Consider the following 104,369-nt stretch of genomic DNA (forward strand, 5'->3'; position numbering starts at 1 on the left):
TGCTTTCTTGGCAACATCCGCCATGATTAATGTCCTGTCTTCAATTTTATTTACATCTTTTTGCTCCAATAGTTTTACAATTGATGCTGCTGGCAATTCGCCCAGTTGGGGGTCAACAGGACCGAGGACTGCATTTTCACTCATAACAATTTCATCTGCCGAAAGGGCAATCAATGTTCCTCCACTCATGGCATAGTGGGGGACAAATACAGTGACCTTTCCTGGATGTTTTTTTAGTGCCCTGGCTATCTGGAGAGAAGCAAGAACAAGTCCACCTGGTGTATGCAAAATAAGGTCTATTGGCATGTCCTTGTCAGTCATTTGAATTGCCCTGAGCACTTCTTCAGAATCATCAATATTTATAAATTTGTATACAGGAAATCCCAAAAAGCTCATGGTCTCCTGTCTGTGTACCAGCAGGATTACCCTTGAATTTCTTTTTTTCTCTATTTTTGCTATTAGTCTTTGCCTTGCAGACTCTATTAGCCTTTGCTTTAAAATTGGCTGTAGTGCCGCTATCATAAAAAAGAGCCAGAATAATTCATTAAAGGTCATGGTAGTCCTCCGTTATTGGCAATTTAAATTTAATTTAATATAAAAATCTATAATAAAACTCGTCTGGATAACATTCCCTGCAATAGGACTTTTTAAATAGTCTGTGAACTATAAGTCCAAATATAAAACCACCGATATGGGCCCACCAGGCTATCCCTCCTGCATTTTGGCCAACAAATATTGAAAAGGTACCTGATATTAGTTGAGATAAAAACCAGAATCCTATGAATATCACGGCTGGAATCTCAATAAAGTATGGAATAAAGAAAATTGGAATTAAGGTAATAATTCTAGAGGTTGGGAACATGATCATATATGCACCCATAATACCTGAGATAGCACCTGATGCACCAATAGCAGGTATAGTGGAATTTGCATTAAAGATAAAATGGGTTAAACTGGCAAAGAGCCCGCATAACAAATAGAAAATAAGAAATCTTGTGTGTCCCATTCTGTCCTCAACATTATCACCAAATATCCACAGCGCCCACATATTACTGATTAGATGGAACCAGCTGCCATGTAAGAATATATTGGTTAAAAATGGCCAGTAATTGTCTATGTGTAGCCCAACAAAATATGCCCACGTTGGATGGGTATATCTTGCTGGCACAAGACCAAAGATATAAAAAACAGAATTTAAAACATCTGGGGGAAGTGATACTTCTATAAAAAAGATTAGAGTATTAATTGCTATGAGAAAATAAGTAACAAAAGGTGTTTGTCTTCTGGGGATTATGTCTTTTATTGGGATCATAAGATACTCCTGTAAGAGATTACCATATTTACTTTTAAGAAACAAATTTAAAATGTCAATGTGTTTTTTAGGGTATTTCAGTAACTGTGTAAATCCTTTTTTAAGTAAAATATATGTTGAAGTGATAGTTGTATTCTAACTCCTTTATCTCGTGTAAATAGGACCTAATGTCATTAACAGGACTTTCACTTTTTTAAGTTGATTTTAGTGTAAATAATAACTAATATCAAGTAGTTAGTTGTATATTTTTTGTAAGACCCCACTCTTTATTTTATATCAAAAGTCAGAGAATATTTCAGCTTGGGGTGAGGTAGGTTCTTCTATAAAACGTCCAGGTTTTCTTTTACCAAAATGCCAGCAAAGACAGCTGTGTAGTGTCCCCATGGATTCCATTATCTCGTCTGTACTTAGATTAATTCCTTTACAATGTTAATTTGCATCGGTTAGACCAATATCCTCTACCATTCCCAGAATATAAGACGTTTCCACCGAAAGAGTAGTGTCTAGGGGCAAGGGCATTAGCAAGTAGCTTATATGGCGTGTTATTTGATGTTGATACATCTTTTATCACTTAACATCTTCAAATGAAAATTTGAAACTGTATTTCTTTAACTGGAGGTTAGGCACTGCACGTGCAGCAAAGACTACGCGAGAAGGAAAATCACCTGAAACTAAAATACCCCGGACAGGTTTATTTTGTGATTCACCAATGGCACCCATATAAGAGAGTATTTGGGTAATAGAATTGGGAGTTGCAGACCCAGCTTTAAGTTCTATGACCACAATAGTCCCTTGTTGATCTATTGCAGTAATATCAATTCTACCTGCTTCTGTTGTTAATTCTTTACCTTCATCAATAATCTTAAGTCCTTGCTCAAGCTGTTCAATATTAAAGAGAAGAGCTCTCTGAAGGTCACGCTCGAGTCCAAAAGTTATTTCTGTGGCCTCTATGACTTCCTCAGCTTCCAAAGATTCGGTATATGTTCCCATTGTTAAATGGGCTTTTATTGCACTAACTGTTCCAGGAGATACCCCCACCTTTTCAGCGATTTTCTCTCTGCTTAATTGCCCTTCTTGTATTAAATTAATGATTTCAGATCGTTGATTTTCAGTTATTGAACTCATTTATTTCTCCTTGAAAATGAGGTATAAAGTTTCTACGTTTTGCTAAGTGCAAAGCATTTGGGCCAACGAAGTAAGCTGCTAAATCCGTGTTACACAAGTTTAGCTTGGTACATTCTGATTATACACTTGTTTATGTCCGAGTATTTTTTTTGAATGTATCTCAGAGCAACACCAATTTCAAGGGGATGAGTGGCGGAACTATGTGAGACAGTTGACAAACTTAATGTTCCCCGTTTTGGGTGGCTTCAATAAAAAAAAGCCACCCCGAATTTGAGGTGGCTTTTTAAAACCTTCCACTAGATATATTTTATCTTCTAGATCTTGCTTCGTTTACTCTGAGTCTGCGTCCGTCTAACTCTTTTCCATTGAGGCCTTCGATTGCCCTATTGGCTCCTTCATTGTCCATCTCAACAAAACCAAAACCTCTGGACCTTCCAGTTTCCCTGTCCCTGATTAAATTAAAGGACTGAACCTCGCCATACTCAGAAAAAAGTTCCATTACCTGTTCTTCTCTTGCGTTGTAAGGAATATTTCCCACATACAAATTCTTCATAAAAAAATCTCCTAAAAAAATAAATTAAAAGTTACACATGTGTAAGCAACTGAAAAGACCCTTTCACATTTTAGTTATAATGTCAATTAAAATAAATAAAAAATAATTTTTTATTATTTATTTCTAAATATTGACTAATTTAATCTGTAAATTTAAACTTTTACAGTAAACGTTAGTAGGTAAATGAATGTGAAAATAGATAAATACAAAAAAATAATTTTTGTTCATAAAGGGGCATTTGGTGATTTTTTGCAAATTTGGCCCTGTATTTGTAACATAGTAACAATTTTTAAAAATAAAATTGAATATTTTTTTTACGGAAAACAACATTATAATTATTGGATAAGACCTTTAAATATAAATATTCTTCCGTGGAAATATAGGATACATCTGGACAAGATATATTCAAATGGGAAACTTTCATCAGAATTTGACGAGTGTTTAATTATTTGGTTTGTGTTAAAAAAAATTATAACAAGCAAAAAATACAATAATTTGGTCTTTTTTAAAGGAATTTTAGATGACAAAGAAGAAAAAGTTTGGAGACAATACCTTAACCACTTGGTGGATTTGGGACTTAGACATCCTGTAGATTGGAAGAAAATATGGGAATCTTATTTTGTTGGGACACAAAATTCAAATTTTATAACAATTTTTCCAGGTTCAGGACATAGACTCAAAAACTGGCCTATAGAAAATTTTATGGGATTAGCAGATGCATTATTGTCCATGGGAGAGCAAGTTCGGTTTGTGGTTGGTCCTGTTGAGATAGAGAGGTTAGACCTAAAAGTTTTATCTAGATTCCCTGTTATAATATCTCAAGATTTTGAGACATTACAGAAGACAATATTGGAGTCTAAATTGGTTATAGGAAATGACAGTGGCCCAATGCACCTGGCTGGTTTTAATGGTGTTCCAAACATAACTATATTTGGACCTACAAATCCAAAATTATGGGCACCAATAGACTCTTTAGTAATATCACCAAATATGGATTGTTCTCCTTGCACGTCCATTATAGATATTAAATGTGATAAGATGTTGTGTCTTAGAAGTATAAGTTGGGAGATGGTGTGGGATAGCATACGTGGCCTTTTATAAAAGACAGATCCAGGGATTTTTAAGCATTCAATCTGCCTTGACATCCCCATATAAAGAAACTATTTGTTCTCCAGTTTAGTCAATCTGTCTGTTCTGGTGTTCTCTTTTTTACCCCTCCTAAATATACTCAATTTGAAAAAAATAGGAGTCAACTTATGACAAATATCCTCTTTTCCTTTTCCCTTTTTTCAGTGCTAGGTTGGTTGTTGGAAGTTACTTACAGGTCATTTGTAAATAAAAGGTTTATTAATCCAGGACTCTTAAAAGGACCATATTTGATATTGTATGGAACTGCTGCACTGGTTTTATGTGTAGTGGCCAACCTTATAGGTAACTTAAATATTGTCTTTAAAACACTGATATATGGTTTTATCACAACGACTTTTGAGTTAATATCAGGGGCGATTGCCCTTAAGTTGTTTAATATACGACTGTGGGATTATACTGAAAACAAATTTAATTATAAAGGGCTTATTTGTCTTAAGTTTTCTATCTACTGGACTATTTTGGCTCTATTTTTTGACTACTTTATCTATCCAAGGTATACTAAATTTCTGACTCATGTTCCCCTGTCAACTAAGATAATCTTTGGTTTTGGTATGATACTCTGTATGGTAGTTGATTTTTCAAGGGTATTTAGGGAGCATTTTTTTAGTGAAAAGGAGGAGGAAGTCCTAAAAAGGGAATTTTTGGACATTGTTTTGGATTATCTAAGAAATCCCGCTATATTAAAATTAAATGAGGCATCTCATCATAGGGATAAGACAAGGCTTATGCATGTGATGGAAGTGGCATATTATAGTTTTGTAATTGCCAGAAAGATGTCTTTGGATGTATCGTCCACAGTTAAGGGGGCGATGTTGCATGATCTATTTTATTACGATTGGTTAAGGGAGGGACCAAGGCTCCATGGTTTTAGACATCCAAAAATTTCCCTTGAAAATGCAAAAAAACTATATCCTCTATCTAAAAAAGAAGAGGATATAATAAAAAAGCACATGTGGCCGTTGACCCTAACTCCTCCCATGTATTGGGAGTCTTTAATTGTGTCAATTGTAGATAGTTTTTGTTCTTTTAGGGATTATCTCCCCTGTTTTAGAAAGTATCTATTTAAAAATGAAATAGAAAATTTAATTATGTCTAAATAATTTTTGAGTGAGAAATTTTTGGGAGGCATTTTTTCATGGCAAAATATATAGGTATTGATCTTGGCTCTACAACTGCAAAGATTGTGGTATATGACGAGGAATTAAATGTAATATTTCACAGATATATGAGACATAGGGCAAGGGTAAGAGATGTGCTTATCTCTGAGTTAGAAGCAAATAAAGATCTTTTAGAATCTGATTCACTATATATTGCCCTCACAGGTTCAGCTGCTATGGGCCTTTGTGAAGAACTTAATCTTCCCTTTGTCCAGGAAGTAGTTGCAGCAACTTACTATGTGAAAAACAACTATCCTCAAGTGAAGACCTTTGTTGATATTGGGGGAGAGGACTCAAAAATAGTTTTTTTTGACAAGGACTTTAGACCAGATATGAGGATGAACGGAGCGTGTGCAGGGGGTACTGGTGCCTTCATTGATCAAATGGCATCTCTTCTAAATGTGACTTTGGAAGAATTAGATGACCTTGCTGGAAAAGCAAAAAATATATATCCAATTGCCTCCAGATGTGGGGTATTTGCCAAGACAGATGTTCAGGCCCTTTTAAGTCGAAAGGTGCCCATTGAAGATATAGCAGGTTCCATATTTCATTCAGTGGCCTATCAGGTGATTAGTGCCCTATCAAGGGGAAGGTCAATAGAGAGAAAAGTGTTACTTGGCGGTGGACCCCTTAGTTTTTGCAAAAATTTGAAAAAGGCCTTTGCTAATATTATTGGCCTAACTGACGAGGATATGATTTTAGATGATACTTCCTACTTGATACCTGCAAAGGGTAGTGTCTTGGTACCTGGTCCCAAGGCACCAATTGGTTTTAAAGAACTTATGGATAGGTTAAGTGAATCCAGAAAATGTTCACAAAGGATAAAAAAGGGTTCTTCCTTACCAGTGTTATTTGAAGATGAGGAAGAGTTTAATAACTGGAAGGAAAAACACGATAAATTTATGGTGCCAAAATTAGAGGATATTAGAGATCTGGGAGATCACCTTTTTCTAGGTATTGATTCTGGATCAACTACTACCAAGCTGGTGGTCATTGATGAAAATAAGAGAATAATTGGAAAGTTTTATGGGCCTAATAATGGGGACCCAATTTCAGTTGTTACAAAAGGAGTAAGTAAGATTGTAGACAGCCTTGAATCATTGAAAATTAGACCTCAGGTTGTATGCGCATGTGCAACTGGCTATGGGGAATCTTTAATAAAAGCAGCGTTTTCTATCCCTTTGGGCCTTGTTGAAACAATGGCACATTTTATGGCTGCTTCCTACTTTGAACCAGATGTTTCATTTATCTTAGATATTGGTGGTCAGGACATGAAGGCCATAAAGATAGAGAGAGGGGCCATTGTGGACATCCAACTAAATGAGGCCTGTTCCTCTGGGTGCGGGTCGTTTATAGAAACCTTTGCCAAATCTTTGGGATATTCTGCTGAGGAATTCGCAAAAATAGGTCTTTTTAGTAAGGCTCCCTATGATCTTGGAATAAGGTGTACTGTTTTTATGAATTCAAGGGTGAAACAGGCCCTAAAAGAAGGGTCCTCAGTCTCTGATATATCTGCAGGTCTGGCTTATTCAGTTATAAAAAATGCCCTGTATAAGGTTTTAAAATTAAAAGATATTTCCTATTTGGGCGAGAGAATAGTGGTTCAAGGCGGGACATTTAAAAATCCTTTGGTTTTAAGGGCGTTGGAAAAGATAATAGGGAAAGAGGTGGTAAGGCCAGATATTGTGGAACTCATGGGTGCCTATGGTGCTGCCCTTTTTGCCTTAGAGGAATATAAACAGGAGCCATCCAGGTTTAGTCCTATTGAAATGGGCGATATGACATCTCAGGTGGAATTTGAAACAAAAGAGGTCAACTGCAAGGGGTGTGAAAACAGGTGTCAGGTCTTAAAGATGAAATTTAAAAACAACAAGATATTTTATACTGGAAACAGGTGTGAGAGGATATTTACAAATGATGCAAATGAATTTGGTAAAAAGGGAAAAAATTTAGTAAAAAAGCAGAGGGAGATGTTGTTTAATAGGGAGTATTTACCTTCAAGTGAACCAATTTTTACCTATGGAATACCCAGGGTCCTGAATATGTATGAAGAGTTTCCCTTTTGGTGTACCCTTTTAACTTCACTGGGATTTAAGGTAGAGCTTTCTTCTTCTTCAAATTTTGCCCTTTATGAAATGGGATTAAAGTATGTAATGTCAGAAAATGTATGTGTACCTGCCAAGATAGTACACAGTCATATATTAAATCTTATACAAAGGGGTGTTGACAGGATTTTTTATCCAATAGTGGTTTATGAATCTACTGAGTTTAAAGGCACATTTAATACTTATAATTGTCCTGTGGTAACTGGATATCCTGATGTTGTAAAAAGCAGCTTGATAACAGATGGTCTGGATATTAAAATAGATAGCCCTCCAATTAGTTTTAAAAATTTAGATCTATTAAAAGATCAACTTTATATGTTCTTTAAAAAATATAAAATTCCATATAAAAAGGTTTCAAATGCAGTTGATAATGCCCTATTGGAGCAGAAAAAGTACAGGGAAGAGCTTAGAAGATTAGGAAGAGATTTAATAGTTGAATCAGAAAGAGAAAATAGAAGAATAGTTATTTTAATGGGCAGACCATATCATATTGATCCACTTATAAATCACGGTATAGATGAACTCCTTGCAAATCTTGGTGTACACGTTATGAGTGAAAGGGCATATCCTTTGGATAACCAGCAAAATCTACAGGATATAAATGTGCTCACCCAGTGGGAATACTCCAACCTGCTTTATGCTGTGTCAAAAAAAATCTGCAAATCAGATTTTATAGACGCTGTTCATTTAACATCATTTGGTTGTGGTCCTGATGCAATAGTTAGTGATGAAATAAAAGAGATCTTTGATAGGAACAATAAGATATATTCCCTGATAAAAATGGATGAGATTGCAAATTTAGGAGCTGTAAAGATAAGGCTTCGTTCAATGCTTGAGGCCACTATTAGGAATAAAAGGAAAGAAGGTACTAAAACTGCTACAAAAAAGACTTCATACAGGGTATTTCAAAAGCAAGACAGGACAAGGACGCTTATAGTGCCTTATTTTTCTCCATTTTATTCACCTCTGATTCCATACGGTTTTAAGCCCCTTGGCTATAGGGTTGAAGTACTTCCGCCCCAGAGTCAGAATTCTTTGGAGTGGGGGCTTAAGTCAGTAAATAACGATATGTGTTATCCTGCAATATTGGTAGCAGGGGATATTGTATGGGCATTTAAGTCAGGAAGATATGATCCATCTAAAACAGGGGTAATATTAACCCAAACTGGGGGACAGTGCAGGGCTTCCAATTATGTTTCCCTGGTGAAAAAGGCCCTGTGTGCAATGGGTTATTCTGATGTTCCAATAGTTGCAATTGCCAATGAAGAAATAAATCCTCAGCCAGGCTTTGAAATTGATAGGGATGACTTTTTTAAAAGAATGGGCATGGGAGTAATCTTCGGAGACTGCTTGGCCAGGATGTATCTAGCCCTTGCGCCAAGGGAGAGGATAAAGGGCTCGGCTAAATACCTACATTCTCTATATCTGAAGAAAATAGGTGAGGGGATAGAAAAAGGAGATTTTGAATATTTGCTTAATATATTGGATGGGGCAGTAAATGAGTTCAATAATCTTCCATTGGAGAGGCTCAATGTTCCAAAAATAGGAGTGGTTGGGGAAATTTTTGTAAAATATAATTTTTTCTCCAATCAAAATATTATAGATTGGCTCACATCAAAAGGCGTAGAAGTTGAATTGCCTCCTATTCAGAATTTCTTCGCACAACGGTTTATAAACGAGGCATATGATCAGAGGGTTTTATTTAAGAAATCAATTAAAGATTTAATCCACCACTGGATCTTGGAGATCTATTCAAGGTTTTATTTGCACAAGGTTGAGCGTATATTTAAAAAATTTAGATTTGCTCAAAGGGACCTGGGACTGAGGAAGCTGGCAGGGCTAACAGAGGATGTGGTCAGTTTAGCTAACCAGGCAGGGGAAGGATGGTTGCTCACTGCTGAGATGATTTCAATGTTAAAGAGGGGCGTAAATAATATAATTTGTTTGCAGCCCTTTGGGTGTATTTCAAACCACATTACTGGAAAGGGCGTGGAAAATAGGCTCAAGGAACTATTTCCAGATTTAAATTTACTTGCAATAGATCTAGATTCTGGAACAAGTGAGGTAAATGTCTTAAATAGGCTCCATATAATGCTTACCCAGGTCACTGAAATTGAAGAAAAGAAACACAAAAATGGACTTATCAGGGCTGGAATTGATATGATCCCAAAGATATGGTTATATGACATGAGGGCCATTAATAATCATATCTTTTTGGATATTGAAAAGTGGAAGACATGGATGTGGAAACTGAGATCCTGGGATAAGACCAAAATTAGACTTAAATAAGCTTTAATTTCCATAAATAGATGTTACTTTTCTGATTTTTTAAAGGGATTGTGCTTTTTTTAATAAGGGTACAGTGTACACCTTTTTTTTTAGCTGTGTCAAAGAAATCAAATGTCCTGTGCCTTTTGGGAGTGCATATATAAAATATCCCTTTCCTATTTAGGGTCTTTAAAATAAAATTTAAAATGGGTTCATGGAATCTTTTTTCATACAGAATGTCTGATGCAACAATTATATCCAATGAATTTTCCTTGTAACAGACCTCTCTCCAGTCCCCCTGGATACAAAGGGAGCTTTCTATCCTATTTTTTTGAAAGTTTTTTTTGCAAAAAATAAGGGATCTATAGGACAGATCCTGGCTAATTAGCCTTGCACCGCAAAATTTTAATATAATGGACAAAAGGCCAAGCCCACACCCAAGGTCTAAACATGTCTTGTGCCTGAACAAGTGTGGATTAGTTAGGATGAATTTTCCCAACAACAACGACGATGGCCAGAGTTCACACCAGTATGGTATTTTATCATCAGATAACTCATCTTTATTAGATAGTTCCTCCCAAAAACCCTCCAGGTCCATGGGACCTGATATAACATATGACCTGCCCTTGATTTTAACATTAAGTTCCATAAAAGATTATTTTGATAATCTATAAAAGTTTTCAGTTACCCCAGGTTTATAAAAAAGATAAACTCGGGTTAATACACAAGTAACTCCTGACCACCCACCAGTCAATAGATTTGTGAATCATCAAAATACAACTAACTGACAATTTTTGTAATAATATCAAAAAGTTAATTGTAAGTTTTTGATAGTAAACACTTTTTTTAATTGTTTCGTTCATTTTACAAAATCCACTTGACAAATATACAGGTTTTGGGATTATTGTGGAGGTAAGTGGAGATTAGTGGAAATGTTTAGAGGACATGCCTATCGTACCTTAGATACCAAGGGTAGATTAATCCTTCCTCCTGAGTTCAGGGAGATTGTTTTATCTCAGGATGAAGGTGGTCGCATAATGTTAACCAATCTGGATGGATGTGTGGTTGGCTACACATATCCCCAGTGGCTTGAATTGGAACAGAGTTTTAATGAAATAAACCTGTTAAATCGTAGACTTAGAGATTTTCAGAGGTTTTTTATATCTGGGGCAAAAGAGGTGGTCATGGACAGTCAGGGGAGGATACTCCTTCCCCCACATTTAAGAAAGTACGCCAGGTTAAATAGGGACATTGTTTTAGCTGGGGTGGGACACAAGTTTGAAATTTGGGATCAGGAGAGGTTTGAGATGCAGATTAGTAAGGTGGAAGAAGATTTTGACTCCCTTATTGATGATTTGTATCAAAATGGATATGAGTTGAAAATTTAAGATGTGTGAGCTTTATGGTCAAAATAAAGTGCACATTCCAGTTCTAACAGATGAAGTAATTAAATATCTAAATATCAGGCAAGGTGGATATTATTTAGATGGCACTGTTGGTTGTGCTGGTCACACAATAGCAATGTTGGATTCATCAGGGGGGAATATCTTTGTTTTAGGGGTAGATAGAGATAAAGAGATATTAGAAGTCGCAAAAAAAAATATAGAGGAAAAGGGATATACATCCAGGGTTATCCTCAGACATTCACGTTTTTCAAAGGTCTTTGACATAATAGAGAGTATTGGTTGGGGCAAGCTAGATGGGGTATTGCTGGACCTTGGGGTCTCATCTTATCAAGTAGATACTCCAGAAAGGGGGTTTAGTTTTCATTTGCCAGGTCCCCTTGATATGAGAATGGATACAGGAGATGAGAAAAGTTGTTTTGATATAGTGAATTTTGCTTCTTATGAAGAAATAAGAGATATAATCAAAGAATATGGTGAAGAACCCTTGGCAGGTAGGATTGCAAAAAAAATTGTAGAGAGAAGGAGATCTGGGACAATAAAAACCACAGAGGAGTTGGCAATAATTGTCAAAGAGGCATATCCTGGGAAGTGGAGGAGAACAGCTAGAAGGCATCCAGCAACAAAAACTTTTCAGGCGCTGAGGATTGCTGTTAATAGGGAACTAGATGAGCTTAAGGAATTTCTATCCAAGGTGCTTGATTACTTAAGGCCAGGGGCAAGAATTGTAGTCATATCCTTTCACTCCCTTGAAGACAGGATAGTAAAACACTTTTTTAAAACAGAACAAAGGGGATGTATTTGTCCTCCATCTCAACTTTTGTGTACTTGTAATCATGTTCCAAGATTGAAGGTCCTAACTAAAAAACCAGTTGTTCCAAGTGATTATGAAGTGGAATTAAATAAAAGGGCAAGGAGTGCAAAACTAAGGGCTGCAGAAGTCTTATGAAAAAATATATTGTAATTTGTCTATTAGAGGTTGTTGTAACCATAATCTTATGTTTTTTTATCACGTGGATGAATGTAACAGAAATATCAATTAAGTATGAAGTGTCCAAATTACGATTAGAATATAGAAAAAAAAAAGAATTACATGATAAGCTAGAAACCGAAGCAAGTGTACTTTTTTCTCCTTATGGGCTCAGGGAAATAGCGAAGAAGCTGAACCTGGAAAATATTGATCCATCAAGAGTCAGAAAGATAAAATAATGTTTTTGTCAAGAAAAAGTAAGACGGATTTATTCACTATAAATATAAAGATAAAAATAATATTTTTTTTACTATTCCTTGGCATTTTGATTCTTTGGATAAGAACATTTTATGTACAAATAATCTGGAGAAAAGACCTATTAAATAGGAGCAGGTCCCAATATTGGAAAAAAGAGCTACTCCATGGGCTAAGAGGGGATATCTTTACATCAGACAATGTATTACTTGCAACCAGTGTGATATTAAATTCAGTTTTTGTTGTACCCCAGGAAATTGACAACTTAGATAGTACCAGCAAAAAATTGGCAAAGATTTTGGGTTTAAATCCAATATATATAAAAAAAAAGCTTAAAACAAAGAGAAGATTTGTGTGGTTAAAAAGGCGTATCTCAGATAAAGAGGCCCAACAAATTGAAGCACTTGGTTTAAAAGGGGTACATTTAACACAAGAGACTGCACGGGTATATCCTCAAAAAATAATGGCTGGGCAGTTAATTGGATTTGTTGGAACTGATAACCAGGGGCTAGAGGGTCTTGAGAAGAGCTTTGACAGGCAACTTTCAGGTGAAAAGAAATACTTCTTAGTTCAGCGGGACGGCAAAGGACACCTGTTATATGCCCCGGGTCAGCTTACTGGGACCATGGCAGGTGAAAACCTGGTTCTCACTTTAGATTCCAGGATACAAACCATTTGTGAAAAAACACTGGCACTAGGGGTAAAGAAGAATAAAGGGAATTATGGGATGGCCTTGGTGGTAGATGTAAAAACAGGTAATATTTTGGCCTGGGCCCAATATCCTTTTTTTAATCCAAATTCCTTTAGACATTCATCCCCTACAGTGTGGCGGAACAGGATAGCCCTGGACATGTTTGAACCTGGTTCCACTATAAAACCCTTGGTTGTTGCAGCGGCAATGGAGAATAAAGTATGTGATTTAAATAAAATATATTATTGTGAAAAGGGTGAGTGGAAGTTTGAAGACGTAGTAATCAGGGACACACACCCGCACAAATGGCTCTCTGTATCCAGGATAATTAGATATTCCAGTAATATTGGGGCAGCGAAAATTGGGCTTGATCTTGGTGCCCCAAGACTCTTTACCTTTTTAAAAAAGTTTGGCTTTGGAAGTACAAGCCATCTTCCTTTACCCGGTGAAGCCAAAGGGCTGCTGAGGGATGTGTCTCGTTGGAATAAGGTAGATCTTGCAAATATTAGTTTTGGCCAAGGGATATCAACAACAGCCCTGCAACTTGTTAGGGCTTATCTTGCAATTGCAAATCACGGTATTTTAAAACCCCTTAGGCTTACTATGGGAAATGAACGCGAGGATGGTGCAGGGGATATAAGAATAATCTCTAGGGAGGTGAGTGACGCCATCTTAGGGGTATTAAAAGATGTGGTGGAAAAGGACGGGACAGGTAGATTGGCGAGAATTCCTGGAATGGAAATTGGTGGCAAGACTGGAACATCTCAAAAGGTCGAGAATGGTAAATACAGTAAAGACAAATATGTTGCTTGTTTTGTGGGACTTTATCCAGCTATAGATCCCAAATATCTCACATTTGTTTTAGTTGATGAGCCTAAAGAGAACATATATGGCGGGGTGGTTGCTGCACCTATTGTAAGGGAAATTTTTAAGGGTATATTTCCTCTGGATAATTCTTCTGTGCAGGTCCATTTTAATCAGGGTGTTGTAAAGCCTTCTAACCCCAATAATGGAAAAAAGACCCATGAGAACTTGTCCAATAAATTGAGGTTAAATGGTTCAAAAATGCCAGATTTTAGGGGTATGTGTTTAAGGGAGATCATGGGAATTTTATCAAAGGACAAAATGGTTTTTGAGGTAAAGGGAGTTGGTCCTGTGGTGGTAAAACAATATCCAAAACAAGGATCGCCCATAAAAGGTAGAAAAATTATATTGTGGATGGGAATAAATTAAAAAACGGATACTCATATTATGGATTGGGAGGCCTTAAAACAAGAGGTTAGGCAGGGTCTAAGGGTCAGGATAGATTCCAGGGAAGTAGAACCTGGTGATTTGTTTATTGTATTGGAAGAAAACAAGAGGTTTGTAAAGGATGCCTGTATAAATGGAGCTAGATATTTTGTTGTTGGACCAGAACACAAGGATCTCATTCCCCAAATAGAGGATGTACAAATTGTATCAGTTCTAGATCCCAAGAGATCCCTTGGTGATCTTGCTGCTGCTTATTATGGGACTGAAAAGCAGAATTTTATTCTAATTGGAATTACTGGGACCAATGGGAAAACAACCACGTCCTATTTCCTTGAACACTTACTTACCCATGTTGGCCTTAAGGTGGGTGTTATTGGCACAGTAAATTATAGGTGGTTAGATTATGTGGAAGATAGTGTTTTAACCACTCCAGGATGCATGAAATTACATGAAATTATTGCAAAAATGAGATCACAGGGGGTGGACGCCATAATAATGGAGGTATCCTCTCATGGTCTTGCCCAGGATAGGGTGGCTGGGCTCAAGTTTGATTTTGCGGTTTTTACAAACCTCACCCAGGACCATTTAGATTATCACAGGGATATGGAAGATTATTTTTCTGCCAAGGCAAAGCTTTTTTATAAATATTTGAGACACAAGGGTACTGCTATTATTAATTTAGACGATCCCTATGGACAAAAACTTGTAAATGTCCTTGATAAAAAAATAATAGGTTACACAATTTCCAGTAAAAATATGGAAAAATCCATTTCCGCACACATACTCAGCAGTTTTAGAGGGATGCAGAAAGTTAGATTTTCATATGAAACTAGAGAGTGGGAGATCCAGACTCCTTTTATTGGAACACACAATGTATATAACCTCCTTGCAGCCCAGGGAGTGGGTCTTGCAATGGGACTTAAGCATGAAGTGTTTAAGTGTTTTGAGGAGAATTTTAAGATACCAGGGAGAATGGAAAAGGTGGAAAATAGTAAAGGGTTAAATGTATACATTGATTATGCCCATACCCCTGATGCCCTGGCAAGGGCGCTTATGGCTATGAAGGATATGAACTTTAAACGGACCATCGTGGTTTTTGGTTGTGGGGGTAACAGGGATAGGGATAAACGTTCCAAAATGGGAGAAGCAGCATCCAAATACAGCGATGTAATTGTGGTTACCTCTGACAATCCCAGATTTGAAGATCCAAAAAAGATAATTGAGGATATACTTCCTGGAATAAACAGCTCTAAACCCTTGGTAGTTGAAGTGGACAGAAAAAGGGCCATACAAAAGGCAATTGAGATAATGGAAAAGGATGATGCACTCCTTATAGCAGGAAAGGGGCATGAGACATACCAGGAAATAAAAGGGGTCAGGTATCCCTTTAGGGATAAAAAAGTGGTTTTGGAGATATTGGATTCATGGAATTAAGGCTATATGAACTTGGTTCAATACTAGGCTCCATTGGAAATTACATGGAGTTTCAAGATACTGTATTGGGTTCCATTAAAACAGATAGTCGTCTAGTGGAACCAGGGGATCTATTTGTATGCTTACAAGGCAATAGATTTGATGGTCACAGCTTTGCCAAAGAGGCTGTAGCCAGGGGCGCCAAGGCAATTGTGTCCATGAAGATGTTACGGGAATTGGAAAAAAGTCTACCAATAATTATAGTCAGGGATACCCAGGACGCCTTGCTGCATATAGCCAGACACTTAAGGGCAAAGTTTCAGGGAAAGGTAATAGGTATTACAGGTAGTTGCGGAAAAACCTCCACCAAAGAAGTTGTGTATTCAATATTGTCTGTAAGTCACAAGACAGGAAAGAATTTTAAAAACTGGAACAACCATATAGGAATTCCCCTTTCAATTTTTGAATTTCAAGGGAATGAAGACTTCTGGGTTTTAGAATTGGGTATAAGTAATAAAAACGAAATGGAAAAATTGGCCCAAGTTGTTGAACCTGATGTTGTGTGTATACCCAATATAGGCCCGGTTCACCTGGAAGGACTTCACTCAATTAAAGGAGTTGCCCAGGAAAAATCAAAGATATTAGATTTTATAAGACCAGGGGGATTTGCTGTAATAACTTCTGGTTATCCTGAATTGGTAAAAGAATGCAAAAAGAGAGATATAAATATTGTATATATTGGAGAAGGCACCAACTATAGTGTAAGGTATAATGGATTAAATGAAGATATGTTTGGTGTATTCAGTTTGAATTTAGATGGAAATAAAATAGATGTTATTAGCCCTCTAAATTTAAATACCTTTTCAGAAAATATATTAGCTGCCTCCACAATTGCATATAATTTAGGTGTTGATTTGCAAGATATTAAACAGGGTATAGCTGAAGTTAAATTGCCTGAGCATAGAAATAGATGGATTAAGGTTGGGAATTTTTTTATATTAGATGATTGTTACAACGCCAACCCAATGGCAATGAAGAAGCTATTTGGGGATTTATTAAGTATAGAGATAAAAAGACCTTTGATTGCAATTTTAGGAGACATGTTGGAGTTAGGTGATAGGTCCTTAGAAGAACACATAAATTTAGGAAGACTAGTGGGAAACAGCAATGTAGATATCTTATTCTATAAAGGAAATTTTTATAAAGAAGTAAAGCAAGGTGTGCTATCAATTAAAAATGAGATGCCTATCTATAAAATTGAAGATGATATTGATTTTTTAAAAAAATTTGAGTCAATGGATTTGAATATGGGTACTATTATAGCGAAGGCCTCAAGGGGTGTTAGGTTAGAAACTATAGTAAAACAGTTAATATTAAAAATAAAATCTAAAGGTGAATTTAAATAAATGATGTACCATTTTCTTTTCTCTCTATCTCATTATATTTCTGTTTTTAATATTTTTAGATACATTACTTTTAGATCCATCTATGCGATGCTAACCTCTCTTATAATAGCCATATATATGGGACCTAGGATTATAGAATTTCTTAAAGGGTTAAAGGTAAAACAATATATTCAGGAAGATGTGGTCATACATCAGACTAAACAAGGTACACCTACAATGGGAGGGATACTTATTGCATTTGCCCACTTGATTTCGGTGTTGTTATGGGCAGATTTAACAAATCCATATATATGGCTTTGTATTTTTGTGTTTGTGGGTTTTGGTTTGATAGGTTTTGTAGATGATTATTTAAAAGTAGTCCGCAGACGAAATATGGGCCTCACAAAAGGCACTAAGTTTTGGGCCCAGGTGATTATTGGTGGGATTGCCTTAGCCCTTTTGATAAAACTTCCTGGTTACTCAAGTAGACTTTATTTTCCTTTTTTTAAATGGATACATCCTGATCTTGGATGGTTTTATGTCTTGTTTGCTATCTTTGTGGTGGTGGGGTCTTCAAATGCAGTGAATCTAACAGATGGGCTTGATGGGTTGGCCATTGGCCCAACTGTTATTGTGGCCTCTTGTTTGGCTATATTTTTATATGTGGCTGGACATGTGAAAATAGCCAATTATCTCCAGGTGGCCTATGTGCCAGGGGTGGGTGAGGTCACTGTTTTTTGTGCATCATTGGTTGGCGCTGGGCTTGGATTTTTATGGTTTAACGCATACCCCGCCCAGGTTTTTATGGGGGATGTTGGAAGCTTGAGCCTGGGAGGTACTTTAGGTTTTTTGGCAATTTTGTGCAAGCAGGAACTGGTATTGCCAATAGTTGGAGGGCTTTTTGTAATAGAGACCCTTTCTGTAATTATTCAAGTGGCATACTTTAGATGGACTGGTGGGAAGAGGGTCTTTAAAATGGCACCTATTCACCACCATTTTGAATTGGAGGGAATACCAGAATCAAAGATTATTGTGAGGTTTTGGATCTTATCCATACTCTTTGCAATGTTGGCCCTTAGCACCTTAAAATTGAGATAGGTTTTATGAAAAAAGAATTTAAAGCAAAAAAAATAGCAGTTATAGGTGCTGGAGTATCGGGAATTGCTGCTGCAAAACTTTCTTCAAAAATGGGTTTTGAGACTTTTTTGTTTGAACGGGAAAAAGGTGTGATTGATTCTAATACACTAGAAAAATTGAAAAATATGTCCGTTCAAATTATTGAGGGACAACATATAAGGGATCAATTTACTCATATGGACCTTGTAATTTTAAGTCCAGGAGTAGTTGTACATAAAATAAAAGAGTTAGTTGGATCAGATGTACCAATTATTTCAGAAATAGAATTTGCTTATAGATATATGAATGGGGAAAAAATAATTGGTATAACAGGTACAAATGGCAAAACTACCACTGTTGGACTTATTTCTTGGGTATTAGATAAACTGGGGATTGACCATTTTGTTGGTGGAAATTTTGGAACACCATTGAGTGAATACGTAACTCAGGATAGAACAAAAATTGTACTCCTTGAACTCAGCAGTTTTCAACTCCAAAATATAATAAATTTTAGATCCAACATATCTGTATTATTAAATTTTTCAGAAAACCATCTGGATTTCCATAAAGACATAGATGAATATCTAAAGTGTAAACTCAATATATTTAAAAATCAGTTGGCAGGAGATGTTGCTTTAATAAATACCAAATTAAAATCCGTTTTGGATGGATATAGGTTGAAATCTACTGTTAAGTATTTCTCAAGGACAAATATAAAGTTAAAGAACTTAATTGGGGATCACAATCTTGAAAATATTGCAGCAGCATATTTTGTCTGCAGGGAGCTAGGAATAGAGAAGTCTCAATTTATAGAAGCAGCCTATGAGTTTACACCCTTTGAACACAGACTTGAATATGTTGATGAAATAAATGGTGTTAAATTCTATAATGATTCTAAATCAACGACCCTTAAATCCATAGAAGCAGCTGTAAGCTCTTTTGACTGTCCTGTGCTACTGATTTCTGGGGGAATATTTAAAGGTGGAGATCCATCTAAGACAGGGAAATCAATTAAAGATAGGGTAATAAGTGCCTGTGTCTTTGGTCAGAGTTCAGATATATTTTTTGATAATTGGAAAAAGTACTTTCCAGTAAAAAAGGTAAAAGATGTTAAAGAGGCTGTATTGCATCTTTTTTCCTGTGCAAAAAAAGGTGATATTATTTTGTTTTCTCCAGGATGTTCCAGTTTTGATATGTTTTTAAATTATAAAGAGCGTGGAGCTTATTTTAAAAATGTAGTGACAACCTTAATGGAAGAAAGTTAAATTAAAAGATATGCATAAAAATTTATCTTCATATAAATTTATTATTTTTCCTGTTTTAGTTTTAATGACAATAGGTCTGGTTATGGTATTTAGTGCCAGTAGTATTTATGCTACATCAAAATTTAATAATCCCTATTATTTTATAAAAAAGCAATCTGTATTTTTTATAATTGGGTGTGTAACCATATATTTAGTATCAAAGATTTCAACTAATTTTTTCTATGCAACCAGATATGTATGGTTACTTATATGTTTAACACTAATTGTTTTAACCTTAACTTCTTTTGGAATTAAGGTTCACGGTGCATCAAGGTGGATACCCTTTTTGGGGTTTTCACTTCAGCCAATGGAGTTTTCCAAGATTTTTTTAACAGTCTATTTTGCGTGGTTTTTTGGAGAAAAACAGGAAAAGATAAAAAAGTTTAGTATTGGTTTTCTACCTCCTATTTTAGTGACCAGCTTATTTGCCCTGTTATTAATCTTTCAACCTGATTTTGGTGGGGCGGTGTTTGTGTGTGGAATATTCCTTTTTATGAGTTTAATTGGGGGGACAAAGTTTCTCTATTGGATAAGTTCTCTGTTTCTCTTTATTGGGTCTGCAATTTTTATGGTCATTACCTCTCCATATAGGCTGATGAGGTGGAAGGCATTTTTGCATCCATTTGAGCATGCGCAAAAAGAGGGCTATCAGTTGGTACAGTCAATATATGGCCTGGCAAATGGAGGGATTAATGGTGTTGGCCTTGGGTTTGGGAAACAGAAATTATTTTTTCTCCCTGAAGCACACACAGATTTTATCTTAAGTGTGTTAGGTGAAGAATTGGGTTTTTTGGGCCTTAGTTTGGTATTTTTATGTATTATCGCCATTTTGTATATGGGCATGAGACTTTCTGTTGATATCCCGGATATTAAGGATAAATTTTTAGTTGGGGGGATTACCTTTGTAATTGTATTTTCAGCCTTTTTAAATATGTCCGTTGTACTTGGTATGATTCCTCCAAAGGGGCTGGCAATGCCATTTTTAAGTTATGGCGGATCAAATTTTTTGGCTATGTCCATGGGTATGGGATTAATTTTAAGTGCAATTAAGAAAAATGTCAGTGTCTAAAAAGTGTAGAATTGTTTTGGCAACAGGCGGTACAGGGGGGCACATATTCCCGGCTTTAGCTGTTGCCAGAGAAATTGAAAATTTTGCCCAAAAGCAAGCACAAGTTATTTTTGTAGGGGGCAAATATGGTCAGGAGAAAAAGCTAATCCTGGGGGCAGGGTATAATGTGTATTTGCTCCCTGTTAAAGGGATATTGGGTAAGGGAGTTAGATCAATTACAAATATGGGTTTGGTTTTGTACAGCTCTATAATTTGTTATTTGTGGCTAAAAAAAATTAGGCCTAGTGTTATTGCAGGTTTTGGGAGCTATGCCTCATTTGTACCAGTGTATGTAGGGTATAAAATGGGTATTCCAACGTGTATCCATGAGCAAAATAGTTATCCTGGTTTTACCAATAGATTTTTGGGAAAAAGGGTGGACAAGGTGTTTTTAAGCTTTCCAGATGAGGCTGGAATATTTGAAAAACACAAGACTGAAGTTCTGGGAAATCCAGTAAGACAGGAGATAATTGATGCAGCAAAAAGGGAAAATGGGAATATAGATGGGGGACGGAAAAAGATCAATTTACTAATTGTGGGGGGGAGCCAGGGTGCCAAGGGGATAAATGATGCAGTGATGGATTCTCTTGTTTTATTTAAGACAATGGGAGTTAGTCTATACCATCAAACTGGTGAGTTAGACTATGAAAGGGTTTTGTCTGCATACAAGGCTGCAGGGATAGATAAATACAAAGTGGTGCCCTTTATAGAGGATATGAAAGAGGCCTATCTCTGGGCTGATCTGGTGGTGTGTAGGGCTGGTGCATCTACTATTTTTGAACTGGCAACAATGGGAAAACCAAGTATATTGATACCTTATCCATATGCTGCCAATGATCACCAGAGAATAAACGCAAGATTTTTAGAAAGGGTTGGTGGCGCCATGGTGGTGGAACAGCCTTTTCTGGAAAGCAACTCTCTGGGGAGTATTGTAGCAGATTTAGTTGCTATACCAGGCAAATTGAAGGAGATGTCAAAGGCCGCGCGCTCAATAGCAAGGCCAGATGCCAGTTTAAAATTGACCCAGAGGATAGTAGAGCTTGGTAGATGTTGAAAAAAACAAGGGAAATAGAGGTATGAAAAAAATAAAAAAGGTGCATATGGTGGGGATAGGCGGATCTGGAATGAGTGGAATTGCAGAGGTGTTATTGAATTTGGGATATACGGTGTCAGGGTCAGATGTGGCTGACAGCGAGGTAATAGAGAGACTTAAAAAATTGGGAGCCAGGGTTATAATAGGGCACAGTGCAAAAAATGTAGAGAATGCTGAAGTGGTGGTTTTTTCAAGTGCTATTTCTGATGATAATCCTGAGATTGTAGAGGCAAAACAAAGATCCATTCCAGTTATCCCCAGGGCAGAAATGTTAGCAGAGCTCATGAGGCTTAAGACTGGTATTGCAGTAGCAGGGACCCATGGAAAGACCACTTCTACTTCCCTTCTTGGAACAGTATTTATGGAAGCAGGATTAGATCCAACAGTAATTATAGGAGGCAGGCTCAATGCCTATGGTACAAATGCTGTTTTAGGCAGGGGGGAGTATTTAATAGCTGAAGCAGATGAGTCAGATGGCTCATTTTTGTGCTTGTTTCCCATAGTCTCCATGGTCACAAATATAGATGCTGATCACATGGATTTTTATCCTAATCTGGATGCCATTAAAGAAACATTTTTAAAGTTTATGAATATGGTCCCTTTTTATGGAGTGAATGTGGTTTGTGGTGATGATGAAAATATAATGGAATTAATCCCCCTGGTAAAGAGATCAATTATAACCTATGGCTTCAAAGAACATAACACAATAAGGGGCGAGATAATAGAAACAGGAGCCAAGTCTAAGTTTAAGGTGTTTATGGATGGTGAATTTTGGGGAGAGTGCATTATAGGTATCCCTGGAATCCACAATATCTTAAATGGCATGGGAGTAATTGGTGTGGCCAATCACTTTGGCATATCAAAAGAACACATAATAAGGGCATTGGAAGGCTTTAAAGGAGTTGGAAGGAGGCTAGAAAAAGTTGGGGAGATTGGGGGAGTTTTAGTTGTTGATGACTATGGTCATCATCCAACTGAGATAAAGACCACCCTTAAGACAATAAAAGATGTGTATCCAGACAAGAGACTGGTTGTGGCGTTTCAACCTCATAGATACACAAGGACAAAGGCACTGTTTGGTGATTTTTGTAAGTCTTTTGGGCTTGCAGATGTGTTGTTGGTGACTGAAATATATCCAGCTTCAGAAGATCCAATTCCAGGAGTTGATGGAGAGTCTCTGGCCAAAGGAATTAAACAATTAAGTAACACCAATGTAATTTATTGTGAGGATCTAACCAGCTGCCTTTTAAAGGTAAAAGAAGTATTAAATCCTGGTGACCTATTACTTACCCTTGGCGCTGGAAATATCTGGAAGGTGGGTGTCTCATATGTTCATGAAAGGGAAGAAATATGAAGATTATTTCAAGGCCCAGTCTTGATAAATTGACTACAGTTGGCATTACTTCGAGGTGCGAAGGTCTAATTGAGGTTAGAGATGTTAAAGACTTAGAGGAGACTTCCAATTTCTTTAAGAAGAAAGGTGTTAGGGGTATATTTTTAGGAAATGGTTCCAATGTGGTTCCGGGATCTAACTTTCTAGACTTATTCTTAGTACGTCTTTTTAACAATAAATTGGATATAGTTAAAGAAGATAAAGACCATTTAATAATTGAGGTTGGAGGAGGAGTACCTTTAAAGACTCTCATAATGTGGGCCGTAAAAAGGGGATATATGGGCCTTGAGAATTTAATTGGAATCCCTGGTACTGTTGGTGGGGCTGTATGTATGAATGCTGGATCTTATGGAACAGAGATATTTGATGCTATATCTAAACTCACCCTTTGGCATGAAGATAAAGGCTTAGTTACTTATGTAAAGGATGAGCTGGATTTTTCATACAGAAAATTTATTTCTCCTTTTCCTAAAGGGTTATGGTGTGTTTTTTCCACAACTATATCTTTTAAAAAATCAGATAAAAATTTACTTTTAAGCAAAATAAAAGAAACTTTTATAAAGAAAAAAAACACTCAGCCAATTACATCAAAGACCTGTGGCTGCGTTTTTAAAAATCCCATACAATATCCTGCTGGATATTTGCTGGATAAAAGCGGTATGAAGGGTTTTTCAGTGGGAGATATTATGTTTTCCAATATCCATGCGAACTTTTTGATAAATAGGGGAAAGGGTACACCTTCTCAGGTAATGGAGATTATAGAAATAGCAAAAACAAAAGTATTTGAAAATTTTGGGATAAATTTGGATCTTGAAGTGAAGATATTATCTTAAAATGTCAAAGAATATATATAAAGGGGATAAAATATCCGTTAAAATCTTAAAGATATTTGCAACTTTTATAAAATATTTAATTTTATATAGTTTAATAATAATTTTATTTTTAGCTATAAGTTGGATATTGATAAAGAGTTATAGATATATAACTACTACAAGTATTTTTTCACTAAAATATATAGAAATCAATGGTTTAAGATATTTAAGAAAGAATGAAATATTACAGAAAATAAATGTTAATTATGGACAAAATATTTTTGATATAAATTTATTTGATATAAAAAAGAAATTATTAAAAGATAAATGGGTAAAGGATGTATTAATCAAAAGAATAATACCCAATAAAATAGTTATAAATTTAACTGAAAGGGATCCTATATTTATTTTACATGAAAAAAAAACATTATATTACATATCTAAAGATGGAACAAAGATAGACAGATATGGAGACAAAATACTTGATTTACCAGTTTTAGAGTTAGAAGACGAAAAATTCTTATCCAAAATAGATGATTATTGGACTTTTGCAAATACTACCATAAGCATGGATGCCATTGGTTGGGTTTATATTGGAAAATTATATATTAAACTTTATGATTATAAAAACAAAGTTCTATGGTATATAGATACAGATAAGTTAAATAGTAGTATTAAAACTGCGCATTTAATTTGGAATGACATAAAGAGACGGGGTGAGGCAACTAATGTTGCCAGGATTATAGTGATTAATAGATTGGCATGGGTAAAGATAAGGAATTGATGCTTAAAAATTAAATAGGGGATAGCCATGGCAAAGGGAGAGGTTATTGTGGGACTGGACATAGGCACAACTAAGATATGTACAGTTATAGGAGAGAATAAGGGTGGACGGGTAAATATAATTGGCACTGGTGTTAGTTCATCTTCTGGCCTCAGAAAGGGAGTGGTAGTGAATATTGAGCAGACGGTGAAGTCCATAAAGGACGCCTTAGACGAGGCAGAGCAGATGAGTGGGTGTGAGATTAGATCTGTTTATGCTGGGATAGCAGGAAGTCACATTATGGGGTTTAATAGCCATGGTGTCATCCCTGTGAGGGGTCAAGAAATAACGAGAAATGACATTGAAAGGGTCATTGATGCAGCAAAGGCCGTGGCGATTCCGTTGGATAGGGAGGTAATTCACATACTTCCCCAGGAATTTATTGTAGATGATCAGGGAGGCATTGAAGATCCCTTTGGGATGTCAGGGGTGAGGTTGGAAGTTAAAGTGCACATTGTAACTGGTGCAGTGTCAAGTGCCCAAAATATTATTCGTTCATGTCACAAGGCTGGATTAGACGTTTCAGATATTGTATTGGAACCCTTAGCATCTGCCTATGCCACACTCACAGATGAGGAAAAGGAAATTGGGGTAGCATTGGTGGATATTGGGGGTGGTACCACTGATCTTGCGGTCTTTTCAAATGACTCAATAAAACACATTTCCATTTTATCCCTTGGGGGGACAAATTTGACAAGCGACATAGCCTTTGGTCTCAGGACCCCCATGAGTGCCGCAGAAGAGATAAAGAAAAAATATGGATGTGCCTTGTCAGATCTGGTTCAGGACAATGAGGTCATTGAGGTCCCAACTGTTGGTGGTAGGCCTCCACGGAGGCTTTTTAGAAAAATCTTGGCTGAGATATGTGAGCCCAGGATGGAGGAAATACTTGCCTTGGTGGATCAGGAATTAGAGAAGTCTGGTTACAAGCCAATGATTGGTGCAGGGGTTGTACTCACAGGGGGAAGCTCCCTTATTGAAGGAATTGTTGAGCTAGCAGAGCAAGTATTTGGTCTTCCTGTGAGGATTGGATATCCAATGGGGATTGGAGGCCTAAAAGATGTTGTCATGAGTCCCAAATATGCAACTGCTGTTGGTCTTCTAATATATGGGGCAAAGAAGGAAAATTTTGCAACAAGCTTTAGGATTAGAGAGCGTAATGTGTTTGATAGGTTGCTCTCTAAGATGAAAAATTGGTTTGTGGACATTAGTTAAAGAGAAGGTGGGATGGGCCCACTAAAAAATATTATCAAGGGAAATCAAAAGGAGGAAGCCATGGAACATATGGAAATAGTACCAGAAGGTAATGCCCAGATAAAGGTTATTGGAGTTGGAGGAGGTGGTGGAAATGCTGTAAATAATATGATTGATTCTTCTTTAAATGGGGTGTCATTTATAGTTGCCAATACAGATGTTCAGGCCCTTAAGAACTCAAGTGCAGAATACAAAATTCAGCTTGGAGAAAAGCTCACTAAAGGTCTTGGCGCTGGAGCAAATCCTGAAGTGGGAAGACAGGCAGCAGAAGAAAGTGCTGATACCATTAGGGAACTTTTAATGGGTAGTGATATGGTTTTTGTTACAGCAGGGATGGGGGGCGGAACAGGTACAGGGGCAGCTCCTGTTATAGCCCAGATTGCCAAAGAACTTGGGGCGCTTACAGTAGCAGTTGTCACAAAGCCCTTTTATTTTGAAGGACCCAAAAGGCAACAACAGGCAGAGAGGGGAATAAAAAATTTAAAGGAAGTTGTGGACAGTATCATCACAATCCCAAACGATAGGTTGCTATCCCTTGCATCTAAGAATGCCACATTTGTGGAAATGTTAAAAAAAGCAGATGAAGTGCTGTACTATGCTGTTAAGGGTATTTCAGATTTGATCCTTGTTCCTGGACTTATAAATTTGGATTTTGCAGACGTTAAGGCAGTTATGCAGGGCATGGGATTGGCACTTATGGGTACTGGCATAGCAAGTGGCGAAGGCAGGGCCAGGGAAGCGGCTATGAAGGCCATAACCAGTCCTCTTTTAGAGGATGTTTCCATTGATGGTGCCCAGGGTATCCTTATGAATATTTCTGCAGGTCCAGATTTAAGGATTCAGGAAGTGGACGAGGCTGCCAACATTATCTATGAAGCTGCAAGTAAAGATGCACAGATATTCTTTGGAACAGTTTTTGATGAAGAATGTACTGATGAGATGAGGATTACTGTGATTGCAACTGGAATTGAAAAGGGGGAACAGCCAATTGACACAACTATAGAATCTTCTGGTGTGCATAGGATGGGAAATTTGAGGAGGATTGAACATAAGCCTAGACAGACAAATAGGCGTCCTGCTCCTGCAGCTTCAGAAGAGGAGAGACAGCTCCCTGCATACTTGAGGAAAAAATCAGGTAAGGATGAAGATAAAGTAAGTCTCATTCAAGGTCAAAAGGTGGGTGTTGCAAGTGGAGAGGATGATTTTATATTTGAAGATGAGGAGGATTTTGAAATCCCATCCTTTATAAGGAAACAGGTAGATTAAAGGGCAGGGGGAAATCCCCTGCATTAATTTACCTTATATACCCTTGTCCAAGGAGAGTGGTCTATAACTAGACTAAAGTAGGGTTTAAATATTGATGGGCTTTTTAGGAGCATTTGTATCATATTTGAATAATATATAGTGGAGTCCATTATAAACATTTCCTTGGATATTTGATTCAATATTGCATATAAATCAGAGCCATAATCCCAGGTGTACTCATGGGATTTTCCCTTATTGTCTACAATAATCAATCCATCGAGCTTCATTTTTTTATTGTTTACAACCAAAATACCTTCTTCTGTATTTAGGCTTATTCTACCTCTAAGGCTTTGGATCTTGCCTGGAAAGGCAGTACCTGTAACTATATCCCATGTCCCAAAATAACTTATCCAATATGCTAGTTTTAGGTTTTCCCAGGAAAAAACCAGGTATTGAGGGGGGATATTAGAAATATTCAATTTTTTCTTTTTAAGGGAATCTAAAAATAATTTTGCCTTATCTGGGCCCATTTTATCCAGTTGATTCACTGGATCAGATAAATATATCTGCCAGATTAAGGGAATATCTTTATATTCTTGCCCATACTTTTCTTTGTTGTTTTTGTAGTCTATTAATTGGCTATTTGTTACATATTTGATTATGTTGTTTGCAAGTAGAGGAGAATTTGAAGTGTGTACCAGGGCCAGGGGATATAAAAATGGACCATCGTGAATTCCCCCGTCTCCAAAAGAAGGCCTTTTTGCATAGTATTGGCATGCATAACCATAGTCCCACCATTGCCAAAGCCTTGCATCCTTAGGAACTATCTTTGATGCCTCAATAAATGTCTTAGCATATACCTTGGGAAAAATAGGAGTAGGATTAAATTTCAAGGCTATTTGTACAATGGGTATTAATATTAGAATTGATATCCCCAGTTGAAAGAGCCATCTTCCTGTCTTTGACAGGAGGTTTTTAAACATAAGCCCAGTTCCAAAGCCCAATCCAACACCAATTGCTACTCCACCATACATGGCAAACCTATTTCCAAGCTTTATGGACAAAATTCCAAGCAAGAAAAATACCAAAAATATCAAATAGGAAGGTCTTTTTATTATGAGATAAAACAGTCCTAAGAGTCCAATTAAGAAGGTGGGCCAATTGGATCCCATTCTCATAACTGCACCTGACAATTTTAAATTTTGGGCCTCTTTTATGCTCTGGACTACACTGGGTAGTTGTATGGAGTAGGTTTTGTTGGATCCAATGTAATGGGGTAAGATTTTAGAATATATTAAGAATTTAATTATTCCCGAATAGATAATAACATGGACAGATCCCTCAAAAGAGGCAGCTATAACACCCAACAGAACAATAGAATTGTAGACATTTTTGTTGATGCCCTTGGATTTATTAAGATACAAGCTCAATATGATTAAAGTTAATATACCGCTCAAAATGCCAAAAGTAAGAGTATATATTATGGCAAATCCATAAATTGAATCAAAAAAAGGACGTTTTTCCCTTTTATTTTCAATTAATGACGAGATGAAGGCGAGGAAAATAGAAAACAAGATAACAGATTGCCCACTTTTGTAAAACCATATGTAACAGTATCCAATTAGTCCAATTATAATGGGTAGTTTAAGGTTTGATATATTGGGGAGATCTGACCTTTTTCCCTTTTTTTCAAGCCAGATTACCATTGTGGCGCAAAATGAAACAAATAAAGTGAGTATTCCAAAGTCTGTGTCAAAGAATCCCAGTCTACTTCGTCCCAAATATCCAAGGCAACAGCAGCCAAGTATACTTGCTGCAAGGGCAGATTCCAACATATTGTTTTTGTAAGCAAGGATAACTAGAGGGATAGCCATAATGGAACAAAGAAGACCTGGTATATAAAATGCCAATTTACCTGGTGGAATAGTGGTTATTTTTGAAACATACCTCGTGATTACCCCCAATGGCTCGTTGGGATTCCTACTTGTTCCTGTGGCAGATGCAAGATAATAATAGGCATCATGTGTTGCCATTAGCTTCTCACCATTAATTTCAAAGTTCTTGTTTTGCCACTTGGGATATTCAATGAATCTGACCCCAATTGGTATTAAGAGACACATTAAAAGAACCAGAACGGTAGACAGCGACAATATACTCTCTTTAGGATTATCCTTGTTCTTCATAAGAATTATCATCCTCCTGTACATCTAGATCCTGTTCAGTTAGTTCCTTGTTTCCTTGTTCTTGCTTTAGATCCTTTTTCAAGACCTTTCCTATAACAGTCTTAGGGAGCTCGTCTCTGATTTCGATTTGTTTAGGGACCTTATAATTTGCCAGTTTTTGCCTGCAAAAAGCTATTATTTCCCTTTTGTCTAACTCCATACCAGGTTTTGGAACCACATATGCCTTTACTATTTCTCCTCTGGTCTTGTGGCTAACCCCTATTACAGCGGCGTCAGCAACCTTGGGGTGCTCATACAATACTTCTTCAATTTCCCTTGGATATATATTGTATCCTCCAGAAATTATTAGATCCTTTTTTCTGTCCACAATAAAGAAATATCCTTCCTGGTCCATATAGGCAATATCCCCAGTATAGAGCCATCCATCCCTTAAAGTCTCTTTGGTCTCCTTTGGTTTTTTCCAATATCCCCTCATTACTTGAGGGCCTCTTATAATGAGTTCTCCTGGTTCATTGGGTGGAAGTAATTTGGTGCCGGTCTTTAAGTCTACAATGGCTGCGTCTGTGTCTGGAAATGGGAGTCCAATGGACCCAATCTTTTTTTTGCCTTTAAGTGGGTTTAAGTGGGTAACTGGTGATGCCTCTGTTAGGCCAAAGCCTTCTATTATTTCTGCACCTGTTAGTTCTTTAAATTTCTTTGACAACTCTCTGGGCATTGGAGCAGATCCAGTTATACAATAGTTAATGGAAGTTAAATCAAATTGTGATATGTTTTTTTGTTGCAACAGCACCTTGAATATAGCTGGAGCAGAGGGAAAGATTGTTGGTCTATATTTGTTTATTGCCTTTAAAACCTCCTGGGGCAGAAACTGGGGATAGGGAATGGTTGTTGCTCCAAGTAGTGTTGGTAGGTTTAGACATACAGTAAGCCCATAGACGTGAAAAAAAGGAAGTAATGAGAGGAAAGTTTCCTGTTTCTCTCCACCAATATTGTTTAATACCTCTGCTGCCTGTTGGATATTGGCAGTTAGATTGTCGTGGGTGAGCATTACTCCCTTTGAGAGACCAGTAGTCCCACCTGTGTACTGAAGGAGGGCCAGATCATTTGAAGGATCTATTTTCTCTGGTTCCATTATTGGAGTTTTCTTTAGAAGTATTTTCCATTTTAGTATATTTTTTTCATTATAGGGCACATTAACATAAGTACCTTCCCTTTTAGCTTTAATGGGGTATAACAGGTTTAAAGGGAATGAGAGGCTATCTGATATGGATGTAAAAAATATCTTTTCAATGGAAAATTTTGGAAGCAAGGGATTTAATTTGGGCCACAGTCTGTCTAAGGCAATCAAAAAACGGCTCTCTGAATCATTGAAATGATGGATAAGTTCCTTTTCCATGTAAAGGGGATTTGTCATAACACCAATTGCCCCTGCCTTGAGTACCCCAAAATAGGTTATAATGGTCTGAGGGAGGTTTGGGAGCATTATGGCCACCTTATCTCCTTTTCCTATCCCCTGTTTTCGCAAGTTGGTGGCCACTAGGTCGGTTAAGTAATTAAGTTTTTTGTATGAAATTTTTTTATTTTGAAAGACCACTGCCAGCCTGTCTGGGTATTTTTTCGCAGACCTCATCAAATACCCAAAAACAGGAAGATGTTTATAATCAATATGGGGTCTTACTTCTTCATCGTAGTGGTCAAGCCATGGTCTTGAAATGTTTTCAAACATATTAACTCCTATAACCAATTGTTTTTAACAATAAAAATATACTATTCCATTTACCTAAGTTTATCAAAACTTGGGTTAAGCTACATAAATTACAGTTAGAAATTTTTTCACCATTAAATTTAACATATATCAAAGTCAAGGGTATTTTATGACAATTTAATATGAGGAGAAAAGTAGGAATATCCTATGGGAAATGAACATCTCCGCTTAAAAGGAATCTTCCGTATTGAAATATTTAGCTTCTTGTTTTATTGACCTGGTGTTTAAAAAGAATTACTATCTCCTCGGTTTTGTTTTATTATCTTATGTAAAAAAGGTATATCCATATGAAGCAACGAAGGCACCTATTTTTTGATTTCATAAGGTATCCTGGAAGTTTGTCTGTTGGATTTATACGAGAATTAGGGGCAATTTTTTTGTTCTTTCTAAAGGGTATTGTTTATTCCATTACCCCTCCTTTCCAGGTCAAAAAAATTTTACAGCAAATATATTTTATAGGCTTTAAGTCTATTTTTGTAATTTCCCTGGTGGGTTTGTTTACAGGCATGGTATTGGGACTTCAGGGTTATTACACCCTGGTTAAATTTGGTTCTGAGGGAGTTTTAGGAGCTGCAGTGGCCTTATCAATAATAAGGGAGCTTGGTCCAGTTTTAACTGCCATAATGGTCATTGGAAGGGCAGGCTCAGCCATGGCAGCTGAGATAGGAATTATGAGGATCACTGAACAGATAGATGCCCTTGAGACCATGAATATAAACTCCATTAGATACCTTTTTTCACCAAGGATGTTGGCCTCCCTTCTCTGTTTTCCATTTTTGACATCTCTATTTGATGTAATAGGAATAATAGGTGGATATATAAGCGGGGTACTTTTACTTGGCATAGATTCAGGAACCTATTTTTCTAGAATGGAGAATTTAGTGGACATGAAGGATATAATGGGTGGGTTTTATAAAGCAATAGTTTTTGGTATATTGGTGGTTACAATTTGCTGTTATCAGGGATATTTTGTAAATAAAAGAAAAGATGGATTTGGGGCAAGGGGTGTTAGTTTTGCCACCACAAATGCAGTGGTGATATCCTGTGTACTTGTCCTAGTTGGAGATTATGTCTTAACATCTTTTCTACTATAAAAGCAGGTTTATTACAATATGAAGACACCGCTTATTGAATTTAAAGATGTATATAAACGATATGGAGAAAAGGTAGTTTTAGAGGGAGTAAGTTTTAAGGTCTATCCTTCTGAGATCACCACTATTATAGGAAAAAGTGGGGTTGGAAAGAGTGTTACCTTAAAATTGATGATAGGATTGGAGAGGCCAGATAAAGGGGACATTCTCTACAAAGGTCAGTCAATACACAGGATGTCAAAGTCCCAGTGGAGGGAAGTAAAAAAAGAAATCAATTTTATGTTTCAAAATAATGCCCTTTTTGATTCACTGACAATATATGAAAATATTGCCCTTCCCCTTGTAGAAACTACAAACTTATCTGATAAGGAGATAAGAAAAAGGGTCATCAGTGTTATGGAGACTCTGGATATTTCTGGTCAGGAGAATAAATATCCATCTCAGCTTTCTGGGGGCATGCAAAAAAGGGTAGCCCTTGCCCGTGCAGTAGTTACAGACCCTAAAGTGGTGTTATTTGATGAGCCAACTACAGGTCTTGATCCAGTTAGAAGAAATAGCGTACTTGAAATGATTTTAAGAAAGCAGCGTGAATTTGGGTTTACTGCGGTGTTGGTGAGCCACGATGTGCCCCATGTATTCTACATATCCAGCAGGATAGCTGTTATTGATGAAGGTGAAATTATTTTTGAAGGAACGCCCATGGAACTTGAAAATAGCGGCCATCCTGTGGTTCATGAATTTATAAATAGCCTGGAATTTTTGAAAAATAACGTTGCAGGGATGATGACCAGTAGGGATTTTGAGAGGTTCTTTGAGAAGATTAAAAGAGATAAAACAAAATCCATGTCACTAATTGTATATGAAATAGACAAATACAATGAGCTTGTGGAAAAAGTGGGTTATATAACTCCATACAACATTGTAAGCGAGATAGTTTCCATATGCAGGGATAGTTGTGGAACAGCCATTGTTGGTGTTGGGAAATATGGTATAGATAAAGTGGTTTCTGTTGTAACAGTTTCTGATGCAAAGGAAATAGAAAAACATTTGGGCTTGATTGGAGAAAAACTTAAGGTTAAAGACTTTATGCAGGAGGAATCTTATACAGATTCATGTGTGGAATTTTCCGTTTATGCAGGATCTGTATCCATAGACAGTGAAAAATCTTTAACTCAATTAGTAGATGAGGCCAGGGGCAACAGGCTTTTACTTGCAAAATTACTTTGTGGTAAAAAAGAGGTTTAATTATGGCAGACAAAAAATATTATATTGAATTTACTGTTGGAATTTTTGTTTTTATTTCACTTATTTGTATTGGATATTTGACCATAAAACTTGGGAAAATGGAACTTGTGGGTAGCAAATACTACCCAATTAAAGCCAGATTTAGTAATATTACTGGCTTAAAAAAAGGAAACGAGGTGAGGATATCTGGTGTAGAAGTTGGAAGGGTTAAAGATATTATTTTAAATCCTAAGGATTACTCAGCAATAGTGGTTATGGAAATTAGAAAAGACATAAAATTGAGCGATGATTCAATAGCATCTATTAAAACCAATGGACTTATAGGTGATAAATATGTAAGTATATCACCTGGTGGTTCTGATATCTATCTCTCAGCAGGGGATATGATTGTAGATACTGAGCCACCTGTGGATTTTGAAGCACTTGTGAGTAAATATGTCTTTGGAAATGTAAAAAAATAAGTGGGGATCTATATATGATGAGAACTATTATTTTGGTAATTGTGTTATCTCTGGTTTCAACATTTACATGCTTTGCAAAGGAGCCTTCTGATACACTTAGTAAATATATAGACAAAACTATCCAGGTATTTAAGACCTACGACAATTCAAATAATTCCACAGAGTATAAACTCCAATTTGAAGAAAAGTTGGTTGACCTTGCAAAGGAGATATTTTCATTTCATATAATGGCACGGATGGTTTTAGGTAGGAATTACAGAGAATTCTCAAATGAGCAACAAAAAGAATTTGAATGTCTATTTATAGATTTACTCACCCAGAACTATTTTGACAAGATATTGGCCCATGTGGAAGATATTAAAAAATATCCAAAAAATAATATAGAAATCCTTGACCAGATAATATTTTCATCTAGAAAAGCAGAGGTAAGGACAAGGATAAAATATAATGACAAATATATTCCAATAAATTATAGGTTTGTCTTAATAGGAAAACAATGGAAGATTTATGATGTGTATGTTGAAGGTGTAAGTTTAATCAAGAATTATAGAAGTCAATTTAAGGATATGTTATTAAAAAAATCACCCAAAGAGGTTATAAATGAATTGAGATTAAAGCTAAAGGACACTAAATGTGGGAAAGGTGGTGAGATTGGGATTTTAAAATTCCGCGTTATGTGTGGTATGTTAAAAAAGGAAAGTTTGTATGAAAATTAATAATAGAGTTTTTTGCATTGTTTTTATTGCAATTTTATTCTTTTCTCAGTTTGTGTGGGCAGCTGATAATTCAAGTGTTGATGACATAATGTCTGAGCTTGATTCAGAATATAGTGATAATGTAACACAGGTACATGACCCCATAGAGCCAATTAATCGTTTTATGTTTAAGGTAAATGACAAGTTATATTTTTATGTCTTTAAACCAGTAGCTAAGGCTTATTCTGAGGTCGTTCCTTTGAATTTTAGACAGGGAATATCCAGGGCATTTTCCAATATAAAATATCCCATTAGGGCTGTTAACCATCTCCTGGAATTTGAGTTTGTAAATTTTTTAAAAGATACAGCCAGGGTAATCTTAAATACAGCACTTGGATTTGGGGGCCTTCTAGATGTGGCTTCTGGAGTAAAAGCACTGTCCCCCCCTCCAAAGGCCGATACTGGACTCACCTTTGCTAAGTGGGGGATAGGTAATGGAATCTATCTGGTCTTGCCTGTGCTTGGTCCAACCACTTTAAGGGACGGTATAGGAATGGTTGGCGACCATTTTTTAGATCCTGTTACATATGTTGAGCCAATGCCAGCATCTATTGCAATCAAAGGTGAAGATAGATTAAATTATTTATCCCTTCATCTGGGTGAATATGAAGATATAAAGTCTTCAGCAATTGATCCATACATATCCTTTAGAAATGCATATATCCAGTACAGGGATTCTCTATTGTCCAAACACTAGTTTTTCTATTTTAGCTCCAGTTTTGATAAACTTGTGCTGAAATAGGTGTTCGTTTCTATTCATTAAATAAATCACTTCAGATTTAAATCCATGTCCAGATTTATAAAAATAAGAAATGCCCATCACCATAATTTAAAATCCATAGATTTAGATATTCCAAGGGACAAATTCATTGTTATATGTGGACCAAGTGGATCTGGTAAATCCACCCTGGCCTTTGACATTATCTATGCAGAAGGACAAAGAAGATATGTTGAATCCCTATCTGCCTATGCCCGACAGTTTTTACCTCAACTGGAAAAGCCAAAAGTGGAAAAAATAGAAGGGCTTACTCCAGCTATTGCAATTGAACAACACAATATTTTAAAAAATCCAAGATCCACAGTTGGAACAGTTACAGAGATATACGATTATTTACGGGTATTGTTTGCAAGGGTTGGAAATATTTTTTGTCCTGAGTGTAACATTGAGGTTAAGTCCCAGAGCGTAGATGAAATAATAGACTCTATTTTGCATAAAAGTAAAACAGAGAAATTCATGGTCCTTGCACCTGTTGTTGAATATAAGAAGGGAGGATTTGTAGAACTATTTAAGAAATTGAGGTCTCAGGGTTTTGTGAGGGTATATGTTGATGGTGAGATACACCTACTAGACAATCCTCCTAACCTGGATAAAAACAAGAAACACAATATTTCAGTAGTAGTAGATAGGTTGGTTCTAAGGGATAACATAAGGAAAAGGCTGTCTGATTCAATAGAGCTGGCCCTAAAAATGGGAGATGGAAAGGTAGTAATAAAATACATAAATGGGCCAGAGGTATTTTATTCCACTGAATCTGTGTGTCCCAGATGTAATAGAAATTTTCCAAAACTGAGTCCACAACTCTTCTCCTTTAATAGTCCACAAGGTGCGTGTAATACCTGTTTTGGTATTGGAACAATTGAGCGCTATCATGTGGACCTTATGGTTCCAAATAAAGGGCTTTCTGTTATAGAGGGGGCAATACTCCCTTTAAAAAAGCCAAAGGTGTTTTCAAAGGTCAAACCATATTTATCAAGGATATTTGAAAAATATAATGAGGATATAACAAGACCATTTGGTGAGTTGTCAAGGGATATTCAAGAGGCAATCTTTTTTGGTGACAAGGAGTTGGGGTGGCAAGGTGTGATAGGCCTCATTGAAAAAGGTAAGAATTTTATATCAAATTCCATGTGGAGGGACGAGTTTTCCAGGTATAAACACAAGGTTACCTGTCCAATATGCAGGGGTAGCAGACTGAAAAAAGAGTCCCTGGCAGTAAAAATTAGTGGGGCTTCAATTTTTGATCTGTGCTTATGGTCTATTAGACATTTATATGAATGGTTAGATAACCTAAATTTTAGCGGTATGGAATCTCAAATAGCAGATCCCCTTTTAAAGGAGATAAAATCCAGATTAAAGTTCTTAAAACAGGTTGGACTGGACTATTTATCCCTATCCCGGGAGATGTCCACCCTTTCTGGTGGGGAAGCCCAGAGGATAAGACTCGCAGGGCAATTGGGATCAGGTCTGGAAGGCATAATATATGTTTTAGATGAGCCAAGTATAGGACTGCATCCCAGGGATAACAAAAGGCTCCTTGGTTCCCTCAAGGAATTAAAAGACAGGGGAAATACAGTAATAGTTGTTGAGCACGACCACGACACAATAAAGGAGGCTGATTATATTGTGGAATTAGGTCCTGGTTCTGGCATGTTAGGGGGAGAAGTGGTCTATTTCGGACATCTTAATGGGCTTTATATGAGCAATACACTCACAGGGAAATATTTAAGGGGTGATTTAAAGATAAATTTTAAGTCAAAAAAAAGGGCTCCCAGGGGATTTATTAGGTTAAAGGGTGTTAGTACTAATAATTTAAAGGATATTCATATAGACATTCCCCTTGGAGTTCTGGTATGTGTAACAGGAGTTTCAGGTTCTGGAAAGAGCTCACTGGTATGTGATACCTTGTATAAACATTTACTTTTGTCTAAAGGACAGGCCGTTGAAAACCCTGGAAAAATTCAGGGAATTGAAGGTGTTTCCCTTATTGAGAATGTGATTTTTATAGACCAGTCCCCAATTGGAAGGACTCCCAGGTCCAATCCTGCAACCTATACCAAGGTCTTTGATCATATACGTGAGTTGTTTGCCAGGACCAGGGAAGCAAGACAAAAGGGATACAAACCTGGTCGTTTTAGCTTTAATGTAAAAGGTGGAAGGTGTGAGAGGTGTGAAGGAGAGGGATATATCAGGATACAGATGCATTTTTTGCCAGATGTGTATGTTAAGTGTGATGTGTGTAAAGGCAGACGTTATAACAAAGAGACTTTAGATATACGCTACAAAGGATTAAATATCGCAGATGTACTGGATTTAACTGTGAGACAGGCAAAAAAATTTTTTGAGACCCACCAGCCATTAAAGAGAAAGTTGGAGATATTGGAGGCTGTTGGGCTCGAGTACATAAAGCTAGGCCAGCCTGCAACTACTCTGTCTGGAGGAGAAGCACAGAGGATCAAAATAAGCAGGGAGTTGAGTAAAAGGAGTTTACCTGGAAACCTATATATTTTGGATGAACCAACTACTGGACTACACATGCATGAAGTGGGAAAACTCATAGAGGTACTCCATGAATTGGTGGATAAAGGGGCCAGTGTAATAGTAATTGAACACAATCTAGATGTAATAAGGGCAAGTGATTATGTGTTTGACCTGGGTCCTGGTGGTGGAGAATATGGGGGACAGATAATTGCCCAGGGTAGTCCTGAAGAAATAAAAAATAACCCCCATTCAATAACCGGGAAATACCTGAAGGAGGTATAGAAAAGTGAAAAAATATCCTATTCAATTAATAATTATTCTCTTTTCTGCATCTATTGTTTATGGGGGATGGCTCAAGATACCATTTGGATTTATTTCTTTTTATACAGGATGTCCTCTGGTAAATAATGGGATAGTTAAATTAAAACAAAAAATATACATAGGTGATGAAATCAAAACAGATGCAAATTCCACCATACAAATAAAGACAAAAAAGGGAGATGTTCTTTTTATTGGTCCAAACAGCCACATTACAATAAAAAATAAGACCAATGTTAATATAAAGAGCGGCACCTTGAGATCCATTATCCATAAGCTTAAGCCAGATGAGGCATTTAATGTTGTTAGTGGTGGGGGAGTTGCTGGGGTTAAAGGAACAGAATTCATAGTGTATGCAAAGGACAATGCATCTGTTGTTTTCACAAAAAAAGGAATAGTAAATCTTAAGAATTCTGGATTTTCAGTGGATACTAAGTCAAAAGAGATGTCCCAGAGTGCAGTGAGTGTGCCTCCAATACAACCTGTTAATTTTGAAAAAGATAAGACGTTGAAGGATATGTATCAATTGTTATATCAGGTAACTGGTATGGTGATACCCAAGGAGATGAAAAAATTAAAAGAGCTTCCAGAGATCATTGCTCGTTGGAATATAAATTACACCAGTTATTTAATAGATAAAAGGGAATTTAATGAAGCCCTAAAATATCTTGATATTGCGTTTTTATTTACTTCTATTCCCAGTGTAAAAGCAGAGATTCTATTTCAAAAGTCAATTATAAAAACAAGGTTTTTAAAGGATTATAATTCTGCTATAAATTATTTAAAAATAGTTGCAACCACCTATAAGAACACAAAATTTTATGAGGATGCCATTTTTGAATTGGGTTTTATTTATCTTGAAATAAAAGATATTGACATGGCAAAAAGATACTTTGAGTTATACAATAAACTTTTCCCAAGAGGAAAATACAAAAATCAAATCAAATTACTGTTAGATAAACAGAGAAGAAATAAATAGAATCTAGATGAAAAGGTCCATTGTATATATTTTTATATGTGTGCTAATTATTATAACAGGATATTTTTTATACTTTTTTCAATTTGAGGTTTTTCAGACAATAGATGATAGGATACAGGATGTTAAATTTAGATTTAGAAAAAAGATTAAACCTTCCCCTGAATGTGTTTTAGTTGAAGTTGATGGTAAAAGTATTGATAAAATTGGGAGATGGCCGTGGAAGCGAGATATTATTGCAAAGTTGATACAAAAGATAGACAGGTTAGGTGCAAAGACCATTGCACTGGATATGGTATTTTCTGAAGTCTCAAATGAGAGGGACGATAGACTACTTGCAAAATCAATAGCCGATTCCAGAAAGGTTGTTCTGGGTTTTTTCTTTAGAAAGGAAAAGAAGAAAAATGAAGAACAAATAGCCCTCCTGAATTTACCTGATTTTTCTATACAGGACATACAACTCATAGATGATGTAGAAGACATCCCCATTAAAAACTTTCCCACTGCAGAGACAAATATCCCTATTATTTCAAAAGCCGGAGCAGGAAAGGGTTTTTTTTCTGTTTTTCCGGACAGCGATGGGATATTGAGGCGTTTACACTTGGTTGCTGCCTTTGAAGGATATTTGATGCCTTCTCTGTCCCTTGCTGCTATATCAAATTATCTTTCTAAGCCTATTTCTGTTGTAATTGACAGATATGGAATTCTTGAGCTTAAGGTTGGGAATAGAAAAATTCCAGTTTCAAGCACTGGAAGCCTTCTTATAAACTTCTATGGAAAAGGGCATACAATAAGCCATGTTTCTGCAGTGGATATTTTAGAGGGAAAGGTACCGAAAAATTTTCTCAGAGATAAACTGGTCTTTTTTGGTGTAACAGAAAAGGCAGTTGGAGATTTGGTGCCTACCCCCACAGATCCCAATTTTCCTGGAACTGAAGTCCACTGTACAATGGCATCAAATATACTGCAAAATTTCTACCTGGTAAGAAACTCCTATACTTATTTAATAGATATTTTATCCATCTTGTTAATTCCCTCAATTCTTACGATCATTTCAATGAAGACAAAAAATACATTATTTTCCCTTTTTGGATTTTTTATATTTGGAGGGCTTTATTTAGCATTTAATGTTTTCTTGTTTTCAGTAAATAATATAAGGGTGGCCACAATTTATCCCATTTTTCAATTTATTTTGTGTTTTATCCTGTTAGAGTCATATAGAAATTTTGTGATTGAACAGAGGTCAAGGTATCTGAAAAAGGCCTTTAGTAGTTATATTTCAAAGGAATTGGTAAATGAAGTCTTAAGATCTCCTGATAAATTAAAATTAGGAGGGGAGAAAAAGACTGTAACTGTACTTTTTTTGGATATAAGGGATTTTACTTCCATTTCTGAAAATTTAAGTCCTGAAGATCTGGTTAATCTACTAAATAGTTTCTTTGGTCCAGTTACAGATATTATTTTAAAAAATAACGGGATGTTGGATAAATATATTGGTGATGCAATAATGGCATTATTTAATGTGCCTGTTGATCTTGAAAATCATGCAAATGCAGCTGTTAAATCAGCAAAGGAGATTGTTGATTGTGTTAAAAAATTAAATATTTCTTTTGAAAAAAAGGGTCTTCCTGAAATAAAAATTGGAATTGGCATTAATACTGGGGAAGCAGTTGTGGGTAATCTTGGAACAAGTACCAGGTTTGACTATACTGCTATAGGTGACACAGTGAATCTGGCAAGCAGGGTAGAGGGTTTAAACAAATACTTTAATACAAATGTACTTATTACAGAATACACAGCAGAGAAAATATCACACGAAGATTTTCCTATTAGATATATTGGGAAAGTTATTGTAAAGGGCAAGACAGAACCAGTTAGAATGTATGAATTAATAACTGACCTTGATTTAGGTATTGAAGATATAAAAGATTTTGAAAAAGCCATACAGTATCTGTCTCATGGGAATATGCAGGAGGCGAAAAACATCTTTGAAAGACTGTATAGGGATTATAAAGATTACTTAAGTGGATATTACTTAAATATAATATCCAATACAAAAGATATGGATAGTGTAAATAGTGATTTAAGTGTTATTCAATTTGATAAAAAATAAGGCTAACTATGGATATAATTAAATACTCTATGGATTTTATTGAACAGGTGTTGGTTCACAAAAAAGATATTATATTATTTGCGGTTACCTTTAGTATTATACTGTCTCTCAGGATTTTTGTTGGACTTTTAAAGAAGAAATTTGATTGGCCTTCTCTTTTAACCAAGATTTTAAACTATGTAATAGTGTTAATCTTTATAGAATTTCTCAAGGACAAAATTCAGGGCGTGTGGTTTTTAAAGATAATTTTTGTCTTAGAAACTGTTTTTATATTTCTAATTGTCAGGTCACTTATTGTCGATCTATATATAAATGAATATCTATTGGGCAGAAAGAAAAAGAAAATTAGCTATATATTAATTGATATTATTAAATTTACAATTATCTTATTGTTTATAATGGTCTTTTTGAGAAACGTATTTAATGTTGATCTGGTGACAATCTTAACTCCATCAGCAATAATGACTGCTATAATAGGTCTTTCAATGAAGGACACCATTGGCAATTTAATTTCAGGTATAGTTATTCAAATAGAAAAGCCCTTTGATTTAGGTGACTGGATTCAGGTTGGAGATCTAATAGGTAAGGTAGAAGAGATAAATTGGAGGTATACAAAGATAAAGACCATTTTAAATATGTATGTAATAATTCCAAATAACACAATATCATCTGAAAATATAATTAATTATAGTAAACCTTCAGAAGAGCTGGAAGTGCAAATTGATATAGGTATTAGTTATGAAGTTCCACCTGTAAAAGTAAAGAGGGCCATTTATGATGTATTAAATACAAATCGCTATGTTGATCAAAGTATGGAAAAAAAAGTCTTGCTCATGGAATATGGAGCATCATCTATTAATTACAAAATTATTTTTGGTGTGCAAAACTACTATGACAAAAGGCTTGCAATTGATGAGATATATAGCTCAATCTGGTACCAGTTTAAAAACTTTGATATAGAAATTCCCTTTCCAATTAGAACTGTTATAATGAAGGAACCAAGGCCAGGGACAGTGGATTCCAGAGTACTCTCTGTGCTCAGGTCAAATGAGCTATTTCAAAATGCAAGGGTGGACGTGTTGGAGTTTTTGGCCAGGTATGGAAATCTACTGAAATACCATCCTGGAGATAGAGTGATAATTGAGGGTGATATTGGAGATACAATGTATATAATTATTAGTGGTGAATTTGATGTGATTAGACAAAAAAAATTAGTGGCAAAATTAAAACCAGGTGATTTTTTTGGTGAAGTTGCATTAATATCAGATCAAAAGAGAAATGCTTCTGTTGTTTGTGCAGTGGACGGAGAGGTACTTGAAATAGACAGGATGCTCTTTAGGCTGATACTGGAAAAGGATAATATACTACGGGAAGAGGTGTATAGAAAATTTAGGGACAGGGTTGTAAAGGAAGTAAAAAAACAAAGGACCAGGTCCAGGGAGGAGAAGATAAGTTTATTTGAAAATTTAAAGAGATTGTGTGGATTTTACAACTAAAGGGGTGATAGATGGTTTTTATAATAATTGTACTGCTTATTTTATGGTTATTAAATTTTTTTAGTTTGCCTGGTAACTGGCTCATGCTTGGTGTATTACTTGTTTTTGACATATTAAGTGATGCATTCTCACCCCATATTTCCTGGTGGATAATGGTAATATCTCTCTGTGTGTTAGGGGAAGTTATAGAGTGGGCAGGTCAGTTTCTTGTGGGCAAAAAATATGGTCTATCTGGAAGGGGCAATATAGGTTCATTTATTGGAGCCATAGCAGGTGCCATACTGGGAGTACCATTTTTATTTGGAATAGGAGCATTAATTGGTGGAATCCTTGGTGCTTATGTGGGTGGGCTTGTTTTTGAACTTCTGGGTGGAAAGACTTTTTCCCAGTCAAGACAGGCTGCCCTTGGAGCTATGCTGGGAAAACTACTTGGCATTATAGCTAAACTCAGTGCTGGAATAGGTATTATTGTCCTAACATATTATTCTTGATAAGGATTTAAGCTCCTGCCTATCCATTAATTTTCACAATATTTACCAAATATTGTGCTTTACCAAATAACTTCTTTTTTTGTTTAACCTTCCTCCATGTCATAACAGGTATCACTGTTTCTTTTTTTAACTTTAAATGGAGGAGGGTAGTATTATGAGAAATTTGTCAGCTTTTTTTTGGGTAATTACATTTATATGTTATGGTTGTGCCAGTATTGTGAGTAAATCTGATTATCCTGTGTCCTTTAATACAACTCCATCTGGGGCAATTGTAAAAATTTATGACGTTAAAAAAGGAGTTGAGGTATATTCAGGAACAACTCCAACTACTGTTACTCTAAAGGCAAAGGCAGGATTTTTCTCTCCTGCAAAATACAATGTTGATTTTCTATTTTCAAATGGGATAAAGAAAAATATTACATTAACGGCATCAATTGATGGATGGTATATAGGAAATCTACTTTTTGGTGGAGTCATTGGTATGTTAATTGTTGATCCGGCTACTGGAGCAATGTGGAAACTTCCATCTGCTATAAAAATGAATTTGTCTTCAGACCTATCTATTATTTCTAATGGTAAAAGGCTAAGTATTGCAATGCTAAATAGTGTTCCAGAGAATTTACGTATGAAAATGATTCCAATTAGATTTTAAAAATTTTATTTAAATGGCCTGGTAAATTTCCAGGCCATGAATATGGAGGTAAAATCATGCCAAATTTTATTGTTTCTCCATGTGGGACCAGTCTTTTAACAGGTAGAGCAGATAATGAGGTTAGAAGTCTAATATCAAAATATGCTAATTGCAAATACTTAGAAGACATTGATGATGGGGATAGAAAACTTTTACAAAAAAGGATCAAAGAGGTAAAAGATCTTATTTTATCCCTTTCTCCAAAAGAAGTAACAAGGTATTCAGCTGAGTTAAATGCCATTGTTAAATTTTATAATGGCCTTTTACAAGAAGATGACTACCATTTTTTGTTGTGTACTGATACATATCTTGGAGAGCAGACTGGTAATATGATAAAGGAATGGCTTGAAGCAAACAAAGTAAAGAATGTCCAGTTATACAGACAAATGGATTTACAAACCAATGATATAGATGCATTTCAAATGGCATTGTCTGAGATGGTAGATATGTTTGAAAGGCTGATCCCTGCATTTAAAAGGAGAAATTTTAAAATTATTTTTAATCTTACAGGTGGATTTAAAAGCGTACAGGGATTTTTACAGACAATAGGTATGTTTTATGCTGATGAGATAATATACATATTTGAATCTGGATCATCTTTATTAAGGATTCCCAAACTTCCTGTAAAAATAGATACACATGGGGTTATTGAACAAAATATCACCATTTTTAGACTACTGGAGCTTGGAGAAATAACATATGAGAATGTCTTAAACATCCCTGAGATATTTTGGGTTAAAATAGATGGGGAAGTGGGTTTTTCCCCTTGGGGAAAAATCGCATGGTTAAGGGCAAAGGATAGTCTTTATGAAAAAAGGCTGTGGCCAGAGCCAAATAGCAAGATCAAATTTTCAGAGAAATTTAAAAAACAGGTAGCAGGGCTTTTTCCAGATAAAATCAAGGAAATAAATATAAGGATAGATGACCTTGCACTGGCCTTATCTGGAAATGAAAAAATACTTAACAGACTTAGTTTTAAGCCAATTAAAGGAAAACCAAAAGAGATATCTAATTATGAATTTTATGCATTTACAGGCACAGATAAAAGGTGTTATGGACATTTTGAGGATGAGGTCTTTGTAATTGATGAACTTGGAAGCCATCTTTAGCCCAAGTTTATTGTCATAATAAACTTAAGCTAAGTAAAAGGTTATGCTAAAATATAGTGAGTTAGATTTTATTTGTGAATTTGAAAGTGAGGGAGTTTTACCTCTCTTTAAGGGAAATTTAATTAGGGGAGCACTTGGAAATAGCCTTAGAAAGATATGTTGTCCCATTAAAAATGTAGAATGTTTTAAGTGTATTTTATCCTCTAGTTGCATATATTTTTTTGTTTTTGAGTCAAAAAAAATAAAAAGACCAAAGGGAAGTCCTATAGCTCCACATCCATTTGTTTTAGAACCAATGGATATGGAAAAGACATTGTATATGGCAGGTGATGAATTTAAATTTAGATTAATATTGATTGGAGATGTTATAAAATGGATTCCATATCTGGTCTATGCAACAATTAATATGGGTGAGATGGGGATTGGAAAAGGTAGAAAGGATGGACTTGGAAGATTTAGATTAAAGTATGTAAAACAGGACCAACAAATCATATATACAGATCAATCAAAGGAGCTATATCCTAAAGACTCTGGTAGATACATTCAACTAGAGAATCCCCAGCAGAAAATAAATAAACTTCAGGTGGATTTCTTGACTCCATACAGGGCAAAATTCAAAAATTCCCTTGTTACCTCTTTTGATTTTGGTGTTTTGATTAGGGCAGCATTAAGGAGAATAGCAAATCTAGAAGATTATTTTGCAGGAAAAGAGCCAGATTTAGATTACAGGGGATTAGTGCATCGGTCAAATGGTGTAAAAATGATTCTGGAAGAAAAGAAATGGGTTGATATGCCCAGGTTTAGTTTTAGACAGAGAGCTAAGATGAAATTGGGCGGGCTTGTTGGAAGGGCTGTTTATGAGGGGGAGTTATTTGAATTTTTCCCAATATTAAAATATTGTGAAACAGTACATGTGGGTAAGCAAACTTCATTTGGCTTTGGTAAAATAAGGCTTTCAATTTTATAATATATGCCTATTTCTTTAGCTTCGATACACATACACAGACACATCAAAGGTTGAGACTTCGAAGTTAATGAAATAAGCAGAATGTAATAAAAAAGGTGGCTTTATATGAGATATCTGGTAATTTATGATATTTCAGATGAAAAACGACTTTTAAAGGTTGCCAAGACAATGGAGGATTTTGGGAAAAGGGTTCAAAAATCCAAGTTTGAGATGGAGCTTACAAAAAAGGAATTAAAGAAGCTCCAGGCAAGGATCGCCTCAATAATTGATCCAGAAACAGATGGGGTCAAATACATCCCTCTTTGCAAAAAGTGTGTAGCAAAGATTGAGATAATAGGAGAAGGGGAGTTTGTGAATCCTGATTTTGAATATTGTATTGTGTGATCTCAGAAAAAAGTGCGCAAATTTAGTCTCAGTTTATAATTATAAACTAGGGATAAGATAAATAATTGTAATATTCCCATATTTTTGTATTTTTTAAGCAAAACATACTACGTATCCCATTCCTCTTCATCCCACTTGAGAGTTTACATAAAAATAAAACTCATCAAAACAGAAACGAAGTGTCTGAGTTTTCATCCCTGGGAGGAAGAGCCATGAAAATGTTTTGTCCAGCATATGAAGAAAAAAAGAAGTAAAAAAATAACTTCTACAAAAGTAAAGGTGCGAGGGGAAGTATTTGATGTTCCTGTCAGTCTTTACCAATATATGGACTGTGGCGAACAGTTTGATTCCATGGAAAAGCCATAAGATGAGCTTGACAAAGCTTATCGCCTTTATCGTGAAAAATACGGCTATCTTCAACCTGAAGAAATTAAATCTTTGTTCAATGTTCGAGGTTCAATGTTCAAGGTTTAGGTGTTCTTCATCCTTCTACCTTTCACTAATCACTAATTACTAACAACTAATTACTAATCACTTGCTCCATAACCCAATCAATAATTCGGAGCTAAAGAAATAGGCAGTTCGACATATTCTCTGATATTTTTTCTGACAGTTTCCGTGAAAAGAAAACAATTTGACAAAACCTGATAAAGAAGTATTGTTAAACATAAAAATATACGTATAGGAGGTAATATGCCCGTTAAATTAACTCTCTCAGTTGATAAAACTTTAATAAAATCAATAAAAGAGTATTCTGTTAAAAAGAAAAAATCTGTCTCTAAGATTGTGTCTGAGTACTTTAAATATATTTTAAGTAAACAACCCAGGGAGAAAGAAGAATTAACCCCTACTGTGGCAGCATTAAAGGGAATATTAAAAGGGAAACAGGTTACTGAGCAGGATTACAAAAAATATTTAGAAGATAAATATTTAGAAAAATGAGGGTGTTATTTGATACAAATATAATTTTAGATGTTTTACTGGACAGAGAACCATTCACAGAACCAGCAGCGATGTTGATGTCAAAGGTGGAACGGTCTGAACTACAGGGATATATCAGTGCTATAACTCTAACAACAATTTACTATTTACTCTCAAAAAATCTGGGGAAATCTAAGGCTAGAAGATACATAAAGTTAATTTTATCTCTATTTGAAATAGCACCTGTGACCAGAATTGTTCTAGAAGATGCCTTGAATAGTGAATTTGCTGACTATGAAGATGGTGTAGTATATCAATCAGCCATTCATTCAGGTGTAGAATTTATTATAACTCGCAATGTAAAAGACTATAAAAAGTCGAGTATTCCAGTTTGTGAGCCTTTAGAGTTTATTGAGTTAACCAAAATTTTATAAAAGAGGACTGTTCTCATTGGACATTAAGAGTTGTAAACGAACCCTAATTGAGGAGGGGAGGTGTTTCAAAAACTGTGTAAATCCCTTTTTAAGGCAAGATAGGGGAAAGGAATAAGATATTGCAGGAAGGAGAAAAAAGAGATAGTCAAGCTCCCCTAGGGGAGCTTGGGGAGAGAAGCCTTAAAAAGGAGGTTATTTTTTATGTTAGTAAACAAAGAAGAGATAATCAAATTGTACAAAGAGGGGAAAGTTAAAGATTCTGAAGGGTTGGATGGTATTCTCAAGAAGGTTATGAAAGATATTATTGAGACTTTATATCAAGCTGAACTTACTGAATTTTTAGGATATTCTCCATATGATAAATCAAATAAACATACGGACAATTCCAGGAATGGTTATACTTCAAAACAGGTTAGATCTATTTTAGGAGAAATAGATCTAAATGTGCCTAGAGATAGGAAAGGGGGATATGATCCTTTAGTTATAAAAAAAGGACAAAGAGATATTACAGGCATGGAAGATAAGATTCTCTCCATGTATGCCAAGGGCATGAGCTGTAGAGATATTCAGGATCATCTTAATTCAATTTATGGAGTAGAGGTATCATCTGAGAGTATAAGCAGGATAACAGATTCTGTATTAGAAAAGGCTAAGGAATGGCAAAATAGGCCCTTAGAGTCTATTTATGCAATAGTATTTTTAGATGCTATATTTTTAAAAGCCAGGGTAGATGGGACAGTTAAAAATACAGCTGTATATGCAATGTTAGGGATAACTTTAGAGGGAAAAAAAGAGTGCCTGGGGATATGGATTTTAGAGACAGAATCTTCTAAGTTTTGGTTGGGTATTTTAAATGAATTGAAAAACCGGGGAGTAAAGGATGTATTAATATTTGCAACAGATGGGCTGCCAGGCTTCAGTGAGGCTATATCAGCTGTATTCCCAAAAGCAGAGCATCAAAGGTGTTTAGTTCATCAAATGAGAAACTCATTAAAGTACGTATCTTATAAGCACAGAAAAGAACTGGCAAAAGATTTAAAGAAGATATATACATCACCCACTGAGGAAATGGGTCTTTTAGAACTTGATAGGGTTGAAGAAAAATGGGGCGATAGATATCCTCATGTAATAAGGTCCTGGAGAACTAACTGGGATAATCTAAAGACATTTTATAAATATCCACCAGAGATAAGAAGACTTATATATACCACAAATCCAATAGAAAGCTTTAATTTTAAACTCAAAAAAGTATGTAAGACAAAAGGAGTATTCCCAACTGAAGATGCCATTTTGAAACTCTTATACCTGGCAATTTTGGATATAAGCAAAAAATGGGCAGGTACCATAAGAAACTGGTCCAAAATCTATCCCCAACTGTATATATTTTTTGAGGACAGGATTAAAAATGTAGTTCAATAGTATTAAGACTACAAAAGGATTTACACAGATTATGTTACAGGCTCGAAGGAGGTGCAATTATGAAAAAACAGTTAATTTTTCTTTTTTGTCTGTTTTTGTTTTACTTTACGAATTATCCGCTTTTGCAAAAAAATGTCCTTTTGAATTCAAGACCGCGTATCCCATTCCTCTTCATCCCACTTGCTGTCTGGTATATTTATCAATGTGTCATCTCCTTTTTCAGACATAACCTTGAAAGCTTGTTCCCAGTTTTGACGAGGTGACTTGACTGGTCTTATGATAACTTCGTTATTTCTAACCTCTAATTCCACTTCTTTATCAAAACCACATAGCTCTAAAATAGGCTTTGGTATGCGAACTCCTCGTGAATTGCCTATTTTTATGATAGAAGATTTCATAAATTCTCCTCATTTTTTTGTATGGGTAGTTTTGTTTTGTAATTATTTTGTAATTACAAACTCAAAATATGCCAACTTTGGTCAACATAAAATTTCTAGGTAAGTTATAATATAGCTTTTTGTGTTTTACATTAATAGCTATCCGCAAGTAATATAAGAGATTCAATTTAGGTTAAAATTCTTATCATGAATTATCCAGACTTTACTTTTCCATTTTTTTTCTTCCCCTTGAATATAAAAAGAATTTTTGTTAAATATTAACAACATTTTTGTATTTGCCACATGCAGATAACAATATTTGGGAAATATTGTTGTTTGAGAAATTTTTTTGGAAATGGGTATAAACTATAATGTAACTTTTAAGGAAATTGTTGAGAATCAAGATTTGGTAACCAAATTATATAATGGGGTTATATTATGAATAACAAAGATACCTTGATAATCTCTTTGGCAGCAATGTGTCATGATATTGGGAAATTTGTTCAGGGATGTTTTGATATTCCACAAGATTATATTGATAGGAATCAATCTTTATATCAACCTGTTTATAAAGGGCGGTATTCCCACATCCATGCCTTATACACTGCAGCTTTTTTGGAATTTAATCAGGAATTGTTTCCATCTATATTGTTTTCAGACAAATTAGGGAATGACACTTTTTTGAACTTAGCGGGGATGCACCACAAGCCAGAGACTCCAATGCAGTGGATTGTTACAGAAGCAGATAGGCTAAGCTCTGGTTTAGATAGAGATGAGTTCCTTGAGGGTGAGGAAATACCTGTAAAGGAATTTAAATTGACAAGGCTTGTCCCAATTTTTGAAGAAATTTCAATAGATCAGGAAAAGCAAATTTCAAAGTTGTCTGACTTTAAATGGTGTTACGATCTTAAACCTATATCTCCTACATCAATTTTTCCCCAAAAAAGAGGGGAGCAAGAAGATCCTAAAGATTATGAGAGGTTGTATGAAAGTTTTCTTATCGCACTTAATGGTTTAATACACAAAGAAGATAGTCTTTATTTGTGGATGCAGTACTTTGATTCAGTTTTAAAAAAATATACTTCTTTTATCCCAGCAGCTAGGGTTGGAAAGGTAATTCCAGATGTATCCCTGTATCATCACAGCAAAACAACAGCCTCTATAGCAACTGCACTTTATTTATTTCATAAAGCTACTAATTCATTAAATGAGTCAGATATTAAAGCAGATGGAGATAAATTTTTAATAATTGCAGGAGATTTTTTTGGAATTCAAAAATTTATATTTTCAAAGGGAGGCGAGGAAGCTCACCACAGATCTAAGATGTTAAGGGGCCGTTCATTTGCAGTCTCACTTTTTTGTGAGTTAGCTGCTGATATGATATGTGATGAGATTGGGCTGTCCCCATACTCTGTTTTGCTAAACAGCGCAGGGAAGTTTTATATATTAGCTCCAAACCTGTCAAATACCATTGAGAAAGTTAATGACGTAGAAGAGAGGATAAATTCCTGGCTGATTAAAATGAGTTATGGTGAAACCACCCTTGGAATTTCATTAACTGCAGCAAAAGTTTCAGATTTTTCCTCAGAAAATTTTTGGTATCTATGGCAAAGGGTTCAAGAGAACATTCAGGCAAAGAAGTTTTCACGTTTTGATCCTTCTAAATTATGTGGAGTCTTCTCTTCATATCTTGACGAAGTTAACAATGAGCTAAATAGGGATATATGCCCTTTGTGTGGTAAAAGACCATCATCGGATAAAATTGAGGGAAGCAAGTTGATATATCCAGAAGGAGTAGGGTCTGCATGTGTTTTTTGTAGGGACAACATAATGTTGGGAACTAATTTGGTAAAAAAGGATAAGATAGCAGTAGTTAGTGTTCATCAAGATGTTAACTTGAAAAATTCAGAAAAATATACCCTTGAACCTCTATTTGGTAAATATATTGTGGCATTTGTTGATGGTCAAATGAGAGAATATGCCAAAAAAGGTGTTCTTAGACGTTTGTGGAGCACTAGAGTAAGACATGGGGAAATACCAGAAGAATTAAGTTACTTTCCATTAAATGGCTATGTGCCTGTGTATGAAAAAAATGATTTAGAAGACGAAAGATTGTTACCAGGTCGAAAATCTGAAGAAAAGGCATTAAACCTAATTGAGGTTAGCAAAGAAGGTGATCCAAAAACCTTTAGCCACATAGCGCTTAATGGTTTGGAAAATATAAACGGAAAGTGGATTGGTGTAGATAATTTGGGAATAATTAAGGCAGATGTGGATGATTTAGGTTTAATTTTTGGATGTGGTTTATCCAAAAAGCGTTTTACAATATCAAGATTATATACAATGAGTACTCAGTTCAATAATTTCTTTTCATTATATGTTCCATATATTCTAGAGACAAAACAGGAATTTAAAAATATATATACAGTATTTGCTGGAGGAGATGATCTTTTTTTAATAGGACCATGGAATAAAATTATAGACTTTTCAGTGTACATAAACAAAAAGTTTACTGAATATGTATGCCAAAATGATGAGATACATTTCTCAGCTGGAATATCTATGGTTAAAGCTAATACACCAATAGATATAATAGCACACCAGTCAGAACATAGTTTAAATAATGCAAAAAATAAGGGTAAAAATTCTATTTCAATATTTGAAAGAGTGATAAAATGGGATAAATTTCATGAATTAATCAAAAAACAAGATTTCTTCTTGGAATTATTAGAAAAAGAAGTGGTATCTAAATCTATGTTGTACAAAATTAATGACATTATAGATATGTCTGATAGGGAAATTAAAGTAATTAATTCTGGTATATCTTATGTTCCAAGGGACATTACAACTTTTAAGTGGAGGGCTTTTTTAACTTATATGGAAGCACGTAATTTTAAAGTAAAAAATAAAGAAGAACTGGAAGACATATTAATTTATCTGGTAAAAGATATACAGATATATAGAGGTGATATAAAAGTACCCCTGTGGATTTTGTTGTATAAATTAAGGCCATATAAATAAAAGAGGAGGAAATATGAGTATAAAGTTAGAATTAAAAACAAAAGATGGCAGTGTAAATCCAGAGGCATTTTCAAAAGATGCAGAAAAATTGGCAAGAGAAATTTTCAGTGAGGGCCAAGAAAGAAAGAATAAATCTTCTCAGTTAAGAAGATTTTATGATGAATTTTTTAAATTAAATCAGAGAAGTATAGGATATAATGAATCTGAATGGAAAAAGGTGATATTGCCCCAATTACACATGTTGGTTCCAAAGGTGGTGTATGCAAAGGGTCGTAACTTAGTTACAGATAAATTTGTGGATTTAGTTAAAGAACTGGTTTTTTTTGTAAAGGATAAAAATGATCTAAAGATAGCAAACGATTTTTTTGAGGCTTTTATTGGATTTTATAGACAATATAGCGGAAATTAATAATTGAAAATCTAATTTAAAGGGAGGATAACTTATGAAGTTAATAGATATTAAAGAAATTACAGGCACTATTACATTAAAGAGTGGTTTGCATATAGGTGCTGGAGATGTTGAGATGCACATTGGCGGAACCGATAACCCTGTTATTAAACATCCTTTTACCCACGAGCCATATATCCCTGGCTCTTCTTTAAAGGGTAAGGTGAGATCTCTTTTGGAACTTAAAAGTGGACTTATGGGAATAACAGGTGGTAAACCAATTTCTTTAAAAATATTGAATAATGATGATATGTCAGATGAACAAAAGAAACTTGCCAAAAAGATAGTTAAACTCTTTGGCGCATCTGGTTCAGATAGTGACCAGTTACTAGAAATAGGTCCAGCAAGGGCTTCTTTTTCGGATTGTGAAATAGAGGAAAGTATTAGGGAAGAGATAAAACAAGGTAGTATGGTCTATTCTGAAATAAAGGCTGAGAATTCAATCAATAGGATTACCTCAACAGCCAAAAATCCAAGGTTCACTGAGAGAGTGCCAGCAGGGATAAAGTTTAGTTTTAAGATTACCTTAAAGAAATTTGATATTGATAAAGATGATAATTTAGAAGATTTGCTTTTAGAAGGACTCAAGCTTTTAGAATTTGATGCTTTGGGTGGTAGTGGTAGTCGTGGCTATGGCAGGGTGAAATTTGAGTTTGATGATGATAAGTTAACTGAGAAGTTTAGGAAAAATATTTTATCATTTTAATCCAAGTTTATTTATCAAGATAAATTTTGGTTAGGTAACATCTTGTATTAACTAAAATTAAAATTATAACAATACATTAACCTAAATTTTTATTACCCTGGATTAAAAAGGAGAACAGGTGTGAAACTTATTCAAGTTGGTATAAAACCTGAGTCTGCTTTTGGAACTCCCCTTAAAGGGGATACCATATTTGGGCATTTTATCTGGCAGTTGGTAATGGACGAAGGACTTTTAAAAGTTTCTTTAGAAGAAGCTATTACTGAATATAAGACTTCCCCTTTTATCATATTTTCATCTGCATATCCAAGGCTGTATGCTGATAATAGGTATTATTTCTTTTTAAAAAGGCCAACTTTGCCCTTACATTTTTTGAAAAAAGTAGATGACAACGTAGAGGCATTGAAAAATAGAAAGGTTTTAAAGAATAAAAAATTTATAAAAGTAGGGGAAGATTTAAAGATTAGATACTTAGAAGAAAATCTCTATACAGAAGATGATATATTTGAACTGTACAAAAAAGAATATTCCATTGATGATGTTCATGTAGCACTTTCCAGGTTAGAAATAGCCTATCTACATACCCATAACCGCATAAATAGATTGACATCCACAACTGGAAAAGGTTTTGCCCCATACACTTTGCAGGATTATTGGTTCCTTCCCTTTCTGGAATTGGTAATATTTGTCCTTTTTGACGAAAATAAAATAGATGTGGATTCTATTTTAACAGCTCTTGAGAGGATAGGTCTTATGGGTTTTGGTAGAGATGCATCCAGTGGACTTGGAAGGTTTACCTTGGCTGAAGAAGATGAATTAAAATTACCTGACTTATTCCATTGCGATGGCCTGTATTCCCTTTCCCCTTGTGTTCCAGATAAAAAATATACAAAAGTATTTTTTGAACCCTTTGTGCGTTTTGGCAGACATGGCTCATTTTTAGCCACTTCAAGAAATCCTTTTAAAAATCCAGTTTTGATGATGGATGAAGGCTGTGTAATAATGCATGGGGAAGGACAAACCTTACCATATATTGGCAAATGTATAGAAGGATTATCTAAAGTTGAAAAATCCACCATCTCTCAAGGATATTCTATAGTTTTTCCACTCTTTTTTGAAACAGGGAGTTAAACATTATGGGTAAAATAGATGTGAAAAAATATGTAATTAGGGTTTTAAGTCCCATTTATGTGGGATATTCAGATTTATATGAGCCTTTTAATTTTGTTGTGGATAGTGAAGCTAGTTGCATATATTTTCTTGATATAGATAAATTTATGTTAAATTTATCAGATAAAGACAGAGAAATTATATCTAGAATATCAAACGATGTATCTCCTTATGGTTTAATAAAATTTTATAATTTCATGAATTCTAAATTAAATTATGTAAAATCAAATTCATCTATAATAATTAGGAAAATCAATGTATGCTCTGGTTTTATTTCTCATTATAGAGAAGTAATCAATATGAATTCAAGAGATATAAGAGAAATAAATAATGCAATAAATAGATTTAAAATTGCAATGTTAAGTTATAATTCTAACTTAAATCAACCAATCATTCCTGGAAGTTCAATTAAAGGTGCAATAAGGACAGCAATTTTGAATTTTTACTCTAATAGAGTAACCGGAAATATAAAAAAAGATTGGGTATTAGAAAGTAAGATATTGAATTACAGATATCCAAATGAGGACCCCTTAAAATATTTAAAAGTATCTGATTTTTTGCCCAAAAAAGTGAATACTAAGATAGTTTATGCAGTAAATGTGAAAAAAAATGGCAGTAGATCGTCGTCTATTCCTCAAATTACAGAGATAATTGAGACAGGATCAGAATTTGAAGGAACTATATCAATAGTTAATGTAAATAGTAAGCTCTCTATTGACCTTTCTTTTAAAGTTATTGAAAGTGCATTAAAACAATTTTATGAAAAGATTTTGAAAGAGGAAGAAAGGATATTTTCAAACTTAGGTACAAAATCTCCCATCTATTTAGGAAATATGCCCTTAAAACTGGGTCGTCATTCTGGGGGAGAAGCAGTAACTGTGGAGGGTTTTAGAAAAATAAGAATTAGACAAGGTCGGAATAGATCGTATATATCAGATAAAACAACAACCCTATGGTTTGCCTCAGAAACAAAAAAAGATTATTTAATGGATTCATTAGAGCCCTTTGCATGGGCTGAATTGATTGAAGACGATAGAATAACTAATAAATTGGCTCAAAGCAAAGATAAGTCCAAAATAAAACCAAAAGAGAAAAAAACTCATTCAACAAAGTTATTGGATTTGTCTTCATTGCAAAATAAATTTAAGGTTACAAAGAAAAAGTGAAGACAATATAAAAACTAAAATGAAAGGAGGATGTGGTGAAAATCCTTATATCCTCACTTGGGGCGGGTATCAGGAAAAATTCAAATTCGCACATGCCAGGGGAGTATGCCACAACAAAATATCAGATTGATGACAAGGTATATGAAGAGCAGTTTATTGCACGTGCACTGGTTAAGCATTTGGATATAGAAAAGGTCTTTTTGATTGGAACAAATAGATCCCTATGGGACAGTGTTTATATGTCTTTTGGTGGAGATGATCCTGATGTTGCAGTAAAGATATATGATTTGATTTATAAGGGAAATCTAGAAGAAAAAGATTTAAAGGTGGTTGAAGAACAAATAGACAAACATCTAGGGATAAATGGTTCCAAATGTATGATAATTTCTTATGGAATAAATGAAAAACAGCTGTGGGATAATTTTTTTAAATTTTTGTCCATTGGAGATTTTATAGAAAGTAATGATGATGTATATCTGGATATTACACATTCATTTAGATCACTTGCCTTAATGTCATTTGTAATGATTGAATTTTTAAGATTAATAAGGGAAAAGGAAATTAATATAAATGGAATTTACTATGGAATGTTTGAATATAGAAATGAAAATAATGGTATTGCACCTATAGTAAATCTCAAGATATTTTATGATTTAATGCAATGGATAATAGCCATTAATGAGTTAAAAAAATATGGAAATGGAAATAATATAGCAAAATTATTGATTTCTACAGAAATAGATAAAAAAGAAATAGAAGAGACAGCAAATATATTTAAAAAATTTAGTTCATCCATTAATATAGGGGATATGAACAATATAAGACAGGCAATTCGCTATATAAAAAGTAAAATAAATGAAATTGAAGACATTCATCATCCAGTAGCTAAACTTATGATCCCTGAGCTGAAAAATTTCATTTTAAAACTTGATAAAAATAATGTCTCAGAGTTTCAATTTGAGCTTGCAAGATGGTTTCGGGACCATGAATTTTATGCCCTTTCGTATATGGCTCTTGTGGAGAGTATTGTGTCAAAACAGTGTGAAAAAAATAATAAAGAATTAACTGATGAAGATTCTAGAACTGAGTTAAGAAGGGAATTAAGGAAAAAACTTGGGGAATTTAAAGAACTCAATAAAATCCGAAATGACATTGCTCATCTAAGATATAATAACCCTAAACTCAAAGGTAATTTTAAAACATATAGTAGTGATGTTAAGATAAATAAGCTAAATGAATACATAAACTGGACCAAAAGGGAATTTTTTAGTTAGCTTGGAAAAAAGGATAAATATGAAAAAGCTACCTATAGGAATACAGACATTTAAAAAGATAATCAATGAAGGTTATATCTATGTAGATAAGACAAAAGAAGCATTGGATATTATAGAAAATTATCAATACGTATTTTTATCTAGACCAAGGCGATTTGGAAAATCTCTTTTTTTGGACACATTAAAAGAGATATTTCAGGGAAACAGAGAACTTTTTAAAGGGCTCTATATTTATAACAGATATAGTTTTGAAAAATATCCTGTGATAAAAATAAGTTGGTCAGGAAATCTGAGATCTCTTCCTAATATTGAAGAATATGGCAAAAGTATATTAAGGGAAAATTGCAAAAGATTGGGAGTGGAACTTGATCTAAATAGGGATATGTCTGTGTGTCTTAAAGAGATTATTCAACTTGTGCATGATACTTACAATAAAAGAGTAGTTGTTTTGGTTGATGAATACGATAGGCCGATATTAGACAATATAGATCAGGTTGAGGTTGCAAGAGATGCGAGGGAATTTTTAAAAGGATTATATGGAATTTTAAAAGATGCAGATGAATTTATAAGATTTGTTTTTATCACAGGAGTAAGCAGATTCTCAAGGGTCTCAATTTTTAGTGGTATAAATAATCTAGAGGATATTTCGTTAAACCCAGATTTTGCCTATATATGCGGTTATAAACATGAAAATTTGGAAAAAGAATTTAAAGGGTATATGGCTGGAGCTGATTTAGAAGAAGTTAAGAATTGGTATAACGGATATAATTTCCTTGGAAAAGAAAATGTTTATAATCCATTTGATATATTACTCTTTGTGAGAAATCACCACAAGTTTAAAAATTATTGGTTTTCAACAGGAACCCCAACTTTTTTGATAAAGCTTATTAAGGAAAAATCTTTTAATTTTATTGAACTGGAAAATCTTGAGACGGATGAGAAGATACTTGAGAGTTTTGACATTGATAAAATAGATATTGAACCTGTTATGTTTCAAACAGGTTATCTTACTATAAAAGAACAAAAGCAGATTGGCAGAAAAACTAAATATGTGCTCACTTTTCCTAATATTGAAGTAAGAATGAGCTTTAATGATTATTTATTGGACTATCTAGTAGAAGATGTATCAGAAAAAGGCAAACTTCAGGATAAATTATATGAGATGTTTTCTCAAGAAGACATATCTGTTCTAGAGGACACTCTTAAGACCCTTTTTGCAGCGATCCCATATACAAATTACATAAAAAATCAAATTGCAAAATATGAAGGTTTCTATGCAAGTATAATGTATGCCTATTTTGCAGGGGCAGGTTTTAATATAATTCCTGAAGATATTTCTTCAAAAGGGAGAGCAGATCTTACAGTGATTGTTGAAGATAAAGTTTATCTGTTTGAATTTAAGGTAAGGGACGAAAATCCAATAAAACAAATAAAAGAAAAGAGATATTATGAAAAATATTTAAACAATAAATCAATCTATGCAATAGGAATTATTTTTGACAATGTGGAGAGGAATATCAAAAATTTAAAAATAGAAAAAATAAAATAAAAAGTTATCTGCCTATTTCTTTAGCTCCGATTATTGATTGGGTTATGGATCAAGTTATTAGTAATTAGTTGTTAGTAATTAGTGATTAGTGAAAGGTAGAAGGATGAAGGTTGAAGGGTGAAGAGCACCCACAGACACAGATCACATACACAGACACACCAAAGCTTGAGACTTCGGAGTTAATGGAATAAGCAGAAAAAGTTAAAATAATATGATTAAGTATAATTTTTTTGCATGGGATAAAGAGGAAAATGAAGAGACATTGCTTTTTAGACGAATGAAGTGGGATGATCCAAGAAAGATATTAACTGAATATTCCATTGATAATTTAAAAGATATATTTTTCAAATTTTATTTTCGTTTTGATAAGAAAAATATAGCTTTTTGGAAATTAATTCTGGGAATAACAGATGAAGAAGTTGAGTCAATTACAAAGGGAAGTTTTAGAAGAAATTGCGGCATCTGGAATAGCTGAAGGTTTTTATCTGGCTGGTGGTACTGGAATTTCAATAAAATATGATCATCGTTATTCTGAGGATTTTGATTTTTTCTGTTTTCCATATAAAAATATTGATTTTTTTAAACTATCGTCTTGTTTTCTCCAAAAACAGGTTTTAGAATTAAGTAAAGATACTTTGATAATTCTTCTTAAAGGGGTAAAGGTATCATTTTTTGAATATAACTATCCTTTAATTAATGAACCATATTTTTATAAAGATTTAAGTATTAAAATTGCATCTGATGAAGATATAGCTGCAATGAAGGCTATAGCCATAATGCAAAGGGGGGAGAAAAAAGATTTTTTTGATCTATGGTATTTAATGAAGTATAATCAATGGAGTTTAGAGGACATATTATCTTTATGCAAAAAAAAGTATTTAGATTCTTTTAATGAATATGTTTTTATAAAATCAATTGTATATTTTGAAGATGCTGAAAAGTCTAAAATAAAAGACATAGATCCTTTCTGGAAAGAAATAAAATATTTTTTTAATTCAATGGTAAAAGATTTCTATTTTTAATCCTGGTTTGTTACTTTTATAAAACCAATAAATAACAATGGTTGCTCCTTAAAACAAAGGATAGGTGTCATGGGGAAAGGTTTTCCGCAGACCTCAAGGGGAAAATTGCTGTTTTTGATATCCAGTTGGAAATATTGATTTTTTGATTTTTGTATTTAAAGAGGTATGCGTCTCAATTATTTCAATAGGTTAAATGAAAAATTGGGGTGAAATTAAAAATTTTATCCAAATTTCTGTGGAGGTCTGCGGAAATGGACTTGCAATATATTGAAAATTATATAAATTAAAAGAATGCAGTTGGAAAAGACCTGAGATGCGAAGGGATTGAGACTTAATAACTTGTGTTCCAGCCCTTAAATGTCTTTCATGTTGGAAAAGACCTGAGATGCGAAGGGATTGAGACTTTTTTGTAGTAGAACTTCCTACAACCTCACCTGTAACCTGTTGGAAAAGACCTGAGATGCGAAGGGATTGAGACGGTTTATCCATGCCCAAATTCCCCGAGAGGTAATATGGGTTGGAAAAGACCTGAGATGCGAAGGGATTGAGACTTGACTAAGAACATTATTTATATCAGTCCAAGAAACAGTTGGAAAAGACCTGAGATGCGAAGGGATTGAGACTTAGCAGCAATAGCGTTTGCTAATTGTAAAGTAGATTTAGTTGGAAAAGACCTGAGATGCGAAGGGATTGAGACAAGATATATCCTCGCTTAACAGGTTTCAGAAAATTTAAAGTTGGAAAAGACCTGAGATGCGAAGGGATTGAGACTTATTATCTTAATTTGTTTCTCTTCCCCATACCTAACGTTGGAAAAGACCTGAGATGCGAAGGGATTGAGACTCAAAATCACTAAATACTGACATGGTTAATCCTCCTTGTTGGAAAAGACCTGAGATGCGAAGGGATTGAGACCCAGACATAGAGCTTGCGTCTGCTGGGAGTTGTTACCTGTTGGAAAAGACCTGAGATGCGAAGGGATTGAGACTCCTCTAAGACTTGGGGAAGGTCAAAGCCAAGAACATGTTGGAAAAGACCTGAGATGCGAAGGGATTGAGACCCTGCTTTACGCAGGGCCTCGGCGGGAGTTCTCCCCGTTGGAAAAGACCTGAGATGCGAAGGGATTGAGACCCTGCTTTACGCAGGGCCTCGGCGGGAGTTCTCCCCGTTGGAAAAGACCTGAGATGCGAAGGGATTGAGACTTAGTCTCAAAATATTTGTATTCTTTAGGAAACTTATCTTGTTGGAAAAGACCTGAGATGCGAAGGGATTGAGACTCCTTATAGTTAAAAATTTTAAAATTTCCCTTAAACCTGTTGGAAAAGACCTGAGATGCGAAGGGATTGAGACCTCTAAAAACTCTTCTATATTTTCCTCGGGACTGTTCCACATGTTGGAAAAGACCTGAGATGCGAAGGGATTGAGACTGAAGTTTGCGGCAAGCATCGATAAAATCACTGTAACAAACGAGTTGGAAAAGACCTGAGATGCGAAGGGATTGAGACTGAATCCACTGTCCCATTCCCCATTGCAGGAAATATGGGTTGGAAAAGACCTGAGATGCGAAGGGATTGAGACTTAAAAGTTTAAAACCTTTTCCCTTAACCCTAAAGACAAGTTGGAAAAGACCTGAGATGCGAAGGGATTGAGACCTCTAAAAACTCTTCTATATTTTCCTCGGGACTGTTCCACATGTTGGAAAAGACCTGAGATGCGAAGGGATTGAGACTGAAGTTTGCGGCAAGCATCGATAAAATCACTGTAACAAACGAGTTGGAAAAGACCTGAGATGCGAAGGGATTGAGACGCTTTTTTATTCCCTTTCATTTTAATTTTAAATTCTTCTAGTTGGAAAAGACCTGAGATGCGAAGGGATTGAGACCCAGAGGACGTCGTTGCCATTGCTGCCCCAAACATAGTTGTTGGAAAAGACCTGAGATGCGAAGGGATTGAGACCAACCTTGGATTAAGTTTAATTATCATGATCCACCTCCTTGTTGGAAAAGACCTGAGATGCGAAGGGATTGAGACCAACCTTGGATTAAGTTTAATTATCATGATCCACCTCCTTGTTGGAAAAGACCTGAGATGCGAAGGGATTGAGACACACTTAAAACTGTTTAACAAATCTTTTGTAACTTTGTAACGTTGGAAAAGACCTGAGATGCGAAGGGATTGAGACAGCGATAGCTCCTAGGAAACTCTTTAAAGCTAGAAAGAACAGTTGGAAAAGACCTGAGATGCGAAGGGATTGAGACTGAAATTTTTTAATTTTTAAAAAAATCTTAACCCGTTGGAAAAGACCTGAGATGCGAAGGGATTGAGACCAGAGTAGGTGCAGAGTAATCGTTAAAGTGCAATTCTGGTTGGAAAAGACCTGAGATGCGAAGGGATTGAGACCCGAAAATATTTCCTTCGTTATATTTTTTATAAGTTCCTGTTGGAAAAGACCTGAGATGCGAAGGGATTGAGACCTTGTTTAATTTTTAACAATTTCAATTCCTTGTTCTTCCCCGTTGGAAAAGACCTGAGATGCGAAGGGATTGAGACATCCATAATCAAGACTGCCGTCTTTTTTAAGGTAAAGCAGGTTGGAAAAGACCTGAGATGCGAAGGGATTGAGACGGCAGAGTTTATTTTCTGGATATCAATAGGAAGGTCCACGTTGGAAAAGACCTGAGATGCGAAGGGATTGAGACGAACAAGTCTTGGGGGCAAATAGTAGTAGCCTGGATCGTTGGAAAAGACCTGAGATGCGAAGGGATTGAGACAATATTTTTCCTCTTAATATATACATTATAAGCCATTAAAAGTTGGAAAAGACCTGAGATGCGAAGGGATTGAGACTGGCTAACTTAATCACCTTTTTGATAGCCCAAATGCCAGCGTTGGAAAAGACCTGAGATGCGAAGGGATTGAGACAGAACGACGTTTGCTGGGAGGTGACAACTCCCAGCGGACGTGTTGGAAAAGACCTGAGATGCGAAGGGATTGAGACTGATTATATATATTTTTTCTATCATGTTACACCTCCTTGTTGGAAAAGACCTGAGATGCGAAGGGATTGAGACCACTCGCAAAGGTTGTAGTGCTTTATGCTATTCTCTTTGTTGGAAAAGACCTGAGATGCGAAGGGATTGAGACCCAGATACAAAAGCAGCCTAATTTTTTAGCATCCTCTTGTTGGAAAAGACCTGAGATGCGAAGGGATTGAGACTCGTTTTCTTGTTTTAATTTAATATTCTTTTTACTAAGTTGGAAAAGACCTGAGATGCGAAGGGATTGAGACGAATCAAGCCAATTTGCACAAGAGAAAACTTCACTTAGTTGGAAAAGACCTGAGATGCGAAGGGATTGAGACGTTTTGAGATTTTCTCAGTTTCTTTAGTAATTTGTTTCTGTTGGAAAAGACCTGAGATGCGAAGGGATTGAGACAATATTTTTCCTCTTAATATATACATTATAAGCCATTAAAAGTTGGAAAAGACCTGAGATGCGAAGGGATTGAGACTGGCTAACTTAATCACCTTTTTGATAGCCCAAATGCCAGCGTTGGAAAAGACCTGAGATGCGAAGGGATTGCCACAAAAGTGGCGTGAACCGTGAGGCGTGAACAGTGAACCGAATATTGGAAAATGCCTATTTCTTTAGCCCCGATTATTGATTGGTTATGGATCAAGTGATTAGTGGTATGTGTGTGAGTGTGGGTGTATGTGTGTGTATATGGAAGTTACAGACCCCAGACACAGATCACATACACAGACACATCAAAGCTTGAGATTTCTAAGTTAATGGAAAAAGAATTTTATTAGAAGAGGTTATAATTTCTAAGTATTCTCGCCACTTTTGGCTCTTCTAGTGCAAGTTCCTGTAAGGCATGGATTAAATCTCTCACTCTGCCATATTTTTCAATATCAGCAATGGTTTCTTCTTTTGCCTTTTTGATAATGGTTCTTCTATCCCAATAGGCAAATCCTATTACAGATGCAGTTAATGTGGTGAAGATACCAACTATCATCCATAAAAAAGATATTAAATCTTCAAACCTTTTGTTTACGTCATCAAATCTCTTATCAATTTGCTCAAATCTCTTGTCAATTTGCTCAAACCTCTTATCAATTTGTTCAAACCTTTTGTCCACCTGCTCCATAAATACCTGTAGAGCGGTTTCCACTTTTACTAGTCTTTCTCTATCCTCCTGGGTAAAACCTGTATTTTGGGCAAAGAGAGGTATAGAAGTAAGGAGTGTTATAGTAAATATTATACTGAAAAATATTTTTTTCATAGCTTAAATCCTTTGAACGGGATAATTATGAATCTTTTTTGTCAATTTTATAAATCAAAAGTAGATACAGGTCAATTTATTTTGTTTCCATTAAGATTTAAATGTTAACCGTGAACCGGCAAACTTGTGTGTCTGCTCTAACAAAAAAAGGACGCGCACATAGGTGTGCCCCTACAAAAATGTTTCAAACATGCAAGGGAGATCTGAGAGTAGAGGATTAGAACCTGCTAAACGGTAATATGAAAATTTGATATCGGAATATCAGTTAGATAGGATCGGAATTAAGAAGGAATTAAAAACAAAATATTAGACATTTTTGTACTCCACATGTTTATACATTTTATAATAAAGACTTTTTTGTTAACTTCTTGACAAAGAAGTATTTTTTGCAATATTAGTAAGATTACAAATTATGGTGATTTGTTATATCTTATTGTTTTTTATACAATAATTATTGTTTCCTATTCCTAATATAAGGATACATATGCTGCTAGGTAAAATTGTATATAGCATGTTTCAATGAGGTTGAAATATTGTACCACTTCAGTTTAACAGAGCATTCTTGCCATCGATAAGGATAATATCAAATGATATATTCATTTGCAAAATTTTGTACTAGCTTATGGGGAGTGAGAGTTTTTTGTTCTACTATTTTAATAGTATGTATTTTCGCTATATTAAGATTGTGGTTTTTAAAAAATAAGTTAGATAAAACGATAAAAAATATTATTAATAGATTAAAAGATTTGCAAGACCCAAATGAATTCTATAACAGATATGAAGATATAAATGAAGTTTTTGAGAATGACCCTTATATTGGGAATGAATGGAAAAATTTTAAGAAATCATTGATATTTCCATCAAGCAATACAAGTAATTCTGGAATTATTCAAACGTCTGCTCCTGCTAAATTTTTTTTCGACCCTGAAACTTATTTAAACAAATATTTATGTCTCTCTTTTTTTAATTCAGTTCCTAATTATCTAACTGGCGGCGGAATATTATTCACCTTTGTTGGATTAGCCTGTGGCATCTATTTAGCAAGAGAGGGTTTTGACTCTGGAAATGTAAGCAAGATTACCATTTCCTTACTCCATCTTCTTGGAGGAGCTTCTTTGGCCTTTTGGACTTCTATTTGGGGACTTATTTGTTCAATTGCTTTTTCCATGATATTGAAATGGTGTAGTCGTAGCAGCTTTTTTCTTTTAGAGGAATTGCTATCTAACATTGACAGACTTATTCCATTTGTTACTTCAGAAAAACTTGCCAAAGAACAGCTTGAAGAACTCAAAGTGCAATCTACCCAGCTCCAAAGATTCAATACAGAATTGGCTGTGTCTATTGCAGAGGCTTTAGATAGGCGCCTTTCCCATCAATTGTCTGGATTAGCAACATCCATTAACCACGCTTTAACTAATATTGTAAATGAAAATTTGATACCTCATCTTAAGGCTATAAACAATACCATGGAAAGTATTAAAACAGATAGGGGTGAATCTTTAGTTAATATGCTACATGAGATATCTGATAAATTTAGGGAATCATTACATGGTGCTGCGGGTAAGGAATTAAATGCCTTAGCTTTATCTGTGAATAATTTGATAGGTGAGATAAAGGCATCGGAACAGTTGTTGGGAAATGCTCAAAAACAGGTTAACGAAACAGTGATGGTATTATTAAACCAGGCTAAGGATGTAATGGGTGAACTAAGCGAAACAATGAAAGAGTCTTCCGAAAAAACAGTATCTAATTTGAAGGATACAAGTAAAGAGATATCTAATGATTTAACCAATGCAGGCAAGGAGGTTGAACAAAAATTCAGGGAAGCTGCTCTAACCATTGAAAAAGCAATATATCAATTTAGAGATATAACTGAGCAAATCCAGACATCTCTTGTTAGCCCAATTAATAGTTTGAAACAATTAGTAGTTGATTTTTCAAGTAATATTGACAAGTTAAAATCTACAACACAGGAGTCTGGACACATTTTGGAAAAGGCAGGAGAAAACGCAAAGGTGATGACAGCGTTAACTGAACAAATAAAAAATACAATTTCACATATTGAAAAAACTGCCTTCTCATTTGAAGGAGCTGCGCAAAATGTCTTAGAGAGCACTGAGAAGTCTCATGAAATCCATGAGGAAATGAAACTTCTTTTTAAAGAAATGCAACATGAAAGACAGTCGCTCACTTCTTTATGGAATATGTACCAACAGAGATTTGCGGGATTGGATGAAAGCCTAAAAAAGATTTTTGAAGAAATAAACGAGGGATTAAATTCATATGTTGATAGATTGAGGGACTATGTAGTGGACATGGAAAAGTATTTAAGTAAGGGTGTTGATACATTAAGTGGCGCAGTAGGTGAACTTAGAGAGGCTATTGAGGATTTGTCTGAAACATTTTATTTAGAAAAATAAGATTTTTTAATAAAGGGATTGGATCCTAAAAGTAATAATGATTGGTATAAATAATACAAGAAAAAATAACAATGAAAATGAGCAAAGTTATTTAGTATCTGTTAGTGACTTAATGGCAGGACTACTTTTTATTTTTATAATTACCCTTGCTGTATATGCACTAAATTTTAAGTTTGCAGAGAAGAGTCAAAAGGAAGCTGAGGCAAGGCATATTCAAGAAAAAGAAAGGCTTCAAGGAGTAGTTAATCAACTTATAAATACTAGAAAAAAACGAGCTCAAATGTTACATCGCATTCAATTAGAAGCTTTAAAATATGGTGTAAACATAAATGTAAATGAGGAACAGGGTATTTTACATCTTCAAGAGGGAGTGTTATTTGATTCAGGATCAGCAGAATTAAAACCTGACGGTCAAGAAACTTTGAAAATACTTGCTAATGTTTTTCTTAAGATTCTTCCTGAGTATCTTTGTTTTGGTCTTAGCAATAAAGGCAAAAATTCAGCTTTAACAAAAGTAGGTACTATTGAAACAGTTTTTATAGAAGGGCATACAGACAGGCAACCAGTTCGTCCAGGTGGTAAGTTTAAAGATAACTTAGAGCTTTCAGCTGCACGTGCCAGAAACACTTTTAAGTTTTTAGCTGTGAATTTTCCTCAATTGATAGATTTTAGAAATTGTGATGGATATTATATTTTTAGTCTAAGTGGATATGGTGAATATCGACCTATTAGACCTTATAAAGAAAATGAATTTAATGTCCCGGAAAACAGACGAATAGATTTTCGGTTTATTATGTTTCCACCTGAAGCCAAACCAAAATTAATTAAAGATGTTGAAAAACAATTTAATAGTCCTGAAAATTTTAATAATTGAAATAAAAAAATGGTTCTAACATAGATGTATTAATTCATGGATAGGATTATGAGTAGTAATATTCCTTATGAACCATGGGTAAATAATTTATTACAACACATCAAGATGACATTAAATGTGTGTTCTCAGTCTTTATCATCGCCTAAAGTTATAAGCAAAACAGTGAAAGAAATTATAAAAAAACATAATAATGTTATTCCTCGAAAACCAGAACCTTATAGTTTGGAACCAGTTAGAAAGGCAGTTTGGTTGGCAATAAAAAACAATACTCCTTTAACTAAATTGTCAAAAAGGTATTTACGGAGGATTCCTTGGATCTTGTTCGAAAGGGAAAGAACTTTCGAGGAGATAGAAGAGCGGATCATTGAATTTTTAAGGTGGTTATATCAATATGGATCAGCTTCAACTATTAGGACAATGCTTATTGTATTCTTAAACCGTTATCCAGAAAAATTATCAACCTTTGAATTGTGGAGAAGAGATTTAAAAACAATTTTGGTAACAAAACATCTACCCTCTCTTTTGGGATGGAAAAAACGTTGTGAGGAATTTTCTCTTTTGGAACCAAGAGGTTATGAAAGATTCACGTCTATATTTCTAGAAAATAATGTGCCCCCTGACCATTTTTTAGCTGAAGCTGGCTTTACTGGGGAGTTAGCAAGAGCAAAATTTTTGTCTCGAGCCTGTGTAGCCCTATTAGAGCAACTTAAACAAGACATAGAAATAGGAAAAATTTCACCTTCTGTCCTTTCACATGGTATTGAGTTTTTTATAAGTAATAAAAGTGAGTTAAGGTTTCCTGAATATAGGATAGATATTATAAATAAATTACTTTCCCCATTCATAGGTGATATTGATCCTACAAAAGAGCATCTTTTAAATATCATAGCCAAATTTCTAATAAAAACATTTGGTGACCCGAGACTTCCCTCAGCTACAAGATGGCACGGTGTTTCAACTCCAGCAAAACAAGTAATTATGCGTTGGCTAACTGGTATCACTTTAGAAGATTTTTTTCGTATTTTGGACTACACAGTTAAAAGTGGTAACTATAGTCATCATTGGCCATACAGGAGAGCCTTTTGGCTAGCTTATTTTAAAAAAGGGCATATAGTAGAGGCCTGGGTATTGTTAGGACCTATTGCACAAGAGTATGTGAAAAAAATCGATGATTGGGAATTAAAGACTCATGGTCGGTTATTAAAAGGCGATCTAGTACTTCCCAATCATTCTGTTCTTCTTTTAAAATTTAAAGGAGGCTTAGTGGTAGCAGAATGGAGTCATAATGGAAAAGGCCGTTTTTGGCTCCCAGGGAATAAAAATGCTCCTCAGTTCTATAAGTCTAAATATTACCGTAGGGAAGTAGTCGATAATTGTGACTTTGAATTTATTCATGTTTATGGAGAAAAATACTCTTGGCAGAGAAAAGTTTCCAAATGGATTAAGGAGCAGATTGGGGTATTTGTCTCACCTTCAGAATATAGGATTGATTAAATATGAAGGCCTTTTTTGATTGGACAGTTAATAACGATGGTTTTTTATTTATATGTAAAACAAAGAAAGACTTTGTAGAAATAAATGAATGGGCAAAATATGATTTAGTAAACAAAAAGTATACTAGGATAGTAAGGGTTGGTCCAATATTGCGAATGCTTGAAGATGAAATTGCCTTAGAAGCAGGAGATAAAAAAGTTTTAGTTCCTCACCTGGCAATTGCAGATCTCAATCCAGATGAGCTTCACCAACTTGCCTTGCCTGAACCAGCACCTTTTACTCTTCATATTGAATCTAAAGGACTTGTTTCTGACCCTGATTTTGCTTTTATTTATGCCTTTTGGCGACCAGATAATACTCCACTAATAAATCCCCAACGGAAAGGTTGTTTAATTTTAGTGGGTACTAAAGAATATATCTTAACAGAACCCTATTATTCTATAATTGAGGCATTGGATCGTTTTAAGTCTGCTTCTCAAAAAAGTATTGATGAAAGATTGGTTGCATTAAGTACTATCAAAGAGAAATTACCTAAAGATGTAGTTCTTGGAGACTATTTGACATCTATAAATGTTGTTACGGCCCATCATTTTTCAATTGATCCCTTTGTAAATGAACAAGGAGAACCAGATTTTGATCCTGTATTGGTTCGCCAAATCAATAAATCCAATGGTGGAATTAATGATGAAGAGAGTCTTGAACTAGAGAGAGTTTTGCCCAAAGCATGTGAAGAATTCTTTTCAAGACATTTTCGTAGAAAAAAAAAGATAACTTTGCAATATCCCGCGGGAAATGGTTGGTTTGTTGTGCTTTCAGAGCCATTAAGAACGGCTCTTCAGATAGTTAGAGAATATCAACTTGCTGAGCCTGAGGTGCGGCGAAGGTTTATTACTAATCCTCGTCCATTTCTTAAGGAGGGGTTGGGACAGCTTTATGATGAATCTTTAGTGGATAATCTCTTTCAAGAATCTTTGGAATATGGAGAGCGAGTTAAAAAAATAGGTCATTGGAGTCCACCAGTTCTTCCATTTATTAAAAAAATGGGCAAAGAGCCATGGTTGCCACCTGAAGTACTAGGAATTCGAGTTGGAGATCAATGGATTGTGATAGATACCCAAGACATAGAGAGTCTTCATCAGAAGGTAATAGAAGCAAAGGATAAGGGTGAGCCCAATGTAAATTATAAAGGTAATATAGTACCAGCTACTCAACAGACATTGGAAGCATTGGAACAACTAATCGGCATTATTTCTCCAGTTGAACCAAGTGAAAAGAAAAAGTCTAAAAAGCCTTATGAAAAATATGTTCTTATTATAAAGGGTAATTTTGAAGAGATAGAGATACAATACAAAAGGGAACAAAGACCTGGCAAATACGGTGAAATTCCCTGTGATTTATTAAAAACAAAACTGCTTCCCCATCAAGAAGAAGGATTGAAATGGCTCCAAGAACATTGGATATCAGACAGTCCTGGGGCTATTTTGGCTGATGATATGGGGCTTGGCAAGACATTACAGGCTTTGGCTTTCTTGGCTTGGGTGAGGAAGTATAATAAAGGCCCGTTTTTAGTAGTGGCTCCAACAGGTCTTTTAGATGAGTGGGCCCAGCAAAGCCAAACTCATCTTAAGGAATCGGCTCTAGGAGATTTAATTAAGGCATATGGACGGACTTTAAAAGAATTGCGTAAAAGGAAAGGGCAATTCATAAAAGAAATTGAAACCGGAGTTCCTGCTTTAAATACAAATGAGCTAGCTGAAGCTGGTTGGGTTTTAGCTACCTATGAGACAATAAGAGATTATCAACATAGTTTTGGTCAGGTTAAGTGGAAAATAATTATATTTGATGAGGCTCAAAAAATTAAAAATCCCTCAACAATGGTTAGTTGGTCTGCTAAGGCTATGCAATCTGACTTTGCTTTAGCATTAACCGGGACCCCTGTAGAAAATAGACCTGTTGATATGTGGTGTATAGTCGACACAGTTCGGCCTGGCGAATTGGGATCTTTAAAGGAGTTTTCATCAAAATATGAAAAAGATAATGGGTTAACCATTGAGTGTCTTAAAAAATTGAATTTTCATCTAACAAGGGGGAAAAAACCATCCATACTTATGCGAAGACAAAAATCGGACTATCTTAAAGGACTTCCCCCGAAAAAAGAGCATATTTTAAAAGAGACTATGCCACCTCCACAAAGTGATGCATATGATCAAGTTATTGCATGGGCTAAAAAACTTGGACGTAGAAAAGGCGGTATGTTAGAGGCGTTACATAAGCTTAGGAGTGTTTCGCTGCATCCTCTAGATATGAAAGCTGCAGAACTTTCAGATTTAGAGTATATTCAAGCTTCTGCAAGACTTATTACTACTTTTAAAGTCTTAGATGAAATTGCAAATAGGAATGAAAAAGTATTAATTTTTTTGGAATCATTAGCAATGCAAGGTTATTTGGCAGAACTAATTCAGAAAAGATATAAGTTGTCACTTCCACCTATGATAATAAATGGATCAATTTCTGGACCTAAACGCAAAAAAAGAGTAGAGTTATTTCAAAAAAGTAGTGACTTTGATGTAATGATTCTTTCACCGAAAGCGGGAGGAGTGGGATTTACTATAACCGCTGCTAACCATGTAATACATTTGTCTAGGTGGTGGAATCCTGCGGTAGAGGATCAATGCACTGATCGTGTTTACAGGATATCTCAACAAAAACCGGTACATGTTTATTATCCCATTGCTATACATCCCAATTGGGATAAATTTAGCTTTGATTTAAAATTGCATGAACTGCTAAATAATAAAAGATTACTTTTTAAGACCATATTGGCACCTCCTTCAGGGACATCAAAAGATGCAAAACAACTTTTCAATGAAACAGTGTTGGGTAATCAGTCTGAAATCAATGATAGAGAACAACTTAATAATTTTTTTAATGGGCTGGACTTGATGGAGCCGCTTCAATTTGAGGAATGGGTTTTAAGTAAATTAAGGGACTTTGGCTATAATGTTAAACGTACTCCTATTTCTGGAGATCGTGGAGCTGATGTGATCGCTTTAGCTCCTAAAGGCTCAGGTTGGCCCAATTTAATTATTCAGGTCAAACATACCCAGAGGAATTCTCTATGTTCAGATAAAGCAATAGATGAAATATTAAAAGCCATAAAATATTATCCCCAAGTTCCACAACCAATATTACAGGTTGTTGTCACTAATGCCAGTGGTTTCCCATCTTCAGCCATTGAAAAGGCTCAACAAAATAAGATATTGTTAATAGATAAGGAAGGACTTTCTCTCTGGCCTGCACAAGTAGTTAAAAAAACTAAATGAAATGTTTCATATAAATTTAACCAAAGAACTAAAATCATCGGGTTTTTTGTTGATTTTGACTATTTTTATTTATGGATTAGTCATAAATCGTGTAGAAATTTTTTAATACTTTGTTGTTAAGAACTTATTTTAGCTCATTGAAATAAAGGATAGGTGTTATGGGGAAAGGTTTTCCGCAGACCTCAGCGGAAAAATGTTACAAAAGACCTGAGATGCGAAGGGATTGCCACAAAAGTGGCGTGAACCGTGAGGCGTGAACAGTGAACCGAATATTGGAAAATGCCTATTTCTTTAGCCCCGATTATTGATTGGTTATGGATCAAGTGATTAGTGGTATGTGTGTGAGTGTGGGTGTATGTGTGTGTATATGGAAGTTACAGACCACAGGCACAGATCACATACACAGACACATCAAAGCTTGAGACTTCTAAGTTAATGGAAAAAGAATTTTATTAGAAGAGGTTATAATTTCTAAGTATTCTCGCCACTTTTGGCTCTTCTAGTGCAAGTTCCTGTAAGGCATGGATTAAATCTCTCACTCTGCCATATTTTTCAATATCAGCAATGGTTTCTTCTTTTGCCTTTTTGATAATGGTTCTTCTATCCCAATAGGCAAATCCTATTACAGATGCAGTTAATGTGGTGAAGATACCAACTATCATCCATAAAAAAGATATTAAATCTTCAAACCTTTTGTTTACGTCATCAAATCTCTTATCAATTTGTTCAAACCTCTTATCAACTTGTTCAAATCTCTTATCAATTTGCTCAAATCTCTTGTCAATTTGCTCAAACCTCTTATCAATTTGTTCAAACCTTTTGTCCACCTGCTCCATAAATACCTGTAGAGCGGTTTCCACTTTTACAAGTCTTTCTCTATCCTCCTGGGTAAAACCTGTATTTTGGGCAAAGAGAGGTATAGAAGTAAGTAATGTTAAGGTGAGTATTATACAGATAAATATTTTTTTCATATCTTCTTAGATCCTTTGTTTGGAGTAACTATCAATATTTTTTATATTGAATAAATCAGAATTAGATTTAGGTCAATTGGTTTTGTTTACATGGAATTTAACTGTGATCCGTGAATCGGTACCCGTTAAACGGAATAGGGAGAAGGAGTTTTTCATGAGAGTTTATGTTACAACTCAAGGAGCAACCATTGTTAAACAAGGAGATAGACTACTTGTAAAAAAGGAAGATGCAATATTCCATACGTTATTTTTACATAAGCTGGAGCAGATTATTGTCTTTGGGAATATTGCAATTACCGCACCTGCGAGAAGGGCTATTTTTAAGGAAAAAATAGATACTGTATTTTTGTCAAAAGATGGGAGATTTGTTGGAAGATACATGATAGAGGAGCCAAAGAATTTTTTTCTTCGAAAGAGACAATTTGATCTGTTAAATGATAATAAGTTTCCGCTAAATATTTCAAAATGGATAGTAAAGGCCAAATTTATGAGCATGGCCAATATGTTAATGAGGATTTCAAGGACAAAATCAAAGGGAAGGTGTAAAGACGTTGCTCATGAAATAAGGTCACTCATGGATAAAATTGACCAGGCAGATAATGTTGATAGTGTAAGGGGATATGAGGGCAAGGGGGCTGCTTTGTATTTCTCTTGTTTTAGTGAAGGATTTAGCGAGGATTGGGGTTTTAGAAAAAGGGTTAGAAGGCCACCAACTGATCCTGTAAATTCTGTGTTGTCCCTACTCTATACCTTTTTATTCAATAGGGTGTATTCTGCTGTAAGGGCAGCAAATTTAGACCCATTTGTGGGAAATTTGCACATGCCTGATTACGGGCGATATGCCCTTGTTATGGATTTAATGGAAGAATTCAGGGTAATTGTTGTGGATACCCTGTGCCTTTCTCTTTTTAATCTGGGAATCTTAAAAAAGGAACATTTTGAACAAAAAAGGCCAGAGATAGATGAAGAGAGTGATAATCTGGTAGCAGAAGACGCAGAGATTGGAAAGGTGGTAAATGACAAGTTTGGTCTTATGAGTGCTGACGAGAGCAGTGATTTTTTTGATGTTCCGCCCCAGAGGTTTGTGGAAGATGGGGTTGATACAAACAGGAATGATAAGGGCAAGTTGCCTGTTAAATTGAAACCAGATGCCCTGAAAAAGGTTATACAGGCCTTTGAGAAAAAGTTGCAGACTGAGTTTTATTATGAGCCCCTGGATAGAAAAATAACCTATGAAAAATCCATATTTGAACAGGCAAGACAATATAGAAAAGTGGTGGAGGATGAAATCAAGACCTATGTTCCACTTGTCTTAAAATAGGATGGATGTTATGAACGTTGTGATTACATATGATATTTCAGATAATAAAGTAAGGACAAAATTTCATCATCTGTTGAAAAATTTGGGATATAACATACAAAAATCTGTTTTTGAATGCGATATGTCTGAATATGACTTAATTCAGATAAGAAAATTTTGTGTGCAGTACTTGGATGTTGAGACAGATTCTGTTAGGATTTACAAAATATGTTCTGATTGTTTGGATAAGGCCCAGGTGCAGGGAACTACCATAAAATTAAAGGCTGATAGGTGGGTAATAATATAGAGTTATGAGAAAGATTTTACTCTGTGTATCAGGAACAACACCACAAATTATAACAGAGACCATCTATGCCCTTGCTGTGTTAAGGGATCCTCCTTTTATACCTCATGAAATACACGTTATTACAACATCAATTGGCAGGGATTTTATACTGGAGAATTTATTAAATACAGAACAGGGTTATTTTTATAAACTAATAAAAAATTATGAGATTCCCAAGCCCAAATTTGATCTCCAGACTATTCATGTAATAGGAGAAGGGGCAGGAGAAGTTATAGATATTGTGGATGACAGGGTAAATAAATTGACTGCTGCCTTTATATTGCAAACAGTAAAAGATTTGTGTGTATTAGAAGAAAATCAGGTACATGCATCAATTGCTGGTGGAAGAAAGACAATGGGTCTGTTTTTGGGTATGGGGATGCAATTTTTTGGAAAAGAGATAGATGAGATGTCCCATGTCCTTGTAAGTCCTCCCTTTGAATCACACCCTGATTTTTATTACCCCCCTAATCCACCTAAAATAATAACAGTCTATGATTCCAGGCAGGGAAAATACCATAAGTTGTGTACCAGTGAGGCCAAAATAACCCTTGCAAATATACCTTTTATAAGACTCAATTTGGTTGAAGATTTTAAAAAGGACCTGGAGTTGAATTTACTGGTGGATATTGCCCAAAAAAAGATACAGGAATGCGTGCCTGTAATAGAAGTCTCGGAATCTGATCTGTCCATAACTATATCTAGACAAAAATTATACTTAACTCCAGTTGAAAGGGCCATTTATTTTTTTATGCTAAATAATAAGTTACAATGTACAAAGGATGTATGCGAGCCTGGATGCAGGGAGTGTTATGTTTCCCCTGGCATGTTCAATTTACATGAGATTTTGGACTATTATAGAAAGATTTTGGGGAACTGCTCACAGCGTGTGGAGAGATTTGAAGCTTCTTTGAACAAGATGGATGTTCGCTCTTGGTTTTTACAACACAGATCAAGGATAAATAAAAAGTTGAGGGGAGTGGACTTTACATGTAAGTCCCTAATACAGGATTATGGTGCCTATGGGACTAAAATTTATGGCATAGATGTACCAAAGGAGAGGATCTTTATTAAATATTAAATAAAAGACAAAGGAAGAAGTTATGGAACTTAGCTATTTAGTTAAAAAAAAGTGCCATATGTTTACATCCATGGTTCTGGATGTTCAAAAGATATACGGGTCTATCAAGTTTCAGAGGTAGGAGGGTATGCCATTGACCTTCCAGGTCACGGAGACTCCCCAGATTTGTTATTTTAGATATGGAAAAAATAAAAATCCGTTCCTTATAATGAAAAGGGAACGGATTTTTATTATAGAGTTTCCAATCTATTATTAGCTTAATTTTGTTCTGACTTAATCTTTTTCCTTGTAATCACTGCAAATCCAATTAAACCAGTTCCAAAAAGTAGCATGGTAGCTGGCTCTGGTACTGGATTTGGGAGTGTACCTTTGCCCATTAGATTGTCATTTCCACACTTTATAGTTAAATGACTAATAAATGTAGTACCTGGTGGTAAAAAAGAAAGGTCAATTGAAAATCCGTAATGGTCACTCCCTTGTAAGGGAATACCTTGTAAATTAGTGGGTAAGACATTCTTGTTCTGAAAGTAAGGATGTTCGTAATAAGCAAAATCTCCTCCGTAGACAATCTTTAATCCATTATTGTTTTGTTTATTATATTCTTTTGCATATCTCCATGGGCTTGAAAAATCATTACTGTAATAATACACATATTTCAATTGATCTGAATTTCTAATTTCAAAGACTTTAAAGATATTATTATTAAAATTTAGCCTTATTGCATAGTCATATCCATAATTATCATTAATCCATCCAACATCGTTTGGCCTACGTCTATTTGGATCTGGTGTATCACCACCATATCGTGCATCTCCGTCAATATCTAAGAAAATATCTCCAACTGTTATACCTTCCACTCCATTTTTAAAATCAAATCCACCGATAACACTTAATTTATATCCATTCAAAAAAAATCCTTCTAAATCCCATTTTTGTTCAGCCTGGTCTTCTGGTTCCACTTCATTGTCTTCCTGTGTTCCATACCATTCATCTTGTGTATTAGAGCTGTTGTCATAGATTGTTATGTTTTGTCCAAATCCAAGTGCGTATGAAAAATTTTGCATATATATAATACTTATAAAAATAAATGGTAGTGTAATCCATACGAGGTATTTATTTTTCATAGGACCTCCTTTTGCTTGTTATTTGTGAGGAAATGAAGCAAGTTGTGTGCCATTTAGTTTGTTTTTGATAACAAATTGAATTTATTGTTATTTTTTGAAATGTATCGATTCTTTATGAAAAAAAGTGCAAATTGTTTGTTTTAAGTGTAGTTGGTAAGTGAAAATAAATGCATACTGAAGGGAAAAATTTTTTGGAAGGTCAATTTTTTATTTTATAACCAACTCCCCTGATTGTTTTTATAAGTTGTGAATAAGGGCCAAGTTTGGCCCTAAGTCTTCTTATATGTGTATCCACAGTGCGCTCATATCCTTCAAAGTCATAGCCCCATACGCTATTTAAAAGATATTCCCTACTGAGTACCTTGCCATCTGCCCTGATTAACTCCAAAAGTAGTTTAAATTCTGTAGTTGTTAGCCCAATTTCCTGTCCATCTATTGTTACTTCCATTTTCTCTTGATCTATAACAAGTGATTTATATTGCCATTTTGTTTTGGATGTTGAGTTCTGAGTCCTTTTAAGCACGGCCTTTATCCTTAGAATAAGTTCCCTGACACTAAAGGGTTTCACCACATAGTCTTCTGCACCAAGTTCAAAACCCAGGATCCTATCAAGTTCCTCTCCTCTGGCAGTTAAGATAATTACTCCAGTATCTTTTGTTAAGGGATTTAGTTTTATTTTTTTTAAAATGTCCAGACCATCCATATCAGGGAGCATCAAGTCTAGAACTATAAGATCAAACCTATCCTTTTCAAGGATACAAAGGGCCTTCTCACCTGTGGAACACACAGAAGTAATAAAACCTGCACGTTCAATGTTAAACTTCAAAATTTCCTGGATATCTTCTTCATCTTCTATTATTAAAATCTTTTTTTTATCCATGATCTTTTATCTATTATCAAACTGACAATAGTGCTTTATGTTTATGCCCTTTGCAATAAATACCCCACTTTCTGCAATATTTGTGGAAAGGTCGGCGATTCTTTCAAATCTTTTTGCTATATTAATGCAATATACAGATCTCTCAATTGCAGGAGTCTCTTTAATCATATAGGCAATAATTTTTTTTAATATATTATCGTACAACCTATCCACAGTGGAGTCCATTTTGCATACATTGATGGCCATATCTGGGTCTGGTTTAAAAAATGAACCAAGGGCACTATCAAGCATATCAAAGGCCTTGTCTCCCATATATCTAAGTTCTCCATAAAAGGGAAGCTCGGGTTTAAGACTTAATATAATAGTTGCCTGTGCAATATTTGCTGCCTCATCTCCAATCCTCTCAAGGTCAATTGATGCCCTCATACATCCCAGTATGAATCTTAGATCACTGGCAACAGGTCCTTCAAGGGCCAGGAGCTTTAAACAATTTTTGTCTATTTCTACTTCCAGGTGGTTGATTAGTTCATCTCCATCAATAACCTCCTGGGCAAGATCAGTATCCATTTTTTTAAAGGCAGAAATACAGTTTTTTAATGACTCCTTTACCCGGGATGCCATTTTTAGAGAAAGGGTTTTTAATTGTTCTATTTCTTCATGCAAATGAGTGTACATACGGTCTCCTTATCCAAATCTTCCAGTTATATATTCTTCTGTTTGTTTTTTATTGGGCTTTGTGAAAATTATTTCTGTCCTGTCCATTTCAATTAATTTCCCCATAAAAAAGAATCCAGTAAAATCTGCAATCCTTGCTGCCTGCTGCATGTTATGGGTAACGATCACAATTGTGAAGTTTTTTTTGAACTCATATATTAGCTCTTCAATTTTTCTGGTGGCAATGGGATCCAATGCAGAGGCAGGTTCATCCATGAGCAATACCTCTGGCTGGACTGCAATGGCCCTGGCAATACATAGCCTTTGTTGTTGTCCTCCTGAAAGTCCCATTGCAGATTCCCTTAACCTATCTTTTACATCATCCCACAGTGCAGCCATCTTTAAACTATCTTCAACCCTTTGAGCTATTAGGTCCCTATCCTTAATACCCTGAACAATGAGACCATAGGCCACATTGTCAAAAATTGATTTTGGAAAGGGATTTGGTTTTTGAAAGACCATTCCCACCTTTCTTCTTAAATCTACCACATCAACCTCGGGCTCATATATATTTCTATTGTCCAGATACACCTCACCCTTTATCCTGGAACCCTCTATTAAGTCATTCATCCTATTAAGACATCTTAAAAAGGTGCTTTTGCCACATCCAGAGGGACCAATAAGGGCAGTTACCTGATTTTCATAAATATCCATTGAAATATCAAATAGTGCCTGCTTTTCCCCATAAAAAAAACTCAAGTTTTTTACCTTTATTTTGATTTTATTCTCTTTCATGTGGTTATCACCTACAATTTGTAATAATTGAAATTCAACAGTTTATTGTTTTGTTGATCCTGGGTTAGGGATAGTGAACCAGACAATACATCCCCTGTTGTCCTGGAGAGTAGGACTCTCAACCCATATATCACCCCCAAAATAGCGCACTATATTTTTGCAAATAGATAGACCTAAACCATAGCCAGATCCACCTGATCTTTTGGCACCTCTGGTTTGATAAAACCTCTCAAAAACCCTGTCCTGTTCACCTGCTGGTATCCCAACACCAGAGTCTTTTATCCCTATTTGTAAAAATTTCTTGTGTTCTTTAACTTCCACAGAGATCTCACCACTTTCCCCTGAAAATTTAATGCTATTGTGTATTAGATTTTTAAGGACTGTATACAACTTTTGTCTGTCATATTTAATTTCAATGGACCTATCTATATTTTTAAATTCAATATCTTTTCCCCTGGCAATTTCCTTTAGATCAGCCCAAACCTCTTCCAACACTTCCTTTATATCCACCAGTTCCATATGGGGCTTAATGTCTCCTGACTCAATCTTGGACACTTCCATTATTCCATTTATTAGTGTCTTCATCTCATTACAATTTTTAATTATTTTTTTTAGAAAAGATTCAATTTGTTCCCTGTCCAGCTCAGGATTGTCTAAAATAGTTTCAGTAAATCCCTGAATAGATGTAATAGGTGTCTTTAATTCATGTGAAATATTTGCAAAAAAATCTCTTCTTATTTTATCCAACTTTTTTTGTTCTGTTATATCGTGAAATACCAGTATTGCCATTATTTCTTTTTTATATGAAATTGGTATTATATTTACGCTATAATATCTTTTATGTATATTAATTATAATTCCCTTAACATATGTACCGTTGTTTAAGACATCCTCTAATCCTTCAATTAGTTCTCTATTAATTATTATAGATGCCAGATTTTTACCTAAAAGACTATTTTTAAAATGCTCTTCAAACGGTTTATTAAATTTTATTATCTTTCCATAACAGTCAACTGCAACAACCAGTGCATCTATTCCATTAAATATGCCTTCTAATTCCTTTTTCTGGGTTGAGATTAAATTTAAATTATTGGTAATCTGAACTGCCATATTGTTTATGGCATTAACCAGTCTATCAAATTCCCTGGCTGGAGATTTTTTTATTAATCTCACCTGTTTCCCCTGACTTAAAGATTCTGCTAAATCTATAATAGGGTTTAATCTTTTTATAATTAGTATGATAAAATACGAAATTATTATACCAGAAATTATGAGAGAGAAAAATAATACATATATAATGTGATAATTTATTCTATTTAACGTAGTATCAATTATGGAATAATACCTTGATACTCTTAGATAACCTGGTGGGAGATTATTTAAATTTATGGGTCTTGCATAATATATTAATTTTTTATGGATAGTTCCACTGTATCTAATACTCCAACCACTTCCTGATTTCCTTGCCATTATTACTTCAGGCCTGGTTGCATGATTATCTAATTTTCTTAGCCTTTTTTTAGAGACCTTACTGTCAGCTATAACAATTCCATCTCTTAAAATATAGGTTATTCTGTCCCCTAATTTTTCTCCCACATCTTTTATAATGTCATCTATGTTGTTTTTATTTATATTTGGATTACTTTTTAAAATATATTTGATGAGTATAAATTCTTTTTTAATATTTGATAGGGCCTCTCTATTAACTTCTTTTTTTATTATATTTACAAAATAAATCCACGGGATTAAAATACTTATTAGAAGTATAACCCAAATGGAAAGAATAATTTTGGATTTAAGTGAAATATTTGAAGACATAATGATACCTAAAATTTTTCTTGTTTTTTTCCCCTAATATATATGGCAATTAAGTTCATTACAAGAATTAATAGTACAAGTACAAGGGCTGATCCATATTGCAAGGGCCTGGTCTTTTCTATTTCTGTACCTGCAGTTGCAAGGACATAAATGTGATATGGCAATGCCATTACTGGATCAAAGATGGATCTTGGTAAGTCAGGTGAAAAGAACACAGCTGCTGTGTACATAATTGCTGCGGTTTCACCTGCTGCCCTGCTGAGACTTAAGATTGCACCTGTGAGTATGCCTGGAAGGGCTGATGGAATGACCACCTTACTTATTGTTTGCCATTTTGTTGCCCCCAGTCCAAATGATGCCTCTCTGTAAGTATTGGGAACACTTGATATGGCCTCTTCTGCTGTACTTATTATTACTGGCAACACCAGTATGCCAAGTGTGCATATTCCTGTTAATATACTTACTTTGAATTTTAGATAAGTGGCAAAAAAGGCCAGCCCAAATAATCCAAATACTATAGATGGAACACCAGCAAGGTTGTTTATTCCAAGTCTAATTAGCCTTAGCAAAATGCCCTCTCTTGCATATTCACTTAAATAAATTGCTGCACCTATTCCAAATGGAAGGGCAAGTGCCATAGCCCCAAAACTCAATATAAATGTACCAAGGATACAGGGAAATATCCCCCCCTTTGTCATCATATCCTTTGGTGGTGATGTCAAAAATTCCCAGGATATTGCGGAGATACCGTTTTTAACTAAAAAATACAAAAAAAGAGACAGGGCTAAAATGTTTATGAATGCAGAGAGTCTAAAAATAAGAAATACCATTTTCTCTAAGGGCTTGTTTTGTTTTTTGAACATATGATAGCACCTTTGATTTTTAGAGGGTAGCGCTACCCCTTTCTCTGTATTTATGGGATATGTAATCAGCAATCATGGTAAATGCACAGGTAAACAAAAAAAGCACTATTCCTATGGCAAATAGGGCATGGTAGTGAAGACTTTTATATGGTGCCTCTGCCATTTCTGCGGCAATTGAGGCAGGCATTGGCCTTACAGGATCAAATATAGATTCTGGTATCATTGCAGCCCCACCAGCCACCATAAGAACCACCATTGTCTCCCCAATTGCCCTTGCCATTCCCAGGGTTACCCCAACACAGATGCCTGAAATAGATGAGGGAATTATAACCTTTAAGATTGTTTGCAGGTGTGTTGCCCCAAGTGCCATAGAGCCTTCTTTTAATTCCACAGGCACACCATATATTGAATCTTCAGATATACTGCAAATAGTGGGGATTGACATAAAGGCAAGCATCAAAGATGCGTTGAATAAATTTAGTCCAGTAGCCAGGTCAAAGTATTGCTGTAGAAATGGAGCTACCACAACCATCCCAAAGAAACCAATTACCACGGAAGGGATGGCAGCTAAAAGTTCAATCAATGGCTTTACTATTTTTCTAACAAAAGGAGACGCCATTTCAGCTAGGTATATAGCAGTCATAACTCCAATAGGGACTGCAATTATAGAAGATAGTAAGGTTACATATACTGAACCAATAAAAAGTGGAAAGATTCCAAAATCTGGAGGATCAGATGTGGGATACCAGTATTTTCCAAAGAAAAATTTCTTAAAACTCACATGCTCAAAAATAGGCAATCCTTCATGAAACAGAAAAAAAACTATAAGCACCACAAAGGTAAGGGATGCTAAGGCAATGAGCAACAAAACCACTTTTATTGTTTTTTCTTTTATCCTATTTTTGTCCATCTTTAGTATCTTCCAGATAGAAGTTAGGAACAACTATTACATTTGTAAAAAAGGTCAGGCACCATAAGGCCTGACCTTTTTCTTTTTAATAAAGGGGGATATATCCAACTTCCTTTACTAGTTTTTGTCCTTTATATGGATTTAAAACATAATTTATAAAGGTTGCCACATCCTTTTTGGGCCATCCAGGAGTAAACATAAAAAGTGGTCTTGCAACTGGATAACTCCCATCCAATGCAGTCTCCGGGCTCCCCAACACTCCATTAACCTTTAGCTGCTTTAAATGTTTGTTTAAGTACCCAAGACCAATATAACCAATTGCATATTTATTTTTGGAAACTGCCTGAGCAACAGCACCATTTGATGCCTGCAGCTCTGCCCCTGGATATACCCTGGCTTCTTTAAGTATCTTTTTTTCCCATACTTCATATGTTCCAGAGGATGTGTCCCTGGATATAACTACAATTCTTTTATTCACCCAACCTAACTCTTTCCAATTTTTAATCCTTCCAGTATAAATGTCTCTTAGTTGTTTTATTGTCAGGTTGGAAACTGGATTTTTTGGATGTACCACTGGAATAATACAATCATAGGCAACTGCAAAGGGAACAGGGTACCTGCCTTTATCAAGTGCCATTTTGACTTCCTTTATTTTTATAAACCTGGATGCATCAGCAATATCTGTGGTGCCATCAATAAGTGCCTTTATCCCATTACCTGAGCCTCCACCTGAGATAGAGATACGGATCTCAGGGTGCTCCTTCATAAATGTCTCTGCCACCTTCTGGGCAATGGGCAATACAGTGGTTGAACCTTTGATTTGAATGGACCCACCAAAGGCAAAGTTTGCCATGAAAAACAAAACTAGGAATAGACAGACCTTTCTCATAACATTACCTCCTTTTTTTTGTTCCCCACTTGTATGGACTCAATTTGTTACATCTATGTTACAGCTAAGTTATTTTTGGGTGAATTTTTTAGATGACAAGCCTATTATTTGAGGTGTAATTTTCAAAAATTTATTGAAAAATAATAAAAAAAAGCTTAAGTGTTATATAATATTAAACTTTAGTTAGGGAGGGCTTATATGAAGACAAAAATAAGACTTTTTACCCATCTTTGTTTGTTCTTGATTATTGGGCTTTGTTATGTGGTGATGGCCTTTGCGTATGACACAGTTGGAGTTAATAATTATGAATACAATATTGATAGGCCAGGGTATGATTACAGAAACTTTGACCTTCCAGAAAATGATCCATCACTGTGTAAGCAGGCATGTGACAGTGATCCAAAGTGTAAGGCATGGACCTTTGTGAAGCCAGGTTACCAGGGGCCATATCCTAGGTGCTGGTTAAAATACACAGTACCAGGTCCTGTTCAAAATAAATATACTGTATCTGGGGTAAAAAAGAGAGATGAAAATACTATAAGTGGTAATAGGGTATTTTATAATCCCGAGATTTCAGGGTATAGGTTGGACTGGTGTAGGGTATGGGCGTCTCAGTGTGGTAAACCTGCTGCTGATGAGTTTTGTAAAAAACAGGGTTATACAGAGGCAGTGAGATGGGAAATGGCACCAGATATTGGCAATATAACCCCTACAAAGGTTATTGGTACTGGCCAGATTTGTGATCAGGGATTTTGCGATGGATTTAAATATATAGAGTGCTCTGGTAAACAAAGTAATACACAAAGTGGGGCTAGCAGTTTTAATTCATATGATTTAAATAAATATTATATTGGTTGTTTTAAAGACAGGGGTAATCCTTCAGGAACCCAGGGAAGGGACCTGGATGGTTTTATGTATGGATCCAAGGAGATGACTCCCAAGATGTGTATTGATATTTGTGCCAGAAAGGGGTTTAAATACGCATCAGTTCAATACTCATCCCAGTGTTTTTGTGGAAATAGTTATGGAAAATATGGTCCAGCTAATAATTGTGATATGAAATGTAGTGGAGATCCCAGCAAGATATGTGGAGGTTTTTGGGCAAACAGCGTGTACAGGACACATTTAAATGGGTTCCACACACAAAATTTCATTGATATTTCAGGCGAGTGGAGTACTAATTTTGGAATAGTAAAAATAAAACAAATGGGAACTAAGGTATATGGGGAATATTCCCATGACAATGGGAAATTAGAGGGTACCCTTAATGGAAACAAACTTACCTGTATATGGAAGGAGGCACCAACTTATCAGCCCAATCACGATGCTGGTGATTGCTTTTTTATTTTTACACGTGATGCAAAGAGATTTAATGGACACTGGCGATATGGATTTAATACAGGCAGATGGGATGGTGATTGGAATGGGGAAAAGATTAAGTAATACGATTTTGTATTGCCCCCCTGGAGGGGGCTGGCTACTAATACCATAAAAGTATCCTTATCTATTTTAGATCATGATATATTAAAAAACCTTTTACCATTATTTGCCAATATTTCCCATGCCTTCTCAATATGGATTTTCTTTATTTCTGAAATTTTTTTTGCAGTATAAACCACATAACCTGGTTCATTTCTTTTTCCCCTAAAGGGATGAGGTGTTAAAAAAGGGCAATCTGTTTCAACTACCATTCTTTCTATAGGGATTTTACTTACTGCTTCTTGTAGTTTTTCTGTCTTTGAAAAGGTAACTGGCCCTGGTATTGAGATCATCCAGCCATTTTTTAGTATCTCATCTCCAAGTTCCATGTCCTTTGTAAAACAGTGCCACATTAAAGGTCTATCTTTAAATCCCATATCTTTAAGTATTTTTAATGTATCTTTATCTGCGTCCCTTGAATGTATAACTACTGGCATATCCAGTTGCTTTGCAATCTCAAGTTGCATTTTAAATACATTTATCTGGTCTTGTTTTGGTGAATAATTCCTGTAATAATCAAGTCCGATTTCACCAACTGCCCTTAATTTTGAATCCTGTTTAAATATATTGACCATTCCACTAATATCTTGTTCACTCACTTTACTGGCTTCATGGGGATGGATACCAAGGGTGAAATAGATATTTTGATAATTCTCAAAGAGATTTTTCTTATTTTTGTATGAAATTATGTCTAAAAATACATTTACAATATATGTTACCCCTTTTGAATTAGCCCTTTTTATTACTTCATCTAAATCTTTTGAAAAGTTCTCAAGATCTAGATGTGCATGTGTATCCATTCCACCAGATGGTAGCACAAGAGTATCCATAATTCTTTTTTTCATAAACAGTACCTCTTTTGAAGTTTGTTGGAGTAAAAAAGGGGCATAAGGTATGCCCCTTTTGTTTTTATTTGGTGTTTAGATATTTTTCCTGGGGAAATACTGGTAAGTATCTGTAGGAAAGGGAAATTATTATTGCTGCATATGCGATTACCATAAAGGATGTGGCCCATTCTGTCCAATTGGGAATGTATACCTGCCACTTATCAAATGGCAGAACAGGAATTGCCAGGGTCTGAACAGTGAATACAAATCTGTTTATCACAATCCCACTACATGTCAGGATTCCTGCAATATAGAGTAGTGCTGGTATCTTTCTTATTTTTGGAATAATCAACATTATGGCAGGAATAATTCCACATATTCCAATCTCTGTCCACAAGAGCCATTTCCCATACACCTGATTAAACATTTGATCAAAGGTAAATCCCATTTTAGGTAAAATTCCTTTGGCCCATGCATAAGTATCTAATATTTTGAAAAACAGGTAAATAACCAGTAAGATACCTGAAATTTTACCCATTAAGTCTTTCACTGAGTAGTCAACTAGTTTCTTTTTTGTGAGTTTTTCTATTGCTGTGCAGATTAACACTGTGAAAAGTGGACCAGAGGCAATTGCTGAAAGTACAAAGAGAAAAAATGTCCATGGCCAGATGAAAAATCCTTCTCTAAAGGCAAAGGGCCTTCCAAATAATACACCATACATGCCACCCAGTGATCCCTGATGGAAAAAGGATAAAAATGTACCAACTGCAGCAAAAAGGGGCATAAACACATGAAAATTATGTCCCATATGATGACAAAATGGATTTTTGTTTATCTGTCTGTTTTCAAGTATTATTGGAAGATATTCAATTGTGAGCACCATGAGGTAACAGGTTATACAAAAGATAACTTCAGTTAACATGGAATGGACATTTGGGTGCCAGTATCCAAACCACGCCCTAAGTGGCTGTCCCACATCCAGGGCCAAGATCATCATAGCTCCAGAATAGCACAAAAAACCAATAATAACAGCAAGATTTATGATATGTTTTAGCTCATCTATCCTTAAGATATACCTCAAAAAGCCGCTAAAAAATGCCCCGGCTCCAAGGGCAATTACTGCAAGGTCAAAGGTTATCCACAGTCCAAATCCAAAATAGTTATTAAGGCCTGTGACTCCCAGTCCTTTCCACAGGATCTTTATGGCAGCAATTATCCCGATAAATAAAATTACAAATAAGAACATCATCCAGCCAACAAATTTTGGAAAGGAACACCTATCTACACCTTCTGGGATAAATTTTTCATCTATCATATCCTTTTTACCCCTTTTGTTTTTGGTGTTTTATTTCATTATCTGCTTGTTCTCTAACCCACTTTCTTCTGCTCATATAATAAACCTGGGGTTCTGTGCCCAGTTTTTCCAATAATCTAAAGGCGTACTTACTTTTTATGAGCTTAGCCACTTTATGTTTTGGGTTGTTTAAATTGCCAAAGGAGATTGCACCTGTTGGACATGCCTCCACACATGCTGGTTGATAGGCATCTTCTTCTAAGTCCAGAGGGTTTTTACCCTGGACCCTGGCCCGTTCCTTGGCCATTTGGAACCTGTGATGGCAAAAGGTACACTTTTCCACCACCCCCCTGGGTCTGGAGGAGACAAAAGGTGTGAGAGACTTTTCCATCCCTTCTGGCCAAACTGGATCAAACCAATTAAAGACCCTTGCATGATATGGGCATCCAGCCATGCAGTATCTACATCCTATACACCTTGGATATATCTGAGAAACTATCCCGCCTTCTTCATCTTTTGTGGTGGCCACAACAGGGCATACTGATGCACACAAGGGATGTCCACACTGCATACAGGGCCTTGGAAGGTATGCCTCGTCATAGTCTTTTCCTGTCTTTTTATTGGTAAGTTTATATACAATAAGCCAATGAACAGTCCTGAGTCTGTCAAAAGGTTGTGTGGCTGGAGGAATGTTATTTTCCGCCTGACATGCAACAACACAGGCACCACATCCTGTACACTTATCTATGTCTATGACCATTCCCCATCTTACTTCAAACTCATGATGAATTTGCATAAGTCCTGACATATCCTAACCCCACTTTATATTTTTGATACACTTACTCTATTTGGGGACCAATAAAATGATCCAGTCTTATCATCCTTTTTTACTTCAAATAGATCTGAAATATTCTCTCCAATATTTTTGTTGAACTGATCTTCTATTGACCTTCCCAGACCACTTAAAATTGCAACAGCTCCAGGTATAACCCCTGGGTCAATCTTTATCTTTGCCTGTATTTCTCCAGACTTTGTCTTTATTGTTACAAAATCTTTTTCATTTAAATGATATTTTTCTCCAGTGTCTGGGTGTATTCGGGCAAACAGATCATGGTTTGCTATTTCATCTTCATATATTACATCCAATGCAAATGGATATAAGCCAACTAAATTACTACCCACTTTAATAACATTAATTGGAATTAGTTCTAGCCCTTTATTATTGTTATCTATTTCCTGTGAGAATAGTTCCTGTAGTTTATCATCCCAGATTTTAAGTCCATACTGGATTTCATTGGTATCGTCTGTCCAGATATCTCCTGCTTTTAATTTGTCAATTTTAATGCCAAGATATTCTGATTTTGTTTTTACAACATCATAAAAAGAAGATTTTTCTAATTTAATGCCCAAACTCCCTGCTATTTCTATGAATAAGTCTGGTGGATTTTTTATGTCTGTTTCCACTAATTTGTCTGATACACAGTAGTTGGCAGAACCAGATCCAAAAGGTGTAAAGCAGTCATCCAGCCTTTCCAGAAAATAGGGCGAGGGTATAACTAAATCACAGGCTAGAGCTGTTTCATTCATAAATGGTGAAAAACATACCTTAAAGGGTATAATGGCTAGATGGGATCTTATATCTTTAGGCAGAAAGTAAAATGGATTTGTTTCATAGAATATGGCGGTCTTTATTTTTTGTGACCCTTTTGAGTATATTAAATCCATTAAATCATTTTTAAGGATTTCATTATGGTCCATTGAACTGGAAATTACAGAAGGAGGTTTTGGGATACACCTGATACCACCTTTTTGGTTGATCCTGTCTAAAAAGACATTGAGGATCAAACCTGCCAATATGTTCTGGATAGGCCCGGTTCCACTTATAGATGATCCAGCAATAACCAGAGGTCTTTTAGCATTTTTTAGTGCCACGGCAAATTCTTCTATGTCTGATACTCTGCACCCTATCTCTTCTGCCACTTTTGATGGCTCATAGTTGGAAGACACAAAGGATATAAATTCTTCTATGCCGTATATCCGTGGTATTCTGCTAGAGATTTTTGCCAGATAAGCAGCTACTGCAAATAAGAATTTGTAAATATTTCCTTCCGATATTAGTAGAGATCTCTCAGCAACAATAGAGGTATTGTTTTTATATGGTCCTACAAAATATATTTTTGTGTTGCCTTTTCCAAATGCCCTTTGGTTTCGAACATGTGTCCCCCAGCTATCCAAAAAATTGCATCCAGCAACCAAAATTAGGTCTGAGTTTTCTATGTCAAATCCCACCTCTCCATTTCCATTTAAAAATTCATACCATGCCTTAAAATATTTTTGTCTGTCAGATGGCTCCAAGAAAAAGAGTTTTGATCCAAGGTTACTAAGGATGGCGGAAAATACCTCATTACTGGAAGAGGTGTGGTCTCCACTTACAAATAAGATGGAATCTGTATTTTTTGATGCTTCTTTTAGTTTAGTGATTAGTATCTCTTTTGCTTTTTCTATTGATATATCTTTAAATTTTCCGTCTTTTTCCTTTATCTTTGGATTTTTTATCCTTGATGGGGAATACATTAGTGCACAACCAGACGCCCCAATTGGATCAATTCCTCCAAGGGATAGAGGATGTTTTCCGTTCCCTGATATTGTACAGGGTCTATTCCCAACAAAATTTACATACACCCCATATGGGCTATTTCCAAGTTTGATTACAGATGGTTTTTTTTGGAGTTCACCTTTTGGTATTCTGGGAATCCAGGGCCAATTCTGTGTCCATATGGAGATGTCATCTGCCAGTTTCCAGGGAATTGGAGTAAACATAGAGCCTATGGCGCCGCCTATTGCAAATTTTATAAAATCTCTTCTATCTAAAGCCATAATTTATGCTCCTTGTCCTTGATGTATCTATTTATGACAAACATAACATGCATTGGATGCATGGTTCTTAGCATGGCACCTTTCACATTTATACATCTTCATGGTGTACTTTGAATAACCTGTAAGCTTGTTTTCAAAATATGGAGGCATTGTCTTTGAGTTGCCAATGTCTGGATGACATGTCTTACAATCATATTTCTGGTGTGCTATATGTGAAAAATAGACGTTATCTGGTTGTTTTTGATAAATCTTCCAGTCCACTTCCCTGTTCTTCTTAACATATTTTTCCACAAACAGCTTTTCATCAGGTGTGCCTGTGATTGCCTCTGCATGACAAGATTCACACGATTCCAGAGAGGGGATACCATTAAAGGAACCATCGTCTCTGAAATAATGACATGCACTGCAATCTCCCAGTTGTTCCAAGTGGGCCTTGTGGCTAAAATTAAAAGGTTGTTCTTGTTTGGAAAATATAATATTTGGGAATATCCACCAGCCAATGAGCAGGGCAGTTAAAAATCCGAGGAAAAAGGGGGTAAATCCTGATTTTTTTTTCTTATTCACCCTAAGACCTCCAGTTTTTAATGAAATGGTTAATTAATATGGTTGTTTTATTTGGTTATTATATATATAGATTTCTGACAGTTAGACATGAAAGTTATCTATTGTCAAGAGGAAAACCAAAAGTTCCAGTAAAGGACAATTGAAGTTTAATGCACATCATTTTAAGGAAGTGAAATATTATGGCAAAATCAAAGATAACAAAACGAGTTATATTAAGATTGTTTTATAAGTATTCAAGACCAGTTACACTTAAGGACATTTATAAAAAATTATCTCCCACAAGAAAGGAAAAGAACAGGATAAAAGAGATTTTAAATGGATTAGAAAAGGATGGAGAAATAATTCCAATAAGACATGGAAGGGCATATGGCCTTATAAAGAGGATGGAGCTTGTAAAGGGAGAGATAGAACTTCATCCAGATGGTTATGGATTTTTGATTCCAGATGATAAGCGAAGAAAGGATGTATATATTTCAAAGGACAATTTAAAGGACGCATGGCATAAAGATCATGTGGTAGTTGCCCTCCTTCCTGATTCAAGAGGGAAGAGCCCTGAAGGAAGGGTGGTTAGAGTTATCAGGAAAAATATTGAGGATATCCCTGTTCAGTTGATCAGGAAATTATCAGATACTGTTTTTCTGGCCCGTCCATGTGATACAAAATTGCCTTTTGATTTTATTGTGGATATCAGTGATATAAAAGATACTATTGTTAACACAAATCAGGTGGCAGTGATAAGGCCAACAGAATTTTATGAAAAAAATGTATTTTTTGCAAAGGCAGTAAAAATACTCGGGGAATCTGATGAAATTTCAGTCCAGGAAGAGATTGTAAAGATTTTTCATTCAATCCCCAGGCAGTTTCCCCCAGAGGTGCTTGAAGAGTCAGATAAAATTAAATTAAAGATTACAGACAACGATCTTAGAAAAAGAAAGGATTTAAGGGATCTTAATTTTGTTACAATTGATGGAAGAAATGCAAGGGATTTTGATGATGCAGTTTTTGTGGAACAGATAGGTATGGGATTTAAGCTCTATGTAGCCATTGCAGATGTAACCCATTACATTAAAGTGGGATCAGCTTTAGATTTAGAGGCCAGGGAGAGGGGAAACTCATACTATTTCCCCACATCTGTTGAGCCCATGTTTCCCCCAAAATTATCAAATTATATCTGTAGTTTAAATCCTGGTGAAGATAGGCTGGCAATGGTGGTTGAGATGGATTTTAACAAACAGGGGGATATGAAAAGATCCAGATTCTATGGTGCTGTTATAAAAAGTAAAAAGAGACTAACTTACTCCCAGGTACAAAGGGCCGTTATAGAAGGGGACATGGATGAGAGAAGAGAAATTGGCGAAGGTATTTGTGAGATGCTGGATAGTGCAAAGACTTTAGCAGAGATTTTAAATAAAAAAAGGACTATCAGGGGTGCAATTGATTTTGACATACCTGAGCCAGAAGTTATATTTGAAGACCTCGATCACACGGCCATCAAGGATTTTATTATAAAGCCAAAAATTAGGTATTTTTCCCATCAAATTATTGAGGAATTTATGATAGCTGCCAATGAAGCGGTTGCAGGTTTTTTGACGGAAAATGAACTCCCGTGTATGTACAGAGTGCATCCTGAGCCTGATGAAGAAAAGCTGGGCTCTTTATTTGCCATATTGGAAACCACAGAGATTAGCAATAAGATACCAGATAAGATAGATAGTAAATCAATACAAAAATTACTTGAAGATGTTAAGGGAAAGGATTTTGAATTCCTTGTAAATAGACTTATGCTAAGGTCCATGATGCAGGCCTTCTATGATCCAAAGAATTCTGGCCATTTTGGCCTTGCTTCTGATTGTTATTGCCACTTTACTTCTCCAATTAGAAGATATGCCGATGTAGTTGTGCACAGGATACTTAAAACCTACCTTGGAATAGAGAATGTCCGTCTTTTAAAAGAGAAGAAGATGAAGACACTTGGAGAACACCTGAGTAAAAGGGAGAGGGTGGCCCTAAGTGCTGAGAGGGATATACTGAAAAGACTCACAGTTTTGCTTATGAAAGACAGGGTTGGAGATATATTTACAGGAGTTATATCCTCGGTCATGGATTTTGGATTTTTTGTGGAGATAAAGGAGGCCATGGCAGAGGGGATGGTTAGGCTATCTTCTATTGGAGATGACTACTATATCTATGACCATACATACCAGAGGCTGATTGGTAAAAGGACTGGCCGAATATTTCAAATTGGAAATAAGGTAAATGTAAAGGTTGCAGGTGTTAATTTAGATAAAATGGAAATAGACTTTGAACTATGTGAAGAGAACAGGGAGGAAAGTATAGATGAATGATATTATCTATTCCATTATTATTCCAATAAAAGATGAAGAAGAAAATATACAACAACTATACACAGAGATAAACAGCTCCATGGAAAGAATAGATAAAAGATGGGAATGTATATGGATAGACGATGGGTCTAGGGATAACAGTCTGGAGATATTAAAGAAAATATGCAAAGAAGATAATAGACATAAGTTTATTTCATTTAAGGAAAATATGGGACAGTCAGCAGCATTATTTGCTGGATTTAAGCGTGCCAGGGGAGAGATCCTTTTGACAATGGATGGAGATGGTCAAAATGATCCAGCGGATTTTCCTAAATTACTTGAAGTGCTAAAGGAAAAGGGAGTGGATTTTGTGACTGGATATAGAAAAAACAGGCAGGATTCTTTGATTAAAAAGGTCTCATCAAAAATAGGAAATTTTTTCAGGACCCTTGTAACAGGAAAGACAGTTAGAGACGCTGGGTGCGCAATCAAGGTTTTTAAAAGGGAATGTGTTGAATTTTTGCCCCCTTTTAAAGGAATGCACAGGTTTTTTGCCACAATAATTCACCACCAGGGGTTTTCATGGGAAGAACTACCTGTTAATCACCGTCCTCGTTTTAGGGGAACAAGTAAATATAATATTTCCAATAGGCTCTGGGTGGGAATACTGGACTTGATAGGTATATGGTGGTTTAGAAAAAGGACATTTCGATATGAAATTACGCAAGTAAGTAATGATCTGAAATAGTTTAGTTGATTTTACATATCTAGTGGAGGTAAATATCCATGCTTACAGACAAAATCTGGCTTGGAATAGGTTTTTTTGCACAGGCCCTTTTTGCATCAAGATTCATTGTCCAGTGGATTGCCTCTGAAAGGGCAAAAGAGAGTGTAGTTCCTGTGGCTTTCTGGTACATTAGCTTATGTGGAGGAATTTTGCTTTTTGCCTATGCCACTTGGAGGCGGGATCCTGTATTTATGTTGGGACAGTGTTCTGGAATTTTTATATATTCTAGAAACTTATATTTAATTCATAAAAAAAAGAAGAGGGAGGCAGCAAGTTGAAGCCCTCCTTTAATTTACCCACCAAAACCATCTGGGGGTTTTTGCTTTTGGTCCTTATCTTTAGGCTGGCTTATATCCATATGGTGCCCCTACAGTTGGTTCCTGATGAAGCATATTATTGGGACTGGTCAAGACACCTTGACATTGGATATTACAGCAAACCCCCTATGGTTGCCTGGCTAAATTATATATCCACATCTCTGTTTGGCATAAATGAATTTGGGGTGAGGTTCTTTGCAGCCCTATTTGGTACAGCCTCTGTTGGTATATTGTATATGCTTGCCAGGGAAATGTTTGACGAAAATGTGGCATTATTATCATCTTTGGTTGCCCTGCTCACTCCAGCAAATGCAGCTCTCTCCTTTGTGATGACTATAGATCCACCTCTAATTTTTTTTGGAACACTATCCCTGCTTTTTTTGTGGAAAGTAACTGAAACAAATGGGAAAAGACAACTGTTATATTTTTGTATCCTTGGCACAAGCGTGGGACTTGCTTTTTTGAGTAAACAGATGATGCTCGCCTATTTAGCCATTATGTTTTTTTTGTTTATTTTTGATAAAAAGTATAGACCTCTTCTAAAAACCCAGGGATTTTTTTTGTTTTTAATTATTTCCCTCTCTCTTATATCCCTTCCACTATACTGGAACTATAAACACAACTGGGTTACATTTCAGGAAACTGCACACCATTTATCCTCAAATTTATCTCTTTTTAAAAGTATTAAGACCTTTCTTGAATACATTGGGGGTCAGGCCTTAATCATGACCCCTATCTTTGCAATTATTATTTATCTTTCAATCTACAGGGGAATTTTGGAATACAATAGCCTGGATAGAAGGTTTAGATTTTTATTCGTCTTTGGACCACTTCCTTTGATTGTTTTCTTGTTTTTGAGTATAAAACAAAGGGTAAATGCAAATTGGCCTGCACTTTTTTATCCTCCTGCAATTATATTTTCAATTGCATGGAGTTTGGAGAAATTTAACAAAAAACAATTTGAGAAATGGATAAACAGGGGATTTATTGTTGCCTGTTTGTTTGTTTTTTTAACTTATATAACACCTTTTGTGTTTACCATTGAAAAAATAAGTGGAACAAAGATTGATCCAACAAAACGTGCTAAAGGATGGAAGGAATTGGCCATTCAGTTTAGTGATATTTATAATAGTCAGAAGAATAAAAAAAATATTTTTATTGTTGGAGATAAAAGAGATATAATATCAGAAATGGCTTTTTATATGAGTGAGCATCCATTTATATATAAGATAGATAGAACACCAAGCTACATCAAAGACCAGTATGAAGTGTGGGATGGTCCTGGGGAAGATATGGTCGGCAGAGACAGCTTGGTGATCTTAAAGGGAAGACAAAATGGGAGTGAACTTTTAAGCTCATTTCACAGTGTAAAGAAGGTGGCAGAAATAAAATCAAATATTGGGAAAAATAGCTATAGGTTATACTCAGTTTTTAAATGTTATAATTTTAAAGGGAAACTATAATATTATGATAAAATTGTTTCATACAGCAGATATCCATATTGGAGCAAGAAATAAATACCTTGGAGATAAGCTCTTTCACCTACAAAAGAAATTTTTAAAAAGATTATACAATGATGCAAAGAGAGAAGGTGTAAGATATGTTGTAATAGCTGGTGATATATTTGATTCCAATTTTGTTATATCAAGTATGGTAAAAGAATTTTTTGAAATTGTCATCTCTAATGAAGATATATATACAGTGATTATACCTGGTGGAGGGAATGTACATGAAAAAGAAATAATAGGACACGATGCATACACAAAAGACTCTGTTTATTTAAGACCTGATGTGAGATTATATCTAAAAAATGATAATATAGTTTTTTTATCGCCAGATAGTCCATCTCAAGTAGTGGACAACATAGCCTTTTATGGAGGTTTTTTCGAGATTCCAGATTTACCCAGGCTGGATGCCAGATACCATATTGGAGTTGTGCACGGACCATTTAGTGAGAGACCAGAATATGGAGAAATTCCAGTTAGTGAACTGGAAAAACTATTTTTTGACTATATATGTCTTGGACACTATCATTCTTTTAAAAGATTCAATAAATGTGCATACTCTGGACCATTGGTACAATTTGAATTTTCAAAGAAAAAAGATGTGTCAAGTGGTTATGTGAAGGTGATATTAGATGATGGTGTTAATATTGACTATCAGATGTTTTATGATGCACCTTCCTTTTATAAAAAGGATATTATGGGATTAGATGATATTAATTTAGTACTCGATAGGGCAAATAAGGGACATTTTGTTGAAATTACAGGCTATTATAAAGAATTAAAACCTCAGATTGAAGAGATTTTGGGAAATAATAATATAAAATTGTCTGATGATGTAATAGAATATGAAAAAGATGGAATTTATGGGATTATAGAAGAGTGTTTGGATGATATTTTATCCAGTAATATGTATATTGAAAAAGATATAGCTGATGACATAAGATCTTTTATTTTAAAAAGTATCAGGGGGAATCTAACAAAACCAAGAATAGAAGAATTTTTAAAAAATAAGTTTTTGCTATGATAAAGTTAAATAAAATACACTTGATAAATTACCTAACACATAGGGACTTTTCCCTGGAATTTGATTATCCATTTTTTGAGTTAAAAGAGCAAAATGAATTTGGAAAAAGTACTATACTCAGCGCCATTTCAGATGTATTTTCCTTTAATCCTTTATCCCTTGTGAATAAGGCCACTAAAGGATCAGGAAAAGAGCCAGTGATTGAACTTGATTTTGCGTTAAATGATATTTCCTATACAATTATCTTAAATGGTCAGGAGGGTAGTGTATTACTAAGAGGAGAGGATGGTACATATCTTACATCTAAGTCTAGTATAAAAGATCTTTTTAAACAAAATGGATATCAATTTTTCCCTTATGTGGTAAAAAATTTGCTTTTTTTAAAAGAAAGGGACTTATCAATAAATTCAGATTCTGCTGAGTTTAAAAAATTCACAAAAGATATTTTAAATGTGGAAAAGATAAATAAACTCATATCAATTGTTGATAAGATAATTTTAAAAAATAAGGGATTTAAGGCAGGTCAGTTTGGCAAATTGTATGGCGAGTTAGAGGAAAAATCCAGAAAGCTAAGAAGTGAGATAATATCCCTTGAGTCAGATTTTGAAAAATATTCTATGAATCTGGAAAGATATAATGAGTTAGATAAAAAAATCGAAATGCTCTCTCAAAATATATCTGAAAAAACAGACAATATCAATACAATTGATGCAATTATTTCCTATAAAATAAAAGAGGAGCATGAAAAAAAATTAAAGAAAACTTTAGATGAATTAGATGACGTTAAAAAACAGATAGAATACTTAACTAAAAAGATTAAGCAACTTTCTTTTGAGAAAAAGGAAAAAGAGAAATGTATAAATGATCTATTGAATCTTCGTAAAGATATTGAATTTTTAAAACAAAAAAAGCGTGAATTAAATACGTTGATAGAATTAAAAGAAAAAACAAAAAAATATTGTATAGATTTATTAAATAAAAATAAATCTATAAAACAAACTATAGATGAAATTTCGCAAAGTATCGATGGAGTAAACGAAGAGATAAAAAATTTTCATAATAAACGACTAAAGTTAGAAAAAGAGTTAAATAACATTATAATATTAAAGGAAAAAAACGCCTTTATTTTGAGAGAAAGAAAAAGATTGGAAAAGGAGTTTAAAAAACTGGAACATATTAAAGTACAGATTGGTGATCTGGAGGATCAGATAAAGGATTATATCACATATGATATAAATTTTTTGAAAAAATTAATAACTGATATGGATATTTTAAATGGGTTAATTAAGTCCTCCATGGGCAGGATTGAGGTAAAGAAAGGTTCTATATTTGTAAATGATAAATTGATAAATAAAGGCAATTTTATACAGTTTAAGGGAGAGGCGCATTTAAGCAATGATTCTTTTATAGCTACTGTTACTACCAATGAAGAAATATCGAAAATAAAGAAAAGGTTAGCTCCTTATTTAAAGGTATTTAAATCCAGAGAGAATTTGTTTGATATAATAAAAAAATTAGAAAGATATAATGAGTTAAAAAAACAGTATCAGAAAGAACAAGTAGATGAAATAAAGGCTAATATGGATAAGTTGTTAAAACAGGAAATTGAAATTAAGAGGGCAACTCAAGAGGAAGAAAATTTGAAGACTAATTTAGATGAGATCAAGGAGAAAGAAAATAAGCATAATGACAAGAAACAGATTTTGACCCAGAAGTTAAGAAAACTGGAAAAGGAATACTCAGAAAACAATGGAAAACTTGTAGCAAAACAAAACGATTTAAAAAAGATAGATGTGGATATACAGGTGCTTAAACTGGAAATAGATAAAAAAGCTTGTCAGTTATATGGAAATGGGTTTGAAGATATATCTTTAGATGATGTGAAGGCAAAAATAGAGGAGGTTAAGCAGGAAATAGAAAACATTTCCAGGCAACTCACAGAGGCAACATCCAATAGGTCTGCATATATAGAAAAGGCCAATTTTTTAGAAAAAGAACTCTCTTCAATTAAAAAAGAACTCACAAAAATTGGAGACATAGACTCTCAGATAGAAGGCCTCTCTTATGGACAGGTAAAAAAATATGAATCTTACACCCCTGATGAGCTTCATGCAATTAAACAGGAATTAGATGATGAATTGAAAAAAGCTATGGATGAGAAAGAAGTTCTTATTAAAGAGTATTCTGAGCTTAAAGGTATTCTAACCCATGTACCTGATTTTAGTATGCTTGAGCAAAAGCGAAGGGAGTTAGAGGATAGTTTAATAAAACTCTCAAGTATGGATAAGATAGAGGGTATCTTGCGCGGATCCAGACAGGTACTTGAGTTATTGAGACAAAATATTGAGGAAAAATATCTAAGCTCTCTATCTGATGCCACCTCTAAAAATTTCTTTGAAATTACAAAGGGTAATTATTCAAAGGTGGTATACAACGACAATACAATATTTTCTGGTAAAGAAAATTTTTCAAAATCCTGGATGGCCATATCAAAACAAGGTGTTGAATTTACTTTTGATGAACTATCAGATGGTGCAAAGACCCAGCTCCTCCTTGCTGTAAGACTGGCGTTAATTTCTTCGTTTTTTGGAAATAATAGGGCATTTTTACTTCTGGATGAGCCCTTTGCATATTTTGATTATCAAAGAACTGAAAAGGCCAGAAAACTATTAGATGGACTTGCAAAAAAAGGATGGCAGATCATATTAGTGTCAGCCAAAGTTTTAATTTCATAAATCTCTTATCTATCTCTACGTGGTTGAATCAAATTTAGAGATTAAAGGCTATTAAAGAACAAAATAAATCCTGGCTAATTCTATAGTTATAAATAACTAGTAAGTATAGACTAATTATTATGGCGGTGGATGTCTGTTAATTTTTTCAGGAAAAATTCATTTGAATTTATAACAAAAACAGGCTAAATTTTATAATTACATTATGCCAAGGAGGAGTATTATGGATAAAGGAGAATACTTTGAGGTCAAAGATATATCCCTTGCAGAACAGGGAAGAAAGAATTTAGAGCTTGCAGAGTTACATATGGGAGCTCTCATGGAAATCAAAAAAAGGTTTGAGAAGGAGAAGCCATTTGAAGGAATAAGGATAGGGATGGCTCTGCATGTTACCAAAGAGACCGGTGTTTTGGTAAGGACACTCAGGGCTGGAGGGGCAGATGTGGCCATTACTGGTTGTAATCCCCTGTCCACCCAGGACGATGTGGCTTCAGCCCTTGCAGAAGAAGGTGTTAAGGTTTGGGCATATAAGGGTGAGACAAGGGAAGACTACTATAGATATTTAAAATACGTAATTGAGCATAAGCCCCACATAACCATAGACGATGGATGCGATCTGGTATCAGAGATCCACAAAAGTTATCCCCAATTAATATCTGATATAATTTGTGGGTGTGAAGAGACCACTACAGGAATTATCAGACTTAAGGCCATGGAAAAGGATGGGGCACTGAAATATCCTATGATAGCTGTGAATGACAACATGACAAAACATCTTGTTGATAACTATTATGGTACTGGTCAATCTACAATTGATGGAATCCTGAGGGCAACAAATATCTTGATTGCTGGTAAGACCTTTGTTGTGTGTGGTTATGGTAGTTGTGGAAAAGGGGTTGCCATGAGGGCTAGGGCTCTTGGAGCAAATGTCATTGTATGTGAGGTGGATAATTTCAGGGCCCTCCAAGCAGCCTATGACGGATATAGGGTAATGCCCCTTAGGGAAGCAGCAAAACTAGGTGATATTTTTTGTACTGTAACAGGCAATAAACACGTAATACGCTTAGAACACATGAAGCTCATGAAAAATGGCGCTGTACTTTGCAACTCTGGACATTTTGATGTTGAAATAGACATTGCCTCATTGGAGAAGGCAAATTCAGGCATGAGACAGATGAGACCTTTTATGGATGAATATATTTTAGATGGAAAAAAAATATTTATCCTGGGAGAAGGACGTCTTGTCAATCTTGCAGCGGCTGAAGGTCATCCAAGTGAGGTCATGTCCACATCTTTTTGCGGACAGGCACTTGCCTGTGAATATGGAGTAAAAAATAGGAACAGGCTGGAAAATAGAGTTATCCAGCTCCCAAAAGAAATAGATGATGAAATAGCAGGGCTTCAACTAAAGGCCATGGGAATTGAAATTGATGAGCTTACTGATGAGCAAATTGAGTATCTAAATTCCTGGGAAGAAGGAACTTAACGTATTAACTGCTAAAAGGAATTGTCTTTGATAAAAAGGGACAGAAGGAAAAAGCCTTTTGTCCCTTTTTTAGGAAATACCCTTTGATCTTATAAGTAAGGAGTAATAATAGATAGATTACATGAAAAGGGGAAGGAGATAGATATTTATTTACCAAAGAGCTTTTTTAAAAGTTCTGTAGTCCTTGCCACTGGATTTTTTCTGATCCTGACCTCTTCTTCTGCCATTAGGGTAAATAGACCCTTTAAAGTATTGTTTGTGACATAGTCTTTTAGGGAAAAATTGTCTTTATTCCCAAAATACGCCCTTATCTTTTTGCCATAAGAGGAATCCATTATTTTTTTATATAGGTTTGTAACTCCCACCTGGCTCAAACTCTTGTCTATAATTGGCGAAAAACGCTTTACCAGTTCTTTTTCAGTCTTTTGCTTAAAATAATCTGTAATAGAATGGTCTCCACCTTTCCAAATCTTTTTCGCATCTTCTATGGTTATTTCTGAAATAGCCTTTTTAAATACTGGAAGGGCCTCAACAGTTGCCTTTTCAGCTGCATGGTTCATTGAAACTTCAAACTCTTTCACCTGTGATGTGAGTCCAACTTGTTTTCCCAATATGGCAATTTTTTCTATGGTTGGGGGAAGGGGTATTTTAATTTTGGGGTTGTTTAAAAAACCACCTTCTTTTCCTGCACTGGTAACTACTCTTTTAGAGGCAACTAAAAGGGCCTCTTTTAATCCCTTTTTTATCTCATCTTCAGACAAGTTTGTTTGACCAGTTGAAACACTCTTTGAACTTATCTGCTTTTTAAAAAAATCCATAAATCCAGCATGGGCACTACTAAAGACAAAAATCAAAGCAACTAAAAATAAATATGATATTTTTCTGGGCACAATATATTCCTTTTCTAAATAGTCATTAAATTGATTTCAGGTTTCCTATCAATTAATCCATTTTCATAAGAGTATTTGTAAAATAGCTTTAATCCTTCCAGATATTGTATATTCATATCGTATATGAGTCCTTTGAAGTATGAAAGGGCCTCCTGGTAGTTTAATATATTTTTGTCCTCGACAATCCTGGCAAACATATCAAGTCGAAGTTTCCCCCAATTCTTTGCCATAAGCAGGAGTTTACATGAGTCTATGATTTTGTCACCAATTTTATCAAGAGATTTTTTGTTTACCACCCACACTCCAAACACAAAGGGAAGGCCTGTTAGTTTTCTCCATTCTTCTCCCATATCCATCACATGGGGGAATAGGGTGCTTCCCCTAAGGTGAAGGGCCTCGTCTCCAATTGCAAGGGCCCCTAAAATGTCTTTGTCATGTATGTTTTTAGTTACATCTCCAACAACAAACTCTGGCTCAATATTTCTGGATCTCAAGTATATTTTAAGAAGGGTCACAGATGTATGTGAATGCGCAGTCAATACTATTTTTTTGCCACTTAGTTCTTTTATTGGTATTTTGCTCAAAAATAGGACACTCATAACTGGTCCATTTGACCCTATGCAAATATCAGGAATTAGCAGATATTTATCAAAGTTTCTTCCATATTCTATGGAGGATGTACCACTTATATCCAGTTTTCCCTGGGACATGAGTTCATTTAATCTGGCTGGTATACCTTCAACTACCTCAAATGAATTTTTTATTATCTGTTTTTCAAGGGGATAATATATTGGGAGGACGTTTAAATAACCTATTTTCCCAAGTTTAATTTTTGTAATGTAATTATCCATCCTACATTAAACCAATGTGTAGTCCATTCGTCTTTGTCTGGGCTGGAAACCAGCTTCTTCTATATAGTTTTTGATTTCATCTATGGACAGTCTAAATTTAACACCAGTTGCAGCCACCACATTTTCTTCAATCATTGTGGAACCAAAGTCATTGCCACCAAAAAATAAGGCAAGCTGGGCAATCTCAGGACCCATGGTTACCCATGACACCTGGATATTATCAAAATTGTCAAGTACTATTCTGGATATAGCAAGAAGACGCAAATATTCAACAGATGTAATCTTTCTTGCCTTTATTTTGGTGTTATCAGGCTGAAATCCCCACGGAATAAATGCAGTAAATCCCCCTGTTTTATTCTGTAAGTCCCTTACTCTGATAAGATGTAAAATTCTCTCTTCCATGGTTTCAACATGGCCAAACATCATGGTAGCAGTGGTCTTAAGCCCAAGCCTGTGTGCTGTTTCCATTACATAAAGCCATTCACCTGAGCTGCATTTATTGGGGGAGACCTCTTTTCTTACCCTGTCCACCAGGATTTCAGCTCCACCGCCTGGTATTGAATCAAGACCAGCTTTAATCAATTGTTCAAGCACATTTTTGATTGAAATATTGTTTAGTTTACTAAAGTGAACTATTTCAGGTGGGGAAAACCCATGAACATGGATAGATGGAAATTTTTCTTTGATATGGCTGAGCATATCCATATAAAAATTTAGCTTGAGGTCTGGGTGGTGGCTTCCCTGAAGTAAGATTTGTGTACCTCCAAGGTCTATGGTCTCTTGAATCTTTTTATCTAGCTCATCAAAGGTCAAAACATATCCATCTCTGTCTCCAGGAGATTTAAAAAATGCACAGAATTTACATCCACATACACATATGTTTGAATAATTTATATTCCTATCAACAACATATGTGACAATTTTTTCAGGGTGTTTTTTTTCTCTGATATAATTTGCCAGATTACCAAGATCAAACAAAGATCCCCTTAAATATAGCCAATATGCCTCGTCAAAGGTAATCCTTTTTCCTTCCAATACGTTAGCTATAATTTCTTTTAGCATTTTTATGTCCAGATATAAAGAATATTAAAAAGTTGTAATTTCCACAAAGAAGCTATTTACAAACTAAAGAGGTGTCAACAATTTTGTATTGACCATCTCTGATGATTTTGTAACCATAGAAAAATTAAATCGCAAGACATAACAGGTTTAAAAGATTGGTGTATTAAGTTTTTTTTAATTTGTCTCAGCATTGTTGATCTACATAAAGTCTCTAAGAATAAAAAGTGACCATATTATCTCAAAAAATAATTCAATAATTCTATTATAAATTCTCAATTTTTAATTAATTCAGGGGGGATTATGAAAAAGCTGCCAATAGGCATATCAAGC

The 104,369-nt window shown here is 35.2% G+C and carries 86 protein-coding genes and 1 CRISPR repeat array; of the genes, 60 read left to right on the plus strand and 26 right to left on the minus strand.

Annotated elements, in window-relative coordinates:
- The 4 genes from ACYQ0O_RS02540 to ACYQ0O_RS02555 all read right to left on the minus strand — a co-directional run.
- Window positions 1-555: SDH family Clp fold serine proteinase (locus tag ACYQ0O_RS02540; RefSeq protein ID WP_459890329.1), on the minus strand; the 555-nt coding region annotated here is incomplete at its 3' end.
- Between the two features lie 34 nt (window positions 556-589).
- The gene (locus ACYQ0O_RS02545; RefSeq protein WP_459890331.1) at window positions 590-1,312 is read right to left on the minus strand and encodes a rhomboid family intramembrane serine protease; all 723 of its coding nucleotides are present in this window, start codon (window positions 1,310-1,312) and stop codon (window positions 590-592) included.
- A 567-nt stretch (window positions 1,313-1,879) separates the two neighbouring features.
- Window positions 1,880-2,437 (minus strand): endonuclease NucS domain-containing protein, encoded by a 558-nt coding sequence (locus ACYQ0O_RS02550; RefSeq protein ID WP_075069241.1) that lies wholly within the window; start codon window positions 2,435-2,437, stop codon window positions 1,880-1,882.
- Window positions 2,438-2,744: 307 nt separating this feature from the next.
- Window positions 2,745-2,990, minus strand: coding sequence for an RNA-binding regulator (locus ACYQ0O_RS02555; RefSeq protein WP_459890333.1), 246 nt, complete (start codon window positions 2,988-2,990; stop codon window positions 2,745-2,747).
- Between the two features lie 183 nt (window positions 2,991-3,173).
- On the opposite strand from ACYQ0O_RS02555, the gene ACYQ0O_RS02560 reads away from it, so the two are divergent.
- The 3 genes from ACYQ0O_RS02560 to ACYQ0O_RS02570 all read left to right on the plus strand — a co-directional run bounded on the left by ACYQ0O_RS02560 (window position 3,174) and on the right by ACYQ0O_RS02570 (window position 9,690).
- A complete protein-coding gene (locus ACYQ0O_RS02560) occupies window positions 3,174-4,091 on the plus strand; it encodes a glycosyltransferase family 9 protein (RefSeq protein WP_459890335.1) in 918 nt (305 codons plus the stop codon).
- A gap of 155 nt (window positions 4,092-4,246) precedes the next feature.
- A complete protein-coding gene (locus ACYQ0O_RS02565; RefSeq protein ID WP_459890337.1) occupies window positions 4,247-5,239 on the plus strand; it encodes a putative ABC transporter permease in 993 nt (330 codons plus the stop codon).
- A 35-nt stretch (window positions 5,240-5,274) separates the two neighbouring features.
- Entirely contained in the window at window positions 5,275-9,690 is a 4,416-nt protein-coding gene (locus ACYQ0O_RS02570) for an acyl-CoA dehydratase activase (protein ID WP_459890339.1), read from the plus strand.
- Here the strand turns inward: ACYQ0O_RS02570 and ACYQ0O_RS02575 are convergent.
- Window positions 9,683-10,318 (minus strand): class I SAM-dependent methyltransferase, encoded by a 636-nt coding sequence (locus ACYQ0O_RS02575; protein ID WP_459890341.1) that lies wholly within the window; start codon window positions 10,316-10,318, stop codon window positions 9,683-9,685. The two genes, ACYQ0O_RS02570 and ACYQ0O_RS02575, sit on opposite strands and share 8 nt — an antisense overlap.
- A 283-nt stretch (window positions 10,319-10,601) precedes the next feature.
- Here ACYQ0O_RS02575 and mraZ point away from each other — a divergent pair, with 283 nt between their 5' ends.
- From mraZ to ftsZ, 15 genes are all read left to right on the plus strand, one after another.
- The gene (gene mraZ, locus ACYQ0O_RS02580) at window positions 10,602-11,057 is read left to right on the plus strand and encodes a division/cell wall cluster transcriptional repressor MraZ (RefSeq protein ID WP_459890343.1); all 456 of its coding nucleotides are present in this window, start codon (window positions 10,602-10,604) and stop codon (window positions 11,055-11,057) included.
- 1 nt (window position 11,058) lies between these two features.
- Window positions 11,059-12,021 (plus strand): 16S rRNA (cytosine(1402)-N(4))-methyltransferase RsmH, encoded by a 963-nt coding sequence (rsmH, locus tag ACYQ0O_RS02585; RefSeq protein ID WP_459890345.1) that lies wholly within the window; start codon window positions 11,059-11,061, stop codon window positions 12,019-12,021.
- Window positions 12,018-12,281, plus strand: a complete 264-nt coding sequence (locus tag ACYQ0O_RS02590) for a hypothetical protein (RefSeq protein ID WP_459890347.1) — start codon at window positions 12,018-12,020, stop codon at window positions 12,279-12,281. Before rsmH ends, ACYQ0O_RS02590 begins: the two co-directional genes overlap by 4 nt.
- Window positions 12,282-12,367: 86 nt before the next feature.
- A complete protein-coding gene (locus ACYQ0O_RS02595) occupies window positions 12,368-14,221 on the plus strand; it encodes a peptidoglycan D,D-transpeptidase FtsI family protein (protein WP_459890349.1) in 1,854 nt (617 codons plus the stop codon).
- 18 nt (window positions 14,222-14,239) lie between these two features.
- Window positions 14,240-15,673, plus strand: coding sequence for a UDP-N-acetylmuramoyl-L-alanyl-D-glutamate--2,6-diaminopimelate ligase (locus tag ACYQ0O_RS02600; protein ID WP_459890351.1), 1,434 nt, complete (start codon window positions 14,240-14,242; stop codon window positions 15,671-15,673).
- Entirely contained in the window at window positions 15,664-17,058 is a 1,395-nt protein-coding gene (locus ACYQ0O_RS02605) for a UDP-N-acetylmuramoyl-tripeptide--D-alanyl-D-alanine ligase (protein ID WP_459890353.1), read from the plus strand. Before ACYQ0O_RS02600 ends, ACYQ0O_RS02605 begins: the two co-directional genes overlap by 10 nt.
- Entirely contained in the window at window positions 17,059-18,135 is a 1,077-nt protein-coding gene (mraY, locus tag ACYQ0O_RS02610; protein WP_459890355.1) for a phospho-N-acetylmuramoyl-pentapeptide-transferase, read from the plus strand. It abuts the gene before it with no gap.
- 5 nt (window positions 18,136-18,140) lie between these two features.
- Window positions 18,141-19,418, plus strand: a complete 1,278-nt coding sequence (murD, locus tag ACYQ0O_RS02615; protein ID WP_459890357.1) for a UDP-N-acetylmuramoyl-L-alanine--D-glutamate ligase — start codon at window positions 18,141-18,143, stop codon at window positions 19,416-19,418.
- Window positions 19,419-19,428: 10 nt separating this feature from the next.
- The gene (ftsW, locus tag ACYQ0O_RS02620) at window positions 19,429-20,526 is read left to right on the plus strand and encodes a putative lipid II flippase FtsW (protein WP_459890359.1); all 1,098 of its coding nucleotides are present in this window, start codon (window positions 19,429-19,431) and stop codon (window positions 20,524-20,526) included.
- Window positions 20,513-21,619, plus strand: coding sequence for an undecaprenyldiphospho-muramoylpentapeptide beta-N-acetylglucosaminyltransferase (gene murG / locus ACYQ0O_RS02625; RefSeq protein WP_459890361.1), 1,107 nt, complete (start codon window positions 20,513-20,515; stop codon window positions 21,617-21,619). The genes ftsW and murG overlap by 14 nt, the downstream gene beginning before the upstream one ends.
- A gap of 22 nt (window positions 21,620-21,641) precedes the next feature.
- Complete coding sequence (gene murC, locus ACYQ0O_RS02630; RefSeq protein ID WP_459890363.1) at window positions 21,642-23,012, plus strand: UDP-N-acetylmuramate--L-alanine ligase; 1,371 nt, start codon at window positions 21,642-21,644, stop codon at window positions 23,010-23,012.
- Entirely contained in the window at window positions 23,009-23,884 is an 876-nt protein-coding gene (gene murB / locus ACYQ0O_RS02635; protein ID WP_459890365.1) for a UDP-N-acetylmuramate dehydrogenase, read from the plus strand. The genes murC and murB overlap by 4 nt, the downstream gene beginning before the upstream one ends.
- A 1-nt stretch (window position 23,885) precedes the next feature.
- Window positions 23,886-24,647, plus strand: coding sequence for a cell division protein FtsQ/DivIB (locus tag ACYQ0O_RS02640; RefSeq protein ID WP_075069261.1), 762 nt, complete (start codon window positions 23,886-23,888; stop codon window positions 24,645-24,647).
- 27 nt (window positions 24,648-24,674) lie between these two features.
- Window positions 24,675-25,901, plus strand: coding sequence for a cell division protein FtsA (ftsA, locus tag ACYQ0O_RS02645; RefSeq protein WP_459890367.1), 1,227 nt, complete (start codon window positions 24,675-24,677; stop codon window positions 25,899-25,901).
- Window positions 25,902-25,961: 60 nt separating this feature from the next.
- Entirely contained in the window at window positions 25,962-27,206 is a 1,245-nt protein-coding gene (gene ftsZ / locus ACYQ0O_RS02650; RefSeq protein WP_459890369.1) for a cell division protein FtsZ, read from the plus strand.
- Window positions 27,207-27,229: 23 nt separating this feature from the next.
- Here the strand turns inward: ftsZ and ACYQ0O_RS02655 are convergent, their stop codons facing one another.
- Window positions 27,230-29,368 carry an STT3 domain-containing protein gene (locus ACYQ0O_RS02655; protein WP_459890371.1) on the minus strand — a complete coding sequence of 713 codons (2,139 nt, stop codon included), beginning with the start codon at window positions 29,366-29,368 and terminating at the stop codon, window positions 27,230-27,232.
- Window positions 29,352-31,094, minus strand: coding sequence for a long-chain-fatty-acid--CoA ligase (locus ACYQ0O_RS02660; protein WP_459890373.1), 1,743 nt, complete (start codon window positions 31,092-31,094; stop codon window positions 29,352-29,354). The genes ACYQ0O_RS02655 and ACYQ0O_RS02660 overlap by 17 nt, the downstream gene beginning before the upstream one ends.
- A 326-nt stretch (window positions 31,095-31,420) precedes the next feature.
- On the opposite strand from ACYQ0O_RS02660, the gene ACYQ0O_RS02665 reads away from it, so the two are divergent.
- The 18 genes from ACYQ0O_RS02665 (at window position 31,421) to ACYQ0O_RS02750 (ending at window position 49,263) form a co-directional block, all read left to right on the plus strand.
- On the plus strand, window positions 31,421-32,227 hold the full coding sequence (locus ACYQ0O_RS02665) for an MlaE family ABC transporter permease (RefSeq protein ID WP_459890375.1): 807 nt from the start codon (window positions 31,421-31,423) through the stop codon (window positions 32,225-32,227).
- Window positions 32,228-32,245: 18 nt separating this feature from the next.
- Window positions 32,246-33,469 (plus strand): ABC transporter ATP-binding protein, encoded by a 1,224-nt coding sequence (locus ACYQ0O_RS02670; RefSeq protein ID WP_459890377.1) that lies wholly within the window; start codon window positions 32,246-32,248, stop codon window positions 33,467-33,469.
- Window positions 33,470-33,471: 2 nt separating this feature from the next.
- Window positions 33,472-33,930 carry an outer membrane lipid asymmetry maintenance protein MlaD gene (mlaD, locus tag ACYQ0O_RS02675; protein WP_459890379.1) on the plus strand — a complete coding sequence of 153 codons (459 nt, stop codon included), beginning with the start codon at window positions 33,472-33,474 and terminating at the stop codon, window positions 33,928-33,930.
- A gap of 14 nt (window positions 33,931-33,944) precedes the next feature.
- Window positions 33,945-34,646, plus strand: coding sequence for an MlaC/ttg2D family ABC transporter substrate-binding protein (locus ACYQ0O_RS02680; protein WP_459890381.1), 702 nt, complete (start codon window positions 33,945-33,947; stop codon window positions 34,644-34,646).
- Complete coding sequence (locus ACYQ0O_RS02685; protein WP_459890383.1) at window positions 34,636-35,382, plus strand: MlaA family lipoprotein; 747 nt, start codon at window positions 34,636-34,638, stop codon at window positions 35,380-35,382. The genes ACYQ0O_RS02680 and ACYQ0O_RS02685 overlap by 11 nt, the downstream gene beginning before the upstream one ends.
- A 90-nt stretch (window positions 35,383-35,472) precedes the next feature.
- On the plus strand, window positions 35,473-38,226 hold the full coding sequence (gene uvrA, locus ACYQ0O_RS02690; RefSeq protein WP_459890385.1) for an excinuclease ABC subunit UvrA: 2,754 nt from the start codon (window positions 35,473-35,475) through the stop codon (window positions 38,224-38,226).
- A 4-nt stretch (window positions 38,227-38,230) separates the two neighbouring features.
- A complete protein-coding gene (locus tag ACYQ0O_RS02695; RefSeq protein ID WP_459890387.1) occupies window positions 38,231-39,241 on the plus strand; it encodes a tetratricopeptide repeat protein in 1,011 nt (336 codons plus the stop codon).
- Between the two features lie 7 nt (window positions 39,242-39,248).
- Entirely contained in the window at window positions 39,249-41,351 is a 2,103-nt protein-coding gene (locus ACYQ0O_RS02700) for a CHASE2 domain-containing protein (RefSeq protein WP_459890389.1), read from the plus strand.
- 8 nt (window positions 41,352-41,359) lie between these two features.
- Entirely contained in the window at window positions 41,360-42,847 is a 1,488-nt protein-coding gene (locus tag ACYQ0O_RS02705) for a mechanosensitive ion channel domain-containing protein (RefSeq protein WP_459890391.1), read from the plus strand.
- Window positions 42,848-42,858: 11 nt separating this feature from the next.
- A complete protein-coding gene (locus ACYQ0O_RS02710; protein WP_459890393.1) occupies window positions 42,859-43,338 on the plus strand; it encodes a DUF456 domain-containing protein in 480 nt (159 codons plus the stop codon).
- A 154-nt stretch (window positions 43,339-43,492) separates the two neighbouring features.
- Window positions 43,493-43,990 (plus strand): M24 family metallopeptidase, encoded by a 498-nt coding sequence (locus tag ACYQ0O_RS02715; protein WP_459890395.1) that lies wholly within the window; start codon window positions 43,493-43,495, stop codon window positions 43,988-43,990.
- Window positions 43,991-44,046: 56 nt separating this feature from the next.
- Window positions 44,047-45,138, plus strand: a complete 1,092-nt coding sequence (locus ACYQ0O_RS02720; protein WP_459890397.1) for a putative CRISPR-associated protein — start codon at window positions 44,047-44,049, stop codon at window positions 45,136-45,138.
- A 43-nt stretch (window positions 45,139-45,181) separates the two neighbouring features.
- Entirely contained in the window at window positions 45,182-46,105 is a 924-nt protein-coding gene (cas6, locus tag ACYQ0O_RS02725; protein WP_459890399.1) for a CRISPR system precrRNA processing endoribonuclease RAMP protein Cas6, read from the plus strand.
- 105 nt (window positions 46,106-46,210) lie between these two features.
- Window positions 46,211-46,489: a CRISPR-associated endonuclease Cas2 gene (gene cas2, locus ACYQ0O_RS02730; RefSeq protein WP_459890401.1), complete on the plus strand. Its 279-nt coding sequence runs from the start codon at window positions 46,211-46,213 to the stop codon at window positions 46,487-46,489.
- Window positions 46,490-46,723: 234 nt separating this feature from the next.
- Window positions 46,724-46,855, plus strand: a complete 132-nt coding sequence (locus tag ACYQ0O_RS02735; protein WP_459890403.1) for a hypothetical protein — start codon at window positions 46,724-46,726, stop codon at window positions 46,853-46,855.
- 327 nt (window positions 46,856-47,182) lie between these two features.
- Complete coding sequence (locus tag ACYQ0O_RS02740) at window positions 47,183-47,431, plus strand: DUF6364 family protein (protein WP_459890405.1); 249 nt, start codon at window positions 47,183-47,185, stop codon at window positions 47,429-47,431.
- Window positions 47,428-47,844: a PIN domain-containing protein gene (locus tag ACYQ0O_RS02745; protein ID WP_075069281.1), complete on the plus strand. Its 417-nt coding sequence runs from the start codon at window positions 47,428-47,430 to the stop codon at window positions 47,842-47,844. Before ACYQ0O_RS02740 ends, ACYQ0O_RS02745 begins: the two co-directional genes overlap by 4 nt.
- A 201-nt stretch (window positions 47,845-48,045) precedes the next feature.
- Complete coding sequence (locus ACYQ0O_RS02750) at window positions 48,046-49,263, plus strand: IS256 family transposase (RefSeq protein WP_459890407.1); 1,218 nt, start codon at window positions 48,046-48,048, stop codon at window positions 49,261-49,263.
- A gap of 146 nt (window positions 49,264-49,409) precedes the next feature.
- Here ACYQ0O_RS02750 and ACYQ0O_RS02755 read toward each other — a convergent pair whose 3' ends face one another.
- Window positions 49,410-49,661 (minus strand): AbrB/MazE/SpoVT family DNA-binding domain-containing protein, encoded by a 252-nt coding sequence (locus tag ACYQ0O_RS02755; protein ID WP_075070127.1) that lies wholly within the window; start codon window positions 49,659-49,661, stop codon window positions 49,410-49,412.
- A 417-nt stretch (window positions 49,662-50,078) separates the two neighbouring features.
- Here ACYQ0O_RS02755 and cas10 point away from each other — a divergent pair, with 417 nt between their 5' ends.
- The 9 genes from cas10 to ACYQ0O_RS02800 all read left to right on the plus strand — a co-directional run bounded on the left by cas10 (window position 50,079) and on the right by ACYQ0O_RS02800 (window position 59,993).
- Entirely contained in the window at window positions 50,079-52,661 is a 2,583-nt protein-coding gene (cas10, locus tag ACYQ0O_RS02760) for a type III-A CRISPR-associated protein Cas10/Csm1 (RefSeq protein ID WP_459890410.1), read from the plus strand.
- A 13-nt stretch (window positions 52,662-52,674) separates the two neighbouring features.
- Window positions 52,675-53,070, plus strand: a complete 396-nt coding sequence (gene csm2 / locus ACYQ0O_RS02765; protein ID WP_459890412.1) for a type III-A CRISPR-associated protein Csm2 — start codon at window positions 52,675-52,677, stop codon at window positions 53,068-53,070.
- A 34-nt stretch (window positions 53,071-53,104) separates the two neighbouring features.
- On the plus strand, window positions 53,105-53,815 hold the full coding sequence (gene csm3 / locus ACYQ0O_RS02770) for a type III-A CRISPR-associated RAMP protein Csm3 (protein WP_075070121.1): 711 nt from the start codon (window positions 53,105-53,107) through the stop codon (window positions 53,813-53,815).
- Between the two features lie 120 nt (window positions 53,816-53,935).
- Window positions 53,936-54,943, plus strand: a complete 1,008-nt coding sequence (gene csm4 / locus ACYQ0O_RS02775) for a type III-A CRISPR-associated RAMP protein Csm4 (RefSeq protein ID WP_459890414.1) — start codon at window positions 53,936-53,938, stop codon at window positions 54,941-54,943.
- 5 nt (window positions 54,944-54,948) lie between these two features.
- Complete coding sequence (gene csm5, locus ACYQ0O_RS02780; RefSeq protein ID WP_459890416.1) at window positions 54,949-56,148, plus strand: type III-A CRISPR-associated RAMP protein Csm5; 1,200 nt, start codon at window positions 54,949-54,951, stop codon at window positions 56,146-56,148.
- A gap of 35 nt (window positions 56,149-56,183) precedes the next feature.
- Window positions 56,184-57,422, plus strand: coding sequence for a TIGR02221 family CRISPR-associated protein (csx2, locus tag ACYQ0O_RS02785; protein WP_459890418.1), 1,239 nt, complete (start codon window positions 56,184-56,186; stop codon window positions 57,420-57,422).
- A 19-nt stretch (window positions 57,423-57,441) separates the two neighbouring features.
- The gene (locus ACYQ0O_RS02790) at window positions 57,442-58,971 is read left to right on the plus strand and encodes an ATP-binding protein (protein ID WP_459890420.1); all 1,530 of its coding nucleotides are present in this window, start codon (window positions 57,442-57,444) and stop codon (window positions 58,969-58,971) included.
- A gap of 211 nt (window positions 58,972-59,182) precedes the next feature.
- On the plus strand, window positions 59,183-59,446 hold the full coding sequence (locus ACYQ0O_RS02795) for a hypothetical protein (RefSeq protein WP_075070109.1): 264 nt from the start codon (window positions 59,183-59,185) through the stop codon (window positions 59,444-59,446).
- A complete protein-coding gene (locus tag ACYQ0O_RS02800) occupies window positions 59,382-59,993 on the plus strand; it encodes a nucleotidyl transferase AbiEii/AbiGii toxin family protein (protein WP_459890422.1) in 612 nt (203 codons plus the stop codon). Before ACYQ0O_RS02795 ends, ACYQ0O_RS02800 begins: the two co-directional genes overlap by 65 nt.
- A 296-nt stretch (window positions 59,994-60,289) precedes the next feature.
- A CRISPR array of direct repeats spans window positions 60,290-63,579; the repeat unit is 35 nt; unit sequence GTTGGAAAAGACCTGAGATGCGAAGGGATTGAGAC.
- A 222-nt stretch (window positions 63,580-63,801) separates the two neighbouring features.
- Here ACYQ0O_RS02800 and ACYQ0O_RS02805 read toward each other — a convergent pair.
- Window positions 63,802-64,278: a DUF2059 domain-containing protein gene (locus ACYQ0O_RS02805; RefSeq protein ID WP_459890424.1), complete on the minus strand. Its 477-nt coding sequence runs from the start codon at window positions 64,276-64,278 to the stop codon at window positions 63,802-63,804.
- Between the two features lie 587 nt (window positions 64,279-64,865).
- On the opposite strand from ACYQ0O_RS02805, the gene ACYQ0O_RS02810 reads away from it, so the two are divergent.
- From ACYQ0O_RS02810 to ACYQ0O_RS02825, 4 genes are read left to right on the plus strand one after another with little or no spacing between them, the layout of a single operon-like run.
- Window positions 64,866-66,698: a hypothetical protein gene (locus ACYQ0O_RS02810; RefSeq protein WP_459890426.1), complete on the plus strand. Its 1,833-nt coding sequence runs from the start codon at window positions 64,866-64,868 to the stop codon at window positions 66,696-66,698.
- Window positions 66,699-66,735: 37 nt separating this feature from the next.
- Entirely contained in the window at window positions 66,736-67,572 is an 837-nt protein-coding gene (locus tag ACYQ0O_RS02815) for an OmpA/MotB family protein (protein WP_459890428.1), read from the plus strand.
- Window positions 67,573-67,608: 36 nt separating this feature from the next.
- On the plus strand, window positions 67,609-69,066 hold the full coding sequence (locus ACYQ0O_RS02820) for an EH signature domain-containing protein (protein WP_459890430.1): 1,458 nt from the start codon (window positions 67,609-67,611) through the stop codon (window positions 69,064-69,066).
- A 2-nt stretch (window positions 69,067-69,068) separates the two neighbouring features.
- Entirely contained in the window at window positions 69,069-72,389 is a 3,321-nt protein-coding gene (locus ACYQ0O_RS02825) for an SNF2-related protein (protein ID WP_459890432.1), read from the plus strand.
- 452 nt (window positions 72,390-72,841) lie between these two features.
- Here the strand turns inward: ACYQ0O_RS02825 and ACYQ0O_RS02830 are convergent, their stop codons facing one another.
- Window positions 72,842-73,360 (minus strand): hypothetical protein, encoded by a 519-nt coding sequence (locus ACYQ0O_RS02830; protein ID WP_459890434.1) that lies wholly within the window; start codon window positions 73,358-73,360, stop codon window positions 72,842-72,844.
- 154 nt (window positions 73,361-73,514) lie between these two features.
- On the opposite strand from ACYQ0O_RS02830, the gene cas1 reads away from it, so the two are divergent.
- Genes cas1 through csm6 form a run of 3 tightly spaced genes read left to right on the plus strand, consistent with a single transcriptional unit; the run spans window position 73,515 to window position 76,087 of the window.
- A complete protein-coding gene (gene cas1 / locus ACYQ0O_RS02835; RefSeq protein WP_459890436.1) occupies window positions 73,515-74,681 on the plus strand; it encodes a CRISPR-associated endonuclease Cas1 in 1,167 nt (388 codons plus the stop codon).
- A 10-nt stretch (window positions 74,682-74,691) separates the two neighbouring features.
- On the plus strand, window positions 74,692-74,967 hold the full coding sequence (cas2, locus tag ACYQ0O_RS02840) for a CRISPR-associated endonuclease Cas2 (protein WP_075069665.1): 276 nt from the start codon (window positions 74,692-74,694) through the stop codon (window positions 74,965-74,967).
- Between the two features lie 4 nt (window positions 74,968-74,971).
- On the plus strand, window positions 74,972-76,087 hold the full coding sequence (gene csm6 / locus ACYQ0O_RS02845; protein WP_459890438.1) for a CRISPR-associated ring nuclease Csm6: 1,116 nt from the start codon (window positions 74,972-74,974) through the stop codon (window positions 76,085-76,087).
- A 257-nt stretch (window positions 76,088-76,344) separates the two neighbouring features.
- Here csm6 and ACYQ0O_RS02850 read toward each other — a convergent pair whose 3' ends face one another.
- From ACYQ0O_RS02850 to ACYQ0O_RS02885, 8 genes are all read right to left on the minus strand, one after another.
- Window positions 76,345-77,211: a PEP-CTERM sorting domain-containing protein gene (locus ACYQ0O_RS02850; RefSeq protein WP_459890440.1), complete on the minus strand. Its 867-nt coding sequence runs from the start codon at window positions 77,209-77,211 to the stop codon at window positions 76,345-76,347.
- Between the two features lie 199 nt (window positions 77,212-77,410).
- The gene (locus ACYQ0O_RS02855) at window positions 77,411-78,091 is read right to left on the minus strand and encodes a response regulator transcription factor (RefSeq protein WP_459890442.1); all 681 of its coding nucleotides are present in this window, start codon (window positions 78,089-78,091) and stop codon (window positions 77,411-77,413) included.
- Between the two features lie 6 nt (window positions 78,092-78,097).
- Window positions 78,098-78,766, minus strand: a complete 669-nt coding sequence (gene phoU, locus ACYQ0O_RS02860; RefSeq protein ID WP_459890444.1) for a phosphate signaling complex protein PhoU — start codon at window positions 78,764-78,766, stop codon at window positions 78,098-78,100.
- Window positions 78,767-78,775: 9 nt separating this feature from the next.
- Window positions 78,776-79,540 carry a phosphate ABC transporter ATP-binding protein PstB gene (gene pstB, locus ACYQ0O_RS02865; RefSeq protein ID WP_459890446.1) on the minus strand — a complete coding sequence of 255 codons (765 nt, stop codon included), beginning with the start codon at window positions 79,538-79,540 and terminating at the stop codon, window positions 78,776-78,778.
- A 42-nt stretch (window positions 79,541-79,582) separates the two neighbouring features.
- Window positions 79,583-81,358 (minus strand): sensor histidine kinase, encoded by a 1,776-nt coding sequence (locus ACYQ0O_RS02870; RefSeq protein ID WP_459890448.1) that lies wholly within the window; start codon window positions 81,356-81,358, stop codon window positions 79,583-79,585.
- An 8-nt stretch (window positions 81,359-81,366) separates the two neighbouring features.
- Complete coding sequence (gene pstA / locus ACYQ0O_RS02875; protein WP_459890450.1) at window positions 81,367-82,221, minus strand: phosphate ABC transporter permease PstA; 855 nt, start codon at window positions 82,219-82,221, stop codon at window positions 81,367-81,369.
- A gap of 19 nt (window positions 82,222-82,240) precedes the next feature.
- Window positions 82,241-83,131: a phosphate ABC transporter permease subunit PstC gene (pstC, locus tag ACYQ0O_RS02880; protein WP_459890452.1), complete on the minus strand. Its 891-nt coding sequence runs from the start codon at window positions 83,129-83,131 to the stop codon at window positions 82,241-82,243.
- Window positions 83,132-83,216: 85 nt separating this feature from the next.
- The gene (locus ACYQ0O_RS02885) at window positions 83,217-84,020 is read right to left on the minus strand and encodes a phosphate ABC transporter substrate-binding protein (protein ID WP_459890454.1); all 804 of its coding nucleotides are present in this window, start codon (window positions 84,018-84,020) and stop codon (window positions 83,217-83,219) included.
- A gap of 198 nt (window positions 84,021-84,218) precedes the next feature.
- Between ACYQ0O_RS02885 and ACYQ0O_RS02890 the strand changes: the two genes are divergently transcribed.
- Window positions 84,219-85,463, plus strand: coding sequence for a PAN domain-containing protein (locus ACYQ0O_RS02890; protein ID WP_459890456.1), 1,245 nt, complete (start codon window positions 84,219-84,221; stop codon window positions 85,461-85,463).
- A gap of 71 nt (window positions 85,464-85,534) precedes the next feature.
- Here ACYQ0O_RS02890 and ACYQ0O_RS02895 read toward each other — a convergent pair whose 3' ends face one another.
- From ACYQ0O_RS02895 to qrcA, 5 genes are all read right to left on the minus strand, one after another.
- A complete protein-coding gene (locus ACYQ0O_RS02895; protein ID WP_459890458.1) occupies window positions 85,535-86,344 on the minus strand; it encodes a TatD family hydrolase in 810 nt (269 codons plus the stop codon).
- Window positions 86,345-86,408: 64 nt separating this feature from the next.
- On the minus strand, window positions 86,409-87,641 hold the full coding sequence (gene qrcD, locus ACYQ0O_RS02900; RefSeq protein WP_459890460.1) for a menaquinone reductase integral membrane subunit QrcD: 1,233 nt from the start codon (window positions 87,639-87,641) through the stop codon (window positions 86,409-86,411).
- 7 nt (window positions 87,642-87,648) lie between these two features.
- Window positions 87,649-88,416, minus strand: a complete 768-nt coding sequence (qrcC, locus tag ACYQ0O_RS02905) for a menaquinone reductase iron-sulfur cluster-binding subunit QrcC (protein WP_075069697.1) — start codon at window positions 88,414-88,416, stop codon at window positions 87,649-87,651.
- A 26-nt stretch (window positions 88,417-88,442) separates the two neighbouring features.
- On the minus strand, window positions 88,443-90,497 hold the full coding sequence (qrcB, locus tag ACYQ0O_RS02910; protein ID WP_459890462.1) for a menaquinone reductase molybdopterin-binding-like subunit QrcB: 2,055 nt from the start codon (window positions 90,495-90,497) through the stop codon (window positions 88,443-88,445).
- Window positions 90,498-90,524: 27 nt separating this feature from the next.
- On the minus strand, window positions 90,525-91,061 hold the full coding sequence (gene qrcA, locus ACYQ0O_RS02915; protein WP_075069684.1) for a menaquinone reductase multiheme cytochrome c subunit QrcA: 537 nt from the start codon (window positions 91,059-91,061) through the stop codon (window positions 90,525-90,527).
- 179 nt (window positions 91,062-91,240) lie between these two features.
- On the opposite strand from qrcA, the gene rnr reads away from it, so the two are divergent.
- The 7 genes from rnr (at window position 91,241) to ahcY (ending at window position 101,236) form a co-directional block, all read left to right on the plus strand.
- Window positions 91,241-93,406: a ribonuclease R gene (rnr, locus tag ACYQ0O_RS02920; protein WP_459890465.1), complete on the plus strand. Its 2,166-nt coding sequence runs from the start codon at window positions 91,241-91,243 to the stop codon at window positions 93,404-93,406.
- Complete coding sequence (locus ACYQ0O_RS02925) at window positions 93,399-94,133, plus strand: glycosyltransferase family 2 protein (RefSeq protein ID WP_459890467.1); 735 nt, start codon at window positions 93,399-93,401, stop codon at window positions 94,131-94,133. The genes rnr and ACYQ0O_RS02925 overlap by 8 nt, the downstream gene beginning before the upstream one ends.
- A 38-nt stretch (window positions 94,134-94,171) precedes the next feature.
- Window positions 94,172-94,450 (plus strand): lipid-A-disaccharide synthase N-terminal domain-containing protein, encoded by a 279-nt coding sequence (locus tag ACYQ0O_RS02930; RefSeq protein WP_075069685.1) that lies wholly within the window; start codon window positions 94,172-94,174, stop codon window positions 94,448-94,450.
- Between the two features lie 47 nt (window positions 94,451-94,497).
- The gene (locus tag ACYQ0O_RS02935) at window positions 94,498-95,952 is read left to right on the plus strand and encodes an ArnT family glycosyltransferase (protein WP_459890469.1); all 1,455 of its coding nucleotides are present in this window, start codon (window positions 94,498-94,500) and stop codon (window positions 95,950-95,952) included.
- A 4-nt stretch (window positions 95,953-95,956) separates the two neighbouring features.
- A complete protein-coding gene (locus tag ACYQ0O_RS02940; protein ID WP_459890471.1) occupies window positions 95,957-97,018 on the plus strand; it encodes a metallophosphoesterase family protein in 1,062 nt (353 codons plus the stop codon).
- Complete coding sequence (locus ACYQ0O_RS02945) at window positions 97,015-99,753, plus strand: AAA family ATPase (RefSeq protein WP_459890473.1); 2,739 nt, start codon at window positions 97,015-97,017, stop codon at window positions 99,751-99,753. Before ACYQ0O_RS02940 ends, ACYQ0O_RS02945 begins: the two co-directional genes overlap by 4 nt.
- A 220-nt stretch (window positions 99,754-99,973) precedes the next feature.
- Window positions 99,974-101,236, plus strand: a complete 1,263-nt coding sequence (gene ahcY / locus ACYQ0O_RS02950) for an adenosylhomocysteinase (RefSeq protein WP_459890475.1) — start codon at window positions 99,974-99,976, stop codon at window positions 101,234-101,236.
- A gap of 146 nt (window positions 101,237-101,382) precedes the next feature.
- On the opposite strand, the gene ACYQ0O_RS02955 is transcribed toward ahcY, so the two are convergent.
- The 3 genes from ACYQ0O_RS02955 to mqnC are packed head-to-tail and all read right to left on the minus strand — an operon-like array spanning window position 101,383 to window position 104,039.
- A complete protein-coding gene (locus ACYQ0O_RS02955; RefSeq protein ID WP_459890477.1) occupies window positions 101,383-102,126 on the minus strand; it encodes a DUF4197 domain-containing protein in 744 nt (247 codons plus the stop codon).
- 14 nt (window positions 102,127-102,140) lie between these two features.
- On the minus strand, window positions 102,141-102,977 hold the full coding sequence (locus ACYQ0O_RS02960; RefSeq protein ID WP_459890479.1) for a menaquinone biosynthetic enzyme MqnA/MqnD family protein: 837 nt from the start codon (window positions 102,975-102,977) through the stop codon (window positions 102,141-102,143).
- A 6-nt stretch (window positions 102,978-102,983) separates the two neighbouring features.
- Window positions 102,984-104,039, minus strand: a complete 1,056-nt coding sequence (gene mqnC / locus ACYQ0O_RS02965; RefSeq protein WP_459890480.1) for a cyclic dehypoxanthinyl futalosine synthase — start codon at window positions 104,037-104,039, stop codon at window positions 102,984-102,986.
- Between the last annotated feature and the right edge of the window lie 330 nt (window positions 104,040-104,369).

It is taken from the genome of Desulfothermus okinawensis JCM 13304, assembly GCF_054654515.1.

Bases quoted from the DNA above. Each gene is read 5' to 3' on its own strand.
- ACYQ0O_RS02850 (WP_459890440.1), bottom strand. From the start codon at position 77,211: ATGAAAAATAAATACCTCGTATGGATTACACTACCATTTATTTTTATA.
- csm5 (WP_459890416.1), top strand. From the start codon at position 54,949: ATGGGTAAAATAGATGTGAAAAAATATGTAATTAGGGTTTTAAGTCCC.
- ACYQ0O_RS02820 (WP_459890430.1), top strand. From the start codon at position 67,609: ATGGATAGGATTATGAGTAGTAATATTCCTTATGAACCATGGGTAAAT.
- qrcC (WP_075069697.1), bottom strand. From the start codon at position 88,416: ATGCAAATTCATCATGAGTTTGAAGTAAGATGGGGAATGGTCATAGAC.
- ACYQ0O_RS02655 (WP_459890371.1), bottom strand. From the start codon at position 29,368: ATGAAGAACAAGGATAATCCTAAAGAGAGTATATTGTCGCTGTCTACC.
- uvrA (WP_459890385.1), top strand. From the start codon at position 35,473: ATGTCCAGATTTATAAAAATAAGAAATGCCCATCACCATAATTTAAAA.
- murB (WP_459890365.1), top strand. From the start codon at position 23,009: ATGAAGATTATTTCAAGGCCCAGTCTTGATAAATTGACTACAGTTGGC.
- cas2 (WP_459890401.1), top strand. From the start codon at position 46,211: ATGAGATATCTGGTAATTTATGATATTTCAGATGAAAAACGACTTTTA.
- murD (WP_459890357.1), top strand. From the start codon at position 18,141: ATGAAAAAAGAATTTAAAGCAAAAAAAATAGCAGTTATAGGTGCTGGA.
- ACYQ0O_RS02715 (WP_459890395.1), top strand. From the start codon at position 43,493: ATGAGAAATTTGTCAGCTTTTTTTTGGGTAATTACATTTATATGTTAT.
- ACYQ0O_RS02560 (WP_459890335.1), top strand. From the start codon at position 3,174: ATGAATGTGAAAATAGATAAATACAAAAAAATAATTTTTGTTCATAAA.
- ACYQ0O_RS02570 (WP_459890339.1), top strand. From the start codon at position 5,275: ATGGCAAAATATATAGGTATTGATCTTGGCTCTACAACTGCAAAGATT.
- ACYQ0O_RS02745 (WP_075069281.1), top strand. From the start codon at position 47,428: ATGAGGGTGTTATTTGATACAAATATAATTTTAGATGTTTTACTGGAC.
- qrcB (WP_459890462.1), bottom strand. From the start codon at position 90,497: ATGGCTTTAGATAGAAGAGATTTTATAAAATTTGCAATAGGCGGCGCC.
- mlaD (WP_459890379.1), top strand. From the start codon at position 33,472: ATGGCAGACAAAAAATATTATATTGAATTTACTGTTGGAATTTTTGTT.
- rnr (WP_459890465.1), top strand. From the start codon at position 91,241: ATGGCAAAATCAAAGATAACAAAACGAGTTATATTAAGATTGTTTTAT.
- ACYQ0O_RS02590 (WP_459890347.1), top strand. From the start codon at position 12,018: ATGAAAAAATATATTGTAATTTGTCTATTAGAGGTTGTTGTAACCATA.
- ACYQ0O_RS02895 (WP_459890458.1), bottom strand. From the start codon at position 86,344: ATGAAAAAAAGAATTATGGATACTCTTGTGCTACCATCTGGTGGAATG.
- ACYQ0O_RS02805 (WP_459890424.1), bottom strand. From the start codon at position 64,278: ATGAAAAAAATATTTTTCAGTATAATATTTACTATAACACTCCTTACT.
- ACYQ0O_RS02565 (WP_459890337.1), top strand. From the start codon at position 4,247: ATGACAAATATCCTCTTTTCCTTTTCCCTTTTTTCAGTGCTAGGTTGG.
- ACYQ0O_RS02710 (WP_459890393.1), top strand. From the start codon at position 42,859: ATGGTTTTTATAATAATTGTACTGCTTATTTTATGGTTATTAAATTTT.
- mraZ (WP_459890343.1), top strand. From the start codon at position 10,602: ATGTTTAGAGGACATGCCTATCGTACCTTAGATACCAAGGGTAGATTA.
- murG (WP_459890361.1), top strand. From the start codon at position 20,513: ATGTCAGTGTCTAAAAAGTGTAGAATTGTTTTGGCAACAGGCGGTACA.
- ACYQ0O_RS02750 (WP_459890407.1), top strand. From the start codon at position 48,046: ATGTTAGTAAACAAAGAAGAGATAATCAAATTGTACAAAGAGGGGAAA.
- ftsZ (WP_459890369.1), top strand. From the start codon at position 25,962: ATGGAACATATGGAAATAGTACCAGAAGGTAATGCCCAGATAAAGGTT.
- ACYQ0O_RS02575 (WP_459890341.1), bottom strand. From the start codon at position 10,318: ATGGAACTTAATGTTAAAATCAAGGGCAGGTCATATGTTATATCAGGT.
- ACYQ0O_RS02870 (WP_459890448.1), bottom strand. From the start codon at position 81,358: ATGTCTTCAAATATTTCACTTAAATCCAAAATTATTCTTTCCATTTGG.
- pstB (WP_459890446.1), bottom strand. From the start codon at position 79,540: ATGAAAGAGAATAAAATCAAAATAAAGGTAAAAAACTTGAGTTTTTTT.
- cas2 (WP_075069665.1), top strand. From the start codon at position 74,692: ATGAACGTTGTGATTACATATGATATTTCAGATAATAAAGTAAGGACA.
- ACYQ0O_RS02940 (WP_459890471.1), top strand. From the start codon at position 95,957: ATGATAAAATTGTTTCATACAGCAGATATCCATATTGGAGCAAGAAAT.
- ahcY (WP_459890475.1), top strand. From the start codon at position 99,974: ATGGATAAAGGAGAATACTTTGAGGTCAAAGATATATCCCTTGCAGAA.
- ftsW (WP_459890359.1), top strand. From the start codon at position 19,429: ATGCATAAAAATTTATCTTCATATAAATTTATTATTTTTCCTGTTTTA.
- phoU (WP_459890444.1), bottom strand. From the start codon at position 78,766: ATGTACACTCATTTGCATGAAGAAATAGAACAATTAAAAACCCTTTCT.
- csm6 (WP_459890438.1), top strand. From the start codon at position 74,972: ATGAGAAAGATTTTACTCTGTGTATCAGGAACAACACCACAAATTATA.
- ACYQ0O_RS02660 (WP_459890373.1), bottom strand. From the start codon at position 31,094: ATGTTTGAAAACATTTCAAGACCATGGCTTGACCACTACGATGAAGAA.
- ACYQ0O_RS02545 (WP_459890331.1), bottom strand. From the start codon at position 1,312: ATGATCCCAATAAAAGACATAATCCCCAGAAGACAAACACCTTTTGTT.
- ftsA (WP_459890367.1), top strand. From the start codon at position 24,675: ATGGCAAAGGGAGAGGTTATTGTGGGACTGGACATAGGCACAACTAAG.
- ACYQ0O_RS02705 (WP_459890391.1), top strand. From the start codon at position 41,360: ATGGATATAATTAAATACTCTATGGATTTTATTGAACAGGTGTTGGTT.
- ACYQ0O_RS02600 (WP_459890351.1), top strand. From the start codon at position 14,240: ATGGATTGGGAGGCCTTAAAACAAGAGGTTAGGCAGGGTCTAAGGGTC.
- ACYQ0O_RS02550 (WP_075069241.1), bottom strand. From the start codon at position 2,437: ATGAGTTCAATAACTGAAAATCAACGATCTGAAATCATTAATTTAATA.
- ACYQ0O_RS02790 (WP_459890420.1), top strand. From the start codon at position 57,442: ATGAAAAAGCTACCTATAGGAATACAGACATTTAAAAAGATAATCAAT.
- cas10 (WP_459890410.1), top strand. From the start codon at position 50,079: ATGAATAACAAAGATACCTTGATAATCTCTTTGGCAGCAATGTGTCAT.
- ACYQ0O_RS02960 (WP_459890479.1), bottom strand. From the start codon at position 102,977: ATGGATAATTACATTACAAAAATTAAACTTGGGAAAATAGGTTATTTA.
- pstC (WP_459890452.1), bottom strand. From the start codon at position 83,131: ATGGACAAAAATAGGATAAAAGAAAAAACAATAAAAGTGGTTTTGTTG.
- ACYQ0O_RS02825 (WP_459890432.1), top strand. From the start codon at position 69,069: ATGAAGGCCTTTTTTGATTGGACAGTTAATAACGATGGTTTTTTATTT.
- ACYQ0O_RS02815 (WP_459890428.1), top strand. From the start codon at position 66,736: ATGATTGGTATAAATAATACAAGAAAAAATAACAATGAAAATGAGCAA.
- ACYQ0O_RS02800 (WP_459890422.1), top strand. From the start codon at position 59,382: ATGAAGAAGTTGAGTCAATTACAAAGGGAAGTTTTAGAAGAAATTGCG.
- qrcD (WP_459890460.1), bottom strand. From the start codon at position 87,641: ATGATAGATGAAAAATTTATCCCAGAAGGTGTAGATAGGTGTTCCTTT.
- ACYQ0O_RS02640 (WP_075069261.1), top strand. From the start codon at position 23,886: ATGTCAAAGAATATATATAAAGGGGATAAAATATCCGTTAAAATCTTA.
- ACYQ0O_RS02700 (WP_459890389.1), top strand. From the start codon at position 39,249: ATGAAAAGGTCCATTGTATATATTTTTATATGTGTGCTAATTATTATA.
- ACYQ0O_RS02605 (WP_459890353.1), top strand. From the start codon at position 15,664: ATGGAATTAAGGCTATATGAACTTGGTTCAATACTAGGCTCCATTGGA.
- ACYQ0O_RS02680 (WP_459890381.1), top strand. From the start codon at position 33,945: ATGATGAGAACTATTATTTTGGTAATTGTGTTATCTCTGGTTTCAACA.
- cas1 (WP_459890436.1), top strand. From the start codon at position 73,515: ATGAGAGTTTATGTTACAACTCAAGGAGCAACCATTGTTAAACAAGGA.
- ACYQ0O_RS02810 (WP_459890426.1), top strand. From the start codon at position 64,866: ATGATATATTCATTTGCAAAATTTTGTACTAGCTTATGGGGAGTGAGA.
- csm3 (WP_075070121.1), top strand. From the start codon at position 53,105: ATGAAGTTAATAGATATTAAAGAAATTACAGGCACTATTACATTAAAG.
- ACYQ0O_RS02890 (WP_459890456.1), top strand. From the start codon at position 84,219: ATGAAGACAAAAATAAGACTTTTTACCCATCTTTGTTTGTTCTTGATT.
- csm2 (WP_459890412.1), top strand. From the start codon at position 52,675: ATGAGTATAAAGTTAGAATTAAAAACAAAAGATGGCAGTGTAAATCCA.
- ACYQ0O_RS02945 (WP_459890473.1), top strand. From the start codon at position 97,015: ATGATAAAGTTAAATAAAATACACTTGATAAATTACCTAACACATAGG.
- ACYQ0O_RS02685 (WP_459890383.1), top strand. From the start codon at position 34,636: ATGAAAATTAATAATAGAGTTTTTTGCATTGTTTTTATTGCAATTTTA.
- ACYQ0O_RS02555 (WP_459890333.1), bottom strand. From the start codon at position 2,990: ATGAAGAATTTGTATGTGGGAAATATTCCTTACAACGCAAGAGAAGAA.
- ACYQ0O_RS02740 (WP_459890405.1), top strand. From the start codon at position 47,183: ATGCCCGTTAAATTAACTCTCTCAGTTGATAAAACTTTAATAAAATCA.
- ACYQ0O_RS02830 (WP_459890434.1), bottom strand. From the start codon at position 73,360: ATGAAAAAAATATTTATCTGTATAATACTCACCTTAACATTACTTACT.
- ACYQ0O_RS02930 (WP_075069685.1), top strand. From the start codon at position 94,172: ATGCTTACAGACAAAATCTGGCTTGGAATAGGTTTTTTTGCACAGGCC.
- ACYQ0O_RS02735 (WP_459890403.1), top strand. From the start codon at position 46,724: ATGAAGAAAAAAAGAAGTAAAAAAATAACTTCTACAAAAGTAAAGGTG.
- ACYQ0O_RS02795 (WP_075070109.1), top strand. From the start codon at position 59,183: ATGATTAAGTATAATTTTTTTGCATGGGATAAAGAGGAAAATGAAGAG.
- murC (WP_459890363.1), top strand. From the start codon at position 21,642: ATGAAAAAAATAAAAAAGGTGCATATGGTGGGGATAGGCGGATCTGGA.
- ACYQ0O_RS02665 (WP_459890375.1), top strand. From the start codon at position 31,421: ATGAAGCAACGAAGGCACCTATTTTTTGATTTCATAAGGTATCCTGGA.
- ACYQ0O_RS02925 (WP_459890467.1), top strand. From the start codon at position 93,399: ATGAATGATATTATCTATTCCATTATTATTCCAATAAAAGATGAAGAA.
- cas6 (WP_459890399.1), top strand. From the start codon at position 45,182: ATGCTAAAATATAGTGAGTTAGATTTTATTTGTGAATTTGAAAGTGAG.
- ACYQ0O_RS02720 (WP_459890397.1), top strand. From the start codon at position 44,047: ATGCCAAATTTTATTGTTTCTCCATGTGGGACCAGTCTTTTAACAGGT.
- ACYQ0O_RS02855 (WP_459890442.1), bottom strand. From the start codon at position 78,091: ATGGATAAAAAAAAGATTTTAATAATAGAAGATGAAGAAGATATCCAG.
- rsmH (WP_459890345.1), top strand. From the start codon at position 11,059: ATGTGTGAGCTTTATGGTCAAAATAAAGTGCACATTCCAGTTCTAACA.
- ACYQ0O_RS02885 (WP_459890454.1), bottom strand. From the start codon at position 84,020: ATGAGAAAGGTCTGTCTATTCCTAGTTTTGTTTTTCATGGCAAACTTT.
- ACYQ0O_RS02670 (WP_459890377.1), top strand. From the start codon at position 32,246: ATGAAGACACCGCTTATTGAATTTAAAGATGTATATAAACGATATGGA.
- mqnC (WP_459890480.1), bottom strand. From the start codon at position 104,039: ATGCTAAAAGAAATTATAGCTAACGTATTGGAAGGAAAAAGGATTACC.
- pstA (WP_459890450.1), bottom strand. From the start codon at position 82,221: ATGTTCAAAAAACAAAACAAGCCCTTAGAGAAAATGGTATTTCTTATT.
- mraY (WP_459890355.1), top strand. From the start codon at position 17,059: ATGATGTACCATTTTCTTTTCTCTCTATCTCATTATATTTCTGTTTTT.
- ACYQ0O_RS02755 (WP_075070127.1), bottom strand. From the start codon at position 49,661: ATGAAATCTTCTATCATAAAAATAGGCAATTCACGAGGAGTTCGCATA.